This is a genomic window from Actinoplanes sp. NPDC049802 (assembly GCF_040656595.1).
Classification (GTDB): Bacteria; Actinomycetota; Actinomycetes; order Mycobacteriales; family Micromonosporaceae; genus Actinoplanes.
On sequence record NZ_JBFAMR010000001.1, the window covers coordinates 171557 to 286899 of the forward strand.

At 73.3% G+C, this 115343-nt stretch carries 85 protein-coding genes and 1 pseudogene (2 of these 86 running past the window's edge); 46 read left to right on the forward strand and 40 right to left on the reverse strand.

Going from position 1 to position 115343, the window contains the following annotated elements; genetic code table 11:
- The 9 genes from AB0I88_RS00760 to AB0I88_RS00800 all read left to right on the forward strand — a co-directional run.
- A protein-coding gene (locus tag AB0I88_RS00760) for a nitrate reductase subunit alpha (protein WP_361017121.1) crosses the window boundary here: on the forward strand, nt 1-2891 show its 3' portion. Its footprint begins 685 nt before the window's first position; 2891 of the gene's 3576 nt are visible here — the last part of the coding sequence; its start codon lies beyond the left edge, outside the window; its stop codon occupies nt 2889-2891.
- A gap of 1 nt (nt 2892) precedes the next feature.
- Entirely contained in the window at nt 2893-4566 is a 1674-nt protein-coding gene (gene narH / locus AB0I88_RS00765; protein WP_361016804.1) for a nitrate reductase subunit beta, read from the forward strand.
- Nucleotides 4563-5147, forward strand: a complete 585-nt coding sequence (narJ, locus tag AB0I88_RS00770) for a nitrate reductase molybdenum cofactor assembly chaperone (RefSeq protein ID WP_361016806.1) — start codon at nt 4563-4565, stop codon at nt 5145-5147. The genes narH and narJ overlap by 4 nt, the downstream gene beginning before the upstream one ends.
- Nucleotides 5144-5884 carry a respiratory nitrate reductase subunit gamma gene (gene narI / locus AB0I88_RS00775; protein WP_361016808.1) on the forward strand — a complete coding sequence of 247 codons (741 nt, stop codon included), beginning with the start codon at nt 5144-5146 and terminating at the stop codon, nt 5882-5884. The genes narJ and narI overlap by 4 nt, the downstream gene beginning before the upstream one ends.
- Before the next feature lie 13 nt (nt 5885-5897).
- Nucleotides 5898-6233, forward strand: a complete 336-nt coding sequence (locus tag AB0I88_RS00780) for a cupin domain-containing protein (protein ID WP_361016811.1) — start codon at nt 5898-5900, stop codon at nt 6231-6233.
- Nucleotides 6234-6281: 48 nt separating this feature from the next.
- The gene (locus AB0I88_RS00785; protein ID WP_361016814.1) at nt 6282-6713 is read left to right on the forward strand and encodes a Fur family transcriptional regulator; all 432 of its coding nucleotides are present in this window, start codon (nt 6282-6284) and stop codon (nt 6711-6713) included.
- Nucleotides 6713-8938 (forward strand): catalase/peroxidase HPI, encoded by a 2226-nt coding sequence (gene katG, locus AB0I88_RS00790; RefSeq protein WP_361016816.1) that lies wholly within the window; start codon nt 6713-6715, stop codon nt 8936-8938. Before AB0I88_RS00785 ends, katG begins: the two co-directional genes overlap by 1 nt.
- A 160-nt stretch (nt 8939-9098) precedes the next feature.
- Nucleotides 9099-9761, forward strand: a complete 663-nt coding sequence (locus tag AB0I88_RS00795) for a lytic polysaccharide monooxygenase (RefSeq protein ID WP_361016818.1) — start codon at nt 9099-9101, stop codon at nt 9759-9761.
- A gap of 66 nt (nt 9762-9827) precedes the next feature.
- Nucleotides 9828-10355 (forward strand): hypothetical protein, encoded by a 528-nt coding sequence (locus tag AB0I88_RS00800; RefSeq protein WP_361016821.1) that lies wholly within the window; start codon nt 9828-9830, stop codon nt 10353-10355.
- A gap of 4 nt (nt 10356-10359) precedes the next feature.
- Here the strand turns inward: AB0I88_RS00800 and AB0I88_RS00805 are convergent, their stop codons facing one another.
- Nucleotides 10360-10707, reverse strand: coding sequence for a hypothetical protein (locus AB0I88_RS00805; protein WP_361016824.1), 348 nt, complete (start codon nt 10705-10707; stop codon nt 10360-10362).
- A 57-nt stretch (nt 10708-10764) separates the two neighbouring features.
- On the opposite strand from AB0I88_RS00805, the gene AB0I88_RS00810 reads away from it, so the two are divergent.
- From AB0I88_RS00810 to AB0I88_RS00820, 3 genes are read left to right on the forward strand one after another with little or no spacing between them, the layout of a single operon-like run.
- Nucleotides 10765-11091 carry a hypothetical protein gene (locus AB0I88_RS00810; RefSeq protein WP_361016827.1) on the forward strand — a complete coding sequence of 109 codons (327 nt, stop codon included), beginning with the start codon at nt 10765-10767 and terminating at the stop codon, nt 11089-11091.
- A gap of 36 nt (nt 11092-11127) precedes the next feature.
- Entirely contained in the window at nt 11128-11817 is a 690-nt protein-coding gene (locus AB0I88_RS00815) for a response regulator transcription factor (protein WP_361016829.1), read from the forward strand.
- Nucleotides 11814-13421 carry a HAMP domain-containing sensor histidine kinase gene (locus AB0I88_RS00820; RefSeq protein WP_361016832.1) on the forward strand — a complete coding sequence of 536 codons (1608 nt, stop codon included), beginning with the start codon at nt 11814-11816 and terminating at the stop codon, nt 13419-13421. Before AB0I88_RS00815 ends, AB0I88_RS00820 begins: the two co-directional genes overlap by 4 nt.
- Nucleotides 13422-13505: 84 nt before the next feature.
- Here AB0I88_RS00820 and AB0I88_RS00825 read toward each other — a convergent pair.
- Nucleotides 13506-14258: pseudogene (locus AB0I88_RS00825) on the reverse strand (glycosyltransferase); the annotation flags it as partial.
- A 377-nt stretch (nt 14259-14635) separates the two neighbouring features.
- Here AB0I88_RS00825 and AB0I88_RS00830 point away from each other — a divergent pair.
- Both AB0I88_RS00830 and AB0I88_RS00835 read left to right on the forward strand, forming a co-directional pair.
- Nucleotides 14636-15598 carry a LacI family DNA-binding transcriptional regulator gene (locus AB0I88_RS00830; protein ID WP_361016835.1) on the forward strand — a complete coding sequence of 321 codons (963 nt, stop codon included), beginning with the start codon at nt 14636-14638 and terminating at the stop codon, nt 15596-15598.
- A gap of 292 nt (nt 15599-15890) precedes the next feature.
- Entirely contained in the window at nt 15891-17102 is a 1212-nt protein-coding gene (locus AB0I88_RS00835) for a helix-turn-helix transcriptional regulator (protein ID WP_361016838.1), read from the forward strand.
- 23 nt (nt 17103-17125) lie between these two features.
- On the opposite strand, the gene AB0I88_RS00840 is transcribed toward AB0I88_RS00835, so the two are convergent.
- From AB0I88_RS00840 to AB0I88_RS00865, 6 genes are all read right to left on the reverse strand, one after another.
- Entirely contained in the window at nt 17126-18181 is a 1056-nt protein-coding gene (locus AB0I88_RS00840) for an iron chelate uptake ABC transporter family permease subunit (RefSeq protein WP_361016841.1), read from the reverse strand.
- On the reverse strand, nt 18178-19182 hold the full coding sequence (locus AB0I88_RS00845) for an iron chelate uptake ABC transporter family permease subunit (RefSeq protein ID WP_361016843.1): 1005 nt from the start codon (nt 19180-19182) through the stop codon (nt 18178-18180). Before AB0I88_RS00845 ends, AB0I88_RS00840 begins: the two co-directional genes overlap by 4 nt.
- Nucleotides 19179-19958: a hypothetical protein gene (locus tag AB0I88_RS00850; protein ID WP_361016845.1), complete on the reverse strand. Its 780-nt coding sequence runs from the start codon at nt 19956-19958 to the stop codon at nt 19179-19181. Before AB0I88_RS00850 ends, AB0I88_RS00845 begins: the two co-directional genes overlap by 4 nt.
- Before the next feature lies 1 nt (nt 19959).
- The gene (locus AB0I88_RS00855) at nt 19960-20934 is read right to left on the reverse strand and encodes an ABC transporter substrate-binding protein (protein WP_361016846.1); all 975 of its coding nucleotides are present in this window, start codon (nt 20932-20934) and stop codon (nt 19960-19962) included.
- A gap of 70 nt (nt 20935-21004) precedes the next feature.
- Nucleotides 21005-23218, reverse strand: coding sequence for an AMP-binding protein (locus AB0I88_RS00860; RefSeq protein ID WP_361016848.1), 2214 nt, complete (start codon nt 23216-23218; stop codon nt 21005-21007).
- Entirely contained in the window at nt 23215-44064 is a 20850-nt protein-coding gene (locus AB0I88_RS00865) for a non-ribosomal peptide synthase/polyketide synthase (protein ID WP_361016851.1), read from the reverse strand. Before AB0I88_RS00865 ends, AB0I88_RS00860 begins: the two co-directional genes overlap by 4 nt.
- Nucleotides 44065-44163: 99 nt before the next feature.
- Between AB0I88_RS00865 and entS the strand changes: the two genes are divergently transcribed.
- The gene (entS, locus tag AB0I88_RS00870) at nt 44164-45435 is read left to right on the forward strand and encodes an enterobactin transporter EntS (RefSeq protein ID WP_361016852.1); all 1272 of its coding nucleotides are present in this window, start codon (nt 44164-44166) and stop codon (nt 45433-45435) included.
- On the opposite strand, the gene AB0I88_RS00875 is transcribed toward entS, so the two are convergent.
- From AB0I88_RS00875 to AB0I88_RS00905, 7 genes are all read right to left on the reverse strand, one after another.
- A complete protein-coding gene (locus AB0I88_RS00875) occupies nt 45436-46245 on the reverse strand; it encodes a siderophore-interacting protein (RefSeq protein WP_361016853.1) in 810 nt (269 codons plus the stop codon).
- A 72-nt stretch (nt 46246-46317) separates the two neighbouring features.
- Complete coding sequence (locus AB0I88_RS00880) at nt 46318-46539, reverse strand: MbtH family protein (RefSeq protein WP_361016854.1); 222 nt, start codon at nt 46537-46539, stop codon at nt 46318-46320.
- Nucleotides 46536-46790, reverse strand: coding sequence for a phosphopantetheine-binding protein (locus AB0I88_RS00885; RefSeq protein WP_361016856.1), 255 nt, complete (start codon nt 46788-46790; stop codon nt 46536-46538). The genes AB0I88_RS00880 and AB0I88_RS00885 overlap by 4 nt, the downstream gene beginning before the upstream one ends.
- Complete coding sequence (locus tag AB0I88_RS00890; protein WP_361016859.1) at nt 46790-48139, reverse strand: SidA/IucD/PvdA family monooxygenase; 1350 nt, start codon at nt 48137-48139, stop codon at nt 46790-46792. The genes AB0I88_RS00885 and AB0I88_RS00890 overlap by 1 nt, the downstream gene beginning before the upstream one ends.
- A gap of 60 nt (nt 48140-48199) precedes the next feature.
- A complete protein-coding gene (locus AB0I88_RS00895) occupies nt 48200-48820 on the reverse strand; it encodes a GNAT family N-acetyltransferase (RefSeq protein ID WP_361016861.1) in 621 nt (206 codons plus the stop codon).
- 170 nt (nt 48821-48990) lie between these two features.
- Nucleotides 48991-49953 carry a hypothetical protein gene (locus AB0I88_RS00900; RefSeq protein WP_361016863.1) on the reverse strand — a complete coding sequence of 321 codons (963 nt, stop codon included), beginning with the start codon at nt 49951-49953 and terminating at the stop codon, nt 48991-48993.
- Nucleotides 49954-50141: 188 nt separating this feature from the next.
- Complete coding sequence (locus AB0I88_RS00905; protein ID WP_361017123.1) at nt 50142-50405, reverse strand: metal-sensitive transcriptional regulator; 264 nt, start codon at nt 50403-50405, stop codon at nt 50142-50144.
- A gap of 373 nt (nt 50406-50778) precedes the next feature.
- Here AB0I88_RS00905 and AB0I88_RS00910 point away from each other — a divergent pair, with 373 nt between their 5' ends.
- Nucleotides 50779-52581: a lysophospholipid acyltransferase gene (locus AB0I88_RS00910; protein WP_361016866.1), complete on the forward strand. Its 1803-nt coding sequence runs from the start codon at nt 50779-50781 to the stop codon at nt 52579-52581.
- A 195-nt stretch (nt 52582-52776) separates the two neighbouring features.
- On the opposite strand, the gene AB0I88_RS00915 is transcribed toward AB0I88_RS00910, so the two are convergent.
- The 5 genes from AB0I88_RS00915 to AB0I88_RS00935 all read right to left on the reverse strand — a co-directional run bounded on the left by AB0I88_RS00915 (nt 52777) and on the right by AB0I88_RS00935 (nt 57798).
- On the reverse strand, nt 52777-53421 hold the full coding sequence (locus AB0I88_RS00915; RefSeq protein WP_361016869.1) for a hypothetical protein: 645 nt from the start codon (nt 53419-53421) through the stop codon (nt 52777-52779).
- Entirely contained in the window at nt 53418-54620 is a 1203-nt protein-coding gene (locus tag AB0I88_RS00920) for an ABC transporter ATP-binding protein (RefSeq protein ID WP_361016871.1), read from the reverse strand. The genes AB0I88_RS00915 and AB0I88_RS00920 overlap by 4 nt, the downstream gene beginning before the upstream one ends.
- A gap of 61 nt (nt 54621-54681) precedes the next feature.
- Nucleotides 54682-55524 (reverse strand): SPFH domain-containing protein, encoded by an 843-nt coding sequence (locus tag AB0I88_RS00925; protein WP_361016874.1) that lies wholly within the window; start codon nt 55522-55524, stop codon nt 54682-54684.
- Between the two features lie 17 nt (nt 55525-55541).
- The gene (locus AB0I88_RS00930; RefSeq protein WP_361016876.1) at nt 55542-56900 is read right to left on the reverse strand and encodes a polysaccharide deacetylase family protein; all 1359 of its coding nucleotides are present in this window, start codon (nt 56898-56900) and stop codon (nt 55542-55544) included.
- Nucleotides 56901-57189: 289 nt separating this feature from the next.
- A complete protein-coding gene (locus AB0I88_RS00935) occupies nt 57190-57798 on the reverse strand; it encodes a DUF305 domain-containing protein (RefSeq protein ID WP_361016879.1) in 609 nt (202 codons plus the stop codon).
- Between the two features lie 226 nt (nt 57799-58024).
- Between AB0I88_RS00935 and AB0I88_RS00940 the strand changes: the two genes are divergently transcribed.
- The gene (locus AB0I88_RS00940; protein ID WP_361016882.1) at nt 58025-58483 is read left to right on the forward strand and encodes a hypothetical protein; all 459 of its coding nucleotides are present in this window, start codon (nt 58025-58027) and stop codon (nt 58481-58483) included.
- Nucleotides 58484-58485: 2 nt separating this feature from the next.
- Here the strand turns inward: AB0I88_RS00940 and AB0I88_RS00945 are convergent, their stop codons facing one another.
- From AB0I88_RS00945 to AB0I88_RS00985, 9 genes are all read right to left on the reverse strand, one after another.
- Nucleotides 58486-59274: an endo alpha-1,4 polygalactosaminidase gene (locus tag AB0I88_RS00945; protein ID WP_361016885.1), complete on the reverse strand. Its 789-nt coding sequence runs from the start codon at nt 59272-59274 to the stop codon at nt 58486-58488.
- On the reverse strand, nt 59268-59915 hold the full coding sequence (locus tag AB0I88_RS00950; RefSeq protein WP_361016887.1) for a spherulation-specific family 4 protein: 648 nt from the start codon (nt 59913-59915) through the stop codon (nt 59268-59270). The genes AB0I88_RS00945 and AB0I88_RS00950 overlap by 7 nt, the downstream gene beginning before the upstream one ends.
- Complete coding sequence (locus tag AB0I88_RS00955) at nt 59915-60811, reverse strand: NAD(P)-dependent oxidoreductase (RefSeq protein WP_361016890.1); 897 nt, start codon at nt 60809-60811, stop codon at nt 59915-59917. Before AB0I88_RS00955 ends, AB0I88_RS00950 begins: the two co-directional genes overlap by 1 nt.
- Entirely contained in the window at nt 60811-61533 is a 723-nt protein-coding gene (locus tag AB0I88_RS00960; RefSeq protein ID WP_361016892.1) for a sugar phosphate nucleotidyltransferase, read from the reverse strand. The genes AB0I88_RS00955 and AB0I88_RS00960 overlap by 1 nt, the downstream gene beginning before the upstream one ends.
- 25 nt (nt 61534-61558) lie before the next feature.
- Nucleotides 61559-62554, reverse strand: a complete 996-nt coding sequence (locus AB0I88_RS00965; RefSeq protein ID WP_361016895.1) for an SDR family NAD(P)-dependent oxidoreductase — start codon at nt 62552-62554, stop codon at nt 61559-61561.
- Between the two features lie 20 nt (nt 62555-62574).
- Nucleotides 62575-63894 (reverse strand): hypothetical protein, encoded by a 1320-nt coding sequence (locus tag AB0I88_RS00970; RefSeq protein WP_361016897.1) that lies wholly within the window; start codon nt 63892-63894, stop codon nt 62575-62577.
- Nucleotides 63891-65285: a GT4 family glycosyltransferase PelF gene (gene pelF, locus AB0I88_RS00975; RefSeq protein WP_361016900.1), complete on the reverse strand. Its 1395-nt coding sequence runs from the start codon at nt 65283-65285 to the stop codon at nt 63891-63893. The genes AB0I88_RS00970 and pelF overlap by 4 nt, the downstream gene beginning before the upstream one ends.
- Nucleotides 65282-67240, reverse strand: coding sequence for a hypothetical protein (locus tag AB0I88_RS00980; protein WP_361016903.1), 1959 nt, complete (start codon nt 67238-67240; stop codon nt 65282-65284). The genes pelF and AB0I88_RS00980 overlap by 4 nt, the downstream gene beginning before the upstream one ends.
- A gap of 130 nt (nt 67241-67370) precedes the next feature.
- Nucleotides 67371-68876, reverse strand: coding sequence for a long-chain fatty acid--CoA ligase (locus AB0I88_RS00985; RefSeq protein ID WP_361016905.1), 1506 nt, complete (start codon nt 68874-68876; stop codon nt 67371-67373).
- A 157-nt stretch (nt 68877-69033) separates the two neighbouring features.
- Between AB0I88_RS00985 and AB0I88_RS00990 the strand changes: the two genes are divergently transcribed.
- The 5 genes from AB0I88_RS00990 (at nt 69034) to AB0I88_RS01010 (ending at nt 74713) form a co-directional block, all read left to right on the forward strand.
- Entirely contained in the window at nt 69034-71406 is a 2373-nt protein-coding gene (locus AB0I88_RS00990) for a heavy metal translocating P-type ATPase (RefSeq protein WP_361016907.1), read from the forward strand.
- Nucleotides 71403-72092, forward strand: coding sequence for a DUF2202 domain-containing protein (locus AB0I88_RS00995; protein WP_361016910.1), 690 nt, complete (start codon nt 71403-71405; stop codon nt 72090-72092). Before AB0I88_RS00990 ends, AB0I88_RS00995 begins: the two co-directional genes overlap by 4 nt.
- A gap of 91 nt (nt 72093-72183) precedes the next feature.
- A complete protein-coding gene (locus AB0I88_RS01000) occupies nt 72184-72687 on the forward strand; it encodes a pyridoxamine 5'-phosphate oxidase family protein (protein WP_361016912.1) in 504 nt (167 codons plus the stop codon).
- Nucleotides 72688-72708: 21 nt separating this feature from the next.
- Nucleotides 72709-73398 (forward strand): response regulator transcription factor, encoded by a 690-nt coding sequence (locus AB0I88_RS01005; protein WP_361016913.1) that lies wholly within the window; start codon nt 72709-72711, stop codon nt 73396-73398.
- Entirely contained in the window at nt 73388-74713 is a 1326-nt protein-coding gene (locus tag AB0I88_RS01010) for a HAMP domain-containing sensor histidine kinase (protein WP_361016915.1), read from the forward strand. The genes AB0I88_RS01005 and AB0I88_RS01010 overlap by 11 nt, the downstream gene beginning before the upstream one ends.
- An 81-nt stretch (nt 74714-74794) precedes the next feature.
- Here the strand turns inward: AB0I88_RS01010 and AB0I88_RS01015 are convergent, their stop codons facing one another.
- Nucleotides 74795-75466 (reverse strand): hypothetical protein, encoded by a 672-nt coding sequence (locus tag AB0I88_RS01015; RefSeq protein ID WP_361016916.1) that lies wholly within the window; start codon nt 75464-75466, stop codon nt 74795-74797.
- A 312-nt stretch (nt 75467-75778) separates the two neighbouring features.
- On the opposite strand from AB0I88_RS01015, the gene AB0I88_RS01020 reads away from it, so the two are divergent.
- A complete protein-coding gene (locus AB0I88_RS01020; RefSeq protein WP_361016919.1) occupies nt 75779-76144 on the forward strand; it encodes a VOC family protein in 366 nt (121 codons plus the stop codon).
- 94 nt (nt 76145-76238) lie between these two features.
- Here the strand turns inward: AB0I88_RS01020 and AB0I88_RS01025 are convergent, their stop codons facing one another.
- Nucleotides 76239-76916 (reverse strand): CBS domain-containing protein, encoded by a 678-nt coding sequence (locus AB0I88_RS01025; protein WP_361016921.1) that lies wholly within the window; start codon nt 76914-76916, stop codon nt 76239-76241.
- 321 nt (nt 76917-77237) lie between these two features.
- On the opposite strand from AB0I88_RS01025, the gene AB0I88_RS01030 reads away from it, so the two are divergent.
- A complete protein-coding gene (locus AB0I88_RS01030) occupies nt 77238-79568 on the forward strand; it encodes a GNAT family N-acetyltransferase (protein WP_361016923.1) in 2331 nt (776 codons plus the stop codon).
- A gap of 5 nt (nt 79569-79573) precedes the next feature.
- On the opposite strand, the gene AB0I88_RS01035 is transcribed toward AB0I88_RS01030, so the two are convergent.
- Nucleotides 79574-79984 (reverse strand): nitroreductase/quinone reductase family protein, encoded by a 411-nt coding sequence (locus AB0I88_RS01035; RefSeq protein ID WP_361016925.1) that lies wholly within the window; start codon nt 79982-79984, stop codon nt 79574-79576.
- Nucleotides 79985-79996: 12 nt separating this feature from the next.
- The gene (locus AB0I88_RS01040; RefSeq protein ID WP_361016928.1) at nt 79997-80266 is read right to left on the reverse strand and encodes a hypothetical protein; all 270 of its coding nucleotides are present in this window, start codon (nt 80264-80266) and stop codon (nt 79997-79999) included.
- Nucleotides 80267-80406: 140 nt separating this feature from the next.
- Between AB0I88_RS01040 and AB0I88_RS01045 the strand changes: the two genes are divergently transcribed.
- Nucleotides 80407-81219, forward strand: a complete 813-nt coding sequence (locus AB0I88_RS01045; protein ID WP_361016931.1) for a universal stress protein — start codon at nt 80407-80409, stop codon at nt 81217-81219.
- 7 nt (nt 81220-81226) lie between these two features.
- On the opposite strand, the gene AB0I88_RS01050 is transcribed toward AB0I88_RS01045, so the two are convergent.
- The gene (locus AB0I88_RS01050; RefSeq protein ID WP_361016933.1) at nt 81227-81697 is read right to left on the reverse strand and encodes a cyclic nucleotide-binding domain-containing protein; all 471 of its coding nucleotides are present in this window, start codon (nt 81695-81697) and stop codon (nt 81227-81229) included.
- 253 nt (nt 81698-81950) lie between these two features.
- Between AB0I88_RS01050 and AB0I88_RS01055 the strand changes: the two genes are divergently transcribed.
- The 6 genes from AB0I88_RS01055 to AB0I88_RS01080 are packed head-to-tail and all read left to right on the forward strand — an operon-like array spanning nt 81951 to nt 91463.
- Nucleotides 81951-82148 (forward strand): hypothetical protein, encoded by a 198-nt coding sequence (locus tag AB0I88_RS01055; protein WP_361016936.1) that lies wholly within the window; start codon nt 81951-81953, stop codon nt 82146-82148.
- Nucleotides 82145-84316 (forward strand): glycosyltransferase, encoded by a 2172-nt coding sequence (locus tag AB0I88_RS01060; protein ID WP_361016938.1) that lies wholly within the window; start codon nt 82145-82147, stop codon nt 84314-84316. Before AB0I88_RS01055 ends, AB0I88_RS01060 begins: the two co-directional genes overlap by 4 nt.
- A gap of 18 nt (nt 84317-84334) precedes the next feature.
- The gene (locus AB0I88_RS01065) at nt 84335-85591 is read left to right on the forward strand and encodes a serine/threonine-protein kinase (protein WP_361016941.1); all 1257 of its coding nucleotides are present in this window, start codon (nt 84335-84337) and stop codon (nt 85589-85591) included.
- Complete coding sequence (locus tag AB0I88_RS01070; protein WP_361016943.1) at nt 85588-87957, forward strand: glycosyl hydrolase family 65 protein; 2370 nt, start codon at nt 85588-85590, stop codon at nt 87955-87957. Before AB0I88_RS01065 ends, AB0I88_RS01070 begins: the two co-directional genes overlap by 4 nt.
- Nucleotides 87958-87961: 4 nt before the next feature.
- The gene (locus AB0I88_RS01075; protein WP_361016946.1) at nt 87962-91282 is read left to right on the forward strand and encodes an NACHT domain-containing protein; all 3321 of its coding nucleotides are present in this window, start codon (nt 87962-87964) and stop codon (nt 91280-91282) included.
- Complete coding sequence (locus AB0I88_RS01080; protein ID WP_361016949.1) at nt 91266-91463, forward strand: hypothetical protein; 198 nt, start codon at nt 91266-91268, stop codon at nt 91461-91463. The genes AB0I88_RS01075 and AB0I88_RS01080 overlap by 17 nt, the downstream gene beginning before the upstream one ends.
- Nucleotides 91464-91479: 16 nt before the next feature.
- On the opposite strand, the gene AB0I88_RS01085 is transcribed toward AB0I88_RS01080, so the two are convergent.
- Nucleotides 91480-91908 carry a hypothetical protein gene (locus AB0I88_RS01085; protein WP_361016951.1) on the reverse strand — a complete coding sequence of 143 codons (429 nt, stop codon included), beginning with the start codon at nt 91906-91908 and terminating at the stop codon, nt 91480-91482.
- Between the two features lie 367 nt (nt 91909-92275).
- Here AB0I88_RS01085 and AB0I88_RS01090 point away from each other — a divergent pair, with 367 nt between their 5' ends.
- Complete coding sequence (locus AB0I88_RS01090) at nt 92276-93409, forward strand: site-2 protease family protein (RefSeq protein ID WP_361016954.1); 1134 nt, start codon at nt 92276-92278, stop codon at nt 93407-93409.
- 33 nt (nt 93410-93442) lie between these two features.
- On the opposite strand, the gene AB0I88_RS01095 is transcribed toward AB0I88_RS01090, so the two are convergent.
- Nucleotides 93443-94840: a wax ester/triacylglycerol synthase family O-acyltransferase gene (locus AB0I88_RS01095; protein ID WP_361016956.1), complete on the reverse strand. Its 1398-nt coding sequence runs from the start codon at nt 94838-94840 to the stop codon at nt 93443-93445.
- A gap of 137 nt (nt 94841-94977) precedes the next feature.
- Between AB0I88_RS01095 and AB0I88_RS01100 the strand changes: the two genes are divergently transcribed.
- Nucleotides 94978-95895: a patatin-like phospholipase family protein gene (locus AB0I88_RS01100; RefSeq protein ID WP_361016959.1), complete on the forward strand. Its 918-nt coding sequence runs from the start codon at nt 94978-94980 to the stop codon at nt 95893-95895.
- A 6-nt stretch (nt 95896-95901) separates the two neighbouring features.
- A complete protein-coding gene (locus AB0I88_RS01105) occupies nt 95902-96264 on the forward strand; it encodes a helix-turn-helix transcriptional regulator (RefSeq protein WP_361016962.1) in 363 nt (120 codons plus the stop codon).
- Nucleotides 96265-96283: 19 nt separating this feature from the next.
- Here the strand turns inward: AB0I88_RS01105 and AB0I88_RS01110 are convergent, their stop codons facing one another.
- Nucleotides 96284-96583, reverse strand: a complete 300-nt coding sequence (locus AB0I88_RS01110) for a hypothetical protein (RefSeq protein WP_361016964.1) — start codon at nt 96581-96583, stop codon at nt 96284-96286.
- Between the two features lie 182 nt (nt 96584-96765).
- On the opposite strand from AB0I88_RS01110, the gene AB0I88_RS01115 reads away from it, so the two are divergent.
- Nucleotides 96766-97548 (forward strand): universal stress protein, encoded by a 783-nt coding sequence (locus AB0I88_RS01115; protein WP_361016966.1) that lies wholly within the window; start codon nt 96766-96768, stop codon nt 97546-97548.
- Nucleotides 97549-97584: 36 nt separating this feature from the next.
- Here AB0I88_RS01115 and AB0I88_RS01120 read toward each other — a convergent pair whose 3' ends face one another.
- Nucleotides 97585-98463: an alpha/beta hydrolase gene (locus tag AB0I88_RS01120; protein ID WP_361016968.1), complete on the reverse strand. Its 879-nt coding sequence runs from the start codon at nt 98461-98463 to the stop codon at nt 97585-97587.
- Between the two features lie 188 nt (nt 98464-98651).
- Nucleotides 98652-99689, reverse strand: coding sequence for a zinc-dependent alcohol dehydrogenase family protein (locus AB0I88_RS01125; protein WP_361016971.1), 1038 nt, complete (start codon nt 99687-99689; stop codon nt 98652-98654).
- A gap of 129 nt (nt 99690-99818) precedes the next feature.
- Here AB0I88_RS01125 and AB0I88_RS01130 point away from each other — a divergent pair, with 129 nt between their 5' ends.
- From AB0I88_RS01130 to AB0I88_RS01140, 3 genes are all read left to right on the forward strand, one after another.
- A complete protein-coding gene (locus AB0I88_RS01130) occupies nt 99819-100724 on the forward strand; it encodes an ABC transporter ATP-binding protein (protein WP_361016973.1) in 906 nt (301 codons plus the stop codon).
- A complete protein-coding gene (locus AB0I88_RS01135) occupies nt 100721-102295 on the forward strand; it encodes an ABC transporter permease (RefSeq protein WP_361016975.1) in 1575 nt (524 codons plus the stop codon). The genes AB0I88_RS01130 and AB0I88_RS01135 overlap by 4 nt, the downstream gene beginning before the upstream one ends.
- A gap of 99 nt (nt 102296-102394) precedes the next feature.
- On the forward strand, nt 102395-103537 hold the full coding sequence (locus AB0I88_RS01140) for a hypothetical protein (RefSeq protein ID WP_361016977.1): 1143 nt from the start codon (nt 102395-102397) through the stop codon (nt 103535-103537).
- A gap of 49 nt (nt 103538-103586) precedes the next feature.
- Here the strand turns inward: AB0I88_RS01140 and gap are convergent, their stop codons facing one another.
- Entirely contained in the window at nt 103587-104606 is a 1020-nt protein-coding gene (gene gap, locus AB0I88_RS01145) for a type I glyceraldehyde-3-phosphate dehydrogenase (protein ID WP_361016979.1), read from the reverse strand.
- A gap of 187 nt (nt 104607-104793) precedes the next feature.
- On the opposite strand from gap, the gene AB0I88_RS01150 reads away from it, so the two are divergent.
- From AB0I88_RS01150 to AB0I88_RS01185, 8 genes are all read left to right on the forward strand, one after another.
- On the forward strand, nt 104794-106995 hold the full coding sequence (locus AB0I88_RS01150) for a glycosyltransferase family 2 protein (protein ID WP_361016981.1): 2202 nt from the start codon (nt 104794-104796) through the stop codon (nt 106993-106995).
- A gap of 243 nt (nt 106996-107238) precedes the next feature.
- Nucleotides 107239-110052 (forward strand): exo-alpha-sialidase, encoded by a 2814-nt coding sequence (locus tag AB0I88_RS01155; RefSeq protein WP_361016983.1) that lies wholly within the window; start codon nt 107239-107241, stop codon nt 110050-110052.
- On the forward strand, nt 110052-110870 hold the full coding sequence (locus tag AB0I88_RS01160; protein WP_361016985.1) for a carbohydrate ABC transporter permease: 819 nt from the start codon (nt 110052-110054) through the stop codon (nt 110868-110870). The genes AB0I88_RS01155 and AB0I88_RS01160 overlap by 1 nt, the downstream gene beginning before the upstream one ends.
- A 38-nt stretch (nt 110871-110908) precedes the next feature.
- The gene (locus AB0I88_RS01165; RefSeq protein WP_361017125.1) at nt 110909-112207 is read left to right on the forward strand and encodes a sugar ABC transporter substrate-binding protein; all 1299 of its coding nucleotides are present in this window, start codon (nt 110909-110911) and stop codon (nt 112205-112207) included.
- Nucleotides 112208-112214: 7 nt separating this feature from the next.
- On the forward strand, nt 112215-113273 hold the full coding sequence (locus tag AB0I88_RS01170) for an ABC transporter ATP-binding protein (protein ID WP_361016986.1): 1059 nt from the start codon (nt 112215-112217) through the stop codon (nt 113271-113273).
- 32 nt (nt 113274-113305) lie between these two features.
- Nucleotides 113306-114166 carry a sugar ABC transporter permease gene (locus AB0I88_RS01175; protein WP_361017126.1) on the forward strand — a complete coding sequence of 287 codons (861 nt, stop codon included), beginning with the start codon at nt 113306-113308 and terminating at the stop codon, nt 114164-114166.
- Nucleotides 114167-114204: 38 nt separating this feature from the next.
- The gene (locus tag AB0I88_RS01180) at nt 114205-114669 is read left to right on the forward strand and encodes a hypothetical protein (protein WP_361016988.1); all 465 of its coding nucleotides are present in this window, start codon (nt 114205-114207) and stop codon (nt 114667-114669) included.
- 37 nt (nt 114670-114706) lie between these two features.
- A protein-coding gene (locus AB0I88_RS01185; protein ID WP_361016989.1) for a low temperature requirement protein A crosses the window boundary here: on the forward strand, nt 114707-115343 show its 5' portion. It continues 614 nt past the right edge of the window; 637 of the gene's 1251 nt are visible here — the first part of the coding sequence; its start codon is at nt 114707-114709; the stop codon falls past the right edge of the window.

Here is a 115343-nt window from a genome sequence, read left to right on the forward strand (position 1 = left end):
ACCAGACCGACGTGCCGGAGTCCGGCGACTGGTGGGACGCCTCCTACCTGATCATGTGGGGTTCCAACGTCCCGGTGACCCGCACGCCGGACGCGCACTGGATGGCCGAGGCACGCTACCGGGGCCAGAAGGTGATCGTGGTGAGCCCGGACTTCGCCGACAACGTGAAGTTCGCCGACGAGTGGATGCCGGCCCAGCCGGGCACCGACGGGGCTCTCGCCATGGCGATGGGCCACGTGATCCTCAAGGAGTTCTTCATCGACCGGCGCACCCCACGGTTCATCGACTACGTGCGCAAGTACACCGACCTGCCCTATCTGATCACCCTGAAGCAGCGGCCGGACGGCACCTACCAGCCGGACAAGTTCTGCGGCGACGACTTCAAGCCGATGGTGTGGGACTCGGTCACCGACGCCCCGGCGACGCCGCGCGGCAGCCTCGGGCACCGCTTCGGCGACGAGCCCGGCCAGTGGAACCTCGACCTCGGCGCCATCCAGCCGGCGCTGACCTGCATGGGCGCCGGCGAGCCGGTGGAGATCCTGCTGCCGCGCTTCGACACCGGCGCCCCGGGCACGGTACGCCGGGGCGTGCCCACCCGCATCGTCGACGGCAAGCTGGTGACCAGCGTGTTCGACCTGATGCTGGCCCAGTACGGGGTGTCACGTCCCGGCCTGCCCGGGCAGTGGCCCAGCGGCTACGACGACCCGGACCAGCCGTACACCCCGGCCTGGCAGGAGCCGATCACCGGTGTCCCGGCGGCGCAGGTGGCCCGGGTGGCCCGCGAGTTCGCCGACAACGCGGAGCGTTCCGGCGGCCGGTCGATGATCCTGCTCGGCGCGGGCGTCAACCAGTGGTTCCACGGCGACACCACCTACCGGGGGATTCTCGCGCTGGTCACCCTGACCGGCTGCCAGGGGATCAACGGCGGCGGGTGGGCGCATTACGTGGGCCAGGAGAAGTGCCGTCCGGTCACCGGCTGGCAGCAGCTCGCCTTCGCGCTGGACTGGATACGCCCGCCCCGGCAGATGATCGGCACCGCCTACTGGTACACGCACACCGACCAGTGGCGTTACGACACGTACTCCGCGGACACGGTGGCGTCACCGACCGGCACCGGGCTGTTCGCGGGCCGGCACACCATGGACCTGCTCGCCCAGTCGGCGCGGCTCGGCTGGATGCCGTCGATGCCGACGTTCGACCGCAATCCCCTGGACCTGGCCGACGAGGCCGGCGGCTCCCCCGGCGCCCACGTGGCGAACGAGCTGCACTCCGGGCGGCTCGGGTTCGCCTGCGCCGACCCGGACGATCCGAAGAACTGGCCCCGGGTGTTCACCGCCTGGCGGGCCAACATCCTCGGCTCGTCGGCGAAGGGCAACGAGTACTTCCTCAAGCACCTGCTCGGCGCCCGCTCCAACCTGCGCGCCACCGACGCCGGCATCGAGCTCCGGCCGCAGGACGTGCGGTGGACCGAGCAGGCGCCCGAGGGCAAGCTCGACATGCTGATCAGCCTCGACTTCCGGATGACGTCGACGACGCTGCTCTCCGACATCGTGCTTCCGGCCGCCACCTGGTATGAGAAGCACGACCTGAACACCACCGACATGCACCCGTTCATCCACGCGTTCACCCCGGCGATCAGCCCGCCGTGGCAGACGAGGACCGACTTCGACATCTTCCACGGTCTCGCCCGGCACTTCTCCGCACAGGCGAAGACCCATCTCGGGGTACGCAAGGATCTGGTGGCCGTGCCGCTGCTGCACGACACAGCGGACGCGATGGCGACCCCGCACGGGCGGGTCGTCGACTGGAAGGCCACCGGCGAGGTGCCGGTGCCCGGACGGACCATGCCGAAGATCGTGGTGGTGGAACGCGACTACGGAGCGGTCGCCGACCGGCTCGGCGCTCTCGGCCCACTGCTGGACAAGCTCGGGACCCTCGTCAAGGGCGTGGCGGTCGACGTCAACCCGGAGATCGAGTACCTGCGCCGCAAGAACGGGGTGGTCCTCGGCGGCCGCCCGTCGCTGGCCAAGGACGTCCACGCCTGCGAGGCGATCCTGGCGCTGTCCGGCACCACCAACGGCCGGGTCGCCACCGAGGGTTTCCACGACGTGGAGAAACGCACCGGCGTGAAGCTGGCCGACCTGGCCGCCGAGCACGAGGGCAAGCAGATCACGTTCGCCGACTGCCAGTCCCGGCCGGTACCGGTGATCACCAGCCCGGAGTGGTCCGGCAGCGAGACCGGCGGCCGCCGCTACTCGCCGTTCACCATCAACGTCGAGCGTCTCAAACCGTGGCACACGCTGACCGGGCGGCAGCACTTCTTCATCGACCACGACTGGATGCACGAGGCCGGCGAGGCGCTGCCGATCTTCCGGCCGCCGCTGGACATGCACAAGCTCTTCGGTGAGCCGCGGCTCGGCCGCAACGGCGAACTGGAGATCACCCTGCGCTACCTGACGCCGCACTCGAAGTGGTCGATCCACTCCGAGTACCAGGACAACCTGATCATGCTGACGCTGTCGCGGGGCGGGCCGACCATGTGGATGAGCGAGGCGGACGCCGAGAGCATCGGGGTCCGCGACAACGACTGGATCGAGGCGGTCAACCGCAACGGCGTCGTCGTCTGCCGGGCGGTGGTCAGCCACAAGATGCCCGCGGGGACCGTGTACTTCTACCACGCCCAGGAACGGGTGATCGACGTGCCGAAAGCGGAGATCAACGGCCGGCGCGGCGGCATCCACAACTCGCTGACCCGGTTGCTGGTCAAACCCACCCACATCATCGGCGGGTACGCCCAGTTGTCGTTCGCGTTCAACTACCTCGGCCCGACCGGCAACCAGCGCGACGAGGTCACCGTCATCCGCCGCCGCTCGCAGGACGTGGAGTACTGAGATGCGCGTGATGGCACAGACCGCGATGGTCATGAACCTGGACAAGTGCATCGGCTGCCACACCTGCTCGGTCACCTGCAAGCAGGCGTGGACCAACCGCTCCGGCGTCGAGTACGTGTGGTTCAACAACGTGGAGTCCCGCCCCGGGCAGGGCTATCCGCGCACGTACCAGGACCAGGAACGCTGGCAGGGCGGCTGGGTGCGCACCCGCACCGGGCGGCTCAAGCCCCGCGCCGGCGGCCGGATCAGGAAGCTGTTCAGCATCTTCGCCAATCCGAAACTGCCGTCGATGCAGGACTACTACGAGCCGTGGACCTACGACTACGAGCACCTGCTGACCGCCCCGGCCGGCGAGGACTTCCCGGTGGCCCGGCCCAAGTCGCTGCTCACCGGCGAGGACACCAAGGTCACCTGGTCGGCGAACTGGGACGACTCGCTCGGCGGCGGCAACGAGGTGCTGGCCGGCGACCCGATCCTGCAGCAGGTGTCGACCCGGGTGCGCCAGGACTACGAGAAGGCGTTCCTGTTCTTCCTGCCGCGCATCTGCGAGCACTGCCTCAACCCGTCGTGTGCGGCGTCGTGCCCGTCCGGGGCGATCTACAAGCGGGCCGAGGACGGGATCGTGCTGGTCGACCAGGACCGGTGCCGTGGGTGGCGGATGTGCGTGACCGGGTGCCCGTACAAGAAGGTGTATTTCAACCACCGCACCGGCAAGGCCGAGAAGTGCACGTTCTGCTTTCCGCGCATCGAGATCGGCCAGCCCACCATCTGCTCGGAGACCTGCGTCGGCCGCCTGCGCTACATCGGCCTGATGCTGTACGACGCGGACGCCGTCGCCAAGGCCGCCGCCGTCGAGAACGAGCACGACCTGTACGACGCGCAGCGGTCGGTCTTCCTCGACCCGCGCGACCCGGCGGTGGCGTCGGCCGCGCTGGCCGCCGGCATCCCGGAGGACTGGCTCGACGCGGCCCGCCGGTCCCCGATCTGGGACCTGATCATGAAGTACGAGGTGGCGCTGCCCCTGCACCCGGAGTACCGCACCATGCCGATGGTCTGGTACATCCCGCCGCTGTCGCCGGTCGTCGACGTGCTGCGTGACACCGGCCATGACGGCGAGGACCCGCACAACCTGTTCGGCGCCGTCGACGCGCTGCGCATCCCGGTCGAGTACCTCGCCGGGCTGTTCACCGCGGGTGACCCGGCACCGGTGCGGGCCGCCCTGAACCGGCTCGCCGCGATGCGCTCCTACCAGCGGCGGGTCAACCTCGGCGAGAAGCCGGACGGCTCGATCCCGGCCGCCGTCGGGATGACGCCCGAGGAGATGGACGAGATGTACCGGCTGCTCGCGATCGCCAAGTACGAGCAGCGGTACGTCATCCCGTCCGCGCACGCCGAGGACGCCCACCGCCTGGAGGCCGTCGGCACCGAGTGCTCGCTGGACTACGAGGGCGGCCCCGGCATGTACCAGACCGGCCCGTTCGGTGAGGCGTCCGGAACCGCGGTCCCGGTGCAGGTGGAGACGTTCCACATGCTGCGGGAACGGCAGACCTCGGAGACGTTCACCGACCCCGGCGACGAGCCGCGCCGGGTCAACCTGCTCAACTGGGACGGCAAGGGCACGCCCGAGGGGCTGTTCCCACCACGCCATTCGGGCGGCGACCGGGAGGAACCGTGAGCCCCGCCGTCACCGCCCGCGCCGCGTCGCTGCTGCTGCGGTACCCCGACGACCACGTGCTCGGCGCCGTGCCGCTGATCCTGGACGCGCTGCCGGAGCTGCCCGCCGGGATCGCCGAGGGGCTCGGCCGGGTGGCCGCCCACCGGGCCGGAGCCGAGCCGGGCCGGCTGCGCGCCGAGTACGTCGACCGGTTCGACTTCCGCCGCCGGTCCAGCCTGCACCTGACCTACTACACCTGTGGTGACACCCGCAAACGCGGTGAGGCGCTGGCCGGCTTCGCCGCCGCGTTCAAGGCCTCGGGGTACGAGGTGGTCGACGGTGAACTGCCCGACTACCTGCCCGCGGTGCTCGACCTGGCCGCCGCCGACGACACCGGCTGGCGGCTGCTGCGGGAGAACCGGATCGGCCTCGACCTGCTGGCACGGTCCCTGGAACAGTCCGTCTACCGGCACGCCGTCGAGGCGGTCCGCGCCCTGCTGCCGGCCCCGGCGCCCGGCGACCTCGACGCCGTCACCATCCTGGCCCGTACCGGCCCTCCGGCCGAGCAGGTGGGCCTGCAACCGTTCGGGAGCTTCCGTTGAGCACCTTCCTGTGGGTGATCTTCCCGTACCTGTCGCTCGCGGTCCTGATCGGCGGAACCGTCTGGCGTCACCGGTACGACAAGTTCGGCTGGACCACCCGGTCCTCCCAGCTGTACGAGACCGCCCTGCTGCGCTGGGCCAGCCCGATGTTCCACTTCGGGGTGCTGTTCGTGCTGATCGGGCACGTCGGCGGCCTGCTCGTCCCGAAGTGGTGGACCGAGGCCGTGGGCATCACCGAACACGCGTACCACCTGATGGCCGTGTTCGTCGGCACCGTGGCCGGGCTCTGCACCCTGATCGGGATGGCCCTGCTGATCGCCCGGCGGCGGCTCACCGGCCCGGTCTTCGCCGCCACCACCAAGAACGACAAGGCGATGTACGTGGTCCTCGCGGCCGTGATCGTGCTCGGTCTGTGGGCGACCGTGAAGGCGAACATCGCCGGCGGTGGTTACGACTACCGGGAGACGGTGTCGCCGTGGCTGCGCTCGCTGTTCGTCCTGCAACCCGACGCCGCCCTGATGACCGCCGTGCCGGCCACCTTCAAGATCCACGTCATCGCGGCGTTCGTGCTGTTCGCCTGCTGGCCGTTCACCCGGCTGGTGCACGCGTTCAGCGCGCCGCTCGGCTACCTCACCCGCCCGTACGTGGTCTACCGGTACCGTGACCCGAGCGGCGGACTGCGCGCCTCCCGCCCCGGCTGGGAGGGCCCGCCCAAGGCCCCCTCGACACGCCGCTGATCGGAGCACACCCATGCTGAGCACCTCCCTCACCGACCTGGCCGAGCAGCAGCTCGCCGCCGCCCGGGTCGCCCCGGCCGGGCGCAGCGCCCACACCGTGCACGGCGGGAGTGGCCGCGCGCTGCGGCAGACGCTGATCGCCCTGGCCGGCGGGCAGCGCCTCGACGATCACGAGAGTCCCGGGGAGGCGACCCTGCAGGTGCTGCGGGGCCGGGTCCGGCTGGTCGCCGCCGACGACAGCGCCGACGCCTCCACCGGAGAGCTGCTGATCGTCCCGGGCACCCGGCACAGCCTGGAGGCGATCCAGGACAGTGTCGTGCTGCTCACCGTCGTGAAGCCCACCGCCTGATCGCACCAAAACTGGAACTATTCCAGAAAAGCGCGTTAAGGTCGGGGCATGACGTCCGACCTCGAGGCGCAACTGCGGGCCGTCTCGCTGCGTGTGACCCGGCCCCGGCTGGCCGTGCTCGCCACGCTGCGTGACCACCCGCACGTGGACACCGACACGGTGATCGCGCTGGTGCGCTCGGAACTCCCGTCCGTCTCCCACCAGGCGGTCTACGACGTGCTGCGTGCGCTGACCGATGCCGGCCTGATCCGGCGCATCCAGCCCGCCGGCGCGACCGCCCGGTACGAGACGCGGGTCCGGGACAACCACCATCACGTCGTGTGCCGCTGGTGCGGCGCGATCGCCGACGTCGACTGCGCGGTCGGACACGCCCCTTGCCTCACCGCCTCCGGCGATCACGGGTTCGTGGTCGACGAGGCGGAGGTCGTCTACTGGGGCGCCTGCCCCGACTGCGTGACGAAACGTTCGGAAGGAAACTGATGAGCGACATCCAAGACCCGAAGCAGAGCGGCTGCCCGGTCGCGCACGACTCGGTGACCGCGCACGGCAGCGAGAGCGAGAACCCGGCGATCGACACGCCGACCCCGAAGACCGGTGGCCGCCCGCGCGGCAACCGCGACTGGTGGCCCAACCAGCTCGACCTGTCGGTGCTGCACGCCCACTCGTCGAAGGGCAACCCGCTCGCCCCGGACTTCGACTACGCCAAGGAGTTCGAGAAGCTGGACGTGGAGGCCCTCAAGGCCGACATCGTCACCGTTCTCACCACCTCGCAGGACTGGTGGCCGGCCGACTTCGGTCACTACGGCGGCCTGATGATCCGGCTCAGCTGGCACGCCGCCGGCACCTACCGGATCCACGACGGCCGTGGCGGCGCCGGCGACGGCGGGCAGCGTTTCGCCCCGCTCAACAGCTGGCCCGACAACGCCAACCTGGACAAGGCCCGCCGTCTGCTGTGGCCGGTCAAGGCCAAGTACGGGCAGAAGGTCTCCTGGGCCGACCTGCTGGTGCTGGCCGGCAACGTGGCCCTGGAGTCGATGGGCTTCAAGACGTTCGGCTTCGGTTTCGGCCGCGAGGACGTCTGGGAGCCGGAGGAGATCTTCTGGGGCCCGGAGGACACCTGGCTGGGCGACGCGCGCTACGCGTCCGAGAAGACCATGTCCGAGGGCGTCGGCGCCACCGAGATGGGCCTCATCTACGTCAACCCGGAGGGCCCGCGCGGCAACGCCGACCCGCTCGCCGCGGCGCACTTCATCCGGGAGACGTTCGCCCGGATGGCGATGAACGACGAGGAGACCGTCGCACTGATCGCCGGCGGTCACACCTTCGGCAAGACCCACGGCGCCGGGATCGCCGACGATCACGTCGGCCCGGAGCCCGAGGGCGCACCGCTGGAGGCCCAGGGCCTCGGCTGGCTGAGCACGCACGGCACCGGCAAGGGCGCCGACACGATCACCAGCGGCCTCGAGGTCACCTGGACCGACCAGCCGACCCAGTGGAGCAACCGCTTCTTCGAGATCCTCTTCGGGTACGAGTGGGAGCTCACCACCAGCCCCGGCGGCGCGAAGCAGTGGGTCGCCAAGGACGCTGAGGCGATCATCCCGGACGCCCACGACCCGGCGAAGAAGCACAAGCCCACCATGCTGACGACCGACCTGTCGCTGCGCGTCGACCCGGTGTACGAGAAGATCTCCCGCCGCTTCCTGGCGAACCCCGACGAGTTCGCGCTGGCGTTCGCCAAGGCCTGGTACAAGCTGCTGCACCGCGACATGGGCCCGGTGGACCGCTTCCTCGGCCCGTGGGTGCCGGAGGCCCAGCTGTGGCAGGACCCGGTGCCGGCCGTCGAGCACCCGCTGGTCGGCGAGTCCGACATCGCCGCCCTGAAGGCGCGGATCCTCGACTCCGGCCTCGCCGTCGACCAGCTCGTGTCCGCCGCGTGGGCGTCGGCCGCGACGTTCCGCTCCACCGACAAGCGCGGCGGCGCCAACGGGGCCCGGATCCGCCTGGAGCCGCAGCGCGGCTGGGAGGTCAACCAGCCGGTCATCCCGGTGATCGACGCCCTGGAGAAGATCCAGCAGGAGTTCAACGCGTCCGGCGGCGCCCGGATCTCGCTGGCCGACCTGATCGTGCTGGCCGGTTCGGCCGCCGTCGAGAAGGCCGCGGCCGACGCCGGCTTCCCGGTGACCGTGCCGTTCCGCCCGGGCCGCACCGACGCCACCCAGGAGCAGACCGACATCGAGTCGTTCAAGGTTCTGGAGCCGCGGGCCGACGGCTTCCGCAACTACCTGCGGCCGGGCGAGAAGACCCAGCCGGAGGTGCTGCTCGTCGACCGGGCGTACATGCTGAATCTGACCGCCCCGGAGATGACCGTCCTGGTCGGCGGCCTGCGCGCGCTGGCCGGCGGCAGGCACGGCGTTCTCACCGACCAGCCCGGCAAGCTCACCACCGACTTCTTCGTCAACCTGCTCTCCCCCGGCACCCGGTGGAAGGCGTCGGAGGCGGAGGAGCACGTCTACGAGATCCAGGACCTCGCCACCGGCCGGGTGCGGTGGACCGCCACCGCCGTCGACCTGATCTTCGGCTCCAACTCGCAGCTGCGTGCCCTCGCCGAGGTCTACGCCAGCGCCGACGCCCGCGAGAAGTTCGTCAGGGACTTCGTCGCGGCCTGGACCAAGGTCATGGAGCTGGACCGCTTCGACCTGCGCTGATCCGTCCCCGCACGACCCCGGCCGATCCGTGATCGGCCGGGGTCGTCGCATATTCGGCACTCGGGCGTCATCGACTTCGGTTGATATCTAGGACACATTGGCGTAATACTTGCCGGGAGCGCTCCCAATCCCCCGAAAGCCGAAGAATGGAGGACGTATCGTGCCCCGACACGAGTCCCGTCAGACCGGCTGGCGCCGTCCCGTGCAGGTGCTGGTCGTGGCCCTGGCCATGCTGGCCGCGACACTGCCGTGGACCGGCGCGGCGCAAGCGCACGGCACCATCATCAACCCGGCGTCCCGCGCCTATCAGTGTTGGAAGACCTGGGGCAGCCAGCACACCAACCCGGCCATGCAGACCCAGGACCCGATGTGCTACCAGGCCTTCCAGGCCAACCCCGACACCATGTGGAACTGGATGAGCGCCCTGCGGGACGGCCTCGGCGGCCAGTTCCAGGCCCGTACCCCCGACGGGCAGCTGTGCAGCAACGGCCTGGCCCGCAACGACAGCCTGAACCGGGCGGGCGCCTGGAAGGTCACCAACGTCAGCCGCAACATGACCGTCCAGCTCTACGACCAGGCGAGCCACGGCGCCGACTACTTCCGCGTCTACGTGAGCAAGCAGGGCTTCAACCCGGCCACCCAGACCCTCGGCTGGGCCAACCTCGACTTCATCACGCAGACCGGCAGGTACGCGCCGGCACAGAACATCTCGTTCAACATCTCCACCTCGGGTTACACCGGGCACCACATCCTCTTCGTCATCTGGCAGGCCTCGCACCTCGACCAGGCCTACATGTGGTGCAGCGACGTGAACTTCGTCTGACCGGCTCGGCCCCTCTCCGGCCCGGGACGCTCTGTCCCGGGCCGGGCACTACCGGCGAGGTGGAACATGAGATACCGCTACGTATCGGCGGCGGTGGCCCTGCTGACGGCGTCGGCCGGTGCGGTCGCGCTGTCCCGCGCCGGCGCCGGCGCCGAAGACCTGCGAGCCCAGATCACGACCCGGATGCGTACGGCCCTCGAACAGGCCGACCCGGCGCAGCACCAGCACGCCGGCCACGGAGCCGGAACCGGGGACGCGGCGGTGATCTGCGGCGTCCGCGTCTACGGCTACGAACCGGCCGGCGTCACCGCGCTCGCCGACGTGCGGACGGTCTACGGCTTCCACCTGTGCGGCGTCGCCGAGGAGCGGCGCCCCTGGGACGTGGCGGTCAAGCTGGCCGGCCCGGTCATCCTGGACATGGCCACTGACCCGCCCGGTATCCAGGTGGTCGAGGCCACCGCCGAGGTCAAGTACGTCGACCGGCTGCGGCAGATGTTCCCGCCCGCCTACGCCGACGTCGCCGAGAAGGAGGCGCTGACCACCGAGGAGATGGCCGACCTGCGTGGCCGTTACGACTCCGCGGCCGGGCTGTGAGCGATCAGGCGACGTCCATGGCGCTGGCCGACGAGAGCGAGTGGGTGATCGGGTTGATCTCCCCGCAACCGGCACAGATCATCTGCGGCGACCCGGCACGCCAGCAGTTCAGCTCGCCGCATCGGCCACAGCCCGCGTAGCTGTCCACCCGGCAGCCCGGGCAGCCGGTGTAGCCGGGTGCGATGCCGAAGGCTCCGGTCATCGCGATCCGCCCGGGGATCGCGCCGCCCTCCGGCATCACGTCGGTCCCGACCTCGACCAGTTGCCACACCTCTTCGGAGCGGCGGAAGGAGGCGACTCGGACCTTCTTGTCGGTCTCGCAGTAGAAGTTGACCCATGCGCTCTCTGGCATGAGCCAATCGAACCAGAGGCGCACAACCGCTATCGTGGCGACCGTTTGGGGGATGAGATGGACGAGTTCGTCACGGTGCCGGGGGACGACGCGGAGGAGAACTCGGTGGTCCGGTTCGCGCACACGTACGACGGCTATCGCCTGCATCGGGGGCTGGAGAGCCTGGCCGATCTGACGCAGCGGGTGCACGAGATCTGGCAGCGCACCGGTGAGCTGGGCGACGACGTCGACGTGCTGCGGGGCTGCCTGTTCTACGAGGTGCGGGCGCACCGGCACAGCGGCGGGTACGGGCGGTTCAGCGAGCAGCCGTTCACCATCGCGCTGGTCCGGCGGATCCGAACGCTGTCCGGCGGCTCCGTGCCGCTGCGCTCGACGATCGCTTGACGTCGATGGTTGCGGGGTGGTGTTTGGATCGGTGGGGTGGCAACCCAGATCCTGATCGCTGAGGACAACCCGAAGCAGGCCGAGCTCGCCGCCGCCTACCTGCGGCGCGAAGGGCACCGGGTCACGCTGGTCGGGGACGGGCCCGCGGTGTTCGACGCCTGCCGGGAGCGGCAACCCGACCTGGTGGTGCTGGACGTGATGATGCCGGCGCTCGACGGGGTCACGGTGTGCCGGGTGCTGCGGGCCGGCTCGGACGTCCCGATCCTCATGCTGACGGCCCGGACCGCCGAGGACGACATCCTGCGCGGCCTGGACGCGGGAGCCGACGACTACCTGACGAAGCCGTACAGTCCGCGGGAGCTGGCCGCCCGGGTGCGGGCGCTGCTGCGCCGGTCGGGGGCGCTGCGGGACCGGGACCACCCGGTGCTGCGGGCCGGTGATCTCGAGGTGGACGTCGGCCGGTTCGAGGCGCGGGTCGGCGGGCGGCCGGTCGCGCTCACCGCCAAGGAGTTCGGGATCCTGGAGGTGCTGGCCGGGGCGCCGGGACGGGCGTTCACCCGGAGCGAGATCCTGCGGAAGGCGTTCGGTTTCGACCGGTACGTGCTGGAGCGGACCGTCGACGCCCACGTACGGAACCTGCGGCGCAAACTCGGCGACGACCCGGACGATCCGCGGTACGTGCAGACCGTGTACGGGCGCGGCTACCGCCTGGCGGCCGGCCCGTGAGCTTCCGGATCCGGGTCTTCCTGCTCGTCGCGGTCGTCGTGCTGGGCGCCACCGGGCTGACCGTCGCGCTGACCTGGTGGCAGGCCCGCGACCAGGTCGGTGAGGCGGCGTCCGCGTCCCGGGAGACGACCGCGACGATCCGCGACGAGTTGCGTGTCCAGGCGCTGCGCAACGGCACCTGGGAGGGCGTGGATCAGACCCTGGCACGGTTGCGGGCGCAGACCGGGCAGCGGATCCGGCTGGTCGACCCGTACGGCCTCGTGGTGGCCGACACCGATCACATGGACGGTCGCGCGGCCCGTCCGCCCGGCCCGGTGGCGGTGATCGTCGACCCGCTGCCCGCCCTGGTCCTGCCGGACGGCGGTGACCTGCGGCTGGCCACGCTCGCGGCGATCAGCGCGTACCGGGAGGAGACGTGGCGGTCGGCCTGCCTGTTCCGGGGCGGGTACGCGCCGCTCGGATCGGTGGGCGCGGACGGCGTACCCCGTCATGGTCTCTCCGGTGTCGATGCCGCCGCCCTCGACTTCTGCCGGCCCGGCCCGTTCCCGGAGCAGGCCCGGGAGATGGACCTCCTCGAGGTGGGGCAGTGCGCGGACGACGGCTGCCTGCGGGAGGCCTTCCGGCGGCGGATCACCGAGTCCGAGGCGGCGCCGCCCGCGCTGCTGCTGACCATCGGCGCCGCCAACGAGCCGGTTCGGGCGCTCGACACCGGCCCGGTCCTGTTGATCACGGCGGTGGCGGTGGCGCTGGCGGTCGCCGGCGCGCTGCTGATCAGCCGGCGCGTGCTGCGCCCGATCGGCACGCTGACCACGGCGGCCCGGCGGCTCGGTGACGGCGACCGGGCCGGGCGGGTGCCGGTGGACGGGCGCGACGAACTCGCCGAGCTGGCGCGGGCGTTCAACCAGATGGCCGATTCGCTGCGCGCCGCCGAGGCCGACCAGCGGCGGCTCATCGCCGATGTGGCGCACGAGTTGCGTACCCCGCTGGCGAATCTGCGCGGCTACCTGGAGGCGGTCCAGGACGGGGTGATCGAGCCGACGCCGGAGGTGTTCGCGTCGCTGCACGACGAGGTGATCCTCAATCAGCGGATCGTCGACGATCTGCAGGAGCTGGCGCTGGCCGAGGCCGGGGCGCTGGTCTACCACCGCGCGCCGGTCGATCTGGCCGAGCTGATGGAGACGGCGCGGACCGCGCACCGGCCCGCGGCCGAGGCCGCGGGTGTCCGGCTCGTCGTGGAGGCGGACGGTCCGGTGCGTGCCGACGTGGACGCCGACCGGCTCCGTCAGGTCGTCGGCAACCTGGTCGGCAACGCGTTACGCGCCACCGGGCCCGGCGGGTCGATCACGTTGCGCGCCTTCGCCGCCGGGGACCGGGCGGTACTCGAGGTCGCCGACACGGGTGTCGGCATCGCGCCCGAGCACCTACCGCTCGTCTTCGACCGGCTGTGGCGGGCCGACCCGGCGCGCGGGCGCGGCACCGGGGGCAGCGGCCTCGGCCTGGCGATCGTCCGGCAGATCGTTCGCGACCACGGCGGAGAGGTGTCGGTCCGCAGCGGTGAGGGCACCGGCGCCACCTTCGTGGTCTCGCTGCCGCGGAATCCGTAGCGACCGCCCGGCGACCAGCTCGGCGAAGAGGCCCTCCCACTGGCTGACCACGACCGGCATCTCGTAGTGGGCGGCGGTCGCGCGGGCGGCGGCGCCCATGGCCCGCCGCTCGTCGGCGCCGGAGATCAGCCGGGACAGCCCGGCGGCCAGCCCCGGCACGTCCTCGGCCGGCACGAGCAGGCCGTTGACGCCGTTCTCCACGACGTCGGCCGGGCCGGTCGGGCAGTCGAACGACACCACCGGCAGTCCCGAGCTCATCGCCTCCAGCAGCACCATCGGCAGGCCCTCCTTGCGGGAGGAGAGCACGAAGACGGACGCCTTGGCGAACTCGGCGTCCAGGGTACGGGTGACGCCGCGCAGCCGGACCACGCCGCCGAGGCCGCGTTCGGAGATCCGGGCGGTCAGCCGGCGCCGCCACCGGCCCTCACCGAAGACGTCCAGCCGCCAGTCCGGGTGCCGCCCGTGAACCTCGGCGAAGGCGTCGATCAGCATGTCGAAGCCCTTCTGCCGGCCCAGGCGCCCGGCCGCCACCACGGTGTGGGTCCGCTCGTCGTCCGGGCCGCCCGGCTGCGGCGGGATGCCGTTCGGGATCCGGGCCAGCCGGACCTTGTCGCCGAGCACGTCCTGGTAGGCGGCCAGGTCGGCGCGGGTGAGCACGGTGACGGCGTCGAGACGGGGGTACGCGCGGACGATCTGGTCCTGGAGGCGCTTGCGGTAGCTGCCGAAGTTCATGTGGTCCTGGCCGATCCTGATCAGCCGGCGTGGTGCGAACCAGGCGGACAGCAGGTTGAGGGCCGGCCGGGTGCTGAACAGGATCCCGCTTCGCTGGGCGCGCATGTACCGGATGATCCGCAGGTCGACCAGCGGATCCCAGCCGTGGTAGCGGAAGTCCCGGCCGTGCGGCAGCGGGTTGGGCAGGGCCCGGGTCCGGCGCAGCAGCCGCCGGGACGTGCTCTTCCACCGGGTGCCGTCGGTGCGCAGGTCGGTCAGCGACACGAGCCGCACGCGGGGATCCAGCCGGAATGCCGGGTTCTCCGCGGTGCGGTACACACTGGCGATCTCGACGTCGTGGGTGGCGCACAACGCGTTGGCCTGATTGAAGACCGTGCGGATGGTGCCGCCGACCCCGTACGCGTTGTGCAACAGATACCTGATGTTCACGCGAACAACCTAGGGGCGGCGTCAAACCAAGATCAACGACTAGGGTGACGGACATGGAGAAACGGCACCCGACCCTGGCCGATGTGGCACGCGCCGCCGGCGTGTCGAAGGCCACCGCCTCCCGCGCCATCAACGGAGCGTACGGCACGTCGTCCACGATGCGTGATCATGTGCGCGCGGTGGCGGCCCGGCTGGGTTTCGAGCCGCACGCCGTGGCCCGCGCGCTGGCCACCGGCCGGGCCGGTGCCGGCCGCCGGGAGCGCATCGAGGTGCTGATCGTCGACCCGGATCCGGCCGCGATGAGCGCCAAACCGTTCTACGGACGGGTGCTGGCCGGCGCGATGCGCGGCCTCGGTGACGAGCGTCTCTCCCTGGAGGTCCGGCGGGTGCCCGCACCACCCTCCGGTGAGGACGACCCGCCGTTCGGCCGCCTGCTGATCAACCTGCCCGGCGCGGCCGGCGCCGCGCTGGCCCGCCGCTCCCGGACCGTGGCGCTGGGACGGTCCGCCCCCGGCGTGGCGTTCGTGGCCCCGGACAACCACAGCGGCGGCCGTCAGGCGGCCGCCCACCTGGTCGCCACCGGCCGCACCCGGATCGGCGCGGTGTTCGGCCCGCCCACGCCGTGCGCCGACGAGCGCAAGGCCGGTTTCCTGGAGGTGATGGCCGGCGCCGGCCGGACGGTGGCGTCCGCCGACGGCGACTTCACCCTGGCCACCGCCTACACGGCCACCCGGCGGCTGCTGCTGACCGAGCCCGGCCTGGACGCCGTCTTCGCGGCGTGCGACGTCACCGCGATGGGCGTGCTGCGGGCGCTGCGCGAGGGCGGCCGCCGAGTGCCGAACGACGTGGCGGTCGTCGGCTTCGACGGCAGCGCGCTGGCCGAGGCGGCCGATCTGTCCTCGGTGTACATGCCGGTCGAGGAGGAGGCCGCGACCGCGGTACGCCGCCTGCTCGATCCGGCGCTGCCGCCCGCCGCCCGCCTGCCGACCACCCTGACGGTCCGCGGCTCCAGCTGAAAAGATCGCGGCCGCTCGGCCTTCTCCCTCCATCGCTGCCGCACGGCGCGGCCGGGCAGCCTCCCCGTCCCCGTCCCCCGCTCCCGCCGTCGACGTGGCGACACCATCCGGGACTGGCCAGGGCCTACGAGGCGGCGCGGACCGGCATGGAGACGATCGGCCGGCCGCTCGCCGCGGCGGCCCCCACCCATCCCGTGGCGCCGCAGTGGTGGCTCGGCGCGGCTCTGAAGGCCACCCGCTGACGGTACGGGCATGTACCATCCCGCCGGAAACCCCGGATACGGTCCCCGGCATGACACCACGACCGAACGCCGACCCCGATATCGGGGCACGCATCCGGACGCGCCGCCAGCTTCGCGGCTGGAGCATCCGGTACGCCGCCAGCCGCGCCGGAATCTCGCACGCCACCTGGAGCCGGATCGAACGGGGCCGGCAGGCCGCCGACAACCGGTTCACCCTGACCGACATCGCGACAGCGCTGGACTGTGCGCCGGCCGAACTGACCGGGACGCCGGTGCCGGCCGCCGACCGGGACGTGGTGGCCGCGCACGCCCACGTGCACGCCGTCCGGCAGGCTCTGGTCGACACCGACCTGTCCGAGCCGCCGGCCGGCCCGAGCACGGCCGCCGTCGCCGAGTCGGCCCGTACCGTCGCCCTGATCGACACGCTGCGGCAGGCGTGCGACTACGCGGGCGCCGCCCGGCTGCTTCCCGGTCTGCTGCGTGACCTGCACGCCTCGGCCACCGGACCGGACCGGGCGGCCGCGCTGCGGCTGCTGTGCGAGGCGACCTTCATCGCCTCGTCGGTGCTGCGGAACCTGGGCCGCCCGGCGGAGGCGTGGCTGGGCGCCGAACGCTGCTGGGAGGCGGCCGACAGCACCGGCGACCCGCTGCTGCGCGGTTACGCCGCCTACGCGCGCGCCACCGCCGCCACCGGCTGCGGCTCGTTCCAGCGCGGCCTCACCCTGGCCGGGCGGGCCGTCGACGAACTGCGCGGGCACGCCGGCCGACCGGGTGTGCCCGAGATGACCGGCTCGCTCCTGCTGGTCTGCGCGGTGGCCGAGCGGGGCTGCGGCCGCCCGGACGACAGCCGCGCCTTCTGCGCCGAGGCCGCCGCGCTGGCCGGCCGCACCGGGGAGACCGCCACACTGAACCTGTGCTTCGGCCCGGCCAATGTGGCGTTCTGGCAGATCGGCATCGAGGCGGACGGTGGTGACCCGGGCCGGGCCGCGGAGATCGCCCGGGCCACCGATCCGGCCGCCCTGCCGCTGCGATTCCGGCAGGTGTTCTACTACGCCGACACCGCGCGGGCGCTGGCCCGGTTGCGCGGCCGGGACCGGGAGGCGGTCCGTTTCCTGCTCACCGCCGAACGGCTGGCGCCTCAGCACGTGCACACCTCGGCCCTGATCCGCGAGACCACCCGTACGCTGCTGGACCGCTCGCACCGTCGTGCCGGCGGCGGGGAGCTGCGCGGCTTGGCCGAGCGCCTTCAGATCGCGGCCTGAGGGCATGGGTGCCGACCCGCGGATCAGCGGGTGCGGCGCGAATGCGCCAGCAGCAGCCAGCCGAGGTAGATGCCGCCGACGCCGGCGGTGACGACGCCGACCGGGAGTTCGCTGGGTGCGACCGCGCGGCGGGCGATCAGATCGCTGGCGACCAGCAGCAACGCGCCCATCAGCCCGGCCGCGGTGAGGCCGGCGCCGGGTGAGCGGGTGAGCCGCCGGGCCAGCTGGGGCGCGGCCAGGGCGACGAAACCGATCGGGCCGGTGGACGCGGTGGCGATCGCGGTGAGGCCCACGGCGACGACCACCAGGCCGAGACGGGCCCGCTCCAGGGGTACGCCGAGGGCCGCGGCCGCGTCGTCGCCGAGTTCCAGCATCGGCAGGTAGCGGGACAGGATCATGGTGATCGGGACGAGCAGCAGCAGGCCGTACCCGACGAGCTGCACGTCACCCCAGCGGCGCTCGAAGAGGCTGCCGACGATCCACACGGTGGCGGCCCGGGCGTCGCGCAGGTCGGCCCGGCTCACCAGGTAGTTGATGATGGCGATGAGGATGGCGCTGACGCCGATGCCGACGAGCACGAGCCGCAGCCCGTTGACGCCGCTGCGGTAGGCGAGCAGGTAGACGGCGATCGCCGCGATCAGGCCGCCCACGAAGGCGCCGGTCGCGGTCTCCAGCGTGCCGCCGCCGTAGAAGAGGATGACCAGGATCGCGCCGACCGACGCGCCGTAGCCGAAGCCGATGACGTCGGGGCTGCCCAGCGGGTTGTGGGTGAGCCGCTGGAAGATCGCGCCGCTGATCCCGAAGGCGATGCCGGCGACCACGGCGACCAGGGCACGCGGCAGGCGGCGCTGCACCACGAACAGGTCGGCGAGGCGGCTGCCCTCCCCCCGCAACGACTCGATCACCTCGGGGAACGGCACCGGATAGTCGCCGACGCTGAGCGACACCAGCACCAGCCCGGCGGTGACCAGGATCAGGATCAGACAGACCACGAGGGTACGAGGTTCGACGCGGAACGAGACGCGTTCGGCGGCGAGGCGGACGTCCTTGACGGACCGGGTCGGCGACAGTGTCCTCACAACGGCACCACCTGGCGGCGGCGGACCAGGGCGATGAGCACGGGCGCGCCGAGCAGCGCGGTGACGATGCCGGCCTCCAGCTCACTCGGGGTGATCACGACCCGGCCGACCACGTCCGCGCCCAGCAGCAGGACCGGGGCGAGCAGCATGGCGTACGGCAGCACCCACCGCAGGTCGGCGCCGATCAGGGCGCGGGCGGCGTGCGGCACGGCCAGGCCGATGAAGGCGAACGGGCCGGCCGCCGCGGTGGCCGCCCCGCACAGCAGGGTGACGGTGGCGGCCGAGGCGAGCCGGGTGCCGGCCAGGTTGACGCCGAGGGCGCGGCCGGTGTCCTCGCCGAGCGACAGCGCGTTGAGCGGGCGGCTCAGCAGCAGCGCCACGACGATGCCGACGATCAGGAACGGCAGCACGTCCATCAGCACCGACTGGTCGCGCCCGGAGAGGCCGCCGACGATCCAGAACCGGAACTGGTCGAGCGCCTTGGCGTCGAGCATCTGCACCCCGTAGGTGTAGGCGACCAGGACCGCGCCGATCGAGGTGCCGGCCAGGGCGAGCCGGACCGGGCCGCCGGGGCCTTTGCCGCCGCCGCCGAGCAGGTAGACCACGACGGTGGCGGCGGCCGCGCCGGCGAACGCGAACCACACGTACCCGGCGGCGGTGGTGATGCCGAAGAAGCTGATCGCCGAGACCACCGCGGCGGCGGCGCCGGAGTTGACGCCGAGCAGGCCGGGGTCGGCGAGCGGGTTGCGGGTGAGCGCCTGCATCACGGTGCCGGCCAGGCCGAGGGCCATGCCGATCAGAAGCCCGAGGACGGTACGCGGCACCCGCTGGGTGGTGACGATGACCGCCTCGGGTGACCCGTCGGAGTGCCACAGCGCGTCCACGACCTCGGTGAACGGGATGGCACGGGCGCCGACGGCGAGGCTGAGCAGCACGGCGAGCGCCAGCAGGGCGAGGCAGAGCAGCAGGCCCGCGATCCGGCGGGGCAGGGTGTTCGTCACGCGGCGGTCCGGTCCAGGGTGGTGAGGGCGGTGAACAGGCGGGCGTAGTTGGGGTAGGAGAAGGCGTGCCAGGCGTCGTCCCACGGGTGGGCGCCGAAGCCGGGCGGGGTCGGCCCGTCGACCAGGATCAGGTCGGCGGACACGGCCGCCCACGGTACCGGGGTGCCGTGCGGGGCATCGTCGGCGGTGTGGTCGCCGATCACCCGCAGTCCCAGCTCGCGCAGCGTCACCAGCCAGGGGTAGCGGGTCGGGTCCAGGATCGACAGTCGCGCGCCTCGCGCGTACCCGAAAAGAATCGTGCGGCCGGAGAGGGCCGCGGTGACCCGGAGTTTCGCGGCCTCGTAGGAATCGGGTGCCGGGGGCGCGGCGCCGAGGGCGACGGCGAGCCGGGCGGTCTCGGCGAGCAGGTCGTCGAGGGACTGGCCGCGGGCCTTGAGTGGCAGGGTGACGACCGGGAAGCCGGGGTAGCGGTTGGGGTGACGGTCGACGATCAGGTCGGGCCGGCTCTCGGCGAGAGCGTCGGGACGGACCGCGGGATCATCGGGGGTGTCGAGCCGCGCCACGCCGTCGGCCGAGAATCCGGCGGCGGCGAAGCAGACGTCGTGCTCCGGGTCCGGCCCCAGCGCCGCCGCCACCGGGTTGATCCCGGCGGCGGCCAGCGTGGAGGTGGCCAGGAGATCGGCGACGGCGACCCGGCGCGGCGCCGACGGCAGCTCCAGGGTGATCCCCCGGCTGTCGGTCCAGCGCCACGGACCCCGATGATCCCGCGTCGGCACGTCAGCCCTTGAGGGTCTTCGCGATGTCGTCGAGGACGATGCCGGCCGCGATCGGTCCGCCGCGCGAGGTCCACGGCACACCGTCGACCGCGACGACCTTGTTCGCCTTGACCGCGCCGAGCTGGTTCCAGGAGGCGTTGGCCTTGGCCTGCTCGAGGGCGGCGGCGCCGTCGTTGTTCAGGGTGCCGAGGAAGATGTAGTCGGCGTCGAGGACGTCGAGCTTCTCCAGGCTGACCGGGTCGGACGGGCCGGTGCCGTCGGTGAGCTGGGCGGCCGGGCGCTTGAGGCCGAGCTCCTCCACGATGGTGCTGGAGAAGTGCTGCTTCTGCAGGTAGGACGGGCCCTGCGGGTTCCAGCGGACGAGGCTGACCTCGGCGGTGCCGTTCGCGCCGATCGCGGTCTTGGTGTCGGCGATCTTCTTGTCGTAGGCGGCGAGCACCTCGGTGGCCTTGGCCTCCAGATTGAGCGCGCTGGCGACGCCCTTGAGGCTGTCCTTCCAGGTGCTGTCGACCATGCTGGTGATGACGGTCGGGGCGATCGCGTTGAGGTCCTTGATCTGCGCCGGGTCCGGGTCGAGGAAGTGCCCGTAGAGGATCAGGTCGGGCTTCGGGTCGAGGGTGGCGATGGCCTCGATGTTCGGCTCGACGATCTCGCCGACCAGCTTGACGTTCGGCAGCTGCGGGGCGAGGTAGCCGGCGACCGAGTCGCCCTGGCGGGACTTGCTGGCGCCGATCGGGGTGACGCCGAGCGCGAGGGCCGCGTCGAGGTCGGTCTCGGCGAGGGCCACGATGTTCTTCGGGGCCGACGGGACGGTCACCTTCGCGCCGGAGGCGTCGGTGATCTCGCGGGTGGTGGCGGCCGGGGCGGCGCTCTCGCCGGACGCGGCAGGCTTGTCCTCGGAGGAGCAGGCGCCGAGGGCGAAGGCCACCGTGGCCGCGGCCAGAAGCGCACCCATGCGCTGGGTGAAGCGGGACATCGTTAACTCCTGGGAGCAGTCGGAATCAGGCGGCTAAGCCGCGGTGAGTTTCTATCACATGAGGTAAGGCTTACCTAACGTCCATTAGTGCCGAGGTGGCGACCACTGTGGATTCGGTCGGCCCGTACGTGTTGAAAAGCTGGACATTCGGCGCGATCCGCTGCCATGCGGCGACCCGGTCCGGCAGCGCCGCCTCCCCACCGATGATCACTGTGCGTACCGACGCGGGGACCGTGATGTCCTGTGTGGTGAGCGCATGTACCAATTCGTGCCAGAACGCGGTGGGCAGATCGAGCACGGTGAGTCGCAACTCGTCGCAGGCGCGCAGGAACGCCTCGGCCGACGCGTGCATCTCGGACTCCCGGAGCACCAGCGTCCCACCGGTCGAGAGAGTGCCGAAGATCTCCTCCACACTGGCGTCGAAGTGGAGGGCCGCGAACTGCAGCACCCGGTCGTGCTCGGTGAACCCGTACCGGTGGGTGGCGGCCGCCACGAAATGCGCCAGCGCGCCCCGGCTGATCTCCACCCCGTTCGGCCGCCCGGTCGAACCGGAGGTGTAGATCACGTAGGCCAGCGCGTCCTCCGGCACGGTCCTTCGGGCCGTGGTGTTCCCGCCGGCGATCTCGTCGATGATCAGGACCGGCCGCGCGTCCTCCAGCGCGTCCTCCGGCACGGTCCTTCGGGCCGTGGTGTTCCCGCCGGCGATCTCGTCGATGATCAGGACCGGTCGCGCGTCCTCCAGGACGTCCCGGTTGCGGCCGGCCGGGCCGTCCGGATCGACCGGCAGGTACGCCGCACCGGCCAGCAGCACGCCCAGGATCGCCACGATCGCGTCCGGCTCACGGCGCATGCGCACCGCCACCACATCGTCCGGCTCGACGGCCAGGCCGGCGGCGACGGCGCCCGATCTCGCCCACAACTCGGCGTACGTGTACCGCACCCCGCCCTGCTCGACCGCCACCGCCTCCGGGGCCGCCCCGACCCGCTCGGCGATCCGGTCGAGCAGCGGCGTCACCACGCGGTCCCGCCACACCGGACGGCGCGGGGCGACCGCCGGGCCCAGCCGCAACCGGCCCAGCGGCGTCCCCGGATCGTCCAGCAGGCGCAGCAGCCGGTCCAGGTGATCGGCGAGTTCGGACGACGTGTACCGGGCCGGGTTGCCGTCGATCTCCAGGCTCATCCCGGTGCCGTCGCCGAAGTCCCGGATGCCCAGCGCCAGATCCTCGACCGGCCCGGCCGAGATGTTGTGCACGGTGCCGACTGCCGTCCCGAACCGCAGGTCGTTGTCGAACGGCATCGCGTTGACCACCGGCCCGAACAGCCGCCGGTCACTGCCGACCAGGCCCAGGTCACGGCGCATCTGCTCGTGCCGGTACCGGTGATGCGGCCGGGACCGCCTGATCTCGGCGGCGATCTGCCGGGCCAGCTCCGGCACCGTCTGGCCGGGACGGACCGGGACACGCAACGGGACGATGTTCATCACGATCGCCGGCACCCGCAGCAGCGGCGTGCCGAGACGGCCCATCACCGGCAGGCCCAGCACTGCCTCGGCCGTTCCGGTCATCCGGTGCAGGTAGGCGGCGGTGGCCGCCGCGAACGACTCCGGCCACCCGGCCACCCTCAGCTCGGCGGCGCGCTCCGGGCCGATCCGGGTGACCGCCCGGACCGTGTGATCGGCGACCGGCGCGGGGGCGGCCAGCGCCGCCGGCTCCGGCATCCCGTCCAGGTAGGTGCGCCAGAACTCCCGGTCGGCCTGATGCTTCGGCGACGCGAAATAGGCGTCCGCCACCTCCAGGACCGTCGCGAACGGGCGGAACGGGCGCCCCTGTCCCGTCGTGTACAGGTCGGCGACCCGGCGGGCCAGCATCGAGAACGCGAACCCGTCGATCGCGATGTGGTGGATCCGCTGATGCCACAGCCACGTCCGCGGGCCGACCCGGAACAGCGCCTGCGCGAACAACGGCCCCTCGGCCAGGTCCACCGGGGTGCGGACGTCGGCCCGCATCCACGCCAGCGCCTCGTCCTCCGGGCACTCACGCACCGGGAACGGGAACGGGCGCGGATCGATCACCTGCCACGGGCCGGACTCGTCCGAGCCGTACCGGGTGTGCAGCGACTCCGCCTCGCCGACCGCCTGGCGGACCGCCGCCTCGAACCTCGCCACGTCCAGCGGGCCCTCGATCCGCACGTAGTCGGCGGTGTTGTAGACGGGGCTGGCCGGGTCGAGCTGCTGGGCGTACCAGAGCGGGGACTGGGCCGGGGACAGCCGCAGGTGTTCGGTCATCGGGGGTTCTCCCAGGTGTTCGCCAGCTCCGGGCCGATCAGCGTCAGCGCGGCCGGGTCGGTCATCTCGTCGTGGGTGCAGGGCACGGGCACCACCCGTACCGTCGCGGCGTGCGCCTGCCAGGCGTCCGCCCGGAACGCCTCGTCGGCCTCCTCGTTCGCCGCCGTGAACAGCAGCAGCTCGCCGTCGAAGAAGCCCAGCCGGGCGCCGTCGACCTGCTCGCCGGCGGCGGCCAGGTTGGCCTCGATCGCCTCCAGCGCGGGCCGGCCGAGCCCGGCCAGGACCCCCGATCGGGCGAGCGCGGCGAACGCCTCGTCGCGGTCCGCCGGCAGCGCGTCCAGGTCGGACAGGGCGAGCAGGAAGTCCAGGCCGTCGCCGGCCGCCGGGCCCGTCCCTCCGTTTCCGGGGTACGCGTCCAGCAGGGCGAGGCGCACGTCCTCTCCGGCCCGGCGCAGTTCGGTGGCCATCAGGTGCGCCACCGTCCCGCCCAGCGAATAGCCGACCAGGTGGTACGGGCCCTCCGGCTGGACCTCACGGATCAGCGCGAGATAGTCGGCCGCCATCTCCGCGGCGCCAACCACGCGTGTTGAGTTCGGGCGCTTATCCGACCCCAAACCCACACACTCGCCCGCCGCCGCGCCAGCCTCAAAGCGTGTGGAATTCGGGCGCGCATCGGACCGCAACTCCACACACTCACACGAGGCCCCGCCGCCCTCCGAGCGTGTGGAATTCGGGCGCGCATCCGACCCCAAACCCACACACCCGCACGAGGCCCCGCCGCCCTCCGAGCGTGTGGAATTCGGGCGCGCATCCGACCCCAAACCCACACACCCGCACGAGGCCCCGCCGCCCTCAGAGCGTGTGGAATTCGGGTGCGCATCCGACCCCGAATCAACACGCTGGGTTAGGTTGCGGGATTGGAGGGCGTAGAGGGGCCGTTTCGTGTACCGGGCCAGGCCGGCGAACGACCAGCCCAGCCCGGCGGCCGGGTGCACGCAGAACAGCGGCTCCCCCTCGCCGGTGGGACGCAGCGGCAGCAGCGGGCGCAACGCGGCCCCCGGTTCGGCCCCGGAGTCGATCAGCCGGGCCAGGGCGGCCGCCGTCGGGTTGGCGATGATGTCCGGCACGGTGACCGCGCCTTGCAGGGCCGTCTGCACCCGCACCACCAGCAGCGAGTGCCCGCCCAGGTCGAAGAAGCCGTCGTGCACGCCCACCTGCTCCAGGCCGAGCACCTCGGCGAACACGCCGCAGACGAGCCGTTCGGCCGGGGTGCGCGGGCGGCCGCTCGCCGCCGGGCTGAACTCCGGCGCCGGCAGCGCCTTGCGGTCCAGCTTCGCGTTCGGGGTGAGCGGCAGCTGCCCCAGCTCGACCACGGCCGCCGGAACCATGTGCTCCGGCAGCGTGGCGGCGAGCCGTTCCCGCAGGTCCCCGGCCGGGCGGTCGAGGACCACGTAGCCGACGAGCCGTTTCACGCCGTGGTCGGCCCGCAGGATCACGGCGGCCTGGCGTACCTCGGGCTGCGCGGTCAGGGCGGCCTCGATCTCGCCGAGTTCGACGCGGAAGCCGCGCAACTGGATCTGGTCGTCGGAGCGGCCGAAGAAGTCGATGTCGCCGTTCTCGCGCCAGGAGACGACGTCACCGGTCCGGTACATGCGCTGTCCCGGCTCCCACGGGTTCGCGACGAACCGTTCCGCGGTCAGGCCGGGGCGTCCCGCGTACCCCCGGGCCAGGCCGGGGCCACCCAGGTAGAGCTCGCCCTTCACACCCACCGGGACCGGCCGCAGGGCCGCATCCAGGATGTACGCGGTCGTCCCCGGGTCGGGGCGGCCGATCGGGACCCGCGTGCCGTCCCAGCCGCGGTGGTACTCCCACAGGGTGGAGTTGACCGTCGCCTCGGTCGGCCCGTACGCGTCGATGAACCGCATCCGCTCGCCCCACCGCCGGGCCAGCTCCGGGGTGACCGCCTCGGTGCCGCACAGCAGCACCGCGCCTTCGGGCAGTTCGGCGTCCGGCGGCAGCGCGCCGAGCACCGCGGGCGGCAGCGCGATGTGGGTGGCCCCGTTCGCCGCGATGTAGCCGGTCAGCGTCCGGTCGGCGACCCGCCGCGCGGACGGCACGATGATCGACCGGGCGCCGGTGAGCAGGCCCATCGCCAGCTCGAAGAACGCCAGGTCGAAGCTGATCGAGGCGAACTGCAGCACCCTCGCGTCCTCGTCGAGGCCGAACGACTCGCGTGCGGTGGCGAGCAGCGCCGCCACCCCCTCGTGGGTGACGACGACACCCTTCGGCAGGCCGGTCGACCCGGACGTGTAGATCACGTACGCCGGGTTGCGCGGATCCACGCGCACGTCGAGCGGGCTGTCGTCGATCTCGTCGATCTCCTCGATCAGCAGCGTCCGCACGCCGGGCAGCGCCGTCGCGGTCGCCGCCGTGGCGAGGCCGACGACCGGGCAGCCGTCGTCGAGCATGTGCGCGATCCGGGCCGCCGGGTAGGCCGGGTCGATCGGCAGATAGGCCGCGCCCGCCTTGGCGACGGCCAGCACCGCGACCGCCATCTCGACGTCCCGGGGCAGCGCCAGCGCCACCGTCCGCTCCGGTCCGGCCCCGTGCCGGCGCAGCGCCCGGGCCAGGCGGTTGGAGGCGGCGTCCAGTTCGGCGTAGGTGAGCCGCCGGTCCTCACACACCACGGCGATCTCGTCCGGCCGCTGGTGGGCGGCGAACAGCTCGGCGACGGTCCGTGGCGGGTAGCCACCGGCCCGGCCGGTGAACCCGGCCAGTTCGGCGGCCTCCGCGGCGGTGAGCAGCGGCAACCGGCCGACCGGGGTGGCGGTCGCGTCCGGCACCGCACGGAACAGGGCGCGCAGCCGCTCGCCCAGCACCGCCACCTCGGCGGCGGTGAACGCGTCGGCCCGGTACCGCAGCTGCAGCACGAGCCGGTCGCCCGGGTTCACCGCCAGCGCCAGCGGATAGTGGGTGGTGTCCTCGTCGACGACCCCGGTGATCCGCAGCCCGGCGAACGTCTGCCGCGCCTTCTCGGCGTCGAACGGGTAGTTCTCGAACACGGCCAGGGTGTCGAACAGCTCCCCCAGCCCGGCGATCCGCTGGATCTCCGCAAGGCCCAGGTGCTGGTGGTCGAGCAGACGGGACTGTTCCCGCTGCACGGTGTCCAGGTAGTCGCCGACCGTCTGCGCCGGGTTCAGTCGGACGCGTACCGGGACGGTGTTGATGAACAGGCCGATCATGTCCTCGACGCCGGGCAGGCCGGCCGGGCGGCCGGACACGGTGGTGCCGAACACCACGTCGTCCTGGCCGGTGAGCTGTCCGAGCAGCAGCGCCCACACGCCCTGGACCACGGTGTTCAGGGTGATCCCGCGGGTCCGGGCCCAGCCGGTCAGCGCCGCGGTCAGCTCCCGCGGCAGCGTCACCTCGTGCTGCTCCTGCACGGTCAGCGCCGCGGGAATGTCCGGCGCCACCCGGGTCGGCCGGCTCAGCCCCTCCAGAGCACCGGCCCAGGCCGCGTGCGCCGCCGCCGGGTCCTGCCCACCCAGCCAGTTCAGATACTCCCGGTACGGGGTGACAGCGGCCGGGCGCTGTCCGGCGTACCGGGCGAACAGGTCGCCGACCAGCAGTGGCGTGGACCAGCCGTCGAGCAGGATGTGATGGTTGGAGATCAGCAGCCGGCTGCGTCCCGGGCCCCGCCGCAGCAGGGTGAACCGGAACAGCGGCGGCGCGGCCAGGTCGAACGGCGCCCGGTCCTGTTCGGCCGCCCGTTCGCAGTCGGCGTCGGTGGCCGCGTCCAGTTCCCGCCACGCGGGCTCCGGGCCGGCCGGGATCACGGCGAGCAGCCCGTGCTCGCCCTGGACGAAACCGGCGGCCAGGTTGGGGTACGCGCGCAGCAGGTCGCGGGCGGCCGTCCGCAGCCGCGCGGCGTCGACGTCGCCCTCCAGGTCGAAGGCGAGCTGCACGGTGTAGACGTCGGCGCCCAGTTCGGCGTGGTAGGCGAGGCCCTCCTGCAGCGGTGAGGCGGGCAGCAGGTCGGCGAACCCCGGGTAGGCCGCCTCCAGCCGGTCGATCTCGGCCTGGCTCGTCCGGACCAGCGGGAAGTCCGACGGGGTGTGGCCGTGCTCACCGCCCAGCCCACGGAGTGCGGCGAACCAGGCGTCGGCGTAGGCGGTGACCTGCTCCTCGGTGAGGACGCCGTCCGGCCAGGACCAGTCGGCGATCAGTTCGGTGCCGTCCGGGGACGCCTCCGCGTTGATCTCGATGACGTGGGTGGCCGGCATGTCGGCGTCGGCGCCACCGTCGCCGATGCCGGCGGGTTCCACGGCGGCGGTCACGGCCCGGCCCAGGTAGTTGAAGGCGATCTGCGGCTGCGCGTCGTCGGCCAGTTCCCCGTCGAGGTAGCGGAGCAGGCCGTAGCCGATGCCCGTACCGGGGACGGCCCGCAGCTCCTCCTTCACCTTCTTGACCGAGCCGCCCGCGGAGATGCGGACCGGGTGGACGCTGGTGAACCAGCCGACCGTACGGGAGGTGTCGAGGCCCAGGTCGTCGCGGCCGTGGGTCTCCCGGTCGACCAGGATCGACGGGCGGCCGAACGCCTCGGCGAGGGCGGTCAGCAGCACGTCGTCGACGCTGCCGTGCACGGCGGCCGGGATCGAGGTGAGCAGCGGGGCCGCCCCGGTCAGCGTCCGGCGCAGGTGACGCATGGTCGCCGTGGTGTCCTGGGGCCCGAGTGGCCGTACGCCCAAGGGTGTGTTGTCACCGGCGAGAATGCGCCGCCACGTGCTGATCTCCCCGCGCCGGCTCGCGGCCTCCTCGGTGAGACGGCGCGACCAGCGGCGGAACGACGTCGGCGCGGGCTCCAGACGCTTCCCGGCCAGGGCGGCCTCCAGGTCGGGCAGAAGGATCCGCCACGACACCGCGTCCACGACCAGGTGGTGCGCGACGAGCAGCAGGCGGCCGTCGCCGTGCACGGCCCGCAGCATGATCCCGGCGTCCGGGTCCAGTTCGGCCTGGGCGCGGCGGGCGTCGGCGGCCCAGTCGCCGCTCGCTTCGCGGAGCACGTCCCCGGCCTTCGTGGCGCCCGGCGGCGGGACGATCAGGCGGGTGCCGTCGGTGCGGGCGCGCAGCAGGTCGTGGGTGTCGATCACCTTCTGGAGCGCGGATGCGAGGTCCCGCTCCGAAACGGAGATCATCACGGCCTGGCTGAAACCGCGCGTGCCCGAGCCCAGCTCGTGCAGCCAGTGCATGATCGGCGTGAACGGCACCGCACCGAACGCCTCGGCGCGCGGCTCGGCGTCGTCGCGGACCGCGCCCGCCACCGCGGCCAGCCCGGCCGGGGTGCGGTGGTCGAACACCTGCCGCGGCGTGATCGCCAGCCCGGCCGTGCGGGCCCGGCTGACCAGCTGGATCGACGAGATGCTGTCGCCGCCCAGGTCGAAGAACGCGTCGTCGGCACCGACCGTCTCCAGGCCGAGGAGCTGCGCGAACAGGTCGCACAGGATCCGCTCCGCCTCCGTCGCGGGCCCGCGGCCGGTGGTGGCGGTGACGTCGGGGGCGGGCAGCGCGGCCCGGTCCACCTTGCCGCTGACCGTCAGCGGCAGCGCGCCGAGCCGGACGACGACGGCCGGAACCATGTAGTCCGGCAGTGTCGCGGCCAGCCGCTCGCGCAGCTCCGCGCCGATCACCTCGCCGGTCACGTAGCCGATCAGGCGGCGGGCGCCCTCGGTGCGCACCACCACGACCGCCTGGCCGACGCCGGGCAGCGCGGCCAGAGCGGCCTCCACCTCGCCCAGCTCGATCCGGTAGCCGCGGATCTTCACCTGGTCGTCGGTCCGGCCCAGGAGCCGCAGGCCGCCCTCCGGCTCCCACACGGCCAGGTCGCCGGTGCGGTACATCCGTTCGCCCGCCTGCCACGGGTCGGCGACGAACCGCTCCGCCGTGCGGGCCGCGTTCAGGTAGCCGCGGGCCAGGCCCGCGCCGGCCAGGTACAGCTCGCCCGGCACGCCCGCCGGGACCGGGCGCAGGGCCCCGTCCAGGAGGTACGCGCGGGTGCCGCCGACCGGCTGCGACAGGCCGGTGGACTGCCAGTGCCAGGCGTCGACGGTGTACTCGGTCGGGCCGTACAGGTTGTTGACGGTCAGCCCGTCGATCGCGGTCAGCTGCCGCCACAGGGTGTCCGGGACCGCCTCGCCGCCGACCGACACCACGCTCGGCCGGTGCCGGTCGGCGGCCAGCAGGCCGGCGCCGAGCAGCTGGCTCAGGTGGGCGGGGGTGAAGTCCAGGTAGCCGATCCGGTGGGTGTCCACGTAGGCTGCCATCAACCCGGGGTCGCGGTAGACGTCCTCGGCGAGCACGTGCAGCTCGTGGCCGGAGAACAGCCACAGGATCGGATCCCAGGCCGCGTCGAACGAGAACGACGTGGTGTGCGCGACCGCCAGCCGCTCGGCGGTGAAGACCGTGGCGCGGTGCGAGGCCAGCAGGTTCGCGATCGCGGCGTGCGGGACGGCCACTCCCTTCGGGCGGCCGGTGGAGCCGGAGGTGAAGATGGCGTACGCGGTCTGGCGCGGGTCGATCCGGGTCGTCAGCGGGCCGTCGTCGAAGCCGTCCAGGGCGGGCAGCTCGTCCAGCACGACGACCGGATCGGAGTCGGCCAGCATGAGCGCCACCCGGTCGGCCGGGTAGCCGGTGTCGATCGGCAGGGCGGCCGCCCCCGACTTGAGCACCGCCAGCAGGGCGACCAGGTAGGACTCGTCGCGGGGCAGGCGCAGTCCGACGTACGTCTCCGCCTTCGCGCCCCGGCTGATCAGCCACCTCGCGAGCCGGTTCGACACGGCGTCGAGCTGCGCGAACGTCAGACGGGCCGCGCCCGCGACCACGGCCGTCGCTTCCGGGGTGGCCGCCGCCGTGGTGGCGAAGACGGCCGGGAGCAGCGGCTTCTCGCCGACCTCGGGGCCGGTCGCGTACGCCGCCGCGCCCGGGTTCGGCACCCGGCCCACCAGCTGGTCCGCACCGGTCGCGAACGCGGTCAGCAGCGCGGCCAGCCGGTCGCCCAGCTCGGTGACCCGGTCGGCGGTGAAACAGTCCGGCCGGTACTCCAGGTGCAGTTCCAGGGTCTCGGCGGGGATCACCGACAGGCTCAGCGGGTAGTGGGTGGCGTCGCTGCCGCCCACCCCGGCGATGCTCAGACCGCCGGCGTCGCGGGCCGCCTCGTCCGGGTCGAACGGGTAGTTCTCGAACACGGCGAGCGTGTCGAACAGCTCGCCCGCCCCGGCCAGGCGCTGGATCTCGGTGAGCCCGACATGGTGGTGGGCGGTCAGGGCGGCCTGCTCGGCCTGGACGCGGGCGAGCAGCCCGGCCAGCGTCTCCCCCGGGTGCAACTTCACCCGGACCGGAACCGTGTTGATGAACAGGCCGATCATCCGCTCGACGCCGTCCACCTCCGGCGGGCGGCCGGAGACGGTGGCACCGAAGACGACGTCGTCGCGGCCGGTCAGCCCGGACAACAGCATCGCCCAGGCGCCCTGCACGACGGTGTTCATCGTGACGCCGAGAGCGCGGGCCGCGTCGTCGAGCCTCACGTCCAGCGGCACGGTGATCTCGGCCGGGCGGATCGGCTCCCGGTGCCCGGCGGACGCCACCAGACACGGCTCGGCGCCCTCCAGCGCCACCTGCCATGCCCGGCGCGACTCCCGCGGGTCCTGACCGTTCAGCCACGACAGGTAGCGGCGGAACGGTACGGGCGCCGGCAGCTCCCCACCGGCGTAGGCGGCCATCAGCTCACCGATGAACAGCGGTGTCGACCACCCGTCCAGCAGCAGGTGATGGCTCATGACGGTGAGCCGCCGGTCCCTCAGGGTGGCGTGGATCAGCGGGGCGGCACCCAGGTCGAAGCGGGCCGGCGGGGTGTCCGACCACGGCACGGTGGCCGTCCGTGGCACCACCGCGACGACCGAGCCCGCCGCCGTACGGTGCACGGCGATCCGGAGGTTGTCGTGGCGGGCCAGGACCGTGTCGAGGGCGGCGCGCAGCCGGCCGGGGTCCAGCGGGCCGGACAGGTCGATCGTCAGCTCGGTGACGTAGACGTCCGGGCCGGAGTCGTCGAGCAGGGTGTGGAACACCATGCCCTGCTGCAGCGGCGACAGCGGATGCACGTCGGCCAGATCGGGGTGGGCCGCCTCGATCTCGTCGATCTCGGCCTGGGTGAGGGTGACCAGCGGCAGATCCGACGGGGTGCGCCCGCCGCCCTCGACAGCGGCCAGCTCCCGCAGGGCGTCCCGCCAGCGCCCGGCCAGGTCGGCGACCGCGGCCTCGGTGAACACCCCTTCCGGCCAGGTCAGCACGGCGACCAGGTCACCGTCGCGGACGTCGGCGTTCACTTCCAGGGGGTACGCCACGGGCAGGTCCCGCGCGCCGCCCCGCAGCCGGGACGACTCCGGCGCGGGCGACCACGGTTCGCCGGTGAGCGAACCGGCGCGGCCCAGATAGTTGAAGCAGATCGGCCCGGTGCTGCCGCCGTCGAAACCGACACCCCGGTCGGGTACGGCCCGCAGCTGCTCCTTGACCCGCTTCAGCGAGTCCGCCGCGTCACCGGCGCCCGGGTCCAGCCGGACCGGGTAGAGGGTGGTGAACCAGCCGATCGTCCGCGCGGTGTCGGCGCCGGGCAGGTCGGCGCGGCCGTGGCTCTCCAGGTCCACCACGGACACCGTGTCCTCGCCGTAGCCGTGCGCCCGCCGCCAGCCGGGCAGCGCCCGGGCCAGGCCGGTGAGCAGCACGTCCTCCGGGTTGGCGTGGAACGCCGCCGGAACCGCCGACAGCAGCGGCTCGGCCGGAACGCTCACCTCGAGGCGGCGCAGCGTGGCGTTGGTGTCGGTCGCCGGGTCGAGCGGCCGGTCCCCGATCGGCGCGGCCGCCGCCCGGGCGGCCGCCCAGAGAGCAGCCTCACCACCGGCCGGACCCGGGCGGTCCAGGCCTGCGCCGCCACCGGCAGCGGCGGCGGCCTCACCGCCGGCCGGATCCGGGCGGTCCAGGCCTGCGCCGCCACCGGCAGCGGCGGCGGCCTCACCGCCGGCCGGACCCGGGCGGTCCGCGGCCGCCTCGTCTGCCGCGGTGGCCGCGTTCCGCTCCGGCAGGGCGGCGGCGTTGCGGTCGCCCACGAGGGAGGTCCAGCGGCGGAAGGAGGTGCCGGCCGGGGTGACCGGGCGGCCGTCGCAGGCGGCGGCCAGGTCGGGCAGCAGGATGCGCCAGGACACCTCGTCGACGACCAGGTGGTGGACGACCAGGAGCAGGCGGTCGCCGTCGGGGAGGTGCAGCCGGACGGCCTCGAACATCCGGCCCGCGGCCGGATCGAGCCGCTGCTGGGCGGCGGCCAGCTCGGTGGCCACATCGGTGCCGCCCACCCGGAACGGGACGGCCGCGCCGGGCGGCGGCACGTCCAGATCCCACTCCGGGGTGAGGCGGGCACGCAGCAGGTCGTGCGCGTCGAAGACCGCCTGCGACGCGGAACGCAGGGTGTCGTCGGCGAGACCGTCCGGCAGGTGGACCAGGATCTCCTGGCTGTACCCGGCGGCGAGTGCGATCTCGCCGCCGGTCAGGTCACGCAGCCAGCGGATGATCGGGGTCGCCGGAACCGGGCCGTAGGCGGCGTCGCGCGGCTCGGCCCGGTCGAGGGTGGCCGGTACGGCGACGGCGGCGAGCGCCTCGACCGTACGTTCCTCGAACACCTGGCGCGGCGTCAGCATCAGCCCGGCGGCCCGCGCCCGGCTGACCAGCTGGATCGACGAGATGGAGTCGCCGCCCAGGTCGAAGAAGCTGTCCGCCATCCCGGCCGGGACGCCCAGGACCTCGCCGACCAGCGTCTGGATCAGCCGTTCCGCCTCGGTACGCGGTTCGCGGGAGACGCTGACCGGCAGCGCGGGCGCGGGCAAGGCACGCCGGTCGACCTTGCCGGACGGGGTGAGCGGGAACGCGTCGAGCGTGACGACCGTGGACGGGACCATGTAGTCGGGCAGCCGGTCCCGGAGCAGGGACAGATCAGCGGTTCCGACGACGTAGCCGACGAGCCGCCGTACCCCTGGGTGATCCTCGCGGACCATGGCGACCGCCTGGATCACCCCGGGCAGCGCGGCCAGCGCGGCCTCCACCTCGCCGAGCTCGATCCGGAAGCCACGGATCTTGACCTGGTCGTCGGCGCGGCCGAGCAGTTCGAGCCGGCCGTCGGCGAAACGGGCCAGGTCGCCGGTGCGGTACATGCGGCCGAACCCGTACGGGTCGGCGACGAACCGCTCGGCGGTCAGGCCGGGCCGGTTGAGGTAGCCGCGGGCCAGACCGGGACCGGCCAGGTAGAGCTCGCCGGTGACACCGGGCAGCACCGGCCGCAGCGCCGCGTCGAGAACGCGCACGGTCGTTCCGGCGATCGGGGTCTCGCCGTCGGCGGTCCACTGGTACGCGTCGACCGTGTACTCGGTCGGCCCGTACAGGTTGAGGGCCCGCACCCCGGCGCCGAGCAGGGTGCGCCACAGCCCCGGCGGCACGGCCTCACCACCGACCGACACCACCGACGGCACGTGCCCGGGACCGGTGAGCAGCCCCCGGTCGACGAGCTGCTCCAGGTAGGCGGGGGTGAAGTCGATCCCGTCGATGCGGTGGTCGCGCAGGTGGGCGAGGAACACGTCGGGGTCGGCATAGTCGTCGAGGACGTGCAGCTCGTGCCCGGCGAGCATCCACAGGATCGGATCCCACGAGGCGTCGAAGCCGAACGACGCGGTGTGCGTGATCCGCAGCCTGCCGGACGCCGGGAACAGGTCGCGGCGGTGCCCGGCGAGCAGGTTCGCGATCGAGCCGTGGCTGATCACGACACCCTTGGGCGTACCCGTGGATCCGGAGGTGTAGATGATGTAGGCCGCCTGGCCGGGCTGCACGGAGACCGGTGGCGGGGTGGCCGCGCCGCCGGACGGCAGCGCGTCGAGGGTGACCACCGGCCGGGCGTCGGCGAGCATGAGCGCCACCCGGTCGGCCGGGTAGGCGGCGTCGATCGGCAGCGCGGCCGCCCCGGCCTTGAGCACGCCGAACAGGGCGACGATCGTGTCCGCGCCGCGCGGCAGCCGCAGCGCCACCACGGTCTCCGGCCCGGCGCCGAGGTCGAGCAGCGCGTTGGCGACCCGGTCGGACTCGGCGTCGAGTTCGGCGAAGGTCAGCGCCCGGTCCGGGCCGACGACGGCGGTGCCGGTGTGTTCGGCCAGCGCGGCGGTGATCGGCGTGAACGGCAGGGCCGGGCCGCCGTGCCGGGCCGAGTCGGCGGTGACGACCGAGGTGGCCGCGACCCGTCTCCCGGTGTCGGCTCCGATCGTGTCGAGCAGCGTGGCGAGCTGTCCGGCGATGACGTGGGCGGCGGAGGCGGTGAAGCAGTCCGGCCGGTAGTCGAGGTGCACCCGCAGCCCGTCGGCCGGGGTGACGGTGACGTTCAGCGGGTAGTGGGTGGCGTCCCGGCCGGCGACCGCGCCGATGGTGAGCCCGTTGACGGTCTCGGCGGCCTTCTCCGGGTCGTACGGGTAGTTCTCGAACACCGCCAGGGTGTCGAACAGGTCGCCCTCACCCGCCAGGCGCTGCACCTCGGCGAGGCTGAGGTGCTGGTGGTCGAGCAGCGCCGCCTGTTCGGCCTGGACGCGCCGCAGCAGCTGGGCGAGGGTCTCGGCCGGGTCGAGGCGGATCCGCACCGGGACCGTGTTGATGAACAGGCCGACCATCGTCTCGATGCCGGGCACCTCGGCCGGGCGGCCGGAGACGGTCGCACCGAACACGACGTCGGTGCTGCCGGTGAGCTGGCCGAGCAGCATCGCCCAGGCGCCCTGCACGACGGTGTTGAGGGTGACACCGAGCCGGCGGGCGGCCGCCGAGAGCCGGTCGCCGTCGACGGAGACGGTCACCGTGCCGGGCAGGACCGCCACGCGGGCGTTCGCCGGGCCGGCCACCAGGGTCGGGGTGACGTCCTCCAGGGCGGCCCGCCACGCCTGGCGGGACGCGTCCCGGTCGACGGCGGCGAGCCGGCGCAGGTAGTCGCGGTACTGCGGGGCGGCGGGCAGGCTCCGCCCCCGGTACAGGTCGAACAGCTCGCCCAGCAGCACCGGGGTGGACCAGCCGTCGAGCAGCACGTGGTGGTTGCTGAACAGCAGCCGGTGCCGGTCCTCGCCCTGCCGCAGCAGCGCGAACCGGGCCAGCGGCGCCCGGGTGATGTCGAACTTGCGGGCCCGGTCGCGTTCCTCGAAACCGTCGTCGAAGTCGGCCTCCAGCCATGGCACGTCCACGGTGGCCGGAATCGCGGCGACCGCCCGCCCGTCGCCGGTGCGCCCGAACCAGGCGCGCAGGTTGGCGTGCCGGTCGAACAGGGTGTTCACGGCCCGGCGCAGCGCGGCCACGTCGAGCGGCCCGGCCAGATCGACGGCCAGTTGGCTGAGGTAGACGTCGGGCGCGTCGGCGTCGAACTCGGAGTGGAAGAGCATGCCCTCCTGCAACGGCGACAACGGGCACACGTCGGCCAGCCCGGTACCGAGCGCGTCCAGGTCGGCCTGGGTGACGTCGGCGGTCACGTCGGACGGCGTCAGCCCACCCTCGGTGAGCCGTGAGATCTCGGTCAGTTCGGCGAACCACGCCTCGGCCAGCGCCCGCACCTCGGCCTCGCCGAGCACCCGGTCGGCCCACGTCCAGGTGGCCCGCAGCTCACCGCCGACGGTCGCGGCGTTCACCTCGACGGCGTGCGGCAGCGGCATGTCCGGCGTCCCGCCCGCGGCGGCCCGCTCCGGCGCCACCCCGAGATCGGTGTCCTCCGGCGCCGGCATCCGGCCCAGATAGTTGAAACCGATCTGCGGCGGCGTGGCGCCGGTCAGCTCACCGGCGAGCCACCGCAGAATCCCGAAACCGAGACCATTCCCCGGTACGGCACGAAGCTGCTCCTTCACCGCTTTCAGACTCGTGGCCGGGTCCCCACCGGCGGACAGCCGGACCGGGTAGACCGTCGTGAACCAGCCCACCGTCGCGTCGAGCCCGTCCGCCTCGCGGCCGTGGCCCTCCCGGTCGATCAGCGCGCCGGTGGTCCCCCGCCACGCCTGTACGGCCCGGGTGAGCCCGGTGAGCAGCACGTCGTCGGCGCCCGCGTGGAAGGCGGCGGCCACCGTGCCGAGCAGCGGCCCGGTCACCTCGGCGGGCAGCGTGAGGGTCAGCTCGCGGGCGGTGGCGGTGGTGTCCAGCGCCGGGTCCAGCGGCCGCGACCCGAGCAGGGGCTCGTCCCCGGCCAGCACCGACTCCCAGTACGGCAGCTCGGCGGACCGGTCCTCGGCGGCCTGGGCCTGCGCGAACCGCCGGAAAGAGGTGCCCGAGCGCAGCAGCGGCGTCCCCGCGTGGGCGGCCCGCAGGTCGTCGAGGATGATCCGCCACGAGACGCCGTCCACGACGAGGTGATGGATCACCAGGACGAGACGGCCGGGCTGGTCACCGTGATCGAGGTGGACGGCCTGAACCATGCGGCCGGCGCCCGGGTCGAGCCGCGCGATCGCGGCCGCCGACTCGGCCTCGACCCGCCTCTGCCACCAGTCCTCGAACCCGCCGGCCGAGTCATCCCGGTCCCGCACCGTCTCCGACCGGTCGGCCGGCGGGACGATCCGGAACCAGTCGGTGGGCAGCTCCTCCGGGACGGTCAGGGTGTCACCGTCGAGGCGGGCTCGCAGCAGGTCGTGGCGGCGCAGCACGGCGGTGAGGGCCGGTACGAGGTCGGCGCCGGCGGGCACCCGCAGCACCACCGACTGGTGGTATCCGGCGGTGACCGGCCCGAGCGACGCCAGCCACGCCGACATCGGGGTGGCGGGCACGTCCCCGAGCGCGTCGGCGGCCGTCTCGACCGGGGCCCCGTCGAGCTCACGGGCCACCGCGGCCAGGGCACGCGGCGTCTGGTGGGTGAACACGTCACGCGGGGTGATCACGAGACCGGCGGCCCGGGCCCGGCTGACCAGCTGGATGGAGGAGATGCTGTCGCCGCCCAGGTCGAAGAACCCGTCGGTGACACCGATGCCGGGCACGCCGAGCACGTCGGCGAACAGCCCGGCGAGGGTGGCCTCGGCAGTGCTTGCGGCGGCCGTGTTCTCGACGGCCAGGCCGGGGGCGGGCAGCGCGTTCCTGTCGAGCTTGTCGTTGGCGGTACGCGGCAGCGCGTCCAGCGCGACGACGGCGACCGGGACCATGTAGTCGGGCAGCCGCTCGGCCACGTACGCCTTGAGAGCGGCCGGATCGGCGTCGCCCACCACGTACCCGATGAGTTGTCTGCCGCGTTCCTCGCGGAGGACGACCGCGGCCTGGACCACGGCGGGGTGTTCGAGCAGGACGGCTTCGATCTCGCCGAGTTCGATGCGGTAGCCGCGGATCTTCACCTGGTCGTCGGCGCGGCCGAGGACGCGCAGCACCCCGTCGGAGCCGAAGCGTGCCAGGTCGCCGGTGCGGTACATGCGGCCGCCGCTGTACGGGTCGGCCACGAACCGGGTGGCGGTGAGCGCCGGGTCGCCGAGGTAGCCGCGGGCCACCGAGGCGCCGCCGACGTACAGTTCGCCGGTGACCCCGGCCGGGACCGGGCGCAGCGCGGCGTCGAGGACGTAGACGGCGCTGCCGGCGGTGGCGGCCGCTCCGTCGTTCCACCAGACGTAGCCGTCGACGGTGGTCTCGGTGGGGCCGTACTGGTTGACGGCGAGCAGGCCGGGCTGGGCGAGCAGCCGGTCCCAGAGGGCGGCCGGGACGGCCTCGCCGCCGACCGTGACGATGCCCGGGTGGTGGTCGCCGTCGAACAGTCCCTCCGTGACGAGCTGCGCCAGGTAGGACGGGGTGAAGTCGAGGTAGTCGATGCGTTCGGCGCGCAGCAGGGCGAGCAGGGCCTGCGGGTCGCGGTAGGTGTCGCCGTCGACCACGTGCAGGGTGTTGCCGCCGGCCATCCACAGGATCGGGTCCCAGGACGAGTCGAACGTGAACGGGGCGGTGTGCGCGATCCGCAGCCCGTCGGACGGGAAGAGACGTTCCGCGTGTGAGGCGTAGAGGGCGCCGAGGCCGCCGTGGGTGGCGACCACCCCCTTCGGCACGCCGGTCGACCCGGACGTGAAGATCACGTACGCGGCGCTCTCCGGCCGCGGGAAAGCCAATGCAGCGTGTTGACTTCCGGTGCGCTCCGCGCCCGAAACCAACACACCGTCCGGCAGCACGCCCCGAGCAGGCAGCAGGTCAGCGTGTGGACTTCCGGCGCTCTCCGCACCCGAAACCAACACACCGTCCGGCAGCACGCCCCGAGCAGGCAGCGGGTCGGTGTGTGGACTTCGGGTGCGCTCCGCGCCCGAAGTCAACACACCGTCTGGGAGGGTGTCCAGGACGAGCAGTGGGTTGGCGGCGGCCGTCATGGCGGCGATCCGCGTCTGCGGGTAGGACGGGTCGAGCTGCATCGACGCCGCCCCGGAGCGCAGCACGCCGAGCAGCGCCACGACCGCGTCGACGCCGCGCGGCAGGCGCAGCCCGATCACGGTCTCCGGGCGGGCGCCCCGGCGGCGCAGCCAGGTGGCGAGCCGCAGCACGGCCGCGTCCAGTTCGGCGAAGGTCAGGGTGCGGGTTCCGTCGGTGACGGCGGCCCGGTCCGGGGTGCGGCGGGCCTGGGCGGCCAGCACCTCGGGCACGGTGACGGCGGCGATCGGGACGGCCGGGACCGGGTGCTCGGCGGGCGCGAGAACGTCCAGGTCGCCGATGGGCCGGTCGGGTTCGGCGACGGCGGCCGCGAGCAGGCGGGTGAACCGGTCGGCGAGCCCGGCCACGGTGGCCGGGTCGAACAGGTCGGTGCGGTACTCCAGGTAGCCGGCCAGGCCGTCCACGCCGGGGGTCTCGGCGACGCTGACGGTGAGGTCGAACTTGGCGATCTCCGGTTCGGTGTAGGCGATCTCCGTGGTCAGGCCGGGCAGGACCGGGGCCCGCTGCATGCCGTTCTGGTAGGAGAGCATCACCTGGAACAGCGGGCTGTGCGCGGCCGACCGGCGCGGGTTGACCGCCTCCACGACCCGGTCGAACGGCAGGTCCGCGTGGTCGTAGGCGGCCAGGTCGACGGCACGGACCCGGCCGAGCAGCTCGCGGAAGCCGGGGTTGCCGGACGTGTCGGTACGCAGCACGAGCGTGTTGACGAAGAACCCGACGAGCCGGTCCAGGGCGGCGTCGGCGCGGCCGGCGACCGGTACGCCGATCGGCAGGTCGGTGCCCGCCCCGAGCCGGGTGAGCAGCGCGCCGAGACCGGCCTGCAACACCATGAACAGGCTGGTGCCGGTGCTGTTGGCCAGTTCCCGGAGTCCGCGGTGCAGCTCGCCGGGGATGGTGAAGCCTTGCAGGCGCCCGGCGCTGGACGCGACGGCCGGCCGGGGCCGGTCGGTGGGCAGTTCGAGGACGTCGGGCAGGCCGGCCAGGGCCCCGGTCCAGTACGCGGTCTGCTCCGGCCCGACCGCCGCGAGCAGCTCGGTGTGCCAGAGGGTGTAGTCGGCGTACTGCACCGGCAGCGGGGTGAAGCCGGGCGCGGCCCCGGCGGTGCGGGCGGTGTACGCCACGGCCAGGTCGGAGCAGAGCGGTTCGAGCGACCACTCGTCACCGGCGACGTGGTGCAGCAGCAGGAGCAGCCGGTGCTCGTCCGGGCCGTCGGCGATCAGCGCGGCCCGCAGCGGCGGCTCCGTGTCCAGCCGGAACGGCGTGTTCACGGCGGTGTCGAACTCGTCGGGACGCAGCACCGGAAGGTCCACCGGGACCGGGTCGAGGATCTCCTGGTACGCCTGCCCGTCCTCGGTGCGCAGCACGGTTCGCAGCGTCTCGTGGCGCACGGTGAGGTCGGTGATCGCGGCGGCCAGCGCCGGTACGTCCACCGGTCCGGTCAGCTTGAGCACCAGCGGCAGGTGGTAGGTGGCGCTCGGGCCGTCGAGGCGGTCCAGGAACCAGAGCCGTTGCTGGGCCGCGGACAGGGGTGGACGCTCCGGGCGTACCCCTGCGGAGAGGCCGGGACGGCGCGGGCCCGCGGCCGTGAGACGCCGGGCGAGGCCGGCGGGTGTCGGGGCTTCGAAGACCGACCGCAGCGGCACCTCGGCACCGAGTTCGAGACGGATCCGGCTGACCATGCGGGTGGCCAGCAGCGAGTGGCCGCCGAGGGCGAAGAAGTCGTCGTCGGCGCCGACCGTGTCGAGGCCGAGCAGTTCGGCGAAGATCGCGCAGAGGGTGCGTTCCTGGGGTGTCTCGGGGGCGCGGCCGGTCGCGGTGATCGCCGGGGTGGGCAGGGCGCGGCGGTCGAGTTTGCCGTTGGGCGACAGCGGCAGCGCGTCGAGCCGGACCGTCACGGCCGGGACCATGTAGGCGGGCAGGGTGCGGCGCAACGGTTCCAGGTCGACCGGGTTGACCGTGTAGCCGACCAGGGTGTCGTTGCGGACGGCGACGGCGGCCGGCCCACCGGACGCGGCGGTCAGGGCGGCCTCGATCTCGCCCAGTTCGATCCGGAAGCCGCGCAGTTTGATCTGGTCGTCGGTGCGGCCGAGGTATTCGACGGCGCCGTCGGAGCGCCGGCGGGCCCGGTCGCCGGTGCGGTACATGCGGCCGCCGTCGAACGGGTTGGCGACGAACCGCTCGGCGGTGAGGCCGGCCCGGCCCAGGTAGCCGTGGGCCAGCTGGATTCCGGCCAGGTACAGCTCTCCGGGAACGCCCGGCGGGACCGGCTTCAGACGCTGGTCGAGCACGTAGAGCCGGGTGTTCCAGACCGGGCGGCCGATCGGGACGACCGGGTCGCCGGGGGCGCACGGCCAGTAGGTGACGTCGACGGCGGCCTCGGTGGGGCCGTACAGGTTGTGCAGTTCGGCCGGCAGCAGCGAAAGGCACTCGGTGGCGAGGGCGGCGGGCAGCGCCTCGCCGGAGGTGATGATCCGGCGCAGCCCGGTGCAGGCCGGGGCGCCCGGTGCGGCCAGGAACGCCTGAAGCATGGACGGCACGAAGTGGACCGTGGTGATCCGCTCGTCGCGGATCAGGGCGGCCAGGTAGCCGGGGTCGCGGTGGCCGTCGGGGCGGGCCACGACGAGGTGGGCGCCGGCCAGCAGCGGCCAGAAGAACTCCCACACCGAGACGTCGAAGCTGGCCGGGGTCTTCTGCAGGACGCGTTCGCCGGGTTCGAGACCGTACTCGTGCTGCATCCACAGCAGGCGGTTGACGATGGCGACGTGCGGGACGAGCACGCCCTTGGGCCGTCCCGTCGATCCCGACGTGTAGATCAGGTAGGCGGGATCGCCGGCTTCCACCGCCGGAAGATCGACGTCCGCGTCCGGCAGGCCGATGCCGGTCAGCGTCACTGCGGGGTCCGCGTCGGCCAGCATGAACGCGATCCGGTCGGCGGGCAGGTCCGGGTCGATCGGCAGATAGGCGCCACCGGCCCGCTGCACCGCGTGCAGGGCGATCACGAGATCGATGGACCGGGGCATCTGTACGGCCACGACGCGGCCGTGAGCGCCACGGGCCACCAGACCGCGGGCCAGAGCGTCGACCCGTTCCCCGAACTCACGGTAGGTGATCGTCGTGCCCTCGAAGGTGACCGCGGGCGCGTCCGGGTCGGCGGCGATCCGCTCGGCGACCAGTCCGGGCAGGGTGGCTCGCACGACCGGCTGAGCGGTGTCGTTCCACCGGAACAGGACGTTGTCCCGTTCCTCGGCGGTGAGCAGGTCGATCGCGCCGATCGGCCGGTCCGGCTCGGTCACCGCGGCGGCCAGCAGCCGGGTGAACCGGTCCGCGAACGTGTCCATGGTGGCCCGGTCGAACAGCGCCGTCCGGAACTCCAGCCCGGCGCGCATCGGCTGCCCGGCGCCCCCGTCGGCGACGCTCACGGTCAGGTCGAACTTGGCGTCCCCGGCCGGGGTGATCTCGACGGCCGTGTCCAGGCCGGGCAGGTCCAGGGACTCCCCCAGCCCGGCCCGGTAGACCAGCAGCGTCTGGAACAGCGGGTGGTACGCCGTCGACCGCGCCGGGTTGAGCTGCTCGACGAGCCGGTCGAACGGCAGGTCGGCGTGATCGAAGGCGGCCACGTCGGCCTGGCGGACCCGGTCCAGCAGCTCCGCGAAGGTCGGGTCGCCGGAGGTGTCGGCGCGCAGCGCGAGCGTGTTGACGAAGAAGCCGACCAGATCGTCGAGGGCGGTGTCGCCACGGCCCGCGACCGGGGTGCCGACGACGATGTCGGTGCCGGCGCCGAGCCGGGTGAGCAGGGCGGCCAGGCCCGCGTGCAGCACCATGAAGACGCTGCTGCCGGCGGCCGCGGCACGCACCCGGTCGGCCAGGCCGGTGGGCAGGTCGAAGGCGACGGTCGCCCCTTCGCCTCCGGCGGTGGCCGGGCGGGGCCGGTCGGTGGGCAGTTCCAGCACGTCGGGGGCGCCGGCCAGGGTGTCGCGCCAGAACGCGATCTGGGTGGGTTCGGCCGCGGTCAGCAGTTCCCGCTGCCAGAGGGCATAGTCGGCGTACGAGACGGGCAGTTCCGCCCAGTCCGGTGCGCGGCCGTCGCGGCGGGCCCGGTAGGCGGCGGCCAGGTCGGTCATGAGCGGTCTCATCGACCACTCGTCGCCCGCGATGTGGTGCAGCAGCAGGACCAGGTCGTGGGTGGTGTCGTCGATCCGGCGCAGCGCGGCCCGCAGCGGCAGGTCACGGGTCAGGTCGAACGGCTCGCGGATCGTCGCGGCCACGTCGCCGGTGCTGCCGAGGACCGGCCGCTCGTCGAGCACCCGCTGGTGGGGGACGCCGTCCGGGCCGGCCGGGAAGACGGTGCGCAGGGTGGCGTGCCGGTCGGCGAGGTCACCGATGGCGGCGTTCAGGGCGGCCACGTCCAGGTCTCCGGTGAGCCGGGCGACCAACGGCATGTGGTACGCGGTGGTGTCCTCATCGAGGCGGCTCAGGAACCACAGGCGCTGCTGGGCGTACGACAGCGGCACGCTCTCCGGCAGCTCCCGGCGGGTCAGCGCGGGCCGGGTCGGGGCCTGCACGGTCGACGCGGCGGCCACCCCGGCCGGGGTGGGCGCGGCGAACAGGTCCCGCAGGCTGATCTCCCGTCCCAGGCCGGCGCGCAGCCGTCCGATCAGGCGGGTGGCGAGCAGGGAGTGGCCGCCGAGGGCGAAGAAGTCGTCGTCGGCGCCGACCGTGTCCAGGCCGAGGACCTCGGCGAACAGGGCGCACAGGTCACGTTCCAGTGCGGTGGCCGGTGCGCGGCCGGCGACCGCCGGCATCTCGGCGGCCGGCAGGGCCCGCTTGTCGACCTTGCCGTTCGGGGTGAGCGGCAGCCGGTCCAGCCGGACGATGACCGCCGGGACCAGGTAGTCGGGCAGGGTGGCGGCCAGTTCGGCGCGCAGTGCGGCCGGGTCGGCGTCACCGGCCACGTAACCGGCGAGGCGGACCACCGGGCCGGGCACCGCCAGGACGGCCGCACCCGCCACGCCGGGCAGCGCGGACAGGGCGGCCTCGATCTCGCCCAGTTCGACCCGGAAGCCGCGGACCTTCACCTGCTGGTCGGCGCGGCCCACGTACTCGATCTCGCCGTCCGGCCGGACCTTGACCAGGTCGCCGGTGCGGTACATGCGGTCGCCGGGGTCGCCGTACGGGTCGGCCACGAACCGCTGGGCGGTCAGCGCCGGCCGGCCCCGGTAGCCGCGGGCCAGCGACGGTCCGGTCAGGTACAGCTCACCGACCACACCGGAGGGCACGGGTTGCAGGCCTGCGTCGAGGACGTACGCGCCGGTGTGCTCCAACGGGGTGCCGATCGAGACGGTGGCGGAATCCCGGAGGTCGGGCATGGTGTGGCGCTCCCAGCGAACGGCGAACAATTTAGGTGAGGCTAACCTATGTTGCACTCACCTTCCCGATCACCCGCTTCTCACCGCTAGGAGACGCCGATGCGCCTCGGTGACCTCGTCATCGACGTGACACCACTAAGGACCAGCAGGGACTTCCGGTTCCTGTTCGCCGCCCGGCTGGTGTCGCTCCTCGGCCTCGGCCTGACCCTCGTGGCCCTGCCGCTGCAGGTGTGGCAGATCACCCACTCGTCCTGGCACGTGGGACTGGTGAGTGTGGTCAACATGGTCCCGATGCTGATCGGCACCCTCGCCGGGGGTGTGCTCGCCGACCGGATGGACCGCCGGAGGCTGATCCTGCTGGCCCGCGGCTCCGCGGTGATCGTCTTCGCGGTGCTGGCCCTCAACGCGGCGGCGCCCAGCCCGTACCTGTGGGTGATCTACGCGTCCGCGGCGGTCAACAGCGTCCTCAACGGACTCAGCGCCACCGCCCTGATGGCCACCACCCCCAACCTGGTCGGCCGCGACCAGCTCCCGGCCGCCGGCGCCCTGATGGCGATCACCGCCGAGCTGGGCGCGATCGCCGGCCCGTCGGCCGCCGGTGTCCTGACCGAGTTCGCGGGCCTGCCCTGGAACTACGGGCTCACCGCGGTCGCCACCCTCGTCACCACGGCGCTGATCGCCTTCATCGAGCCGCAGCCCCCCGCGGGCGGCGACATCGAGGAGGAGAGCCCGCTGCGCTCGATCGCGGGCGGCCTGCGCTTCGTGGCCTCGAACCGGTTGATCACCGGCCTGCTGCTCATCGACATGGTCGTGGTGGTCTTCGCGATGCCGGCCGCGATCTTCCCCGAGCTGACCGAGAAGCTGTACGGCGACGGCGGCACCGTCCTCGGCCTCTTCTACGCGGCGCCCGGCGTGGGCGCGATGATCGCCGCGCTGGCCAGCGGCTGGACCGGCACCGTCAAGCACACCGGCCGCCACCTGATCTGGGCGACCGCGGCGTGCGGCGTGGCCGTCGCCGGCCTGGGCCTGACCGCCGACCGGCTGTGGGCGGCACTGTTCTTCCTGGCCCTGCTCGGCGCCGCCGACACGATCTCGGAGATCCTGCGCCGCGCCCTGCTCCAGCACAACACCCCCGACCATCTCCAGGGCCGGGTGAGCAGCCTGTGGCTGGCGCAGACCAACGTGGGCCCGGCCGTCGGCAGCGTCGAGGTGGCCCTCGCCGCCCGCGTTGCGGGCCCGGCCATGGCCCTGATCGCCGGTGGCGTCCTGTGCGCCGGCGGGGCGGTCGCCGTCGGCGCCGCGAGCCGCAAGCTGCGCGACGCCGGCCTGCACGGCCCGAGCGCCGACGACCTGCTCGAAGCCGCGCCCTGATCAGTCCTCGTCGGGGGCGTGGTGGTCCAGGTTCTGGACGCCGCGCTTCCAGTAGCCGTCCACGTCGACCGCGTCCCTGGGCAGGGCGCGGTCGTCGCGCAGGTGACGGCGGATCGGCTTGAGGGTGGTGGCCTCGCCGGCGATCCAGGCGAAACCGTCGCCGGGCGGCAGTTCGGCGGCGGTGATCGCGTCCAGCAGCAGGGTGGTGGTGCCGGGTTCGGCGCCGTCGCGATGCAGCCAGGTCAGCGTCACATCGGCCTGCCAGGTCAGCTTCTGCTCTTCCAGGGCGTCAGCCACTTCGACGTACGCGAGAACGCGCCGCCCGGCGGGGATCTGCTCCAGGAAGCGGGCGACGGCGGGCAGTGCCGTCTCGTCACCGGCGATCAGATACCAGTCCAGGTCCATCGGGATCAGCACCGACCCGCGGGGGCCGAGGACGCCGACGGTCTGGCCCTCGGTCGCCTGGGCTGCCCAGGTGGACGCCGGGCCCTCGCCGTGGATGACGAAGTCGAGATCCAGCTCGCGAGCCTCGGGCCGGTGCGCGCGAACCGTGTAGTCGCGGAACACCGGCCGGGGCGAACCGGGCGGCGGCGGGATCAGTCCCTGGGTGCCGAGCGTCGGCATGACGGGCAGGTCGGCGCCGTCCACCGGGAGGAACACCTTCACATGGTCGGCGGGCGCCGGGCCCCGGAAGCCGTCGAGGTCGTCGCCGCCGAGGGTCACACGAACCAGGCGAGGGGTGATCCGCTGGGCGGCGCGGACCTGGAGCAGGCGGGGCTTGAGGTCGTACTGGACGATCGTGGCGGGCACGGGACTCCTCCGAGGGGTTCGCAACGAGCACGACCCGCCGCGATGAGACGGGCGGGTCGTGTCCGGGGTGGGTCAGGCGGACGGCGTGTCCATGGCCCGGATCAGGCTGGCCGGGCGCATGTCCGTCCAGTTCTTCTCCACGTACTCCAGGCAGTCGGCCCGGCTGGACTCCGGGAGCGCGACCGTCCAGCCGGCCGGGACCTCGGCGAACGACGGCCACAGCGAGTGCTGGCCCTCGTCGTTGACGAGCACCAGGTAGGTGGCGTCGTCGTCCTCGAACGGGTTCGTGCTCAACGTACGGCCTCCTGCTGCTGCGCGGTCATCAGGGCCCACCAGCCGTTGACGGTGGGTTCCTCGGCGAGGTCGGTGAAGTCGAGCCGGACGCCGCCGGAGCGCCAGCGCTCGACCAGGGTCATCAGCCGGATCGAGTCGAGGCCGACGTCGATCAGGTCGTCGTCCGGCCCGAAGCTGTCGGCGGGCTCCTCGAGAACCTCGGCGATCTGCGCCTGCAGTTCGGCGGCGGACGCGGGCAGCGGGGCGGTCATCATCGGTCTCCGGAGGTGACGAGCGTCCACGGCGCGGGGGCCGGGACGGGCGGACGGTCGGCGAGCCGGGCGGCGACCGACGCGACGATCTCGCCGGATCGCACCGCCACCGCGGACAGCAGGGACGACGTGATGCCGTGCGTGTGCTCGGTCGCGCCTTGGAGGTAGACGCCGGCCTGCAGGGCCGGATCGGTGGTGAGCCGGTAGTCGCGGCCGATGCGCGGCAGCCCCTCGGCGTCGCGCCGGCACAGCGGCCCGGTGGCGCCGAGCAGCGTCGCGGCGTCCACCGGGCGGTAGCCGGTGGCGTAGACGACCGCGTCCGCGCTCAGCTCGGTGAGCTCCCCGGTGGGCAGGTGCTCGACCACGAGATCGACCCCGCCGGGGCCCGGTTTCAGACCGGTGACCCGGGAGGCGTTCATGACCTGGAGCCGGGTGCGGCCCAGGACCCTCTCGCCGTACGCCTTGCGGTACAGCTCGGTGATCAGGTCACCGTCCACCACCGAGTAGTTGGTGTTGCGGTGATAGTCGAACAGCATCCGTTTCACGTCGTCCGGGGCGCCGTAGTAGAGGTCCACGGCGGACGGGTCGAAGATGCCGTTGGCGAAGTTGCTGTCGTCGGCGGGGCTGTAGCCGTACCGGAAGAAGACCGAGCAGACCTCGGCGGCCGGGTACCGCTCGTGCAGGAAGGCGACCGTCTCGGCGGCGCTCTGCCCGGCGCCGACGACCACGAACCGTTTCGGCTCGGCGACCTCGAACGTCTCGACCCGGTGCAGGATGTCGAGGTTGTGCCAGACCCGCTCGGAGACGGTGACCTCCGGTGGCAGGGCCGCTTCCAGCCCGGCGGCGACGACCACGTTGCGGGCCCGGACGACGCGGGTGCCGCCGGCGTGCCGGGCGATCACGTCGACCGCCCGGGCCTTGCCGTCGGCGCCGGTCACCGGGACGACGTCGGTGACCGTGTGCCCGTACGCCACGCTGTCGCGCATCCGGGCGGCCGCCCAGCTCAGGTAGTCGTGGAACTCGACGCGCAGCGGATACATCGTCTTGTAGTTGATGAAGTCGGCGAGACGGTCGTGGGCGTGCAGGTAGGAGACGAAGCTGAAGTCACTGGCCGGGTTGCGCATGGTGACCAGGTCCTTGAGGAAGGACACCTGCATCGTGGCGTTCTCGAACAGCATCCCGCGATGCCAGCCGAAATCCTGCTGTTTCTCCAGGAAGACGGCCTCGATACGGTCCTCGAGACGTACGCACCGGGCGTTGTGCTCCTCGGCGGCGATGGCGAGGGCCAGGTTGGACGGTCCGAAACCGATGCCGACCAGGTCGTACACCGTGGAGTCGGAGGGATTCAAGGTCAGGCCCTTTCGAGCGGAGCGGCACTGCCGTGCGGAGGTTAGGCTAACCTAACAATTTCAGGGGAGTAAAGCGGGTCGCGGGCACGACATCAACGCGGCACGCTTGTGCCCCAGCTCGACCTCGGCGAGAAGCCCGAACCCCGCGGCGGCGAACATCCGCCGGGCGATCACGTGCCGGGCGTCCGGGTCGACGAGCACCCGCTGGCACCACGCATCCGCCGCGAACAGGCCCCCGGCCAGCGCGGCCATCAGCTCCCGGCCGAGACCGCGGCCGGTCGCCTCCAGCTCTCCGACGGCGATGTGGACGCCCAGGTCGTACGCGCCGGCCGGGTAGTGCCGGCCGACCACGTCGCGCGGCGTCCGGTAGACCTCCAGGTAGGCCAGGTCCACACCGTCGCGGGCGGCGATCAGCGGCAGGGTGCACGCGCCGGCCAGCATCCGCCGCAGCACCGCGTCCCACCGCTCGACCGGCCAGTTCTGCTCCCAGAACAGGTCCACGTGCGGCCGGGCCATCCAGTCGGCGACCAGCTTCGCGTCACCGGCGCCCGGGTCGGCGACCCGCACCCGCCAGCGCCCGTCCAGATCCGGGACGGGTGGCGGGCCGGCCGCGACCACCACCGGATCGAGGTCGTCGGTCAGTTCCCGGAAGGACTCCGCCGACCAGGTTTCCGCACTCATCGGATCCCCCTTTACTTAGGTTCGCCTAACCTAAGCGCTGGAGGGTGGATCCGACTAGGGCCTGTCTCATGAGAGGGGCAGGAGCGAGGCGTGGTCCAGCCATCCCTCACGAAACAGAGCCGAGTCCGGGTCCGGCAGAACCGGCCCGCTCGTACGGTGACGTCCCGTGATCAACCGTCGATGCTGCGCGACAGATTCGCGATGCTGGTGGTCAGCGCGGTGACGTAGGCGTCGATCCGCCACGCCGCGGTGACCAGGCTGCCGAGCCGCGCCATCAGGACCGGCCGGGTCACCACCTCCGGGCTGCCCGCCGCCCACAGGATCACCCGGGCGAAGAGGTCGCCGATCAGGCCGCGCACGATGTCGCGGGCCAGCAGGATCAGGTCCCCGGCCGATCGGGTGATCAATGTCATGGCGGCCGAGGTCGCCGCCAGCCCGCGCAGCGCCTCCACGTTGTGGGCCATGATGTCCAGATAGGCCCGCACGTCCGCCCGCTCCGGCCCGGGGAACGCACCGGCCAGGCACCACTGGAGATCGGAAGCCATCCGGCGCAGGTCACCGGCCATCACGTCCCAGTGATCGGCCTGCTCGGCGACCACCTCGGGGGCGCCGGTGAGATCGTCGAGCAGCCGCCGCAGTGGTTCCACATGGGTCGTCGCATACTCCAGCCCACCGGCCCGCAACAGGGTGAACGTGCCGGTGACAGGGGCGACGAACTCGGCGACCGGGGCGGCCTCGGCCAGCAGCGGCTCCACCCACTCGCGACTGTTCACCGTCTCCAGAACGCCGTCGATGATCTCCGGGGCCGATGGGGCGTCCTCGTCGGCCGTGCTCTCGTCCGGCTGCCCGACCATCTCGGCCAGCGGCTGCTCCCCGGCGGCCACCCGCCGCAGCCCGCGGACGGTCAGAAGAAACGTCTCCTCGACGTACGCCAGAAGCTCGTCATGTTTTTGATAGCGATCACCCAGACCGGTGAGTATCCAACCGCAGAGCACCCCGAAAGCGGCCTGGCCCTTCTCGATCTCCCGCCCGGAGACCCGGATCTGCCCGAGCCGCACCCGTAACCGGTCGAGCTGGGCGGCATGCGCCCTGAGCTGCTCCGGATCGACCGGGGGCCCGGCGGCCGTCGCCACTACGACGACATCCCGCGGATGTACCTCAACGCCACACCGGGACAGTACCGTCCCGTCATGATCTGGCGCAGACCCAGGGTCGGATGACGAGACGATCCACAAAGGCGGCGACCACCCGGTCCGGCTCGGCGCCGGGGTATGCGGAAGTCGGAAAGAAGGGCGCCGCCGGGTAGCGGCGCCCTCGCCGATCAGGACAGCGACATGAAGAGTTTCTCCAGCTCGTCCTCGGTCATCGGCGGCTCCTCGCCGCGCTCGCGCGCCGCCTGGCAATGCCGCATGCCGGTCGCGATGATCTTGAAACCGGCCCGGTCCACCGCACTGGAGACCGCGGCGAGCTGGGTCAGCACGCGCCGGCAGTCCTCACCGTTCTCGATCATGGCGATCACCGCACCCAGCTGGCCCTGCGCCCGCTTCAACCTGGTCAGCGCGTCCTTCAGCTGAACCGCACTCATCTCCACCGCGCCACTCCCCTGTCCCGGCCGAACCCTCGCCACCGAAGCTATGCCCCCAGGGGTATATCGGCAAGCCGGTCGGCGGGCCCAACCGGGTGACGGTCGGCACCCCGCCCGCTACGCCGCGGGCATGTCGCGGCCCGCCTTCGAGAAGTACCGCCTGTGGAAGATGCGGGCCGGGCACGTCAGCCTGCCGCGACCGCCGGCGACGGCAGCCGGTGTTCGCCGGGGTCCGGCCGCGCGGCACGGCCGGACCCCGGCGGGGCCGGCGTACGCCCGGGTGGGCCGTTCGGCCCGTTGACCGGGCCGTCGTGCCGCCGAACGATGAGGGTGAACGGCCGCACCGATGTCGCGCTCCCCTGCGAGGTTGGCCATGAGATCCGGATTGTCCAGCTACCTGGAGCCCCGCACGCCCGCGATCGCGCCCGAGGTGGCCGAACTGCTCTCCGACGACGGTTTCGCGCGGCAGATCGGCGACCTGGCCCGCGATCTGGACCGGGACCCGTCGGAGGTCCGTGCCGAGGCCACCGGGTACCTGCGGGAGATGGGGGCCACCCACACCCCGCGCGGCATGCGTGACTGGGCCCGGTTCAGTCACTGGCTGGCCCGCGCCCACGACCTGGTCCTCGACCCCGAGCAGATCCGCCGGCTGCGACGGCTGGACCGGCGGCAGTCCCTGCTGTTCCCCTTCTCGCACCGCTCCTACCTGGACGGGGTGACCGTCCCGGCCGCGCTGGCCCGGCACGGCATCGCACCGTCGTTCGTGCTGGCCGGGGCGAACCTGGACCGGTTCCCGTTCAACCACCTGCTGCGCCGGGCCGGATTCGTCTACATCCGCCGTTCCACCGGTGACCTGCCGGTGTACCGGGTGGCGCTACGCGCCTACATCGCCCGGCTGATCCACAACCGGCGCAACCTGTGCTGGTCCATCGAAGGCGGCCGGACCCGCACCGGCAAGCTGCGCCCGCCCACCTACGGCGTGCTGCGCTACGTGATCGACGCTCTCGACGCGGACCCCGCCGCCCGGGCGGTGATCGTGCCGGTCTCGGTGGTGTACGAGCAACTGCACGAGGTCGGCCGGATGACCGCCGAGGCCCGGGGCGTCCGCAAACAGCCCGAGGACCTGCGCTGGCTGTGGGAGTTCGGCCGGTCCCAGCGGGAACGGTTCGGCCGCGCCTACCTGGAGACCGGGGAGCCGATCCCGCTGCCGGAGCGGCTCACCGCCCTGCGCGGCGACGAGCCGTCCGGGCGGCACATGGTGGAACGGATCGCCCTGGAGACCTCGCACCGCATCAACCAGGCCACGCCGGTCACCACCACCGCCGTGGTATGCCTCGCGCTGCTCGCCGCCGACCGGGCCGTCACCCTGGACGAGGTGCTGGCCACCATCGCGCCGCTGGCCGCCTACATCATCGAACGGGGACGGCCGGTGGCCGGGGCGGCGAGCCTCACCGACCGGGCCACCATCCGCCGCACCCTCGACGACCTGTCCCGGTCCGGGGTGCTCAACGGTTACCACGGGGGCACGGAGGCGGTGTGGCGGGTCGCACCCGGACAGCATCTGGTCGCGGCGTTCTACCGCAACACCGCCGTACACATGCTCGTCGATCGGGCGATCGGCGAGATCAGCCTGGTCGCCGCCGCGGAGAGTGACGGCAACGCACTCCGCACCGCGCTGCGGGAGACGCTGCGGCTGCGTGACCTGCTCAAATTCGACTTCTTCTTCCCGCCCCGCCGGGAGTTCGCCGAGGAGATGGCCGCCGAGCTGGCTCTCGCCGGCCTGAACCGTGACTTCACGGCCGCCGAGGCCCGCGACCGGCTGGGCCGGGATCCGCTGCTGGTGGCCCACCTGGTGCTGCGGCCGTTCCTGGAGGCCTACCAGGTGGTGGCCGACCGGCTGGCGGCCTGGACCGACGACGAGCCGTTCGACGCGGAGCGTCTGCTCGACGAGTGCCTGCGCGTCGGGCGCCAATGGGCTCTGCAGAAGCGCCTGTCCAGCGAGGAGTCGGTCTCCCTGGAACTGTTCAAACCGGCGGTGCGCCTGGCCCGGCATCGCGGCCTGGTCGACGGCACGGCCGGGCGGGGCGCGTCACGGGCCGCCTTCCTCGCCGAGATCCGCGACGCGGTACGCCGGGTCGACGCGATCGCGGCGCTCGCGGCGCGGGACCGGTCCTGAGACCCACCGTGCGCGAGGCGGCCACCAGCTGAACGCCGCGCGGAGAATCGAGCCGTGGCTTCCCGGCATCGCTGTTCGTTGATCGCCATGGCGGTCACGGTGGAGACCGCGACCCGGCAACCCGGACAGCAGCCACACCCCACAGCAGGCGTGGCCACACCGCACCAGGCGTCGGTCACGATCCGGAACAGCTGGTCAGACGCGTACCGGAGGGGTTCGTGGAACCGCCGGCACCGGCCCGCCGAACCAGCGCCACACGCACCGCCCGGTGATCGCGGCCATGGTGGCGGCCATCAGCACGGCGCCCGCCACCCCGATCGCGATCGTGACGGCCAAGGCCTGACCGGGCTGCCACAGCGGCATGGTGAACAGCATGAACACGGCCAGCCCGGCCAGCCAGCCGACCGCGCTGTACCCGATCCAGCGGGCGGAGTGGGGCACGAGGCGCCGCAGCACCGTCCACTGCGCCACGCCGATCGAGTTCAGCAGCGCCAGCCCGAGAAGCCCGCCCACCACCACCTGCGCGGCGGCCGGCCAGCGCTGCCACACCCCGGCCGCCGACGACGGCAGGACCCCGATGGCGTACGCGAGAACAGCGGCCGCCGCGGTGACGGCGATCCACCGGCGCCGCGGGAAGCCCGGCAGTTCCCGCCGCAGGACCACGGCCTGCCCCCAGCCCAGCAGCGTCCCCTCCACCGCGCCGGCGGCCAGCAGGGCCGGCACCGTGACGGTCCAGGCCGCATCGGCGGTGAGCGCCCCGACGGCGGCGGGCGCCAGGAAACCGGCCACCTCCGCCGCCGTCACGGTCGCCGTCCAGGAGCGCCACACCCCGTCGCTCATGATCGGCCCACGGTGGCGGGCTCTGGATCCAGGCGCGGGAGGGCGTGACCGTCGCCGGCGTCGAAGAAATACGCCGCCGACAGGTCGATCGCCAGCCGGACCGGGCGGCCGATCGCCAGGTCGGCGTGCTGTTGCACCTTGGCGGTCCACAGCCGGCTGACCGACGACTCGTCCACCGCGACCGGCACGTCGCCGGGGCCGGCGGGGGTCGTGGCACCGCCGTCATGAGGCGCCTCGAACAGCACGTGCTTCTCGTCGCCGAGCGCCTCCACGCCCAGCGGGACCGCCTCGACGACGGCCGTGGAGTCCGGCTGGGCCAGGGCGAACGCGGCCGGGCGCAGGCCCAGGACGATCTCCTCGCCGAGGTGGGCGGCGAGGTCCGGGTACCGGCGCAGCGCGTCCGGCAGGGCGAACACGGCGCCGTCCAGCGACATGGTGATCGGATCCCCCGCGTGCAGGACCACGGTCGCGAAGTTCATGCTCGGTGAGCCCATGAACCCGGCCACGAACCGGTTCGCCGGGGCCAGGTAGAGCTCCTCCGGGGTGCCGACCTGCTGCAGCCGTCCCTGGTCCAGCACCGCGATGCGGTCGCCCAGGGTCATCGCCTCGACCTGGTCGTGGGTGACGTACACGGTGGTGACCCGGTAACGCTGGTGCAGCCGGGCCAGTTCGGCGCGCATCGACACCCGCAGCTTGGCGTCCAGGTTGGACAGCGGCTCGTCGAGCAGGAACACCCGCGGCCGCCGGACCAGGGCCCGCCCCATGGCGACACGCTGCCGCTGGCCGCCGGAGAGGGCCTTGGGCTTGCGCTCCAGGTATTCGTCCAGGCCGAGCAGGTGCGCGGTCTCCTCCACCTGCTCGCGGATCCGCGCTTTCGGCTGACGCCGCAGCCGCAGGGCGAAGCCCATGTTGTCCTCGACGGTCATGTGCGGGTAGAGCGCGTAGTTCTGGAACACCATGGCGATGTCCCGCTGCTTCGGCGCCCAGTCGGTCACCTTCTGGTCGTCGATGACGACGTCCCCGGAGGTCGTGTCCTCCAGCCCGGCGATCATCCGCAGGATCGTCGACTTGCCGCAGCCGGACGGGCCGACCAGGACGAGGAACTCGCCGTCCCGGATGGTCAGGCTGACGTCGTCGACCGCGGGCGCCGCCCCGCCGGGGAAGGTCTTGGTGAGATGTTCCAGCCGTACGACGGACATGCCGCCCTCCTCAGGTGGGGGGCCGGAGCCGGGACGGACGGCCCCGGCCCCGGCCGGTGGGTCAGCGGGGCGCCTCCGCCCGTGGCTGGTTGCCGTTGACGATCACGTCACCGGGCACCGCCGGTGGCGCGGCGGTCTCCCGGTCCCGGCCGCTGAGCTGGTCGAAGAAGCGGAGCAGCTCGACCGGGAACGGCATGACCAGAGTGCTGTTCTTCTCGGCCGCGACGTCCACGACGGTCTGCAACAACCGCAACTGGTAGGCGCCGGGGGTGGCGGCCATCGCCCGGGCGGCGTCGGCGAGCCGTTTCGACGCCTGGTACTCGCCGTCGGCCGCGATCACCCGGGCCCGGCGTTCCCGCTCGGCCTCGGCCTGCCGGGACATGGACCGCTTCATCCCGTCCGGCAGGGCCACGTCCTTCACCTCGACCCGCTCGATGAGCACGCCCCACGGCTTCTCGGTGGGCGCGTCGATCGCCGCCTTCAGCTCGGCGTTGATCCGCTCCCGGTCGCTGAGCAGGATGTCCAGGTCGGCGCGGCCGATCACCGACCGCAGCGACGTCTGCGCCACCTGCAACACCGCGTTGGTGTAGTTGCGCACGTTGACCAGCGCCCGGATCGGGTCGACCACCCGGAAGTAGACGACCGCGTCGACGGTCAGGGTGACGTTGTCGTGGGTGATGGCGCCCTGCGGCGGGACCGGCATCACGACGGTCTGCATGGTCACCTTCACCATCCGGTCGGCCAGCGGGATGATGAACCGCAGGCCCGGCTCACGGACGTCGTCCAGCACCCGGCCGAACCGGAACACCACTCCCCGCTGGTACTGCTGCACCAGCCGGACGCTCAGCAGAAGCAGTCCGATCACGCCGCAGCCGACGGCCACGACGATCGCCCAGGTAGGCATCTCTCCTCGATTCCCCGTCACCGGTAGACGACGGTGACGGTGTTGGTCGCGCTGTTCCAGATCAGCGAGCCGTGCCGGAAGTCACTGCGCAGGCCGGCGCTGACCTTGTACCCGTCGCTGGTGGGCGGGCCCAGCCGGCTGCCCGTGCCGCCGAGCGCGAGGTAGCGGGTCAGGATGGCGCCGTGGACCTCGTGGGCGCGGTCGCGGCTGTTCCAGTAGACGTTGCCGCCCTGGAACTGCGAGGCCCGGCCCACGCTGACCGCCTTCTCGTCGGAGCGCGGGTAGCCGAGGTAGCCGGCCTCGCCGCCCAGTGCCAGCCACTTGGTACGGATGGAGCCGTGCACCTCGTGGGCGCCGGTCGCCGACGACCAGTAGATCGATCCACCCTGGAAGGTGCTGTACCGGCCGCTGCCCGCGCCGCCCCGCTCGTCCGCGGTCGGGTAACGCAGGAACGAGCCGACCGTGCCCATCGCCCGGTACTTGGTGAGGATGGAGCCGTGCACCTCGTGGGCGCCGGTCGCCGCCGAGTAGTAGAGCCGGCCCTTCTGGAACCACTGGACCTCGGTGCCGGTCGTGGTGGCCCGCATCGGCCCGGTGGTCGCGGGACCCAGCCACGACGGTCCGCCGCCGGCCAGGTAGGCCGCCCGGATCGGTCCACGGGTGACCGCCTGGAAGGGGCTCACGAAGCCGTACCCCATGCCTTTGATCTTGTCGATGATCTTCTGCAGGTTGCCGGGGTCGGTGGAGGGCGTGGTCACGTGCATCACGATGATCGCGCCGGGCTTGAGATAGCGGTCGATACGGCCGCTCACCGTGGCCCAGTCGGCGGCCTTGTAGCCGGTGGTGTCGAAGGTCCAGTCCGCGCTGATGTAGTAGCCGCGCAGCGCGAGGTCGCGGTTGAGGGCCGCGTTCATGTACCCGGACCGGTACGGGGCCCGGAACCAGCCGGCCGAGCCGATGCCGGCCGCGCGGAACGCCGCCTCGGCCTTGTCGAGTTGGGACCACCGCTGCGACCGGGTCAGCGTCATGAAGTCCGGGTGGCTGTAACTGTGGTTGAAGATCTTGTGCCCTTGGGCGGCGATGTTCCGCGCCTCGGCCGGGTTCTGCTCGGCGAAGCGGCCGGTCACACCGAAGCCGCCGGTGATGCCGTTGGCGGCGAACACGCTCAGGACCGTCTCCAGGTTCGCCTTGCTCACCGCGTTCTGAGCGGCGGAGCCGGTGCGCCAGTCCAGATCGAAGGTCAGGGTCGCGACCTTGCTCGTGTCGTACCCCTGCGTGAAGACCTGCGCCCGGTAAGGCGTGGTGTCGGCCGCGGCGGCGGGTCGCGCCGCGATCCCGCCGATGACGGCGAGGGCCGGGACTGTGACGGCGATCACCGCGGTGCGCAGTGCCGCCCGGGCCGAAGTGGATATACCTGTTGTCGACCACCCTGTGTCCACAGGGATCACCTCCGCGCGCGGGCGTATACACCCTCGCACCCTCAACCGTCCAGCGATGGCACGCGAAGGTTCAGAGTCCTTGGTCCCGAATCACCTACGAACGTCGATGGAGCACCTGACGGCACCTGGCGGAAAGGTGCCGGCCGGGTGCCGGCGCGGCTTGTGCTGATCCCCTGAGACGCCGATGACCACCGGTGGCCGGGACTCCCCCGGCCACCGGCGGCTCCTACTTCGCCAGCAGGGCCCGCATCTCGGCGATCTCCGCCTGCTGGTCGGTGACGATCGTGGCGGCCAGCGCCTTCGCCGCCGGGTCGGAGCCCTTCGCCGCCACCTCCCCGGCCATCGTGATCGCGCCCTCGTGGTGGGCGATCATCATGGTGAGGAACCGTTCGTCGAACGCGGCGCCCTTCGCGGCGGCCAGCGCGGTCATGTCCGCGTCGGACATCATGCCCGGCATCGTCTCGTGACCGGAGTCGTGGCCGGCCTCGGGCACGGTCGCGCCCCAGGTGCCCAGCCAGCCGGTCATCGTGCTGATCTCCGGGGCCTGGGCCGCCTCGATGTCGGCGGCCAGCTTCTTCACCGCGGCGCTCGCCGCCCGCTCCGGGGCCAGCCCGGCCATCTCCACCGCCTGCCGGTGGTGCACGATCATGTGCTGGGCGAACGCCACGTCGGCGTCGTTGAACACCGCCCCGGCCGACGGGCTCGCGGTCGCGGTCGCGGTGCCGTGTCCGGCGCCGGTGGAACCGTGGTCGGCGCCGCCGCAGCCGGCGAGGGCGAGCAGGGCGACTGCGGCCCCGGTGAGCAGGGCGCGGCGCGGTGTCAAGCGGATGGTCATCGTCGATCTCCTGGTCGGCGGGGCTGCCAGGCGGCAACGATACCGAGCGGGCCCGGCCGCCGCACCGGCGTCGTCGTCACCGGCCCGCCCGAGTCACCCGCGCGAGCGCGGCCCACCGGCGGCCCGGACACCGGCTGTCACGGCGGCCGAACGGCCCGTGCCCGGGGACTTGCCGCCCTACCGGCGCCGGTCTCCCGCAGCCACGGTCAAGGATGGAGGTGGAGTCATGGACACCGACCACCTGATCGCCGGCACACCCCCGGTACGGGCTGACACGCGGCAACCGGCAGGCGCTCGCCGGGTGGGTTACGGCGTCGCCGCCCTGATCGACGTGGTGCTTCTGGTGCTCGCCAACGGCTGGCCGGGCTGGGAGGCGGTGCCGTTCCTGACGGCCGAGGCCGCCGACGTGCTGCCGCTGTTCAACCTCTCGGTCGGGGCGGCCGTCGTGGTGAACCTGGTGCAACTGGTCCGGGATCCGCCGCGGCTGGTGGCGCTCGGCGGGATCGTCACCACGGGGCTCGGGATGGCGGTGCTGATCCGGCTGTGGCGGGTGTTCCCGTTCGACTTCGGGGACACGTCGCTCGACTGGGAGCTGGTCACCCGGATCCTGCTGGGCCTCGGCCTGGCGGGCAGCGCCATCGCCCTGATCGTCAACACGGTCCAGCTGGTCCGTGGGCGGCGGTGAGGTCAGCAGGTCTGCCGCCACGGGCCGAGGGCGCGGTCCTTGCGGATCGAGCTGAGCCCCAGAGCCCGGGTGGCGGCGCAGAAGGTGGACGGCGCGTGGTCGTACTCGGCGTGGAAGACCGCCTTGCCGGAGGCCACGAACGGGCGCAGCGCCGGGCATTCGTCGTGTGCCACGCACTCCTCGTCGACGGCGAACTCGAACACGTCCAGCAGGGCGGGTATCTGTTCGAGGTCGTTCTTCAGGCCGACCGACAGGCCCCGCTCGTGGGCCAGGGCGGCCACCCAGCGGTTGAACGCGAGCTGGTCGGCGGGAGTCAGCGGAAACCCGGTGTCGTGGGCGTACCCGTCCATCACGTCGGGTTCCACGCCGTCGAAGCCCTTGTCGCGGCACATGTCCATGCGGGCGGCCAGGATCGGGCCGATGCCGGTGCGGTCGCGGACGTCGACCCAGCGTTCGCCGGCCCATCCGGTCGGTTTGCCGAGCACGCTCTCCGGCCATCGGGCGGCGTCCGGGCGGAACCGCTCCGCCGACCCCACGGAGATGTAGCAGATGACCCGGCGGCCGGTGCGGTGCAGCGTCTCGACGTCGGCCGCGGTGGTGGTGAAGCCGTCGACGTCGTAGACCTCCGCCGGGACGGCCGGGTCCAGCCTGCCGGTCAGCTGCCACTGCCAGGTGGCGCCGGGCGCGGGGATCCAGCGGCGCGGCGACGGGGCCGGCGGCACGGGCGCCGCGGCCTGGCAGCCGGCCAGCACGACGGCCAGCATCACGGTGGTCAGGCGCCGGGTCAGCATGGCCGGGGGAAGTACGGTGGCAGGCCGTCCCAGGGATTCGCGCCGCCCCGGTCGGTGAGGTAGACACTGGCCGCGTGCACCCCGGCCGCGTGCTCCAGCACCGTGGGCAGAAGGTGCGCCGGCGTGTCGTACACGAGATGGCAGAACGTGGCGGCGGTGTGCCGCCGGGCCCAGCCGGGCGGCACGAGGGTGAGGTAACGCCTGGCCGGGCCCTCGAAGACGCCGAGCATGTCGGCCAGCCCGGCGAACCGCGGGTCGGGGTAGACGCCGTGGTGGAACATCACCGTGCCGCAGCCGTGCCGGCGGGCCGCGGCGGCCAGCCGGCCGTAGTGGGCGAGCCATTCCGGGCCGGCGGCCACCTGGTCGAAGAAGACGCCGCCGACCGGGTACCAGGTCAGGTGGCGGGCGATGTCGCGTTCGACGGCGGGTATGTCGCGCGCACCGTAGGCGGTGTCCACGTACCCCAGCACCGGCACCCGCAGCCGCGTGGCGGCCAGCCGCAACTCCGGGTCGGGCCGGGTGCCGGGCCCGTCGGCGGCGTTGAGCACGACGGCGCGCACGGCCGGACCGGCGTCGGCGAGCCGCCGCCACTCGGCGGCGTGCGGCGCCGGATGGAAGTACGCCGGGACGACCGGTCCCATCAGCCCGCTCCCGCCGTGAGCAGCCCCATGTCGCGCAGCGAGTCGGTCAGTGCCCGGCGCGGGCGCCAGGCGAGACTGCTCCGGGCCGCGCTCACGTCGGCCCGCTGCCACAGCGCGGCGGCCGAGCGGCGCGGCGGCGGGACGGCGGTCTCCTCCGGCATGCCGGTGCCGGCCAGCGACGCGGCGAGCACGGCCAGGTCGCGCAGTTCGGTGGCGTGCCCGCTGCCGATGTTGAGCACCGGCGGCAGCAGCGGGGCGGCGGTGGCCGCGGCGAGCACCGCATCCGCCACATCCCGTACGTCGACGAAGTCCCGGGCGCCCGACAGCGACCCGAGCCGGGCCCGCCCGCCGTGTCGCGCGGCGCGGCGGATCTCGGCGGCCAGCCGCCCGGGCAGCAGGGTCTGCGGGGTGCCCGGCCCGATCGGGTTGAACACGCGCAGCACGACGGCCGGATGACCGAACTCGCGGGCCAGCCGGACGAGGCAGGTGGCGGCGAGCTTGGCCTGCCCGTACGCCGACACCGGCCGTTCCGGGAAGTCCTCCGCCACCGCCCGGCCGATCGCGGTCACCCCGTACTCGGCGGCTGAGCCGAGGTGCACCAGCGGCGCGGTGGGAGTCGTCTCGGACCATGCGGTGACCAGGTCGGCGACCGCCCGGACGTCGGCGGACACCAGTTGGCGCGGGGTGCCGTCGATGACACCGGCGCAGTTCACCACGACGTCCGGGCGGACCGTCCGTAGCAGGGCGCCGATGCCGGCCGGGCCGGTGGCCGCCAGGTCGAGGGTCTCGTCCGGGCCGTCGAGCCCGGCGCCGACGACGAGGTGCCCGCCGTCGGTGAAGGCGGCGGCGACGTGCCGGCCGAGGAAGCCGGTCGCACCGAACACGAGCGCTCTCATCAGCAGGCCTCCTCGCCCAGCAGTTGCGGGCCGTACCGGGCGAACTCGGCGTTGGCCCGGTCGTAGTCGTCCGGGCGCCCGATGTCCAGCCAGCGGCCGGAGAACCGGTACTCGGCCGGTTCCTCACCGCGGGCGATCAGGTCGAGGACCAGCTGGTCGAAGCCGAGCGGCACGCCGGGCTGGTACCGGTCGAGGGCCGCGGCGTTCATGGCGTAGACCCCCATGCTGACCCGGTAGTCGATGACCGGTTTCTCGGAGAACCCGACGATGTGCCCGTCCCGGCTGGTCAGCACCCCGAAGTCGATGCGCACCTGGCGGGGGTAGGTGGCCACGGTCAGGTTGGCGCCCCACAGGGTGTGCCGCCGCAGCAGGTCGCCGTAGTCGAGGTCGGTCAGGATGTCGCCGTTCATCACGAGGAAGTCGGTGAGGAGGCGGTCGCGCATCTGCACCAGCGGGCCGATGGTGCCCAGCGGCACCGTCTCGGTGACATACTCGACCTGCTCCAGGCCCCACTGGGTGCCGTCCCCGACGTACGCCCGGATCAGGTGCCCGAGGTGGCCGAGCGCCAGGGTGACGGTGCGGAATCCCTGTGCGGACAGCTGCCGCAGAATGATCTCCAGGATCGAGTAGCGGTCCCCGATCGGTACCAGCGGCTTGGGTATGCAGGTGGTGTACGGGCGCAGCCGTACCCCCCGGCCCCCGGCCAGAACCACCGCGTGCATGGTCGTCCTCCTTCGGCGCCGAGACTCAGCGGACGTAGCAGGTGGTGCGGTAACGGGACAGGTTGGCCGGGTCCAGGAACCAGGCCACGGTCTCCTTGAGCCCGTCGTCGAGGCTGTGGTGCGGGAACCAGCCGGTGTGTTCGCGCAGTTTCGTGTTGTCGCACAGCAGCCGCCGCACCTCGGAACGCGGCGGGCGCAGCCGGCGGGTCTCCAGGCGCACCGGCACCTCGCGGCCGGCCAGCTCACCGATGCGGGTGGCCAGGTCGCCGATGGCGATCTCGCGTCCGGTGCCGGCGTTGAACGTCTCGCCGAGGACCCGGCTGTCCGGGGCGGTGCCGACCGCCAGGAAGGCGGCCGCGGTGTCGGTCACGAAGGTGAAGTCCCGGGTGGGCGCGGTCGCGCCGAGGCGGATCTCGTTGGCGCCGGCCAGCAGCTGCCCGATCACGGTGGGGATGACGGCCCGCGCCGACTGGCGTGGCCCGAACGCGTTGAACGGCCGCAGCGTCACGGCCGGCAGCCCGTAACTCAGGTGGTAGCTCTCCACCAGCTTGTCGGCGGCCACCTTCGACGCGGCGTACGGCGACTGCGCCTGCAACGGATGGGTCTCGGAGATCGGCACGACCCGTGCGGTGCCGTACGTCTCGCTGGTGGAGGTGTGCACGAGCCGCTCACAGTGTTCGGCGCGGACCGCCTCCAGCACGTTGAGGGTGCCGATCACGTTGGTCGCCACGTACGAGCGGGGCGACTGGTACGAGTACGGGATCGCGATGAGCGCCGCCAGGTGGTAAACGGTGTGTGCGCCGCGGACCAGCCGGGCCACGCTCGCCGGGTCCTCGACGTCGCCGGGAACCACCTCGACCCCGGCCAGCACGTCCGGGGCGAGCGCGTCCAGCCAGCCCCGGCTGTCGAACGAGTTGTACCGGGCCATGGCCCGTACCCGGTAGCCCTCGGCGACCAGGCGCTCGGTCAGGTGTGAGCCGATGAATCCGTCCGCGCCGGTGACGGCGACCGTCGTTGTCATGGGTATCTCCTCCGAACCGGTCAACGATGCGCCCGGCCCAGCAGGGTCAGGGCGGCCAGGAACAGCCCGGCGGCGAGCAGGCCGGTGACGCCGAGCTGGATGGTCTCCGGGTCGGCGGCCCCGGCAAGCAGTGCCAGCTCGGCGCCGACCGCGGTGGCGCACGCGCCGATGACCGGCCACCGGTAGCCGTACGCCAGCAGCATGAGGCTGAGGAACAGGGCGGCGCCGAGCGCCACGAACGACGCGGCGCCGGGTGTCACCCCGGTGATCCGCTCGGCGGTCAGGGCGGCGAGCCGGCAGCCGGCGGCCAGCGCCACCGTGTAGCCGGCCACCGTCAGGGTCACCGCGAGCCGCGTGTGACGGGCGAACCCGGCGAGCGTGGTGGCCGACCGCAGCCGCCGGTGCCCGGCGATCCGCAGGCGCACCAGCAGCCATTCGGCCAGGCCCATGCTCAGCGACAGCGGGATCAGCGCGGCCATCGCCGCGGCGGGCGCCGAGCCGGCCCGGCTCACCGGCACGAACAGCACCAGCCCGGCCGCGCACAGACCGTATGCCGCGTACGGGAGAGCCGCGGTCAGCTCGGCGCGTCCCGGCACGGTGACCGGCGCGCCACGGGTGACGTGGACGGCGACCGCCACCGTCGCCAGCAGGCTCAGGCACACCGCGCCGAGCACCGGGGCCGAGCGCACGGCGTCCCCACCGGCGATCAGCCCCGCCGGCACCGCCACCGTCGCCGGGGCCAGCGCCAGGGCGAGCAGCCGTTCGGCGCCGAGCACCAGCGGAACCGTCGCCGCCAGCAGGTACACCACCTGTCCGGAAGCGACCATCACCGCGCCGGGCGGCACCGCGAACACCAGGGCACTGCCCACGATCAACAGAATCAGCAGGGGTACGGCGAAGGCCGTCCCGCCGCGCAGCAGTTCCCGGGCGCCGTCCGGGTCGGGCCGGCCGAGCCGCACGTGCCCGAGGTAGGCCAGTGCCTGCCCGGCGGCCCACGCCACGCCGAGCGACCCGGCGAGCAGCAGGATCGCGGCCCGCCCGGCGACCAGCCCGGCGACGGCGACGTAGCCGAGGGCGGGAAGCACGTAGAGCAGGCCGCGCAGGGCGTGCCGGGCGGGCTCCGGCGTCCACGGCGCGGCCTCGGGCACAGGCGCCGGCGGGCCGGCGGGCCGGTCCCGCATCAGCCGGGTGGCCAGGGCGAACACGTCCGGCTCGCCGTAGCCGGAGACGGCGTCGGCGTCGGTGATCCCGTGTGTCTCCAGCATCGCCGCCACCTCGAGCTCGTCGACCACGTCGGCGCCGGCCAGGTTCGCGATCTCCCGTTCCGGATGGATGGTCACGCCGGCCTCCCCGCGGTCAGTTCCCGGTACACCTCGTCGTAGGCGCCGACGGCCCGCTCGGTGGTGAACAGCCGAAGCGCCCGCGCCCGGCCTGCGCCACCGAGCCGGTGGCGCAGGCCGGCGTCCGCCAGCAGGCGCAGGCATCCGGCGGCCAGGGCGTCCGGGTCCCGGGGCGGTACGACGATCCCGGCGCCGCCGACCGCCTCGGGCACTCCCCCGACCCCGGTGCAGACCACCGGGACGCCGGACATCATGGCCTCGATCAGGGCGTACGGGAATCCTTCGGAGACGCTCGACTGCACGGCGACCGAGGCGTGGGCGTACACCTCACGGACCGCCGGAACCCGGCCGGTGAACTCCACCGCGCCGGCGGCGCCGAGTTCGCCGGCCAGGTCGGCGCAACGTTGCCGGTACACCGGGTCGCCGTCACGCGCGCCGCCGACGATGCGCAGCCGGGCCTCCGGCATCCGCTCGTGGACCAGCGCGAACGCCCGGATCAGGGTCTCCAGGTCCTTGACCGGATCGAAGCGGCCGGTCCACACCAGAGCCGGGACCGCCGGGTCGGCGGTCACGGCCGGGAACTCGTCCGGGTCGACCCCGTTGTAGATGGTCCGCAGCCGGTCCTCGGGCACGCCGAGATGCCGTTCCCACCGGCGGTTGTACCGGTTGCCGGCGACGACCAGGTCGGCGGTGCGGTAGACGGTGGTGCACAGCAGCCGCTGGAACCGCAGCAGGGTGGCCCGCACCGGCCACGGGTAGCAGTCCGCCGCCAGGCACAGATAACGTTCACGCAGGTAGACGCCGTGCTCGCTGACCAGCATCGGGGTGCCGTGCCGCCACTTGGCGGCGAGGGCCGGCAAGGCGGCGAGGCCGTTCGCGGTGGCGTGCGCGAGGTCGGCGGGCGGGCCGGGCCACAGCAGCGGCAGCAGCCAGCGTTCGAGGATCTCGGCGATCCGCATGGCGTCGCACACCGACATCGGTGGGCCGCCCGCGGGCCGGTGGCGCCAGGCGTCCAGCAGCCATCCGATCGGGCGGTCGCCGTCCGGCAGCCGGGTGCCGTCCCCGGCGGTGGCCAGATGACGCAGCGCCCGGTCGAAGCCGGCGTCGCCGTCCGGTGTGACAAGCGACGACAGCAGGTCGTGGTAGGCGCCGGCGACGTCCGGGCGGGGCCGGGCCGGAGACCGGCGAGGCGGTGTGCCGGGCCAGAGCGGGACGCGGTGCACGGTCGCCCAGTCCGGCACCTCCCAGCGAGACTCCTCCCGGCCGGTGGCACAGATGGCGTACACGTCGAAGTGGTGCCGGGGCAGGGCACGGATCAGCTGGTCGCACCAGACGCTGACGCCACCGTGCGCGTACGGGTAGGTGCCCTCGGTCAGCAGCGCGAGTCTCACGGCAGCGTCACCTCCCGGCCGGCCGGGGTCCATGCGCTCTGCGTGCCGGCGTACGCGTCGCCGAAGGCGGCGCCGTCGACGGTGCTTCCGGCCGGCACGGTGAGCGGGACCGGCACGCCGTCCGGCGCGTGGGCGAAGACCCGGCCGCCGGCCAGGAAGGCGCCCGCCTTCCCGGCGGCCACCGCTTCGGCCCAGCGAGCCTGCCGGCGCAGGGCCACCCCGTTGTCGGCCATCCGCTGGCAGACGATCGGCGCGGTGTCCGCGTAGAGCCGCCGGTACTGTTCCATGACCCGGTCCAGCAACGGGTAGAGCAGGCGTTCCTCGGCCAGGTTGGCCTGGTGCACGTAGTGCGGGCGAGGGTCGTTGCCCTGCATCCGGGCGAGGACCGCGCGGGCCTCGGTGGGCACCACCACATCGGTGTAGCCGGTCGCCGGGTCGAGCGGCGGGCGGCAGGTGGAGCCGGCCGGGCCGCCGATGCACCGGGCGGCGTAGAGGACGTTGTACTCGTCGATCTCCTCGGCGGCGGTGCCGACGTTGAAGAACAGGTCGATCGGGTAGCGGGGCACGGTCCAGGCGTCACCGACACGTTCCGGCTGCGGCATCCGGGAGGCGTCGGCGGCCAGCCAGCGGACCTTCGCGTCGTCGACGGCGTCGTCCAGGTTCGGGTTGCCGGCCGGCTGCCGGGGCGGGTTGCGCAGCCCGGAGTGCTCGCCGGTGACCAGCTCCCCGGCCCGCAGGTCCAGCCCGTGGTCGCGGCCCCAGGCGATGTTGCGGGTGATCTCGTCACCGATCAGGTCCGCGCCGACGTAGACGGTGTCCCCGCCGTCGGTGCGGCAGCGCCAGGGGGTGACCGTGAGGTCCTGCACACACCCGAGGTACTGGTGACTGTAGGTGTGGTTGGCCCACCGGAACCGGCCGGCCGCCGCCGTCAGCGCCTCGGTGAGGTCGTCGCGCCCGCCCGCGTTCTGCGCCGCCTCCACACTGCCGGCACCGTTGAACACCAGGTCGAGGGTGAAGCCGTTCGCGGTCTGCCACCGCGTGGCGAAGGCGACGTCGGCCGGTGTCATCCGGATGTCGGCGGTCTCCTGGCCGCCGGTGCAGTCCTCGCCCGGGGTGCAGTCGCCCGTCACGCTCCAGCGGCGGTCGCCGAGCAGCACGTCGTCGACGTGGACCGACAGGTAGTTGCGCCGGTAGCCGAGGTGGACCCCGCGGGTCACCCAGTCCACGATGCCCGGCGCGAGCAGCCGGAACTGCTGCTGGGCGGCGTTGAAGGCGAAGGTCAGGAAGAGTTCCTCACGGTCGTCGGCGGTGCGGTGGACGCCGGCCAGCACGCCCCGGTCGCCGCCGCCGGGCACGGTGCCCTCCAGCAGCGGGGTGAGCCGGGCGCCGTCGCCCGCCGGACGGGACAGATAACCGTGGCTCTCCGGCGTACCGGGTTTGAGGTCCTCGAACGGCACCGGGCCGCGCAGATAGCCGAACGGCCCGGACCGGCCCGCCGCGGTGACCGTGGCGGCCGATCCGTCCAGTGGCCCGGCGTAGGTGGCGGTCCGTAACCCGACCGCGGGTCCCGGCCACTGGAAGGCGTCGACCTGGCGGATGGCGTACCGGCGCTCGTAGTCGCGCAGTGCCGCCGACTCCGGGGAGCCGGCGGCGAGCGCGTCGGCGGCGGGCAGCACGACCGCCTGGAAGTTGGGCCCGTCGGCGTCGGCCAGGAACGCGGCGGTGATCGCCGGGCGGTCGGCGCGGCGCAGATCGACGGTGCGGTACGGGATGCCGTCGGTGCGCAGGTGCGCCTCGATGGCCGTGGTGTTCGGGCCGCCGTCGGTGACCAGCAGCACCACGAGGTCGAGACGGGGACCGGCGGGGATGTCGGCCCCGTCCGCACAGGCACAGGCGAGGATCGCCGCCTGCGAGATGACCAGCATGGCCGCCGTGGCCGTCGTCAGCTTTCCCATGTCCGCCCCCGGAGGTGCCGAACAGCACTCCCCGCAGGCTATGAGCGACGACCATCTATGCGTAACGGTCTGAAGACAGGGCCGCCCGGCCTGTGCTCACGAGACCTCCGGCCATTGTGACCGAAAGGGATCAGGTGAGCGACTTCTTGAGAACCTTCCCGGCGCCGCTGAGCGGCAGCTCCGGCCGGAACTCGACGATCCTCGGGCACTTGTAGGCCGCGGCCCGCTCCCGGCAGTGGGCGATCACGTCGTCCCCGGTGACCGTGCTGCCCGGCCGGAGCACCACGAACGCCTTGACCTCCTGGCCCAGCCGGTCGTCCGGCACGCCGACCACGGCCGCCATCAGGACGTCCGGATGCTGGTGCAGCACCTCCTCCACCTCGCGCGGGTAGACGTTGTAGCCGCCCCGGATGATCAGCTCCTTCTTGCGGTCCACGATGAACAGGTAGCCGTCACCGTCGACGTAGCCGAGGTCGCCGGTGTGGAACCAGCCGCCCTCGAAGGCTTCGGCGGTCGCCTCCGGGGCGTCGTGGTAACCGCGCATGGTGTGGTAGCCGCGGGTGACGATCTCACCGATCCGGTCCCGCCCGGGCGGCAGCCGGCGCCCGGTCTCGTCCCAGATCTGCACCTCGACGCCCCACACCGGGCGGCCCACGCTGTAGACGCGGCGGTCGTCCGGGCTCGGGTTGAAGGAGATGGTCGCGGCGGTCTCGGTCATCCCGTACCCCTCCAGGATCGGCACCCCGAACCGCTGCTCGAAACCGTCCAGGACGGACGCCGGGATGGCGTCGCCGCCGGAGATGCAGACCCGCAGCGACGACGTGTCGTAGCGGCCGTCGTCCGGGTGGGCCAGCAGGGCGCCGAACATGGTGGGCACGCCGTCGAAGATGGTCGCCCGGTCCCGGGTGATCGCCCGGAGCACGGCGTCCGGGGTGAAACGCGGCACCAGCGACAGGGCGGCGCCGAAGCGGATGCCGACGTTCATGGCGCTGCACATGCCGAAGACGTGGAACATCGGCAGCACCGTGACGATCACGTCCTCGCAGTGCAGGTCGAAGAGCCGGCCCGGGATGTCGGCGTTCATGTAGAGCTGCAGGTGGGTCAGCTCGGCGCCCTTGGGCAGCCCGGTCGTGCCGGAGGTGTAGACGATGGCGGCCGGGTCGTCGGCCTGCCGGTCGGCCGGCGGGAACGGTCCGGCCACCGGCTCGGTCAGGTCGGTGAACGGGTGCGCGGGACCGGGCGGCGGCGGCCCGGCGGCGTAACACTCGCTGATGCCGGCGTCGGCGGCGCCCTTGGCCGCCTGCTCCAGCAGCGGGGTCCAGGTGATCAGCAGCCGGGCGCCCGAGTCGGCGAGCTGGTGGGTGATCTCGGGGCCGCGCAGCAGGACGTTGAGCGGCACCACCACGGCGCCCGCCTTGAGGATGCCGTAGTAGGCGACCGGGAACTCCGGAATGTTCGGCAGGTGCAGCCCGACCCGGTCGCCGGGACGGATCCCCCGGGCGGTCAGGGCGGCGGCCACCGCGTCCGAGCGGGCGTCCAGCTCGGCGTAGGTGACGGTGCCCCCGTCGTGCATGATCGCCGGCGCGCCCGGGCGGGCGGTCGCCGACTCGCGCAGGATCACGGCGAGATTGAGCATCCGACTCTCCTCTTGATCACTTAGCGTAACGGTCTCCTCACCGTGGACAGTGCTCCCCGCCCAGGGGCAGGGCCGATGGTCCCGTCCCGGACGTCCGGGACGTCCGGCCCTGCCGACCCCGAACGCCCTGCCCGAGAGTCGAACGTGGGAGGACACGATGCGACGGTTGTGGCGGCAACGGGAACAGGCTCTGTTCATCACGGCGACTGCCCTGCTGACGGCCGGTCTCGCGCTCGGGGCGGCCGGCCTGGACCAGGCGGCGGCCCTGACCTGGCTGGCCGCGACCCTGCTCGGCCTCGCCTGGTCGACCGCGACCCTGGTGGCCGCGGCCCGCCGGCGCGAGGGCGGCGTGGACATCATCGCCTGGCTGGCGCTGGCCGGCTCGCTGTGGATCGGCGAACCCCTGGCCGGCGCGGTGATCGCGGTCATGCTGGCCGGCGGCGCCCTGCTGGAGGCACGGGCCGAGGCCCGCGCCCGCCACGACCTCAGCCTCCTCGCCGCGCGGGCGCCGCGGACCGCCCGGCGGGACACCGGCGCCGGCCCGGTCGAGGTGCCCGTGGACGCGGTGACGCCCGGTGACCGGCTGGTGGTCGGGGCCGGCGAGGTGGTGCCGGTCGACGGCCGGCTGCTCGGGCCCGGCGTGCTCGACGAGTCCGCGCTGACCGGCGAGCCGGTGCCGGTCGAACGCCGGGCCGGGGAGGACGTCCGCAGCGGCACGGTCAACGCCGGCCAGCCGTTCCGGATGACCGCCACGTCGACCGCCGAGACCTCCACGTACGCCGGGGTGGTGCGCCTCGTCGAACAGGCCCGCGCGCAGAGCGCACCCTTCGTACGGTTCGCCGACCGGGTCGCGGTCGCGTTCGTACCGGTGGCCCTGCTCCTGGCGGGGGCCGCCTGGGCGCTCTCCGGGGATCCGGCGCGGGCCGTCGCCGTGCTGGTCGTCGCCACGCCCTGCCCGTTGCTGCTGGCCGCCCCCATCGCGATCATCTCGGGCATCTCCCGGATGGCCCGCAACGGTGTCGTGGTCAAGGGCGGCGCGGCGATGGAACGCCTGGCCGCCGGAAAGGTCCTGCTGTTCGACAAGACCGGCACGCTGACCGCCGGGCGGCCGGTGCTCACCGACGTGATCACGCCGGTCGGCGGGCCACTGCCCGCCGACGAGGTGCTGCGCCTGGCCGCCGGCCTGGAACAGAGCTCGGCCCACCTGCTCGCCGGGGCCATCGTGGCCGCGGCCCGCGACCGCGGCCTGCCGCCGGCGGCCGCGGAACAGGTCGAGGAGCGGCACGGCCACGGTATCGAGGGCATCGTCGACGGCCACCGGGTGGTTCTCGGCAAGGCCTCCAGCACGGTACGCGGCCCGCTGCCGCCGTGGATGCGGCACGCTCGCCGGCGTGCGGCACTCGACGGCTCGCTGACCGTGTTCGCGGCGATCGACGGCGAGCCGGCCGGTGTGCTGCTGCTGGAGGACCCGATCCGGCCGCAGGCGCCCCGCATGGTACGCGCGCTGCGCACCGCCGGGATCAGCCGCGTCGTGCTGATCACCGGCGACCACGGTGACCCGGCCGAGGCCGTGGGACGCGTGGTCGGCGTCGACGCCGTGCACGCCGGCTGCGACCCCGCCGACAAGCTGCGGGTGGTCCGCGCCGAACAGGAGACCGCCGCGACGATCATGGTCGGGGACGGCATCAACGACGCGCCCGCGCTGGCCGCCGCCGGGGTCGGCGTCGCCCTCGCCGCCCGCGGGGCCACCGCCAGCTCCGAAGCCGCCGACGTCGTCCTCGTCGTCGACCGCGTCGACGCGCTCGCCGACGCCATCCTCACCGCCCGCCGCTGCCGCCGCATCGCCGTCCTCTCGGTCGCGGTCGGCATGGGCCTGTGCGTGGTGGCGATGCTGTTCGCGGCCGCCGGGATGCTGCCCCCGGTGGCCGGCGCGCTGGTGCAGGAGGGCATCGACGTCGGCGCCATCGCCATCGCGATGACCGCCCTCATCCCCGGCCGGCGGCACACCGTGCGGCTGCGGTCCGCCGACATCGACACGCTCCGCGGCCTGTACGCCGAACACCAGGAGATGCGGCCGATCGTCGAACGGGTGCGGGTCGTCGCCGACGCCCTGGACGTTCCCCCGTACGACCTGGGCCCGGTCCGTGATCTGCTGGACGACCTGCGGGACCGGGTGCTGGCCCACGAGCGCGCCGAGGAGGCGGAACTGCTGCCGATCATGGCGCGGGCGCTCGGCGGGGTGGAGGCGACCAGCGGGCTGAGCCGCACCCACGCCGAGATCGAACACCAGGTGGGGCGGCTCGACCGTACCGTCCGGGATCTGCTGCTGGAGGCCGACCCGGAGGACGTCACCGACGTGCGGCGGCTGCTCTACGGCCTGTACGCGATCCTGCGCCTGCACAACGACCAGGAGGAGGAAGGCGCGTTCAGCCTCATGCCGCCGGTGGTCTCCACACCGTCTCCACATCGGTTCCACTCCGCTGCCACGCCGGCGGGCCACCGTACAGAGGAGAGGAAGGAGTCACCATGAAGATCTTCACCCGCCGTGCGGCCACCGTGCTGGCGGCCGGCGCTCTCACCCTGGGCGGTCTGGCGGTGGCGGCCCCGGCGCTCGCCGGGCACGGCCCCGGCCACGGCCCCGGATACGGCATGGGCACGAGCCAAGGCGCAGGCATGGGCATGGGCGCCGGATACGGCATGAGCCGAGGCACGGGCGCCGGTTACGGCATGGGCCACGGCCCCGGCGACGGCACCTGCACGGGGTCGTCGATCACCGCCGAGCAGGGCACCCTCACCGACGCGCAGAAAGCGTCGCTGGCGGCGCTCGCGCAGAAGGAGAAGCTGGCCCACGACCTGTACACGGCCTTCGCCGCCCGCTACGACGCCCGGGTCTTCGGCCACATCGCCAACGCCGAAACCCATCATCTGTACGCCCTGCGCACACTCATGCAGCGTTACGGCGTCACCGACCCCACCGCGGGCCAGAAGGACGGCACGTTCACCGACCCGGCGGTCCAGGCCGGTTACGCCAAGCTGCTCGCCGAGGGCGAGAAGAGCCTGTCCGCCGCGCTGACCGCCGCCCAGCAGGCCGAACGTGACGACATCGCCGCGCTGCGGTCCGCGCTCGACGGCCTCTCCGCCCCGGACGCCGAACAGGTTTACACCCGGCTGCTGACCGCCTCGCAGCGGCACCTGACCGCCTTCGCCAACCGGTAGGCCCGGCGCGGCCGTCCCGGACCGGGGCGTTCGGCCCTGTCCGGGACAGCCGCGCGGCGGGAACCGTGGAGGTCGAGAAGGAGGTGCCCGAATGTCCATCATGACCCGGCGGCGGCACCGTGAACCGCACCCCACCCTGACCGCTGACGACATCTGGGCGGCGGTGTCCAAGGCCACGTTCGCCGTGATCAGCCATGTCACCCCGGCCGGCGCCCCGCGTTCCAGCGGGGTGGTCTACGCCGTCGCCGGCGACCGCATGTACGTGGTCGTCGCCAAGAACAGCTGGAAGGCCCGGCACATCCGGGAGAACGGTGACATCGCCGTGACCGTGCCGGTACGCCGGGGCGGCCTGCTGTCGCTGCTCGCCCCGATCCCACCGGCGGTCGTCAGTTTCCCGGCCGTGGCCACCGTGCAACCGCCCGAGTACGCGGACCGCGTACCCCAGCTGGACCGTCTCCTGCCCCCGGTGGAACGCTCCGAATGCGCGGTGCTGGAGATTCGCCCGACCGGCGCCTACGTGACGTACGGCCTGGGCGTGCCACTGCTGGCGATGCGCGACACCGAACGCGCCCGGGCCCGGGTGCCGGTGCGCTGACCACGGAAGGGGGTACCGGCCGTGCCGGGCGCCGTGCTCGTCGTGGAGGACGACCGGGAGCTGCGTGAGCTGCTGCGCCGCTACCTGGAACGGGCCGGTCACGCCGTGCACACCACCGGCTCCGGCGCGGAGGCGATCGGGCTGCTCACCCGCGGCGGGGTGGACCTGATGGTGCTGGACCTGGGGCTGCCCGACGTGGACGGCGCCGAGGTGCTGGACGCCGCCCGCGACGGCCGGGAGACACCGGTCGTGGTGCTGACCGCCCGCAGCTCCGTCGACGACCGGATCGACGGGCTGCGGCGCGGCGCCGACGACTACGTCACCAAGCCATTCTCCCCCACCGAGCTGGTGCTGCGGGTCGAAGCGGTGCTGCACCGCACCCACCGGCGGGACGCCACCACCGAGGCGACCTTCGGTGGTGGCCGGCTGCGACTGGACGAGGCACGCCGCCTCGCCCGGCTCGACGGCGCCCCACTGGAGCTGACCCCCACCGAGTGGGGTGTGCTGACCGCGCTCGCGTCGGTGCCGGGCCGTGTCTACTCCCGCTACGAGCTGATCAACCGCATCCACGGGTACGAGTTCCCCGGCTACGAACGCACCATCGACTCGCACGTGAAGAACCTCCGCCGGAAACTGGGTGCCGGGGCGGCCGGGCTGGTCGAGACCGTGCTCGGCGTCGGCTACCGGCTGGGGTGGCCCCGTGACCACTGACCGGCCGTACCTGTCCAGCCCTCTCGGCCGGCGGCTGCTGGCCGCGTTCCTGCTGGTCGCCCTCTCCTCGGTGGCGGTGCTGTCGGTGGCGGCGCTGGTGGCCACCGACCGTGGCCTGGCCAGCGCCGAACGGCAGCGCCGCGAGCAGGTGACGGCACGGGTGGCGGCGGCCGCGGCGCAGGCGTACCGCGACGCGGGCGGCTGGGCCGGCGCCGACCTGGCGGCGGCCTCCGGGCTGGCCGAGGGAGCCGGGGCCCGGCTGGTGGTCCGCGGCGCCGACGGTGCCATGGTGTGGCCCGGGCACGGGCGCGGCATGGGCATGACCGGCCTCGCGGGCGTGACCGCCCCGGTCACCGTCGCGGGACAGCGCGCCGGCAGCGTACAGGTGCATTTCCCGGGTGCCGTGGACGCCGGGCGCGGCGTCGCCTGGGCCTGGGTGGCCGGTGCCGCGGGCGCCGCGCTGCTGGCGGCGCTGGCCGTCAGCGGATACGTGACCCGCCGCCTCACCCGCCCGCTGATCACCCTGGCCGGGGTGGCCCGGCGCTTCGCCGCCGGGGACCGCACGGCCCGGGCCCGGCTCACCGCGCCCGGCGAGCTGGGCGAGGTGGCGCACGCCTTCGACGGCATGGCCGACGAGGTCGAGCGCACCGACACGGCACGCCGGAGGCTGACCGCCGACGTCGCGCACGAGTTGCGTACCCCGCTGGCGGGTCTCCAAGCCGGCCTGGAGGAGCTGCGCGACGGCCTGGTCCCGGCCGATCCGGCCCGGCTCGCCGTGCTGCACGACCAGAGCCTGCGCCTGGGACGGGTCGTGCGGGACCTGGCCGACCTGGCGGCCGCCGAGGCGGGACCGGTGTCGCTGCGCCCGGTGGACGCCGACCTCGGCGAGATCACCGGCGCGGCGCTCGCGGAGCTGCGGCCCCGGTTCGACGCGGCCGGGCTGACCGTCGGCACCGCCCTGGACGAGCCGGTCCCGGTGCGCGCCGACCGCGACCGTCTGCATCAGGCGGTGACCAACCTGCTCACCAACGCCGTACGGTACTGCCGGCCCGGCGATCGGGTCACCGTCAGCGCGCTCGCCGAGAACGGCGATGCCGTGCTGCGGGTGGCCGACACCGGCCCGGGGATCCCGGCGGACGAGCTGCCGCACGCCTTCGAGCGGCTCTGGCGCGGCCGCGACGCCCAGCGGATCCCCGGCACCGGGATCGGGCTGACCGTCGTCCGGGAGCTGGTCGCCGCGCACGGCGGCACCACCACGATCGCGTCCCCGCCGGGCGGCGGCGTCACCGTCACCCTCCGGCTGCCGCACGCGTGACGCGAAATCACACCGCCCGGCTCGTCGCACGCGGGCCGATCGGCAGGGGCCGGAAACTCACTCGCGGCGGGCTCGGCATCGTCATTGCGGTGGAATGCGTAGCACCGCCGTAACCACCAGGATGACCGTAACGGGAAGGCTGGCGGCAAAGACCAGCGCGGGTAACGGGGTGGAGTCGGGATGATGCGCCCTCCGATATCCCCAGGGACCGATCACGGCGGTCGCGGCGGCCACCCACACCGGCCAGCCGCCGCCGTACTTCCCGAACTGCCACGCAGCGAACAGGCAGCACCAGAAAACCAGGGTCGAGAGGACCGCGAAAACGGAGACGTATGCGGTCGCGGATTGCGGATCCCGGACTTCTGCCGCCACTTCGCCGCTTCCGCCGGCTGAGCCCTCGTCCGGCAGCCCGTCGCCTCGATCGCCGTCGGCAACCTCCGGGGCGGCGTTGACCCGCGCGTGTTCGCGCGCTCTGATGAGCTGCACGTCGACCCGGCTGGCATACCAGTAGCACGCGACTCCGCCCAGGGCCATCGCGACGGTCACCGCAAACGGCAGCACCGGCCGGTGCAGAGCCATGTCGAGGAGTGCGGTCGCCCCGCCGAAGAATGTCAGCCAGAGTCCGAGGGCGCTGACCTGGCGGGCAGCCCCGACCGGTTCGGGGGCGAGCAGAAGCCGAACTCGCAGAAGGAAGCTGCTCCAGGTGAAATACAGGAATGCGCCCGCACCGGCCAGGACGAGTGCCGCCTGCATAAGAACCCTCCCACGATCCAGCGTCACGTCGGCACGGGCCGGCACGCTCTGGCTCTCGTCACCGTACTACAACCGCGGCTCCGCAACGACAGCGGTGAATCCCACGGCCCCTTCACCGCGACTGCGGAACATTGCGGCAAGAATGGTTTCTGAGCACTTTGCCCATTTGCGCAGCGAGTTACGGAAGAATTGACGCGCCTGACGCGAAATCACACCGGCCCGGCCGGGACGATCGGCCCTGCCCGCCGCACGCCGGCCGATCGACGGTGGAGGGAACGGAACACCGCACCGGACACACGCGAGGTGATGATCATGGGCAATTCCGTCGTGCACTGGGAGATCGCCGGTCCGGACCTCGCCGCGCTGCGCGACTTCTACGCCAAAGCCTTCGACTGGACCATCGACGACGCCGGCGAGGACTACTGCCTGGTCCGCCCGGCCGGCGACGGCCTCGGCGGCGGGCTGATGCAGACCCGCGGCGAGATGCCGCCGTACCTGACCGTCTACATCGCCGTCGAGGATCTGACGGCGGCGCTGAACACCATCGCCGGGCTCGGCGGCACGATGCAGGTGCCACCCACCCGGATCAACGAGTCGATGTGGTTCGCGATGTTCGAGGACCCGGCCGGCAACATGGTCGGCCTGCTGCAGGGCGAGCCCCTCGACGAACAGAGCTAGATTCCGGGCGCGTGGACCACGCGGCGTCGCGGCGTGGTCCACGCGGCGCCCGCCGTCACGTGGACCTCGCTCCCACGCGATCCGCGCGAAGTACCTAGCTGCTGTGGCGCACCTCAGGCCACGCCGGGCGATCGTCGAACTCGAAGCCGAGCCGGTCCGCCACCCGCACCACACCGGCCACCTGCCGGGTGAGGCGGACCATGAGTTCCGCGGTGGAGCAGCGGCCCACCCGCCCGGTCAGCGTCACCACACCGTCGGCGACGCCGACGGTGACCGAGGCGGCCTCGTCCGGGAAGAACGCGCCGAGCACACCGGAGACCACATCGGCCCGGATCTCGTCGTCGCCGCGCAGATGGATCCGAAGCAGGTCGCCGCGGGTCACGATGCCGCAGAGGCGATCCCGGTCATCGACCACCGGCAGCCGCTTGACGTGCTGCGACTCCATGACACGGGCCGCCGCGGCGAGGACCGTGCCCTGCCGGACGACTATCGGGGGCGCGCTCATCAGATGATCGGCAGTGGCGGCGAACGCCTTGGCCCGCTGTCCACGCCTGCGCCGCCCCTCGAACAGGCGGCCACGACCGTCTATCTCGATCTTGTAAAGGAGGTCGGCCTCCGACACCACACCGACCACCCGCCGGTCCGCGTCCACCACCGGAACGGCGCTGATCTGGCGGCCGATCAGCAGATCGACCAGCTCGCGATAGCCGGTCTCCGGCGGTACGGCGACGACCTCCCTGGTCATCACGTCGTCCACGGTCCACGTACGCATGACAATCACCTTCCTCAGCCGTACGGCGAGGGCGTCACCTCCAAACGTCGCTCCGTGGAGATCGCGCGGACAGGGCCGATCGGCCCGCGTCTCAGCACCGCTCCACCGGCCGACCGGGTCCGCCTGCAGGCCCGGCGAGTCATCCGGTCCCGTTCCCGAGCGCCCATCCGGCGGGCGACGCGCCCGGATGGGCGGGGCGAAAAGCGCGAATGTGGAGAGTCGGCGATTGACGCACAACCGGCTGGGCTCTTCGACCCTGGCCGTGTCACCTTCGCCTCATCGACGCTGTGAGTCGCGACGAGGAGGAAGGCGGGTGATTCGATGGCGGCCACACCGCTCGCGGAGGTCGGCGATCCTCACCGGATCGATGCTCTGACCAGCGACGGCGCGATCGTCACGTTACGACCGGCCCAGCCGGACGACCGTGCTGCCCTCGCCGCCGTGTTCCCTCGGCTGCCGGAGGCCGATCCGCGGCTGACGACGGTGGCGCTCGAGGCGGGCCGGCCGGCCGGGATCGCCTGCTGTGCCCGCCACGGCCCGGACTCCGCCACCGGTGAGATCACCGTGCTGGTCGCCGACACCGACCGCGGTCGGGGCATCGGAGCGCTGCTGGTGGACGTTCTGGCGGCCCGCGCCCGCCGGGAGGGGATCACCCGGTTCCTCGGCGGCACCCGCCCCGCCGACACGCCGTTACGGCCGTTGGTGGCGCCCCGCTCGGTGGCCGTGATCGGCGCCATGCGGCAGCGCGGCAACACCGGCTTCGAGATCGTCCGGCAGATGAAGGAGTACGGGTATCGAGGCGACATCTACCCGGTCAGCGACTCCGGCCGCCCGGTGTGCGGCATCCCCGCCTACCGTGGACTCGCCGCCGTGCCGGGGCCGGTCGATCTGCTGGTCGTCGCCGTACCCGCCGATCGGGTGCCGCAGACGCTGCGCGAGGCCGGCCTGCTCGGCGCCCGCAGCGCCGTGGTCCTGAGCCGGGGCACCCCGGGGAGCCGCGGCGAGACCGAGCGGGCCGCCCGCGAGCACGGCGTCCGCCTGCTCGGTCCGCACAGTCTCGGGCTGCTCAACACCGATCCCCGGGTACGCCTGAACGCCACCGTCTCGCCCACCCGGCCGCCGACCGGTGGGGTGGCGATGGCCGCGCAGTCCAGCGCCGTGGGGATCACCATGCTGGAACACGCGGGCCGTAGCGGCTGCGGCATCGCCGGTTTCGTCTCGCTCGGTGAGCGGCTCGACGTCAGCGGCAACGACCTGATCGATCACTGGTACACCGATCCGCGGACCCGGGCCGTCGCGCTGTACCTGGACTCGCTGAGCGATCCCCCCGCGTTCGCCCGCGGGCTGCGGGCGCTGGCCCGCCGCAAGCCGGTCCTGACGCTGCGGCGGGCGCGCGCCACCGATCTGCTCCAGGAGAACGGGATCATCCAGGTCGCGGGCCTGGACGAGATGATGGACACTGCCCGGCTGCTGGCCGACCAGCCGTTGCCGGCCGGAGATCGGCTGGGGATCGTCGGCAACGCGGGTGGACTCGCCAACCTGGCCGCGGACACGGCGGGCGCCATCGGCCTCACGGTGCCACGGCTGTCCCCCGCCCTGTGCCGGCAGCTGCCCGGCGGCAGCGAGAATCCGGTGGACCTGGGCGCCGACGCGACCCCGGCGGCGATCGTCGAGGCGGCCGACATCGTGGCCGGCAGCGGGGAGATCGACATTCTGCTGCTGATGGTCGTCGGCACCCGCGCCAACGTGCCCACCGCGATCATGACCAGGCTCACCGAGGTGTTGACCCGCCATCCGGCGCTGACCACCGCGGTGGTCCTCAGCGGCAGCGCCGACGATGTCCACCACATCGGCCCGCGCGACGCGCCCGTCTACCGCCAGCCGGACCGGGCGCTCCGGGCGCTGGCGCACGCCCACCACTACGCGGTGTGGCGCCGCCGACCGCTGGGACGGCGGGCGGAACTCGGTGGGATCGATGCCACCCGGGTCCGCGCGCTGCTCGCCGGCGCGGTGACCGACGAGCGCGGATGGCTGCCACGGCAGGTCGTGGTGGACGTCCTGGCGGCGTACGGGATAACGGTGCTGCCGGCCGCTCACGTACGCACCGGGGTGGGTGCGGTCGCCGCGGCGGAGCGCCTCGGCTATCCGGTGATCGTCATGACCGCGGACCGCACCGCTGGTACCGGCCGCCGGGACGCGGTCCGGCCCGCGCTGCGCAGCGCGTCCGCGGTGCGGGCCATGTACGACGTGGTGACCAGGTTGCACGGTCCGGACCATGGGGTGCTGGTGCAGCATCAGCACACCGCGCGGATGGAGCTGACCGCCGCGATCGTGCGGCTGCCGGAGTTCGGTCCGGCCGTGCGGCTGGGCCACGGCCAGGAGACGGTCATCGCTCCGGTGCCGCTGACCGACCTGGACGCCGGGCGGATGTGGTGCCGGGCGCTCGGCGCCCGGGCATCCGGCGCGGGGCGGCCGCCGCAGGTCAACACGGGCGCGCTGGAGGATCTGGTGCAACGGCTGAGCGCCCTGGCCGAGAACCATCCACGGATCGCCGAGGCCGACCTGAGCCCGCTGCTGGCCGGCCCGACCGGGGTGATGGCCGGCAGCGCCCGGCTCCGGCTCACCGGCCCCGCGACGCCGGCGGGCCGGTGAGGCGGTCAGACAACCGGGGACGCGGCGGCGTACAGATACTCCTCGATGCCGAGGCGCCGCCACAGCCGCCGCAGGTCGGCGCGGACCATCGGCAGGGCCTCGTCCGCGCTGATCACCCGGAAGCCGGTGAGGGTGAACCTCTGACCGTGCACGGCGATGGTGGCCTGCCCGGCGGCCTGGATGTCGCGCAGCCAGTCCACGCGGGCGCCGTAGGGCAGCGGCACGACGAACCCGCCGGCGGCCGCGGCGGCCACCACCGGGGTGAGGTGAGGCTTGCCGGACCGGCGGCCGACGTGGTGCAGGGCCGAGGCGTACCGGATTCGCCGGCCGGCGACGGTACGCATGACCGGGTTGAGCACGCGCTTGTTGAACCGGTGCATGGCTTCGAGCCGGCGCCGGCGCCGGGACACCGGCATCGGCGCCTCCTCTCAGGGGCAGGCGTCCGGCCGGTCCTCGCCGGGCACCGACAGCGGGTTGCGTTCGTCGTCGCGTTCGGCGAGCCGGGCCAGGGCGCCGCGGTACTTCACCGGGCTGAGCTCGCCGCGGATGAGCTGCGCCACCAGCGCGCCCTCCAGGGTCGTCGGCTCGGCGCCGTCGGTGCCGGGCTTCTCCTCGTGCTCCGTCGCATCGGTCGCGGGCACGAGGTAGAGCGCCGCCGCGACGGTCACCGCGATCACGGACAGAACGAGAAACAGCATCACCACCACCTCCACCTGTCCCGATCCTTGATCGGATCGCCGGTGACCGGCAGGGACGAAGGTCCCAACGGCCCTGCCACGGTGAGTGGGTGTCCCCGGACAGTGGGTGAAGGCGTATGTCGGCAGTGGAGGAGATCGCGATGAATCCGGAATCGGGCGGCCTGGTCGTCGCCGGTGTCAACGACTCGCCCGCCGGCCGGCAGGCGGTCCGGACGGGCGCCCGGGAGGCGGCGATGCGCGGATGCCGTCTGGAGCTCGTGCACGCGTTCAACTGGGCCCCGAAGATCGAACCGGAGCCGGCCCTGGACCGGACGGCGCTGCTGGAACGGGCCGTCGCCGACGCGCGTGAGGCCGCGCCCGGTGTGCCGGTCGAGGTCCGGTTCGTCGAGGGCGCGCCGCTGACCGTGCTGCTGCGCCGGTCCCGCGCCGCGGTGCTGACCGTGATCGGCGACGGCGGGCTGCCGGGGCGCACCTGCCTGCCGCCGGACGCCCTCACCGTGCAGGTCGCGGCCCGCGCCGGCGGCACCGTGCTGGTCACCCCGGCGGTGTCCGCGACGGGCCCGGTGGTGGTGGGCGTCAACGGGTCGGACGCCTCCTGGCAGGCGCTGGAGTTCGCGTTCGACACGGCGGCCCGGCGGCGGGCGGGGCTCGTCGTGGTACGGGCCTGGGATCCGGCCGACGAGAAGGATCCGCGGTCCGGGCTGGTGCGGGCGCTCAGCCGGCTGGAACGCGGGTACGGGATCACCGCCGGGCTGCGGGTCGTCGAGGACGATGCCGGTGTGGCGCTGCGGGAAGCGGCCCGGGGCGCGGGACTGGTGGTGCTGGGTGCCCGCGGCCGGCATCCCTACTCCGGGCTGCTGGGCTGGGTGGCGCAGACGCTGCTGCACCACTCGCCCGTACCGGTGGTGCTGGTGCGGGGAACCGTGGCCCGGACGGCCCGGGCGGCCGGGTGAGGGGTTCCTAGCCCGGAGGGTAGGTGTAGACCTCGACCAGCCGCTGGCGAGCCCCCTGCAGCGCGCCGCCCACCCGGGCCAGCAGCCGTGCGTAGAACTCCCGCCCCAGGTCGGGGTCGTCGCCGAGGAAACCGCGCACCGCTGCGGCCCGGAACTCGACGGCGTGCACCTCGCGGAGGGCGACGGCTCCGAATCCCCAGCGGAACGGCGGCACCAGCGCCTCCCAGCCGAGCACCGACCCGGCACCGAGGATATCGACGGCGACGTCGCCGCGGCCCGGAACGTGCAGATCGACCACCACGTCGCCGTTGTGGACCAGCCACAGGCGATCGGCGGGACCGTCCTCACGGAACAGCCGGTCACCGGGAGCGTAGGTCACCCCGTGGCCGCAGACCGCCATCCGGCGCAGCCAGCCGGCCGGGAAATCGGCGATGAACTCGTGCATCGCCAGCAGGTCGAACGTGGTCAGGTTCTCCATGGCACCTCCCGTTCCGTTCCCGACCGTACGGCCGCGGCCGACGGGCCGGGCAGGGCCGGACGGCCCGCACGGAAAGTGGCGGGCACGTGACACCGCGGTACGCCGACACGCGCGAGCCCGGACGGGACCTTCGGTACGTGCACCGGCCGACCGGATCGCATAGCGTCGATTCATGGCTCGGCGACGACGGGCTGGATCACGAACGGCGCCCCGCGCGGTGGGCCGCGTCGTGGGCCGCGTCCGGTCCGGTCGCGTGGCCGGGCGGGTGCCGCCGATCGAACTGGCCCAGACCACCGTCACCCCGCTCGGGGAGCCCGCGCCGCCGGTGTTCGCCGACGCGACCGGCGCCCGCCGTCGCAGGTTGCGGCGACTGTCGTACGCGGCCGGGTTGCTCGCCGCCGTGCTGTTGCTGGCCTTCTGGGCCGGCCTGGCCGGGCTGGGCCCGCCGTGACCGTCTACCAGGGCCGTCCGCCCCCGCCGGACCTCACCACCGGCCGGATCCCGGCGCTGCGCCACCGCCGGTCGGTGCTGCGCGTCCTGCTGGTGGTGACCCTGTTCGCGGCGTTCGGCAACATGCTGCTGGCGCAGGCCTATCTGCATTCCGAGTTCGCCCCGGACAGCGCGCCGCAGGCGGTCCGCCCGGTCGACGCGGTCCCGGCGGCGGTGCGCACCGGCGGGCCGGCCATCGACCTGTCCGGGGACACGCCCCGCACCTACCGGGCGCCGGCCCGCACGATCGTGCTGACCTTCGACGACGGCCCGGACCCACGGTGGACGCCGCGCGTCCTGGACGTGCTGCGACGGCACGGCGCGCACGCCACGTTCTTCGTGACCGGCGCCCAGGTGCTCCGCGACACCGGCCTCACCCGGCGGATCGCCGCCGAAGGCCACCAGATCGGCGTGCACACCCTCACCCACCCGCGGATGTCGCGGCTGCCCGCCTGGCTGCGCGGCGTCGAACGCTCGGCCACGGCGAACGTCGTCGCGTACGCCACCGGCCGCGCCCCCGCCTGGTACCGGCCGCCGTACTCCTCCGAGGTGGACGCCGTCGACAACGGCGACATGCCGGACCTGACCGAGAGCGCCGCGCTCGGCTACCGGATCCTGCTCAGCGACCTGGACAGCGAGGACTGGCGGCGGCCGGGGGTGGACACGATCGTGCGCCGGTCGACGCCGAAGGGCACGGCCGGCGCCGTGGTGCTGATGCACGACGCCGGCGGTGACCGTTCGCAGACCGTCGCCGCCCTGGACCGGCTCATCCCCACCCTGACCGGGCGCGGCTACCGGTTCGCCACGGTCTCCGAGGCGATGGCCCGGACGCTGCCGGTGGCCGATCATCCGGCCGGGTTCTCGCGGAGTGCCCGCGGCGGGGCGCTGGTGTGGACGGTGCGGATCGCCGACGCGACGTTGCGGGCGCTGTGGCTGCTGCTGGCCGCGGCGGGCGTGCTGATCCTCGCCCGTACCGTGCTGCTGGTCGGGGTGGGGGTGGGGCACGCCTACCGGAGGCGGGCGTCGGCCTGGTCGTGGGGGCCGCCGGTCACCGAGCCGGTGTCGATCCTGGTGCCGGCGTTCAACGAGGCGAAGACGATCACACCGGCGGTCCGGTCGCTGGCCCTGTCCGCGCATCCCGGCGTCGAGGTGATCGTGGTCGACGACGCCTCCACCGACGGCACCGGCGACGTGGTCCGCGCGCTGGGCCTGGGCAACGTACGGGTGATCCGCACCCCGTCCGGCGGCAAGCCGGGCGCCCTCGACACCGGGATCGCGTTCGCCCGCCATCCGCTGATCGTGATGGTCGACGCGGACACCGTGGTGGAGCCGGACTCGGTGCACCGGCTGGTGCAGCCGTTCGCCGACCCGCACGTCGGCGCGGTCTCCGGCAACGTCAAGGTCGGCAACCGGCGCGGTCTGCTCGGCCGGTGGCAGCACATCGAGTACGTCATCGGTTTCAACCTGGACCGCCGCCTCTTCGACGCGCTCGGCTGCATCGGCACCATCCCGGGCGCGCTGGGCGCCTTCCGCCGGGCGGCCCTCACCGACGCCGGCGGTCTGTCCACCGACACGCTGGCCGAGGACACCGACCTCACCATCGCCGTGCAGCGGGCCGGGTGGCGGGTGGTCTTCGAGCCGTCGGCCCGCGCGTGGACCGAGGCGCCGACCGGTGTCCGCCAATTGTGGCGGCAGCGTTACCGGTGGAGTTTCGGCACCATGCAGGCGCTGTGGAAGCACCGGCACGCGGTGGTCGAACGCGGCCCGTCCGGCCGGTTCGGACGGCGCGGCCTGCTGTTGATCGCCCTGTTCACAGTGCTGTTGCCGCTGCTGGCGCCGTTGCTGGACATCATGGCCGTCTACGGCTTCGTCTTCCTCGGCCGCCGCGAGGCCGCCGTCGGCTGGCTCGTCATGACGGCCGTGCAGGCGGTCACCGCGGCGGTCGCGTTCCTGCTGGACCGCGAGTCACTGCGCCCGTTGTGGACGCTGCCGTTGCAGCAGATCGCCTACCGTCAGTTGCTGTACCTCGTTCTCTTCCGATCGGCGCTGACCGCGGTCACCGGGCGGCGGCTGGGCTGGCAGAAGCTGCGCCGCACCGGCCAGGTCAGCGTCCCCGTGCCGCCCGGATGACGCGCAGAGGAGCCCACCGTGCCCCACGAACGTGGAGATGTGATCGCCGGCCGCTACCGGCTCGACGACCCGATCGCCTCCGGCGGCATGGGCGAGGTGTGGCGGGCGACCGACACGGTGCTCGCCCGCCCGGTCGCGGTCAAGACGCTGCGCGCCGACCGGGCCGTGGACCCGCAGTTCCAGACCCGGTTCCGGCACGAGGCCAGGGCCATGGCGGCGCTGCACCATCCCGGCATCGCCGACGTCTACGACTTCGGCGAGGACGACGGCAACGGCGCCTACCTGGTGATGGCCCGGGTCGACGGGCAGCCGCTGGACCGCCGGATCGCCGAGCGGGGCCGGCTCACCACCGCCGAGACCATGCCGATCGTGGCGCAGGTGGCCCGCGCGCTGCAGGCCGCGCACGACGCCGGGATCGTGCACCGCGACGTCAAACCCGGCAACCTGATCATCCAGCCGGACGGGACCGTCGTCCTGGTCGACTTCGGCATCGCCCGCTCGTCCGAGTCGGCGGCGCTCACCGGGGCCGGGGAGGTCGTCGGCACGGCCCACTACATCGCGCCCGAGCAGGTCGTCAAGCGGGCCGTCGGACCGCCCGCGGACCTCTACGCGCTCGGGGCGGTCGCCTACCACTGTCTGGCCGGGCATCCGCCGTTCCTGGGCGACAACATGGTCACCGTCGCGATGCGGCACCTTCACGACGTACCCCCTCCGCTGCCCGCGGACGTCGCGCCGCGGGCACGTGCCCTGGTGGACACCGCGCTCGCGAAGGATCCGGCGGAGCGTTTCCGGTCGGCGGCGGCGATGGCCGCGGCGGCCGACGGCGCCCTGGGTGGAGATCCCGGCGGTGACGTCACGGCCGTCGTCCCTCTCACACCCCCGTTGCGTACGGGGTACGCGACGGCGCCGGACGGCTCCCCGGACCGCGACGACCGCCGCTACCTGATCGCCGTGCTGTCCGCGCTTCTCGTGCTGCTGGGCGCGGGCGCCGCCCTGGCCCTGGCCGACCCGTTCGGCTGGTTCCCCGGCACGCCGGCGCCCTCCTCCTCGCCCGCCTCGACACCGGCCCCGTCCGTGACGACGACCGGCGAGCGGACGTCACCGCCGGCGGACGGCAGCCCGTCGCCGTCACGCGCCCGGCCCAGCCCCTCCCCCAGCCGCACCACGTCGCCCAGCCCGTCACGCACCTCGCCCAGCACCAGCCCGCCGACCACGTCACCGACCCCGCCGCCGCCGTCCTCGCCGGCCGCGGGCGCTTCCGGGGAGGCACCATGAACCGGCATCCGGCGTATCCGGTGGAACCGTGGACGGTCCGCGAGACCCACCTCGACGTGGACCTGCTGGCCCGCTCCGAGTCGATCTTCGCGCTCGGCAACGGCCACATCGGGCTGCGCGGCAACCTCGAGGAGGGCGAACCGCACGCCCTGCCCGGCAGCTACCTGAACTCGTTCTACGAACTGCGGCCGCTGCCGTACGCCGAGGCCGGGTACGGCTACCCCGAGTCCGGGCAGACCATCGTCAACGTCACCAACGGCAAGGTGATCCGCCTGCTGGTCGACGACGAGCCGTTCGATGTGCGCGACGGCCGCCTGCGCCACCACGAACGGGTGCTCGACCTGCGGGCCGGGGTGCTGCGGCGCGAGCTGGAGTGGCAGTCCGGCGCGGGACGGACGGTGCGGATCCGCTCCACCCGGCTGGTGTCGTTCACCCAGCGCTCGATCGCCGGGATCGAGTACGAGGTGGAGCCGGTCGACGCGCCGATCCGGGTGATCCTGCAGTCCGAACTGGTGGCGAACGAGGTGCTGCCCGGCCCGCTCAAGGATCCACGGGTGTCGGCGGTGTTGCGGGCGCCGCTGGTGGCCGAGGAGCATCACGCCGGCCGGAGCGGGGCGATGCTCGTGCACGTCACCCGGGAGAGCGGGCTGCGGGTCGCCGCCGCCATGGAACATCTCGTCGACGGGCCGCCCGGTCTGCGGTGCGACAGCCACGCCGAACCCGACCTGGCCCGGACCACGATCGCCTGCCGGCTGGAACCCGGGCAGCGGCTGCGCCTGGTCAAGCTGGTGGCGTACGGCTGGTCCAGCCGGCGCTCGCTGCCGGCCGTCCGCGACCAGGTGGCCGCCGCGATCGAGGGCGCCCGGTTCGAGGGCTGGACCGCCCTGCTCGCCGCCCAGCGCGTCTATCTGGACACCTTCTGGGACGGGGCGGACCTCCAGATCGACGGTGACGACGAGGTGCAGCAGGCCGTCCGGTTCGGCATGTTCCACGTGTTGCAGGCCGGCGCCCGGGCCGAGCGGCGGCCCATCGCCGCGAAGGGGCTGACCGGTCCCGGCTACGACGGCCACGTCTTCTGGGACACCGAACGGTACGTGCTCCCGGTGCTGACCTACCTGCAACCGGACGCCGCGGCCGAGGCGCTGCGCTGGCGGCACGCCACCCTGAACCTGGCCCGGGAACGGGCCGCCACGCTGGGCTGGGCCGGTGCGGCGTTCCCGTGGCGGACCATCCGCGGGCACGAGTGCTCCGGATACTGGCCGGCCGGGACGGCAGCCGTGCACATCGGCGCCGACATCGCCGACGCGGTCACCCGCTACACGGCCGCCACCGGTGACACCGCGTTCGACCGGGACGTCGGCGCCGAGCTGCTGGTGGAGACCGCCCGGCTGTGGGTGTCGTACGGCCACTACGACCGGCACGGCGACTTCCACCTGCACGGCGTCACCGGACCGGACGAGTACACGGCGGTCGCCGACGACAACGTCTACACCAACCTGATGGCCCGGCGGAACCTGATCGCGGCCGCCGACGCGGTGACCCGGTACCCGGACCGGGCGGACGCGCTCGCGGTCACCCCGGCGGAGGTCGCCGCGTGGCGGGAGGCGGCGGCGGCCATGTGCGTGCCGTACGACGGGGAGCTGGGCGTCCACCCGCAGGTCCGCGGGTTCACCCTGATGCGGGAGTGGGACTTCGGCGCCACCGGCCCCGGCGACTACCCGCTCATGCTGCACTTCCCCTACCTGGACCTGTACCGCAGCCAGGTGATCAAACAAACCGACGTGGTGCTCGCCATGCACTGGTGCGGCGACGCGTTCACCGCCGCCGACAAGGCCCGCAACTTCGCCTACTACGAGCGCCGGACCGTCCGCGACTCGTCGCTGTCCGCGTGCACCCAGGCCGTCCTGGCCGCCGAGGTGGGCCATCTCGAGCTGGCCCACGACTACATCGGCGAGGCCGCCCTCACCGACCTGTACGACCTGCACCGCAACACCCGCGACGGGCTGCACATCGCGTCGCTGGCCGGAGCCTGGATCTCCCTGGTCGCCGGGCTCGGCGGGATGCGCGACCACGACGGTGTGCTGTCCTTCGCGCCCCGCCTGCCGGGCCGCATCGAACGGCTCGCCTTCTCCCTGCTCTGGCGGGGGCTGCGCCTGCACGTGACGGTCCGGCCCACCGAGGCCGTCTACACGCTGCGCACCGGCAACGGCGACGCCAAGGTGGAGTTGTGGCATCACGGCGAACGGCTGGTCCTCACCACCGCCGCCCCGGTGACCCGGCCGATCCCGCCGATCACCCCGCTCACCGGGCCCCCGGAACAGCCGCCGGGCCGCCGGCCGGTGCACCGCCCGGGACGGCTCGGCTGAGCTCATGGCGCCGACGCCGCCGCTGGAGACCGCCGACCAGGTGGCCGGAATCGTCGGCGCCGTCGCCGGGGTGGTGGCGGTCACCCGGGGCCGGATCGCGCCCCGGCCCCTGATCTGGCCCCTGGTCGCGCTGACCGCCGTCGTGTTCGCGGTCCGCTTCGTACCGGGCGCGCCACCGGCGGCCGGCACGGTGAGCGGCTGGGCCGCCGCCGCCCTGGGCATCTGCGCCCTGCTGGTCGCACTGTCGCCGGCCCGGCCGGCCGGGGACCGGCTGGAGGACCTGCTGCGGGAGATGCGCGACGCCGGCGCCCGGCATCCGTACCGGTTCCTGCTCGACGGATCCGCTCCCCCGCTCCCCGACGTGTACGTGCCACGGCATCCCGTTCCGGCCGGGCCCGGCGACGAGCCCGGCGGGCGGCGGGTGGATCCGGCGGAGATCTTCGGCGGCGGGCACGTGCTGCTCACCGGCCCGGCCGGCGCCGGCAAGTCCACCATGGCCACCATCGCCGTGGCCCGGGCCGCCGAACGGGCTCTGGACACCGGCGACCACCGCCGGATCGTGATCGCCCTGCCCGCCGCCGATCTGGTCCGGCACAGACTGCCCGCCGCGCTGGCCGAGGCGTGCCGCCGCGACTACGGCACCGACGTCGGAGCGGGGCTGTTCGGCCGCCCGCCCAGCCGGCACGGGCACTGGTGGGTGATCATCGACGGTCTCGACGAGGTCACCGGGGCCGCGGACCGTGACCTGCTGCTCGCCCGGCTGCACGGCCTGCTCGACCATCCGCCCCCGGGCCACCGTTTCGTGATCATGTCGCGGCCGCTGGCCGCCGGCGAACTGGCCCGGCTGACCGGTCCCGGCGTCACCTCCTACCAGCTGCGCCCCTTCGACCGGCAGGAGCTGGACCTCTTCGCCCGCAAGTGGTTCGCCGCCCGGTGCCCGGACCCGGCGACGGCCGCCCGCCGCACCGGCGAGTTCCTGACCCGGGTGAACAGCGCCCGGCTCGGCCCGGTGGCCCACGTTCCGCTGCTCGCCACCATCGCCGCGATGGTCCACGCCGACACCGAGATCCCGGCCGGGCCGGGCGAGCTGCACGAACTGTTCGCCCAGCACCTGATCGAGGGCCGCCACGAGCTGGCCGGGGCACAGGCCGCGCTGACCGGCGCGCTGGACGGCCGGGGGCGGGCCGGCGAGGCGGCCGGCTGGCTGGAGCGGGACTTCCACGGCATCCTCGGCCGGCTGCTGGACGCGCTCGGTGCCGTACGCGTCGCGGACCCCGGGGCGGATCTCGTCACGGCCGCGATGACCTGGCTCGACGGCGCGGCCCCGCACCCGTTCACCGCGGCCCTGCCCGGTGCCCGCCGCATGATCGCCGACCTGCTGCGCGGCACCGGCCTGCTGGCGGCGAGCAAGGGACGGCTCGCGTTCCCGGACCAGAGTTTCGCCGAATACTTCGCCGCCCGGGGAACCGCCGCCGGCCTGGACCCGGACGCCTGGCGGGCCATCGCCACCGACCCGGTCCGGCGCGGTCTCGCCGCGTTCGCCGCGGAACTCCGGCCGGACGCCGACGAACTGGTCGGATCGCTGCTCGGCGAACCGGACCCGATCGCGGCCGGTGACATGATCGCGAGCGGTGTGCCGGTCACCGCGGCCACCCGGGCCGCCGTCCTGGACGCCCTCCTCGAACGGCTCGGCACGGACACCGCCGCGACCGGGGCGATGCGCGTGCTGCGGGCGCTCAGCGTGGACGCCGACGTGCTGGCCCGGATGACCGCGACGGCTCGGGACGGCGACGTCCCGGGCTGGACCCGGGTGGTGCTCGCCGACGCGGTGGCCGACGTGGACCCCGCCACCGGGATCCCGCTGCTGCGGGCGGTGTCCGGCCAGGTCCCGGCCGGCCCGAGCGGCTGGGCCCGTGACGGCCTGCGAGCGCGGGGCGAGCCGGTGGACGCCGGGGCGTACGGCCCGGACGGCGACCAGCCGGACCGGACGGGCCTCGGCAGTCTGGCCCGCGAGGCGCTGCGATCACGCGCCGCCGACCGCGACTTCGGCATGTTGCAGCGCCTGGAGGCGGCCGAGCGGCTGGCCCGCGACGGGGATCCGGGGGCGCTGCGCGATCTGCTCGACGAACCCGGCCTGCCGCCGCTGTTCCGGCTGGCCGGCGCGACCGGCCTGGCCGCCCTGGGTGACGACGGCCGGCTGCGGACGCTGGCCGGTCCGGGACCCGACCTCGCGCTTCGCTACTCGGCCGCCGTCGAACTGTTCCGGCGGCGCCCGGCGGCCGCCGCCCCGGAGCTGCGGTCCATGATCACCGGCCGGGCGCCTTCCCCGCTGACGTACGGCTGCGCCGCCCGCCTGGCCGACCTCGGCGAACGCGAATGGCTGATGCGGTTGGCCACCGCGCCACCGGACCGGTCCCGCCCGTTCCAGGCGCCGTTGGCGCCGGCGCTGCTTGCCGCGGCCGCCGCGCGACGGCTCGTCGCACTCGGCGACGGGACCGGCCAGGACGCCCTGGACCGTCTGATCTCCGCGGACGGAATGCGGCCGTTGAACCAGGCGTACCGGGCGGCCGTGGGGTCCGCGCCCGGGACGGCGGTGTCGTCGACCGGGGCGCCTTCCACCACCGCGTCGGTCTGGTGGAACGACGACCCGCGTTTTCTGGAGAACGTCATCACCGATCCCGGGCTGTCACTCGGGATCCGCCTCGAAGCCGTCACGAGGCTGGCGACCGTCGTCAACACGGCATGGCCGGTCAACCTGCGGCGGCTCGACCTGAGCGACGAGTGGATGGTCGAGATCGTCGGCGGCATGGCGGTGAGCGGCATCCCGTACCCGGTGGAGATCGCCCTGCCCGCCGCGACGGCGGCGATGTTCGCCGCCCTCGCCGATCGGCCGGGCACGCCGGCGGCCCTGCGGGTCGCGCTGGCACAACGACTGGCGATCGAGGAGGCCCTGCCCCGGCTCTGTGCTCTGGCCGGGAGCCGGGACGTCCCGGCCCGCCACCGGATCAGCGCGATCCGGGTGGTGGCGGCACGCAGCCCGGCGGCCGCCCGCCCCCTGCTTGCCACCGTGATCCGCGAGCGCTGGCTGCCCCGCCCGTTGCGCTGGCTGCTGCTGCACCAGGTCTTCGCCACGGCCCTGGCCGGGCCGGGCCGGCTCGGCTGGCCGGAGTTCCGCTCGGTGACCCGGACCACGGCCCGGATCCGCGACGCCCGGTCCTTTCCGGTCCGGCTGGTCCTGGCTCTGGCCGCGATGGCGACGCGGCCCACGCTGGACGGGCAGCACGGACCGGCCGCGGCTACGGTGGGGTATGGACATCATCCATGACTTCGAGGTCACCGTTTCGGCGGCCGGTTTCGTGTTCGACTGTGCCGGCGGCTGCGACCGCCGGCTGGTGGTCGATCGCGAAAGGGTTCTCACCGTGATCCACCGGGGAGACCCGTGGGCCCTGCACCGGGGCGGCACGGCCGGCGTCGAGCTGACGCCGCCGGCCGTGACGCCCGGCTGAGCCGTCTACCGCGCGATCATCCGATGCGCAGCACCGGTCCCTCCACCACCGCGGCGACGTCGGTGGCCTTGCCGAAGTTCTCCAGGGTCAACAGGGTCACCATCTTGTACGCCCCGGACGACGGGGTCGGCGCCGGCCCGAGGTCGGGCAGGGTGCCGGCCGGGACCTCGATGTCGGCGTGGTAGTCGGTGGCACCGGTCAGATCCACCGTCACTGTGGGCCCGACCTGCTGTTCGGCGCCGGGTCCGATCGACTCGACGTAGGCGGCGAGGTTCCACTTGCCGCCGAGCAGCAGCGCGGCCAGCGGGGAGATCTTCCACTCGCAGTGGATGTAGAACCTGCGGCTGGCTTCCAGGACCGAGGACGGGGCGCCGTTGTTATCCTTGACGATCGCCGTGAACTCGCCCGGCCCGAGCGGTTGCTTCGGGAATTGGATGGACACCATCGCGGGCCTCCTTTCACTCCATATACGCACAGTCACACCGCGCTAACCAAGAGCAGCAGGGCCGAACCGCTCTCTTCGACAGGGGTCGATCGACCCGGGCAACCCGGCCCACTGTCCACAGAGGTCACCCGACCACGAACACCGGGCACCCGGCCCGCCGCGGCACCGCCCGGTTCACCCGGTCCAGCGGCCGCCCCGGCCGGCCACCGTCAGCCCGGTGGAGCCCGCACAGTGCTGGAAGACCCGTTAACAGGCCGTTGGGCCCTGGCCACACCCCGGGACGGGACCATCGCCCCTGTGCTCGTCCGGCGCCGGGCGAGAGGCTGAACCCGGGAGAGTTACGGCGCTGAACGAAGAGGTGGCCGCCGTGCTTCAGAGCATTCGCCTCGGCACCGTCCGCGGGATCCCGGTGGGCGTTCACTGGTCGGTGCTGCTCATCCTCTTCCTGCTGGTCGACGCGCTGGCGGTGGGCCTGCTCCCGGCATCCGCCGGCGGGCAGGCCACAGCCGCCTACTGGGTGACCGCGGCCTGGGCCGCGCTGCTGTTCCTGGCCGCGCTGCTGGCTCACGAGTTGGCGCACGCCGTGACGGCGCAGCGTTTCCGGATCCGGGTCGAGTCGATCACGCTGTGGGCGTTCGGCGGTGTCTCGGTGATGGCCGAGGAGGCTCGCCGCCCGCCGGTGGATCTGTTGATCGCCCTGGCCGGGCCGTTCACCAGCCTGGGCGCGGCGGCCGTGTTCGCCGCGGCGTCGGTCCCGGCGGACCTGGCCGGATCGGAGCTGACCAGGCAGGGCCTCCTCTGGCTGGCCCAGGCCAACCTGGTGCTGGCGGTGTTCAACCTGCTGCCGGGCGCCCCATTGGACGGCGGCCGGGCTCTGGCCGCGATCCTGTGGTGGATCCGCGGCGACCGTGCGGCCGCCCGCCGTACCGCGTCGCGGTCCGGCATGGTGCTGGGCCTCCTGCTGGCCGGCGCCGGCGCCGCACTGGTGGCCGGGTCCGCCGCCCTGGACGGGCTGTGGCTGGTGTTGCTGGGCTGGTACCTGGCCCGAACCGCCCGTACCGAGCAGGCCGCGGCCGCCCTGACCGAAAGCCTGCGCGGCCTGTCCGTCGCCGACGCGATGACCGCCCCCGCGGTGTGCGGCTACGCCGGGCACACCGTCCGGGATTTCGCGGAGCGCACCGCCCGGCCGCACCCCCACCATCTGTACCCGGTCGTCGACATCGACGGGCGGTTCGCCGGTCTTGTCACGGTCGCCACGCTGACGGCAGTGGCGCCCGACCGCCGGCTCGCCGACGTCATGATCCCCCGGTCCGAGGCGCCTGCCGTCCAGGCCGCGGCTCCGCTGTTGGAAGCCGTCGGGGCCCTGAACACGCCGGTCCGGACCGTCGTGGTCCTCGAACGGGACCACCCCAGCGGCGTGCTCACCGCCGGCGACGTCGCCCGGCTGATGGGTGTGGCCCGCCTCGGCGCCACCCGGCGCCCTCTCGAGAGGCGCCCGTGAGCAGAGCAGACGCCACCGAAGCCGGCCGGACGGTCAGACCGGCGCGGTCCGGGCGGCGCGGCGGCGGCGCGCCTTCTTCTCCGCCGGGATCTCGTCGATGATCCACTGGGCGAGTTCGGCGGCCTCCGGGAGCGAGGCCAGGTCGGTGGTGACGCCGAAGCAGGCCTGCCCGCCGTAGGTGAAGGCGGCGAACCCGGCCCGCATCCGGTCGCCGATCGGCACGTACGGCAGGATCTCCCGGATCGGACGGCCCAGGATGTAGAGCTGCTCGCGCGGTCCGGGCACATTGGTGGTGACCGTGGACAGACCCTGCTGCGGCAGCCACAACGCGGTCCGGATGATCAGGGACACCGCGGCGAACGGCTCGTGGTCGGCCAGCTCGAACAGTCCGGCCGACGCCTCCACCTCGTGAGCGTCCCGCAGCTCGGCGATGCGCTGGTGCACCGCGTGCACCCGCTCGGCCGGGTCGGCCAGCTCCACCGGCAGTCGCAGCAGCAGGCAGGCGATCCGGTTGTCGAGCCGCCCCTGCTGGTCGCGCCGGCGCACGTTGACCGGCACCAGCGTGCGTACCGTCTCGGGACCGGGCGTCTCGCCGCGGGCGAGCAGCAGGCGGCGCAGCGCGCCGGACACCGCGGCCAGGTAGACGTCGTTGACGGTGGCGTCGTGGGCGCGGGCCGCGGCGGAGAGCCGGGCCAGCGGCACCCGGGACACCGCGTACCTCCGGGCCAGACCGATCGGGCCGAGCAGCGGCGACGGGGTGGCCGGCAGGAACGCCCCGGCGAGCGACGCGAGGCCGCCGGCCGCCTGGCCGATCCGGCCCGCCTCCTGGAACGCCCCGAACAGTAGACGGGCCTGCTCGATCGGGAAGCGGGCGAGACGCCCGAGGGTGTCCACGGTGAGGTCCAGCACGCCGGGAGCCGAACGCGGCGCCCAGTCGTCCGGCACCGGCGGCCGCGGCTCGGGCGTGGTGTCGCAGATGACCCGGTACAGCTCGTTGCCCGACATCCCGTCGAGCAGGCAGTGGTGCACCTTGGACAGCAGCGCCCACCGGCCCTCGGGCAGGCCCTCGATCACCCACGTCTCCCAGAGGGGGCGCTCCCGGTCCATCCGCTGGCTCATCAGCCGGCCGATCAGCGCGGCCAGCTCGGCGTCGCCGCCGGGCGCCGGCAACGCCGTACGCCGCAAGTGGAACCCCAGGTCGAAGGCGGGATCGTCGATCCACATCGGGTGGCCGAGGTTGAACGGCATCCGGCGCACCTTCTGCCGGTAGCGGGGCACCAGCGCCAGCCGTCCCCGGATCGCCTCGGTGAACTCCTCCTGGCTGGGGGCCGGCCCGTCCAGCACCGCGACCGACGAGATCGCCAGCGAGGCATGCGGGTCCTGGTCCTCGGCGTCCAGGAAGGACGCGTCCAGTGGGCTCAGATAGTCCATGACAGCTCCTCGGTCGCACGGCGCCTGTTCCCCCACCGTGCCGACCAACCGGGCGGTCAGGCAGGGCCGGAGGTCCCCTACCAACGCCCGGCGCGTGTCACCATGGGAAACGGGTGATGCGAATGAGGAATCGGCGAGTGGCTCTGGTCCTGGGCGCGGGCGGCACGCTCGGCGCCGCCTGGATGATCGGCGGCCTGGCCGCCTTGCAGGAACGGATCGGGCGGCCGTTGCACCAGGTGGACACGATCGTGGGGACCAGCGCGGGCAGTGTGCTGGCCGCCGCGCTGCGGCACGGATTCACACCGGACGACCTGGTCGCCCACCAGTTGGGTGAGAGCCACCCGCACGTGCCGGGCGCCGACGAGTTCGCCCAGGACTCGGGCGTCCTGCCGCCGGCGCCCCGCCTGCGGTTGGGCTCGCCGCGGATGCTGGCGACCGCCGCTCTGGCCCCGCACAGCGTGCACCCACGGGTGCTGGCGTCCGCGCTGCTGCCGCAGGGCCGCTCCCACCACCACACGCTGCGGCGATATGTGCAGGCTCTGGTGCGGGAGGATCCGTCCGCCTGGCCGCGACAGCACACCTGGATCGTCGGGGTGGACTACGAGTCGGGGCGCCGGGTGGTCTTCGGCCGGACCGGCAGTCCGGAGGCGAGCCTCCCCGACGCGGTGGTGGCCTCCTGTTCCATTCCGGGCTGGCACCGGCCCGCGGTGATCGGCGAGCGGCGCTACGTGGACGGCGGCGTGCGCTCGGTCGCGTCGGTGGACGTGCTGCACCGCGGGGAGCACGACGAGGTGTTCGTGCTGGCGCCGATGGCCAGCCACCGCACCGACCGGCCGGTGAACCCGGCGGTGCGGGCCGAGCGGGCGCTGCGCCGGGTGTTCGCCGCCCAGCTCGACCGGGAGGCGGAGAAGGTGGCACGGACCGGGGCCGAGGTCACCGTGCTGACCCCGGGCCCCGACGACCTGGCCGCGATCGGCGCCAACCTGATGGACGGGCGGCGCCGGCACGCCGTGCTGCGCACCGCCCAGGCGACCGTCCCCGCTGCTCTATGCTGACTCGCCATGACGCTCGGGGAGATCATCCGGAGGCAGCGCGAGGTCGCCGAGCTGTCGATGCGGCAGCTCGCGACGATGGTCGGCATCTCCAACCCGTACCTGTCGCAGATCGAACGTGGCCTGCGCGCGCCGTCGGACCGGGTGTTGCAGGCGATCGCGGCGTCGTTGCGCACCACGGCCGACGCGCTGGTGGAGCAGGCGACCGCGGTCGGGGACCGGCCGCCACCGGTCCTCGACGCCATCGCCGCCGACCCCAACCTGACCGCGCGGCAGCGGCAGGCCCTCGGCGAGGTCTACACCGCCATGGCCGAGACGACGATCGCCCGGCGCGGACGGCGAACGGCGAACGGAAAACGGCCCGGGGACTGACCCCGGGCCGCCGGCCGGCTCACCGCAGAATGCGGCGGGCGGTGCGGACGTAGGCGGCGCCCACGTCCTCGATGAGACCGGCGCTCACGGCGAGCGCCTCCTTCGCCCACGGGTACGGCGTGATCTTCGCGGCGTCCTTCTCGAACGCGACGAAGTTGGCGATGCCGCGCTCGTAGACGTTCACCGCCAGGCCACCGATGTCGCGGCCGATCCGGCTGGACCGGTGCAGCGGGGTCTCGGCCGGCTTCTCCGGCTTCGGCGTGGTGGCCGCCTTGGGCGGTTCGGCCGTCTTGGTGGGCCGGGTGGTCGTCGTGGTCATCGCAACCTCCCTTCCTCGGCTCCAGTTAGCACGTTAGCCCGCTTCTGCTAACCCCGGGAGGGTCGACGGTCCTCGATGCGTGACCGTCCACCGGCCCGCCGGACGGGGGCGTTGGCAACGGGACGTTCGGCTCTGCCCGCCACCGGCGGCCCGGATCACGCTCGAGAGTGAAGGGAGGAGTCATGAGTGTCCGGGAAACGGTTCTGGCCGGGACCGACGGCTCCGAACCGGCACTGACCGCGGTTCGGTGGGCGGCCCTGGAGGCGCAACGGCGCTCCACCACCCTGACCGTTCTGCACGCGTACGAGGACTGGCCGAACCCGCCCGGCGACCTGCGCGAACGTGCCGAGGCCGTGGTGGCCGAGGCCCGGGAGGCGGTGTACCGGCTGGTTCCGGCGGTCACCGTGCACACCGTCGTCGTCCCCGGTGATCCCGCCGCCGACCTGGTCCAGCACGCCGCCACCGCCGGGCTGGCCGTGGTCGGCAACCGCGGCCGGGGCGGGTTCGCCAGCCTGCTGCTCGGTTCGGTGAGCCAGTGGGTCGCCACCCGGGCCCGCTGCCCGGTGGTGGTGGTCCGCGGCCGTACGGTGGCCTTCACCGACCCGGTCGCGGTGGGCGCGGACGACTCGCCTGCGGGCCGGACCGCGATCGAGGCGGCGTTCCGGATCGCCGACGCCCGCGGGGCCTCGCTGCTGGCCGTGCACGCCTTCCGGGAGCGGCCCGGCCACCGGGAGACCGGGGAGGCCGGGTTGCTCGACCGGCTGCTGCGGCCGTGGCGGGAGAAGTTCCCGCAGGTGCCGGTCGGCACGCTGGTCAACGCCGGTCCGGTGGGCCGTCTGCTGGTCGGCGTCTCACAGCAGGCCCAACTGATCGTGGCCGGCGCGCACGACTCCGGCGGCCTGCCCGGCACGGTCACCGGCCGGCTGCTGCATCACGCGGACTGCCCGGTCTTCATCGCCAGGTAGGCGGCCCACCGGCACGGTCACCGGCCGGCTGCCGCATCACGCGGACTGCCCGGCCTTCGTCGCCAGGTAGGTGATCTCGTCGGCGATGGCCGGATGCAACGGGCCGGGCAGATCGTGCCCCATGCCCGGGTAGGTGACCAGCCGCGCGTCCGGCACCGCCTGGGCGGTGGCGCGGCCACCGGCTATCCGGACCAGCGGGTCCACCTCACCGTGCACCACGAGGGTGGGCTTGCGCAGCTGTCGCAGCTCGGGCCGCCGGTCCGGGGCGGAGAGGATGGCCGCGAGCTGCCTGCGGACGCCGTTCGGGTCGTGGCCGCGGTCGAATCCGCGGCGGGCGGCCTCCCGGATCCACTCGTCGTCACGCGGGTAGCCGGGCGATCCGATGACGCGGAACACCCGGGCCATCTGCCGGGCCGCCGCCTCGCGGTCGCGGGCCGGCGGCATCGCCAGGACGCCGGCGATCCACGGGTACGGCCGCCCGATCCGGGTGTACGGGGTCGAGGAGATCGACGTGAGGCTGCGGACGCGGGCCGGGTGCCGGCAGGCCATGGTCTGCGCGATCATCCCGCCGAGCGACACCCCGGCCACGTGGGCGCTGGGCCAGCCGAGGGCGTCCAGGACGGCCACCGCGTCGTCGGCCATGTCCGGCAGGGCGTAGCCCCACCAGTGGCCGCCGACCAGCACCAGCGGGGAGGGCAGGCCCAGTTCGGTCAGGTGTGTGGACGCGCCGACGTCGCGGTTGTCGAACCGGGCCACCCGGAAGCCCCGCTCCACCAGGCTCTCCCGGAAACCCTCCGGCCAGAACAGCTCGGACAACCCCAAACCCATGATCAACAGCAGGGGTACGCCGTCCGCCGGGCCCTCCACCTCGTACGCGATCTTCATGCGGCCGTGCCGCGCGATTCCCGCAGCCATGGTTCCCAGCGTGATCCCGTGCCGCGGCGGGGCGCACGGGCCGGAAGGCCCGCTCTCCTCGGGTGGGCCGCGCGGTCATCGATCCGGCCCGGCCCCGCGGCGGCCATGGCGCCGGCGTCTCGTCGTCCCGCGTCCAGGGAGGCCCGGAGAACGCCGAGCCTCCCTGGTCGTTGCCCCCGGTCCGCCGGTCAGCGGGTGAGCACGACCTTGAGCGCGCCGGTCCGGGCGGGATCGGCGAAGACGTCGTACGCCCGCTCCATCTCGTCCAGTCCGAACCGGTGGGTGATCAGCGGGGCCACGTCGATCTGCCCGGCCACCAGCATGTCCAGCAGCCGCGGCGTCGAGTAGGTGTCGACGAGCCCGGTGGTGATCGTGACGTTGCGGATCCACAGGTCTTCCAGGTGCAACGTGGCCGGCTTGCCGTGCACGCCGATGTTCGCCACCGTCCCGCCCGGACGGACCAACTCGGTGCACAGCTCGAAGGTCCCCGGCGTGCCGACCGCCTCCATCACCACGTCCGCCCCGAGACCGCCGGTGAGCGCCCGGATCGCGCCGAGCGGCACCCGCTCCGGCGTCAGGGTGACGTCGGCGCCCAGGTTCTTGGCGGCCTGCAGCCGGCTCTCCGCCTTGTCGATCACCACGATGTGCGCGGGCGAGTAGAGCCGCGTGGTGAGCACCGCGGCCAGCCCGATCGGCCCGGCCCCGACGATCACCACGGTGTCGCCCGGGCGGACCCGGCCGTTGAGCACCCCCACCTCGTACGAGGTGGGCAGGATATCCGCGAGCAGCACCGCGTTCTCGCTGCTCACCTGCGCCGGCAGGCGGTACGTGGACAGGTCGGCGAACGGGATGCGGGCGTACTCCGACTGCACTCCGTCGATGGTGTGCCCGAGGAGCCAGCCGCCCCCGGCACGGCACTGCCCGTAGGCCCGCTCCCGGCAGAACCGGCAGCTGCCGCAGGCCGAGATGCAGGACGCCAGCACCCGGTCGCCGACGGTCAGGCCGGACACCGCGGGCCCCAGCTCCACCACCGTCCCGACCGCCTCGTGCCCGAGCACCCGTCCGGACGCCGTCTCCGGCACGTCCCCACCGAGGATGTGCAGGTCGGTGCCGCAGATGGTGACCGCGTCGACCCGGATCACCGCGTCGCGCGCGTCACGCACCTCCGGGTCCGGGATCTCGGTCCAGGATCGTCTTCCGCTTCCGCCGTACACGAGCCCTTTCATCGTTGCCTCCTTCGTCGGTGAAGGAACCGTTCGGCCTCAGCGTCTGCGCCGGACGGCGGCGGCCGGAAGGGCCGAAGGGCAGGACTTCGGACACTGCCCAGGGTGCGGGGGCGGGCCGACGCTGAGGACATGGCGACCATCGAGGTACGCGATCTGACCCGTGCGTACGGGCCGGTGCGAGCCGTCGACGGGATCAGTTTCTCGGTCGGCGACGGGGAGATCTTCGCGCTGCTCGGTCCCAACGGGGCGGGCAAGACCACCACGGTCGAGATCCTGGAGGGCTACCGTACGCGTGACGCCGGCGACGTGAGCGTGCTCGGCATGGACCCGGCGACCGGCGGATCCGCCTACCGCGCCCGGATCGGGGTGGTGCTGCAGTCGGCCGGGTTCGAGGAGGAGTTCACCGTCCACGAGCTGGTCCGGTTGCAGACGCGGCTGTACCCGCGCTGCCACGACCCGGCCGAGCTGATCACCCTGGTCGGGCTGGACGGCAAGAGCGGCGCCCGGGTGAAGCACCTGTCCGGTGGCCAGCGCCGCCGGCTGGACCTGGCACTCGGCCTGGCCGGCGCGCCGGAGCTGCTGTTCCTCGACGAGCCGACCACCGGCTTCGACCCGGCCGCCCGGCACCACGCCTGGGAGCTGATCGCCGGCTTGCGCAAGCTCGGCACCACGATCCTGCTCACCACCCACTACCTGGAGGAGGCGCAGCGGCTGGCCGACCGGGTCGCCGTGATGCGCGACGGCCGGCTGATCGCCCTGGGCACGCCCGAGGAACTGCGGGCCGGCAGCGACCTGCCCACCGTGATCGGCTTCGACCTGCCGGCCGGCGTGCCGGCCGACGGTCTGCCGACGCTCAGCGCCCGGCCGTCGGTGGCCCTCGGGCGGGTCCGGGTGGAGTCGCACGATCCGCTCGCCGACACGTGGCGGATCACCGGCTGGGCCCGGGACCGCGGTCTCGGCCTGCCGGATCTCACGGTGGCCCCGCCCTCGCTGGAGGAGGTCTATCTGGCGCTGACCGAGGAGACGGCCCGATGACCACGCTGCGGGCGCTGACCGGCCACGCCCTGACCGGTTTCGCGCGTGACCCGGTCGCCGCGTTCTTCACCCTCGGCTTCCCGGTCGCCTTCCTGGTCATCGTGGGCACCATCATCGGCGGCCAGGACGCCGGCGGGGTACCGGTCGCCCAGTACCTGGTGGCGCCGTTCGCCGTCTTCGGCGTGGCGCAGGCGTCGTTCGTCCTGCTCGCCGTGGACACCGCCGGGATGCGCGACAGCGGTGTGCTGGCGCGGTTGCGGGCCGCCCCGGTGCCGTCGTGGATGGTGCTGGGCGCCCGGATCGCCGCGTCACTGGTGATCTCGGCGGCCGCCGTGGCCCTGCTGACCGCCGTCGGCGTCCTCGGCTACGACGTGGTGATCGTCTGGAACAAGACGCCGGCGCTGCTGGTCACGCTGCTGCTCGGCATCGCCTGCTGCGCCGCTCTGGGGCTGGCGCTGGCGGCGCTGGCCCGGACCGTCCTGGTCGCGCAGACGCTGGCGCAGGGCCTGCTGATCACGCTGGCGTTCATCTCGGACGTGTTCATCGTCGGCGCCGACCTGCCTCGCTGGCTGGATTTGATCGGCTCGGTGCTGCCGCTCAAGCACTTCGCCCTGGCGATGGCCGAGACGTTCGAGCCGGGCGGCGGATCCGGCTTCTCCCCCGGCCACCTGGCCGTCATGGCGATCTGGACGGTCACCGGGATCCTGATGGCGCGGGCCGCCTTCTCCTGGGCGCCCCGCGACGCCCGGGCCCCGGTCACGGTCACCGCGGATCGCCCGCCCGGCCCGGCCCACCTGTCGCCTCCGTCGGTCGCGGCCCGGCGCCGGCCGCTGGGCGTACAGATCGGATATGCCCTGCTCGGGTTGCGCCGCGACATGCTGGCGGTCTTCTTCTCGGTGGTGTTCCCCGCGCTGCTGCTGGTGCTGTTCCCGACCGTGTTCGGCGACGAGCCGGTGCACGGCATGCCGATGGCCCAGTACCTGTACGCCGGCATGATCGCCTACACCGTCGCGGTCGCCGCCTACGTGGACATGCCCGAGTCGGTGGTGGGCGCCCGCGCCGCCGGGGTCCTCAAACGACTGCGCGGCACCCCGTTGCCGTTCCGCTGGTATTTCGGCGGGCGGGTGTCGGCCGCGCTGATCGTCGCGCTGATCGCCGCCGCCGTGCTCACCGTCGCCGGCGTGAGCTTCCTCGGCGTACGCCTGGACGCCGCCCGCCTGCCGGCGCTGCTGGTGGCCGTCGTCGCCGGCACGCTGTGCTTCGCGGCGCTCGGCCTCGCGGTCGCCGCACTGCTGTCGTCGGCCCGCTCGATCGTCCCGGTCACGCTCGGCACGCTGCTGCCGCTCTGCTTCGTCTCGGAGATCTTCGTGGTCGGCGACGCGCCGCTGCCCGCCTGGCTCACCACGGTCGCCGACGTGTTCCCGCTGCGGCACCTGCTGCAGGCGGTGCTCGCCGCGACCGCCCCGGACGTCACCGGCGCCGGGTTCGCCACCGGCCACCTGGCCGTCCTGGCCGGCTGGACGGCGCTGGCCCTGACCGTCATCTGGCGGCGCCGCACCGACCTGCTGTGACCGTCCCCGGTCGGCGACCTTCGGCCCTGACGGCCGCCGGCCACAGCGGCGGACCATGGAATGGACGAATCCCGTCGGTCTCGCCGCTGGAGGTGCGCGATGTCCGACTCATCCACTCTGCGTCTACCCATTCCACCGCCGGAGCCGCCGGCCGGGCGAGCCCGCCAGAGATGGCTGCTCACACTGATCGCCGCCCTGGCCACGCTGGTGCTGGCCCTGCCCGTGGCGGTCTACCTGCTGCTGCGCGACGGCGCCGACCAGGCCGCGCCCACCGCGCCGCCGCCGTCGTCGTCCGCGCCGCCGGTGTCCCCGTCGTCCGGCCCGGCCACGCCGCCCGCCGCTCCGGACGGCCGGATCCCGCTCGCCACGCTCGGCGAATCCGTCCTCGACGTGCCCGCCTGGCCCGCCGACAACGTGCGCGGCAGCTCCGGCCCGCTGCGGTTCCACGACGGCACGGTCGCCCTCGGCGAGCGAACCGCGCCCGCCCGGACACCCCCGTACGGCATGGAGATCGTCATCCTGTCCGTCACCTACGGCGACGTCGACGGTGACGGCGCCGACGAGACGGTCGCCGAGCTGAGCTGCCGGGTCGAGGGCGGCAGCGAGCAGCTGGTCGCGTTCGACCGGGACCGCGCGGGCCGGATCGTCACCATCGGACCGGTGGTCGCCACCACCGGCGAGATCCGTGACCTGCGCGAGGACAGCGCCCGCGTGGCCGGCGACGGCACGGTGACCGTCCAGGTCGCCGACTACCAGCGCTGCTGCGACGACCGGACACCGCAGACCTGGCAGAAGCGCGGGTACCGGCTCGGCGACGACGGCTTCCACCAGGTGTCCGGACCGGCCCGGATGCCGGTCAACCCGTGGGTCACCGACACCACGACGACGGCCGGGCGGCTGGTGCTGACCCCGGCCACCGACGGCTATCGCTACGGCGCCGTGGAGGTCACCGTCACGCATGTCCGCGGCGCCCGGCCGGCCCGGATGCTGGTGCGGTTCCACCCGCCCGCCGGGCTGGAACCGGCCGGTGACGGATGGCCGCCGATCACCCGGGAGGACGGCGACTTCACGGTGACCGTCGATCCGCCCGCCGCGTACGGGGCGGTGACCCGGACCTTCGCGTTCCGGCAGCCGGTCACCGCGACGGCCGGCCGGCTCGACGTGGAGGCGTACGGGCTGCCCGCCAAGGTCGCCTACCTGAGTGAGACGACGCCCTGGGACAACGCGGTGACCGTCCGGTGAGCGGCACGGTGCGGCGCTCCCGCCCGGGGAGCGCCGCACCGGTGCCCGGTCAGCCGGCCGCCGCGGCGAACCGCCGGGTCAGGTCGACGAGCCGGTTGGTGTAACCCCACTCGTTGTCGTACCAGGCGAAGACCTTCACGAGACGGCCGTGCGCCTGGGTCAGGCGGGCGTCGAAGACGCAGGACGCCGGGTCGCCGACCACGTCGGTGGAGACGATCGGCGCCTCGGTGTAGCGGATGACGCCGATCAGCTCCGGGTCCGCGGCCGCCTCGGCCACCGCCTCGTTGACCTGCTCCGCCGTGACCTCGGTGTCCAGCACCAGGGCCAGGTCGCTGATGGAGCCGTCCACCACCGGCACCCGCAGCGCCACACCGTCCAGCCGGCCGGCCAGGGCCGGGATGACGACACCCACCGCCTTGGCGGCGCCGGTGCTGGTCGGGATGATGTTCACGGCCGCGGCGCGGGCGCGGCGCGGGTCCTTGTGCGGCGCGTCCAGCACGTTCTGGTCGTTGGTGTACGCGTGCACGGTGGTCAGGAAGCCCCGCTCGACACCGAACGCGTCGTGCAGCACCTTGAGCAACGGGGCGACGCAGTTGGTGGTGCAGGACGCGGCGGACACCACCTGGTGGCGGAGCGCGTCGAAGTCACCGGCGTTGACGCCGGGCACCAGCGTGGCGTCCACGCCCTTACCGGGCGCGGAGATCAGCACCCGCCGGGCGCCCGCCTTGAGATGCAGCGCGGCGTCGTCGCGGGTGCGCAGCTTCCCGGTGGACTCGATGACCAGGTCGACGTCCAGGTCGCCCCAGGGCAGATCCTCGGGGGTACGCGACGAGAACATGCGGATCCGGTGCGCGCCGACGTTCAGGATGTCGCCGGCCAGGCTGACCTCGTGGCCCAGACGGCCGAACGTGGAGTCGTACTCCAGCAGGTGCGCCAGCGTGCCCGCGTCGTACAGATCGTTGATCGCGACCACCCGAAGCTCCGCGCCGGCCATGTCGGCGGCCAGCAGGCGCCGCAGATAGTTGCGGCCGATCCGGCCGAAACCGTTGATCGCGATGTGGAAAGTCATGGCGTTTCTCCCTCCTTTTCCTCCCACGCTGGTACCGGCCGGCCTTCCCGGACAGTGCCGAACGGCCCGCGCCGCGACGCCTTCGCGCCATCTGGAGGCGCGGCCCGCACGGTGGGCCCGAAGGCCCTGTCCCCGGCGCACGCCCCGGTTTCAGGCTGGCGAGTGGAGACATCGGAGGTGGATGCCGATGCTGACCGCATTGCTGCTCACCGGGCTCGTCATCGCGCCGCTGACCTCGCTGGCGCTGTTCCTGCCGGCACGGCGGCCCGAGGCCGTGGCGGCCGCCGGCCCGGCCGCCCGGATCCTGGCGTCGACGGCGGCCGTCGCGCTTCTCGCGCTTCTCGCCCACCTTCTGCTCACCGCGCTCTCGGTCGACCCCGCGGTGGTACGCGGCGCGGTGGCCGTCCAGGTGGTCGCCCTTCTGGCGTGGCTGCCGTTCACCCGGGACTGGACGGCGCGGGCCCACGTGGCCTGGGCGTCGAGCGTCCTGCTCTTCGTCACGTACCTGATCTTCATCGTGCGGTGGACGCTGGACAGCGGGCTCAGCGCCTGGGGTGTCGCGGGCGGGCTGCTGCTGTGCCTGTTCGAGCTGCTGGCGGCCCTGATGGCGGCCGCCTACCTGTGGGAGCTGTGCGACGCCGTCGGCCGGCGCCGATGGCGGCGGCGGGTCACCGTGGACCGTTCGCTGGAGCTGGGCCGCCGCACCGGCGGCCGGACCCCGTTCGTCAGCCTGCACGTGCCGGCGCACAACGAGCCCCCGGACATGGTCATCGACACGCTGCGGCGGATGCTGCGGATCGACTACCCGCGGTTCGAGATCATCGCGATCGACGACAACACCGGCGACCCGGCCCTGTGGCACCCGGTACGGGCCTGGTGCGCCCGGCACGGGGTCAAGTTCGAGCACCTGTCCGACTGGCCGGGCTACAAGTCGGGCGCCCTCAACTACGCGTTCGGTGAACTCGCCGACCCGGCCGCGGAGATCATCGGGGTGGTCGACTCGGACTACCGGATCGATCCCGGGTTCCTGCGCCGCTGCGTGCCGCTGTTCGACGATCCGCGGGTCGGTTTCATCCAGGCGCCGCAGGACTACCGGGACTGGCACACGGTGCCCTACCTGCGGCGGCTCTACTACTCGTACCGCTACTTCTTCGCGGTGTCGCAGCCGTCGCGCAACGAGCACGACGGGGCGATCTTCGCCGGCACGATGGGCCTGATCCGGCGGGAGGCGCTGCGGGACGTCGGCGGCTGGGACGAGTGGTGCATCACCGAGGACGCCGAGTTGTCGCTGCGCCTGCTGCGGGCCGGCTGGACCGGGCTGCACGTGGACGCGTCGATGGGACGCGGGGTGATGCCGCTGACCTTCGAGGCGCTCAAGAGCCAGCGCTACCGGTGGTGCTTCGGGGGCATCCAGATCCTGCGGATGCACTTCCGGTCACTGCTGCCGGGCCGCCGCGGCGCGCACAACAGGCTGAGTGCTGGCCAGCGCTGGGCCTACCTGTCCGGGGCGCTGCAGTGGTACGGCGACCTGCTGGGCCTGATCTTCTTCCTCTTCCTGCTGACCGGGGCGGTCAACCTCGCCCTCGGCGGCGAGCAGCTGTTCCGCCGGCTGTCGCCGTATCTGCTGGCCGCGGTGCCGGTGCTGATCCTGGTGGGCCTGTTGCGGGCGGTCGCCCTGTTGCGCCACGAGACCGGGGCCGGGTGGCGCGACGCGGTCGGGGCCTTCCTCGTCTGGCAGTCCACCGCGCTGGTGGTGGCCCGCGCCTCGGTGCAGGGGCTGTTCGCCCGGCGGGCCGAGTTCCTGCGCACCCCGAAGACCGCCGAGCAGATCACGGTCGGGCAGGCGCTGCGGGCGAACCGGGCGGAGACCCTGCTCGCCGTGCTCGGTACGGCCGGGATCGTGGCGGGTCTCAGCCGGCTCGACACGCCGAGCGGGCCGCTGCTCGCCGCCCTGCTGGTGATGCCCACGCTCGGGATGGCGGCGGCCCCGTACCACAGCCTCGCCGCGCAGCGGGCCATGCTGCCGCCCGAACTGGCCGCCCGGCGTCGTTCCGAATGGCAGCGGGACCGGCGTGCCGTTCTGGCCGGGACCACCGCGGGGGCCACCCTGGTGGGCACCTTCATCGCCGTGTTCGCGCTGGTCACACTGTTGACCGCGCCTGGCGCCGCCCCGAACCGGCAGCCCGGCCTCGACCCGCGGCCGGCGACCGTCTCGCCCGCGCCGGCCTCGCCGAGCCAGTCGCCGGAAGTCTCCGAGTCCCCGTCACCGCCGCCGTCACCCTCGCCGTCACCGTCACCGTCGCCGTCGCCGAGCACCGCCGAACCCAGCCCGTCGCCGTCCCCGAGCCCGTCGCCGTCGGAGCCGGGGCCCAGCACGCCGCCGCCGTGAGCGCCATCCTTCCCAGGCCGGATGTTCCGGCATAAGTAGCGGAACACACGATAACGGACTGTCCGAAAAAGCACCGGTTCAGTCGGGTAGAGGCGTGCTTCTCCGGCATTGCCGGAAAGAGATCAACCAGCCAGAGACATTGTCATGCATCACTTAATCTGAAAGTCTCCCGACGGACGCTGACAGTGACAGTCACCGATCGGTGCCGCGCTGTGGCGACACATCGGGAGGGGCGATGGTCTCGTGACCCGCAGACGTCGGCAGATTCTCATCGGCGCCGTGATCGGCGCGCTCATCGCGACCACCGGCGTGGCCGGGATTCATCTGGCCGGCGCCGCCGTGCCGGTGGCCCCGGCCGCGGCCACCGGTGACGGCGAGATGCCGAGCGCCCTGGGCGCCCATCTCGCCCGGCTCCGGCAGGCGGCCCCGAACGGCGGCGTGCTGGACACCCCCGGCGCGCTCGGACAAGGCGAGTTCGACGAGCGCGCCTATCCGGCGCAGACCATCTCGGTTGCTCAGGTGGACCGCTCCCGGTCGGCGTTCGCCGCCGCCGACGGGCGGGCCGTCCCGGCCGGGCGGGCGCAGCAGGGCCGCTGGGCCAACGTCGGCCCGAGCGAGGCGCTCTACCCGTTCAGCGAGTTCCGGAACGCGTACAACTACGTGCCGAACGAGTACGTCGCCGGCGGCCGCACGACGTCGATCGCGATCAGCCACCGCTGCGTTCCGAAACTGTGCCGCGCCTACATCACCCCGGCCGGCGGCGGGGTCTGGGCCACCCTGGACATCCTGGCCGCGAAACCGAAGTGGGCCTACCTGGGCGGGCCGCTGGGCATCAACGCGGCCGGGGCGGTGACCATCGACCGCAACGACCCGACCGGGCTGACCATCTACGTCGGCACCGGCGAGGCGAACATCTGCGCCTCCGGCTGTGTGGCCGGCGTGGGCCTCTACAAGTCCACCAACGGCGGTCTGACCTGGCAGGGCCCGCTCGGCAAGAACGAGCTCAGCGGCAAGGGCATCGGCGAGATCATCGTCAAGCCCGGCGACCGCAAGACGCTGTACGTGGCGACCACCACCGCGCTGCGCGGCATGTCGAGCGTGTGCTGCAGCGGCGTCACCCGGCCCGTGCCGGACGCCGCCAAGTGGGGCCTGTACAAGTCCACCGACGGCGGCCGGAGCTGGAACTTCGTGCACAACGGCTCGGCCGACCCGGCCCAGTGCACCGGCAGCGCCCAGGAGTTCGCCAACACGTCGACCTGCTCGCCGCGGGGCGTACGCCACGTCGAACTCGATCCGGTCGACAGCGACATCGTGTACGCGTCCTCGTACGCCCGGGGCATCTGGCGCTCCCCCGACGCCGGCGCCACCTGGACCCAGATCAAGCCGTCGCTGGCGCCGTCGGTCTTCCAGACCCGCGCCGCCTTCGACGTCACCCGGCTGCCGAACGGCAAGACCCGGATGTACGTCTACGAGGGCAACGTCGGCACCCCGTACTCCCGGCTGTTCCGCAGTGACGACGTGGCCGCCGGCGCCCCCGCCTTCACGGATCTGACCAGCGCGAACGTCGCCGATCCGGGGTACGCGACCTACAACCAGTGCGGCAGCCAGTGCTGGTACGACATGTTCGTGCACACCCCGGACGGTCACCCGGACGTGGTCTACACCGGCGGCTCGTACGTCTACGGCGAGACCATCGCCAACAAGCGGGCCGTGGTGCTCTCCACCGACGCGGGCGTCAGCGGCACCGACATGACCTTCGACGGCACCGACGAGCTGCACCCCAACGGCCTGCACCCGGACCAGCACGACATCGTCACCAACCCGCGTGACCCGATGCAGTTCTTCGAGGCCAACGACGGCGGCGTGATGCGCTCCACCGGGAAGTTCGTGGACCGGTCGGCGTGGTGCGACGCCCCGGAGCGGGCCCTGACCGCGCCGCAGCTGGAACGCTGCCGGCAGATGCTGTCGCGCATCCCGTCGCGGCTGGACGACGTCAACGAGGGTCTGTCGACGTTGCAGTTCATGAGCCTGTCGGTGAGCCCGCACGACGCGAACCTGCTGCAGGGCGGCACCCAGGACAACGGCACGTGGGAGAACAAGGGCGAACGCCGCCGCTGGCTGAACACGATCATCGGCGACGGCGGGCAGTCCGGTTTCGACGTGGCCCGGCCCGAGTTCCGGTTCCACACCTACACCGGCGTGCAGGCCGAGGTGAACTTCGCCGACGGCGACACCGGGAGCTGGATCTACGTCGGCGAGCCGATCGACGCGCAGCCCGGCACCCAGTTCTACGCGCCGGTGATCAGCGACCCGAAGGTGAGCGGCACGATGTTCGCCGGGACCGCGGTCAGCGCCTACCGCACCAAGACGTTCGGTCTCGGCGACCGCAGCCTCGAGGAGGCCGACCGGATCTGCAACACCTGGACCGGCACCTTCGAGGAGCAGTGCGGCGACTGGGCGCAGCTGGGCACGACACCGCTGACCGCCGCCGCCTGGGGCGACAAGGCGGGCGGCGCGATGGCCGCGATCGAACGGTCCGCCGGCGACACCTCGACCGCCTGGGCGGCGACCACCACCGGCCGGGTCTTCGTGTCCCGCAACGTCGACGCCGAACCCGCGTCGGCGGTCGAGTGGATCAGGATCGACGACGACGGCACGCTGCCCAACCGGTTCGTCAGCAGCATCCAGCCCGACCCGTCGGACCCGGGCCGCGCGTGGGTGTCGTACAGCGGGTTCAACTCCAACACGCCCGCCACGCCGGGGCACGCGTTCGAGGTGACCGTGGCCGCCGACGGCACGTCCACCTGGGCCGACCGGTCGTACAACCTCGGCGACCAGCCGGTCACCGACCTGGTCCGCGACGATGTGACCGGGGACCTCTACGCGGCCACCGACTTCGGGGTGCTGCGGCTGCCCGGCGGCACCACCGCCTGGGTGAAAGCCGCGGCGGGTATGCCGAACGTCGAGGTCACCGGCCTGACGATCGTGCCCGGCAAACGGATCCTGTACGCCGCCTCGCACGGCCTGAGCGCCTGGAAGCTGGGGTTGAGGAGGTAGTGCCGGCACGGCTCTGGCGCACCCTCGGCGCGGTGTTCGTGGTGCTGGTGTTCGTGCCGCCGCTGCTGCTGCTGGTGTCGGGCTCGCTGACCGAACCTGGTCAGCCACCCCCGCCGACGCCGCGGCTGCTGCCGAACCCGGTGTCCACCGCCGGCTACGAGCAGGCCCTCGCTCTCGGGGGCCTGCTCCGCGCGGGCGTCAACTCGCTGCTCGTGGCGGCCGTCGCGGTGCCGCTGAGCGTCCTGGTCGCCGCGTGGGCCGGGTTCGCGCTGGCCCGCGTCTCCCGGCGGCTGACCGGGGTCCTCGCCGTGGTGTCGCTGCTGGCGCTGATGGCCCCGGCCACCGCGCTGCTGCTGCCGCGGTTCGTGCTGTTCCGGCTGCTGGGCCTGACCGACACGCTGATCCCGCTGGTCGCGCCGGCCCTGCTGGGCGCCTCACCGCTCTACGTGCTGATCTACTACCTGGTGTTCCGGGGGCTGCCCGCCGACCTGTACGACACGTGCCGGCTGGCCGACCTCACCCCGATGCGGACGTGGTGGCGGTTCGCGATGCCGTCGGCGCGGCCGGTGACGGCCGGGCTGACGGCGCTGAGTTTCATCCTGACCTGGTCCAACTTCCTCGACCCGCTGGTGTACGTCTACGACCGCGACCTGTTCACCCTGCCGCTGGCGCTGCGGTCGCTGTCGGTGCTCGACCCCTCCGACTTCCCGGTGTTCCTGGCCGGGGCGGTGCTGGCGACCGTGCCGCCGGTGGTGGTGTTCGTGCTCGCCCAGCGCTGGTTCCTGCACTCCGACGATCCGACGGGACGGTTCCGGTGACGAGACTGCGACGACTGGCCACCCTGCTGCTCGGCGCCCTGCTGGCCGGAACCTCCGGGGCCTGCGCGGACCCCGGCGGCGACGGCGGTGACCCGGCGGGCCCGGTACGGCTGCTCGTCTTCGGCGCCCCGGAGGAACTGGCGGCGTACCGGACGCTCGTCAGCGCGTACACCGAGAGTCACCCGGACCGGACGATCCAGCTGGTGGAGGCCGGCGACCGCAAGGATCTCCTGGCCCGGTTGTCCACCTCGATCGCCGGCGGCGAGCCGCCGGAGCTGTTCCTGATGAACTACCGCTTCTACGGCCAGTTCGCGGTCAAGGAGGCGATCGAGCCGCTCGACGACCGCATCGCCGCCTCGGACCGGATAGACCCGGCCGACTACTACCCGGTGGCGATGAACGCGTTCCGGTGGCACGACCGCCAGCTCTGCCTGCCGCAGAACGTCTCCAGCCTGGCCGTCTACTACAACCGGACACTCTTCGAGAAGTACCGGGTGCCGCTGCCGGAACCCGGCTGGACCTGGACCGACATGCTCACCACGGCGACCGCGATGACCCGGGACGCGGCCGGCGGCGTCATCCGCGGCACCGAGAGCGAAGGCGCGGCCCGGCGGCCCGCCGTGCACGGGCTCGGCATCGAACCGTCGATCATCCGGCTGGCCCCGTTCGTCTGGTCCAACGGCGGCGAGATCGTCGACGACCCGGCCCGCCCCACCCGGCTCACCCTCGGCACCCCGGCCGCCCGGGAGGCGCTGAAGAACCTGATGGACCTGCGGCTGGCGTACGGGGTGACGCCCACCGACGAGGAGGTCGAGTCCGAGGACGACGAGTCCCGGTTCGCCAACGGCCGGCTGGCGATGCTGCTGTCGTCGCGGCGTTCCACCACCACGTTCCGGTCGATCACCGGCTTCGAATGGGACGTGGCGCCGCTGCCGGTCTACCGGCAGCCGGCCGGGATCCTGCACTCCGACGCCTACTGCATGACCCGCGGCGGGACGAACAAACGGGCCGCCTGGGACTTCCTGGAGTACGCGATCAGCGCCGACGGCCAGCGGATCATCGCGGCGACCGGGCGAACCGTGCCGTCGCACATGGGGGTCGCCGGCAGCGCCGCCTTCCTCGGCCCGGCCCAGCCGCCGCGCAGCGCCAAGGTGTTCCTCGACGCCATCCCGACCGTACGGGCACTGCCGGCGGTCTCCACCTGGCCGGAGATCGAGGACGTCACCGGCGGCATCCTGGAGAACGCGCTGTACCGCGGCGACCGTCTCGACGACGTGATCCGGCAGCTCGACGAAGCGACCCGGCCCCTGTTCGAACGCGGCGAGTATCCACGATGATCTCTACATGGCCGAGCTAGCGAGCGAATCGGTCAGCCCAGGAACCGGGCTGAGACTGACCGGGGTGTCGGCGGCGTACCGCCGCGAACAGGTGCTGCACGAGCTGGATCTGGACGTGGCCCGCGGGGAGTTGCTGGTCGTCCTCGGACCGTCCGGCGCCGGCAAGAGCACCCTTCTGCGGGTGGTGGCGGGCCTGCAACCGGCCACCACCGGGCGGGTGGTCATCGGCGATCGCGACGTCACCGCGCTGCGGCCGGGACGGCGCAACGTGTCGATGGTCTTCCAGTCGTACGCCCTCTTCCCGCACCTCACCGCCCTCGACAACATCACCTTCGGGCTGGAGGTGCGCGACACGCCCCGGGCGGCGGCCCGGGACCGCGCCACGGCCGCCGCCACCGCGGTGGGCTGTGCGCACCTGCTCGGCCGGCGGCCGGGACAGCTGTCCGGCGGCGAACGGCAACGCGTCGCGCTGGCCCGGGCCCTGGTCCGCGAACCCGACCTGTTCCTGCTCGACGAGCCGCTGTCGAACCTCGACCTGGAACTGCGGACCGAGACCCGCGGCGAGCTCAAGGCGCTGCACAGCAGGCTCGGCGTCACCACCGTGCACGTCACCCACGACCAGACCGAGGCGCTGGTGCTCGCCGACCGGATCGCCGTGCTGCGCGACGGGCGGCTGGAACAGCTCGGCACCCCCGACGAGATCTGGCGGACCCCGGCCACCCTGTTCGTGGCCCGCTTCGTCGGGTCGCCGGCGATGAACGTGGTGCCCTCCGGCGGCCCGTTCACCCCGGCGGGCGCGCCCGCCGTCCCGGCCGGTTCGCGGTTCGGTTTCCGGTCCGAGGCGGTCCGGCTCACCACCGGCGACGGTACGGACGGGACGGTCGAACGGGTGGATGTGGTGGGTGAGGACGCGTACGCGTACCTGCGTCTCGCCGGAGGCGACCGGATCGTGGCCCGGATGCCGGCGGCGGCACGCCCGGCCGCCGGTGCGACGGTCCGGGCCACGGTCGGCTGGGCCGACACGCACGTCTTCGGCGCGGACGGGCGCCGGGTGACCGTCGCGTGAGACCGGACCGGGGCCGCCGGCAGCTCGCCCTGATGCTCGCCCCCTACCTGCTGGGCCTGACCGTCCTCGTGCTGGCCCCGTTCGCGGTGACGCTGGCGCTGGCGTTCACCGACTACGACCTGATCCGGCCGCCCCGGTGGACCGGCGCCGGCAACTTCACCGCCCTGGCCGCCGATCCGGTCTTCCGGACCGCGCTGCTCAACTCGCTGCTGTTCGCGGCCGTCGCGGCGCCGCTGCGGCTGCTGATCGCGCTGGGCCTGGCGCTGCTGCTGCACCGCCGCGCCCCGGTCGCCGGCCCGGCCCGTACCGCCGCCGTGCTGCCCACCGCCATCCCGGAGATCGCCTACGGGCTGCTGTGGCTGTGGCTGCTCAATCCGCTTCACGGGCCGGTCAACCAGATCCTGCGGATCGGCGGCGGCAACGGTCTGACCGTGTTCGGCCGCACCCCGCCGCAGTGGCTCACCGACCCGGCCGACGCCCGCGCCGCGATCATCCTGATGAGCCTGTTCACCGTCGGCGAGATGTTCGTGATCCTGCTGGCCGTACGGCGTTCGCTGCCCACCGCCGTCTACGAGCTGGCGGCGCTGGAGGACGCCACCTCCTGGGACGTGCTGCGCCGGATCACGTGGCCGCTGATGGCGCCGGTGCTCGGTCTGCTGCTGATCCGCGACGCCATCGGAAGCCTCCAGTTCTCGTTCGTGCCGGCGCTGGTCGTCACCGACGGCGGCCCACCGCCGTACGCCACCACCTACGTTCCGCTGTTCACCTACCGGGCCGCGTTCGAGTACCTGCGGTACGGCTACGCCGCCGCCGCGACCGTGATCATGCTGGCCCTGACCGTCGCGGCCGTCGCCGTGCAGTGGCGCCTGCTGCGTTCCTTCCGGGGCCGTTGAGACGGGAGCCGACCGGCCGTGCGGCGCGTCCCATCGACATGAGGACGACCACAGTGATCATCATCCTGGTGCTGGCCGTGGGCGGCTGCGGATCGGAGCCCGCGCCGCCGCCGTCCGCCCCGCCCCCGTCCGGCCCGGCGCCCACGGCGGCCTCACCGTCCGGCCCCGGGCAGGGGCCGGCGCCATCGACCGCCTCACCGCCCGGGACCAGGGAACCGTCCGGGACCGGGGAACCGTCCGGTCCGGGGGAACCGCCCGGTCCCGGGGAGCTGCCCGGCGGCCTGCCGCACGGCGAGCGGACGCTGACCGGCGTCGTCGAGCGATCCGCCGGATGCGTGCTGCTGCGGGTGGGCGCCCGGCGGTGGGAACTGACCGGGACCCCGGTGGACGGGTCGGCCGCCGGAACCACCGTCACCGTCACCGGTCAGGTCACCGACGCGACCGGCTGCGCCGGCGAGGACGTCACACGGGCGCTGATCGTGCGGTCGGTGACACCACGCTGACCGGTTGGAATCGCTGCCGATCGGGTAGGGCGAAGCCGTGTCAGCAGACCCGAGCACCGAGACCTCCGGCGGCGCGTCGCCCGAGGAGAACGCCCGTCTCGATCGCGAGGACCGGGAGGAACGCGAACTGGTCCGTTCGCCCGACGTCAACCAGGAGTCCAACCGTTCGGCCACCCGGCTGGAACTCTTCTTCGACCTGGCGTTCGTGCTGTTCGTGGCCGGCTGCGCCGACATGCTGGCGAAGAACGAGACGATCACCGGCGGCCTCCGGTTCGCCGCGGTCGTCGCGGTCGGCTGGTGGGCCTGGGCCAGCACCACCCTGTACGCCAACCGGTTCGACACCGACGACGCCATCTTCCGGCTGCTCACCCTGACCGGGATGGCCGGCGTGATCGTGATGGCCTCGACGGCCGGCGAGGTCACCGGCCCGGCCGGGACGTGGTTCGCGCTCGGCTACGTCATCCTGCGGATCGTGCTCGTCCTCGGCTACCTGCGGGTGTGGCGGACGCTGCCGGACACCCGGGCGGGCATCCGGCCGTACCTGATCGGGCACTCCGCCGGCGCGGCCTGCTGGCTGGTGTCGCTCGCGGCGCCGGCGCCGGCGCGGTACGTGCTGTGGACCGTCGGCGTCCTCGCCGACCTGCTCGGGCCGACGCTGAGCGCCCGCAAACCGG

Coding starts and splice junctions, on each gene's coding strand:
- narH (WP_361016804.1), top strand. CDS start 2,893: ATGCGCGTGATGGCACAGACCGCGATGGTCATGAACCTGGACAAGTGC.
- AB0I88_RS00780 (WP_361016811.1), top strand. CDS start 5,898: ATGCTGAGCACCTCCCTCACCGACCTGGCCGAGCAGCAGCTCGCCGCC.
- AB0I88_RS00785 (WP_361016814.1), top strand. CDS start 6,282: ATGACGTCCGACCTCGAGGCGCAACTGCGGGCCGTCTCGCTGCGTGTG.
- katG (WP_361016816.1), top strand. CDS start 6,713: ATGAGCGACATCCAAGACCCGAAGCAGAGCGGCTGCCCGGTCGCGCAC.
- AB0I88_RS00800 (WP_361016821.1), top strand. CDS start 9,828: ATGAGATACCGCTACGTATCGGCGGCGGTGGCCCTGCTGACGGCGTCG.
- AB0I88_RS00805 (WP_361016824.1), bottom strand. CDS start 10,707: ATGCCAGAGAGCGCATGGGTCAACTTCTACTGCGAGACCGACAAGAAG.
- AB0I88_RS00810 (WP_361016827.1), top strand. CDS start 10,765: ATGGACGAGTTCGTCACGGTGCCGGGGGACGACGCGGAGGAGAACTCG.
- AB0I88_RS00830 (WP_361016835.1), top strand. CDS start 14,636: ATGGAGAAACGGCACCCGACCCTGGCCGATGTGGCACGCGCCGCCGGC.
- AB0I88_RS00835 (WP_361016838.1), top strand. CDS start 15,891: ATGACACCACGACCGAACGCCGACCCCGATATCGGGGCACGCATCCGG.
- AB0I88_RS00855 (WP_361016846.1), bottom strand. CDS start 20,934: ATGTCCCGCTTCACCCAGCGCATGGGTGCGCTTCTGGCCGCGGCCACG.
- AB0I88_RS00860 (WP_361016848.1), bottom strand. CDS start 23,218: ATGACCGAACACCTGCGGCTGTCCCCGGCCCAGTCCCCGCTCTGGTAC.
- AB0I88_RS00865 (WP_361016851.1), bottom strand. CDS start 44,064: ATGCCCGACCTCCGGGATTCCGCCACCGTCTCGATCGGCACCCCGTTG.
- entS (WP_361016852.1), top strand. CDS start 44,164: ATGCGCCTCGGTGACCTCGTCATCGACGTGACACCACTAAGGACCAGC.
- AB0I88_RS00885 (WP_361016856.1), bottom strand. CDS start 46,790: ATGACCGCCCCGCTGCCCGCGTCCGCCGCCGAACTGCAGGCGCAGATC.
- AB0I88_RS00895 (WP_361016861.1), bottom strand. CDS start 48,820: ATGAGTGCGGAAACCTGGTCGGCGGAGTCCTTCCGGGAACTGACCGAC.
- AB0I88_RS00905 (WP_361017123.1), bottom strand. CDS start 50,405: ATGAGTGCGGTTCAGCTGAAGGACGCGCTGACCAGGTTGAAGCGGGCG.
- AB0I88_RS00910 (WP_361016866.1), top strand. CDS start 50,779: ATGAGATCCGGATTGTCCAGCTACCTGGAGCCCCGCACGCCCGCGATC.
- AB0I88_RS00915 (WP_361016869.1), bottom strand. CDS start 53,421: ATGAGCGACGGGGTGTGGCGCTCCTGGACGGCGACCGTGACGGCGGCG.
- AB0I88_RS00920 (WP_361016871.1), bottom strand. CDS start 54,620: ATGTCCGTCGTACGGCTGGAACATCTCACCAAGACCTTCCCCGGCGGG.
- AB0I88_RS00925 (WP_361016874.1), bottom strand. CDS start 55,524: ATGCCTACCTGGGCGATCGTCGTGGCCGTCGGCTGCGGCGTGATCGGA.
- AB0I88_RS00935 (WP_361016879.1), bottom strand. CDS start 57,798: ATGACCATCCGCTTGACACCGCGCCGCGCCCTGCTCACCGGGGCCGCA.
- AB0I88_RS00940 (WP_361016882.1), top strand. CDS start 58,025: ATGGACACCGACCACCTGATCGCCGGCACACCCCCGGTACGGGCTGAC.
- AB0I88_RS00945 (WP_361016885.1), bottom strand. CDS start 59,274: ATGCTGACCCGGCGCCTGACCACCGTGATGCTGGCCGTCGTGCTGGCC.
- AB0I88_RS00950 (WP_361016887.1), bottom strand. CDS start 59,915: ATGGGACCGGTCGTCCCGGCGTACTTCCATCCGGCGCCGCACGCCGCC.
- AB0I88_RS00955 (WP_361016890.1), bottom strand. CDS start 60,811: ATGAGAGCGCTCGTGTTCGGTGCGACCGGCTTCCTCGGCCGGCACGTC.
- AB0I88_RS00960 (WP_361016892.1), bottom strand. CDS start 61,533: ATGCACGCGGTGGTTCTGGCCGGGGGCCGGGGGGTACGGCTGCGCCCG.
- AB0I88_RS00965 (WP_361016895.1), bottom strand. CDS start 62,554: ATGACAACGACGGTCGCCGTCACCGGCGCGGACGGATTCATCGGCTCA.
- AB0I88_RS00980 (WP_361016903.1), bottom strand. CDS start 67,240: ATGGGAAAGCTGACGACGGCCACGGCGGCCATGCTGGTCATCTCGCAG.
- AB0I88_RS00985 (WP_361016905.1), bottom strand. CDS start 68,876: ATGCTCAATCTCGCCGTGATCCTGCGCGAGTCGGCGACCGCCCGCCCG.
- AB0I88_RS00990 (WP_361016907.1), top strand. CDS start 69,034: ATGCGACGGTTGTGGCGGCAACGGGAACAGGCTCTGTTCATCACGGCG.
- AB0I88_RS00995 (WP_361016910.1), top strand. CDS start 71,403: ATGAAGATCTTCACCCGCCGTGCGGCCACCGTGCTGGCGGCCGGCGCT.
- AB0I88_RS01000 (WP_361016912.1), top strand. CDS start 72,184: ATGTCCATCATGACCCGGCGGCGGCACCGTGAACCGCACCCCACCCTG.
- AB0I88_RS01015 (WP_361016916.1), bottom strand. CDS start 75,466: ATGCAGGCGGCACTCGTCCTGGCCGGTGCGGGCGCATTCCTGTATTTC.
- AB0I88_RS01020 (WP_361016919.1), top strand. CDS start 75,779: ATGGGCAATTCCGTCGTGCACTGGGAGATCGCCGGTCCGGACCTCGCC.
- AB0I88_RS01025 (WP_361016921.1), bottom strand. CDS start 76,916: ATGCGTACGTGGACCGTGGACGACGTGATGACCAGGGAGGTCGTCGCC.
- AB0I88_RS01030 (WP_361016923.1), top strand. CDS start 77,238: ATGGCGGCCACACCGCTCGCGGAGGTCGGCGATCCTCACCGGATCGAT.
- AB0I88_RS01035 (WP_361016925.1), bottom strand. CDS start 79,984: ATGCCGGTGTCCCGGCGCCGGCGCCGGCTCGAAGCCATGCACCGGTTC.
- AB0I88_RS01040 (WP_361016928.1), bottom strand. CDS start 80,266: ATGCTGTTTCTCGTTCTGTCCGTGATCGCGGTGACCGTCGCGGCGGCG.
- AB0I88_RS01045 (WP_361016931.1), top strand. CDS start 80,407: ATGAATCCGGAATCGGGCGGCCTGGTCGTCGCCGGTGTCAACGACTCG.
- AB0I88_RS01050 (WP_361016933.1), bottom strand. CDS start 81,697: ATGGAGAACCTGACCACGTTCGACCTGCTGGCGATGCACGAGTTCATC.
- AB0I88_RS01070 (WP_361016943.1), top strand. CDS start 85,588: ATGAACCGGCATCCGGCGTATCCGGTGGAACCGTGGACGGTCCGCGAG.
- AB0I88_RS01075 (WP_361016946.1), top strand. CDS start 87,962: ATGGCGCCGACGCCGCCGCTGGAGACCGCCGACCAGGTGGCCGGAATC.
- AB0I88_RS01080 (WP_361016949.1), top strand. CDS start 91,266: ATGGACATCATCCATGACTTCGAGGTCACCGTTTCGGCGGCCGGTTTC.
- AB0I88_RS01085 (WP_361016951.1), bottom strand. CDS start 91,908: ATGGTGTCCATCCAATTCCCGAAGCAACCGCTCGGGCCGGGCGAGTTC.
- AB0I88_RS01095 (WP_361016956.1), bottom strand. CDS start 94,840: ATGGACTATCTGAGCCCACTGGACGCGTCCTTCCTGGACGCCGAGGAC.
- AB0I88_RS01105 (WP_361016962.1), top strand. CDS start 95,902: ATGACGCTCGGGGAGATCATCCGGAGGCAGCGCGAGGTCGCCGAGCTG.
- AB0I88_RS01110 (WP_361016964.1), bottom strand. CDS start 96,583: ATGACCACGACGACCACCCGGCCCACCAAGACGGCCGAACCGCCCAAG.
- AB0I88_RS01115 (WP_361016966.1), top strand. CDS start 96,766: ATGAGTGTCCGGGAAACGGTTCTGGCCGGGACCGACGGCTCCGAACCG.
- AB0I88_RS01120 (WP_361016968.1), bottom strand. CDS start 98,463: ATGGCTGCGGGAATCGCGCGGCACGGCCGCATGAAGATCGCGTACGAG.
- AB0I88_RS01125 (WP_361016971.1), bottom strand. CDS start 99,689: ATGAAAGGGCTCGTGTACGGCGGAAGCGGAAGACGATCCTGGACCGAG.
- AB0I88_RS01130 (WP_361016973.1), top strand. CDS start 99,819: ATGGCGACCATCGAGGTACGCGATCTGACCCGTGCGTACGGGCCGGTG.
- AB0I88_RS01135 (WP_361016975.1), top strand. CDS start 100,721: ATGACCACGCTGCGGGCGCTGACCGGCCACGCCCTGACCGGTTTCGCG.
- AB0I88_RS01140 (WP_361016977.1), top strand. CDS start 102,395: ATGTCCGACTCATCCACTCTGCGTCTACCCATTCCACCGCCGGAGCCG.
- gap (WP_361016979.1), bottom strand. CDS start 104,606: ATGACTTTCCACATCGCGATCAACGGTTTCGGCCGGATCGGCCGCAAC.
- AB0I88_RS01150 (WP_361016981.1), top strand. CDS start 104,794: ATGCTGACCGCATTGCTGCTCACCGGGCTCGTCATCGCGCCGCTGACC.
- AB0I88_RS01170 (WP_361016986.1), top strand. CDS start 112,215: ATGGCCGAGCTAGCGAGCGAATCGGTCAGCCCAGGAACCGGGCTGAGA.
- AB0I88_RS01175 (WP_361017126.1), top strand. CDS start 113,306: ATGCTCGCCCCCTACCTGCTGGGCCTGACCGTCCTCGTGCTGGCCCCG.
- AB0I88_RS01180 (WP_361016988.1), top strand. CDS start 114,205: ATGAGGACGACCACAGTGATCATCATCCTGGTGCTGGCCGTGGGCGGC.